At 44.9% G+C, this 102,949-nt stretch carries 89 protein-coding genes, 16 tRNA genes, 2 rRNA genes and 1 pseudogene; 90 read left to right on the top strand and 18 right to left on the bottom strand.

Going from position 1 to position 102,949, the window contains the following annotated elements:
• The 12 genes from NV381_RS31805 to NV381_RS31750 all read left to right on the top strand — a co-directional run.
• Positions 1-173, top strand: a 23S ribosomal RNA gene (locus tag NV381_RS31805); the annotation flags it as partial.
• Between the two features lie 134 nt (positions 174-307).
• Positions 308-424: ribosomal RNA gene (gene rrf / locus NV381_RS31800) — 5S ribosomal RNA — on the top strand.
• Positions 425-470: 46 nt separating this feature from the next.
• Positions 471-562, top strand: a tRNA-Ser gene (locus NV381_RS31795).
• A gap of 15 nt (positions 563-577) precedes the next feature.
• Positions 578-652: transfer RNA gene (locus NV381_RS31790), tRNA-Glu, on the top strand.
• A gap of 15 nt (positions 653-667) precedes the next feature.
• Positions 668-743, top strand: a tRNA-Val gene (locus tag NV381_RS31785).
• A 15-nt stretch (positions 744-758) separates the two neighbouring features.
• Positions 759-835, top strand: a tRNA-Met gene (locus NV381_RS31780).
• Between the two features lie 33 nt (positions 836-868).
• A tRNA-Asp gene (locus NV381_RS31775) sits at positions 869-945 on the top strand.
• 19 nt (positions 946-964) lie between these two features.
• Positions 965-1,040 (top strand) — tRNA-Thr (locus NV381_RS31770).
• Positions 1,041-1,067: 27 nt separating this feature from the next.
• Positions 1,068-1,140, top strand: a tRNA-His gene (locus NV381_RS31765).
• Positions 1,141-1,159: 19 nt separating this feature from the next.
• Positions 1,160-1,231 (top strand) — tRNA-Gln (locus NV381_RS31760).
• A 20-nt stretch (positions 1,232-1,251) separates the two neighbouring features.
• Positions 1,252-1,327 (top strand) — tRNA-Lys (locus tag NV381_RS31755).
• A gap of 10 nt (positions 1,328-1,337) precedes the next feature.
• Positions 1,338-1,417 (top strand) — tRNA-Leu (locus NV381_RS31750).
• Between the two features lie 495 nt (positions 1,418-1,912).
• Here NV381_RS31750 and NV381_RS31745 read toward each other — a convergent pair.
• A complete protein-coding gene (locus tag NV381_RS31745; protein ID WP_258217329.1) occupies positions 1,913-2,599 on the bottom strand; it encodes a response regulator transcription factor in 687 nt (228 codons plus the stop codon).
• Positions 2,600-2,675: 76 nt separating this feature from the next.
• Positions 2,676-4,154: a sensor histidine kinase gene (locus NV381_RS31740; protein WP_258217328.1), complete on the bottom strand. Its 1,479-nt coding sequence runs from the start codon at positions 4,152-4,154 to the stop codon at positions 2,676-2,678.
• Between the two features lie 162 nt (positions 4,155-4,316).
• Here NV381_RS31740 and NV381_RS31735 point away from each other — a divergent pair, with 162 nt between their 5' ends.
• From NV381_RS31735 to NV381_RS31680, 12 genes are all read left to right on the top strand, one after another.
• On the top strand, positions 4,317-5,639 hold the full coding sequence (locus tag NV381_RS31735; protein ID WP_258217327.1) for an ABC transporter substrate-binding protein: 1,323 nt from the start codon (positions 4,317-4,319) through the stop codon (positions 5,637-5,639).
• 72 nt (positions 5,640-5,711) lie between these two features.
• Positions 5,712-6,602, top strand: coding sequence for a carbohydrate ABC transporter permease (locus tag NV381_RS31730; RefSeq protein WP_258217326.1), 891 nt, complete (start codon positions 5,712-5,714; stop codon positions 6,600-6,602).
• A gap of 29 nt (positions 6,603-6,631) precedes the next feature.
• Positions 6,632-7,507 (top strand): carbohydrate ABC transporter permease, encoded by an 876-nt coding sequence (locus tag NV381_RS31725; RefSeq protein ID WP_258217325.1) that lies wholly within the window; start codon positions 6,632-6,634, stop codon positions 7,505-7,507.
• Between the two features lie 34 nt (positions 7,508-7,541).
• The gene (locus tag NV381_RS31720; protein ID WP_258217324.1) at positions 7,542-8,954 is read left to right on the top strand and encodes a sulfatase; all 1,413 of its coding nucleotides are present in this window, start codon (positions 7,542-7,544) and stop codon (positions 8,952-8,954) included.
• A gap of 23 nt (positions 8,955-8,977) precedes the next feature.
• Positions 8,978-10,108 (top strand): glycoside hydrolase family 88 protein, encoded by a 1,131-nt coding sequence (locus NV381_RS31715; RefSeq protein ID WP_258217332.1) that lies wholly within the window; start codon positions 8,978-8,980, stop codon positions 10,106-10,108.
• A gap of 84 nt (positions 10,109-10,192) precedes the next feature.
• A complete protein-coding gene (locus NV381_RS31710; protein WP_258217323.1) occupies positions 10,193-11,587 on the top strand; it encodes a sulfatase-like hydrolase/transferase in 1,395 nt (464 codons plus the stop codon).
• A gap of 358 nt (positions 11,588-11,945) precedes the next feature.
• Positions 11,946-12,020, top strand: a tRNA-Gly gene (locus NV381_RS31705).
• Between the two features lie 78 nt (positions 12,021-12,098).
• Positions 12,099-12,173, top strand: a tRNA-Gly gene (locus tag NV381_RS31700).
• Positions 12,174-12,182: 9 nt separating this feature from the next.
• Positions 12,183-12,265, top strand: a tRNA-Leu gene (locus NV381_RS31695).
• An 8-nt stretch (positions 12,266-12,273) separates the two neighbouring features.
• A tRNA-Pro gene (locus tag NV381_RS31690) sits at positions 12,274-12,350 on the top strand.
• A gap of 21 nt (positions 12,351-12,371) precedes the next feature.
• Positions 12,372-12,445 (top strand) — tRNA-Gly (locus NV381_RS31685).
• A 6-nt stretch (positions 12,446-12,451) separates the two neighbouring features.
• Positions 12,452-12,525, top strand: a tRNA-Arg gene (locus NV381_RS31680).
• 127 nt (positions 12,526-12,652) lie between these two features.
• On the opposite strand, the gene NV381_RS31675 is transcribed toward NV381_RS31680, so the two are convergent.
• The 4 genes from NV381_RS31675 to NV381_RS31660 all read right to left on the bottom strand — a co-directional run bounded on the left by NV381_RS31675 (position 12,653) and on the right by NV381_RS31660 (position 14,929).
• On the bottom strand, positions 12,653-13,756 hold the full coding sequence (locus NV381_RS31675; RefSeq protein WP_258217322.1) for a tyrosine-type recombinase/integrase: 1,104 nt from the start codon (positions 13,754-13,756) through the stop codon (positions 12,653-12,655).
• A 1-nt stretch (position 13,757) separates the two neighbouring features.
• Positions 13,758-13,916, bottom strand: coding sequence for an Arm DNA-binding domain-containing protein (locus NV381_RS31670; protein ID WP_258217321.1), 159 nt, complete (start codon positions 13,914-13,916; stop codon positions 13,758-13,760).
• 96 nt (positions 13,917-14,012) lie between these two features.
• On the bottom strand, positions 14,013-14,483 hold the full coding sequence (locus NV381_RS31665) for an ImmA/IrrE family metallo-endopeptidase (protein ID WP_258217320.1): 471 nt from the start codon (positions 14,481-14,483) through the stop codon (positions 14,013-14,015).
• Positions 14,484-14,500: 17 nt separating this feature from the next.
• The gene (locus tag NV381_RS31660; protein ID WP_258217319.1) at positions 14,501-14,929 is read right to left on the bottom strand and encodes a helix-turn-helix domain-containing protein; all 429 of its coding nucleotides are present in this window, start codon (positions 14,927-14,929) and stop codon (positions 14,501-14,503) included.
• 166 nt (positions 14,930-15,095) lie between these two features.
• Between NV381_RS31660 and NV381_RS31655 the strand changes: the two genes are divergently transcribed.
• From NV381_RS31655 to NV381_RS31620, 9 genes are all read left to right on the top strand, one after another.
• Entirely contained in the window at positions 15,096-15,335 is a 240-nt protein-coding gene (locus NV381_RS31655; protein ID WP_258217318.1) for a helix-turn-helix domain-containing protein, read from the top strand.
• 86 nt (positions 15,336-15,421) lie between these two features.
• Complete coding sequence (locus tag NV381_RS31650) at positions 15,422-15,739, top strand: DUF771 domain-containing protein (RefSeq protein WP_258217331.1); 318 nt, start codon at positions 15,422-15,424, stop codon at positions 15,737-15,739.
• Between the two features lie 163 nt (positions 15,740-15,902).
• Positions 15,903-16,184, top strand: coding sequence for a hypothetical protein (locus NV381_RS31645; protein WP_258217317.1), 282 nt, complete (start codon positions 15,903-15,905; stop codon positions 16,182-16,184).
• On the top strand, positions 16,177-16,539 hold the full coding sequence (locus NV381_RS31640) for a DUF2538 family protein (protein ID WP_258217316.1): 363 nt from the start codon (positions 16,177-16,179) through the stop codon (positions 16,537-16,539). Before NV381_RS31645 ends, NV381_RS31640 begins: the two co-directional genes overlap by 8 nt.
• A 244-nt stretch (positions 16,540-16,783) precedes the next feature.
• Positions 16,784-16,936, top strand: coding sequence for a DUF6906 family protein (locus NV381_RS38555; protein WP_419182320.1), 153 nt, complete (start codon positions 16,784-16,786; stop codon positions 16,934-16,936).
• Positions 16,937-16,965: 29 nt separating this feature from the next.
• Positions 16,966-17,997 (top strand): hypothetical protein, encoded by a 1,032-nt coding sequence (locus NV381_RS31635; RefSeq protein WP_258217315.1) that lies wholly within the window; start codon positions 16,966-16,968, stop codon positions 17,995-17,997.
• The gene (locus NV381_RS31630) at positions 17,975-18,340 is read left to right on the top strand and encodes a hypothetical protein (RefSeq protein ID WP_258217314.1); all 366 of its coding nucleotides are present in this window, start codon (positions 17,975-17,977) and stop codon (positions 18,338-18,340) included. The genes NV381_RS31635 and NV381_RS31630 overlap by 23 nt, the downstream gene beginning before the upstream one ends.
• Positions 18,300-19,703: a replicative DNA helicase gene (gene dnaB / locus NV381_RS31625; RefSeq protein ID WP_258217313.1), complete on the top strand. Its 1,404-nt coding sequence runs from the start codon at positions 18,300-18,302 to the stop codon at positions 19,701-19,703. Before NV381_RS31630 ends, dnaB begins: the two co-directional genes overlap by 41 nt.
• A gap of 100 nt (positions 19,704-19,803) precedes the next feature.
• Complete coding sequence (locus tag NV381_RS31620; protein WP_258217312.1) at positions 19,804-19,989, top strand: hypothetical protein; 186 nt, start codon at positions 19,804-19,806, stop codon at positions 19,987-19,989.
• A gap of 72 nt (positions 19,990-20,061) precedes the next feature.
• Here the strand turns inward: NV381_RS31620 and NV381_RS31615 are convergent, their stop codons facing one another.
• Positions 20,062-20,358, bottom strand: coding sequence for a hypothetical protein (locus NV381_RS31615; RefSeq protein WP_258217311.1), 297 nt, complete (start codon positions 20,356-20,358; stop codon positions 20,062-20,064).
• 93 nt (positions 20,359-20,451) lie between these two features.
• Here NV381_RS31615 and NV381_RS31610 point away from each other — a divergent pair, with 93 nt between their 5' ends.
• The 27 genes from NV381_RS31610 (at position 20,452) to NV381_RS31480 (ending at position 44,931) form a co-directional block, all read left to right on the top strand.
• Positions 20,452-20,646 (top strand): hypothetical protein, encoded by a 195-nt coding sequence (locus NV381_RS31610; RefSeq protein WP_258217310.1) that lies wholly within the window; start codon positions 20,452-20,454, stop codon positions 20,644-20,646.
• Between the two features lie 299 nt (positions 20,647-20,945).
• A complete protein-coding gene (locus NV381_RS31605) occupies positions 20,946-21,314 on the top strand; it encodes a hypothetical protein (protein ID WP_258217309.1) in 369 nt (122 codons plus the stop codon).
• Between the two features lie 84 nt (positions 21,315-21,398).
• Complete coding sequence (locus tag NV381_RS31600; protein ID WP_258217308.1) at positions 21,399-22,322, top strand: hypothetical protein; 924 nt, start codon at positions 21,399-21,401, stop codon at positions 22,320-22,322.
• Between the two features lie 430 nt (positions 22,323-22,752).
• On the top strand, positions 22,753-23,568 hold the full coding sequence (locus NV381_RS31595; RefSeq protein ID WP_258217307.1) for a hypothetical protein: 816 nt from the start codon (positions 22,753-22,755) through the stop codon (positions 23,566-23,568).
• Positions 23,569-23,809: 241 nt separating this feature from the next.
• Positions 23,810-24,367, top strand: coding sequence for a tyrosine-type recombinase/integrase (locus NV381_RS31590; RefSeq protein WP_258217306.1), 558 nt, complete (start codon positions 23,810-23,812; stop codon positions 24,365-24,367).
• A gap of 274 nt (positions 24,368-24,641) precedes the next feature.
• Positions 24,642-25,397 carry a phage terminase small subunit gene (terS, locus tag NV381_RS31585; RefSeq protein WP_258217305.1) on the top strand — a complete coding sequence of 252 codons (756 nt, stop codon included), beginning with the start codon at positions 24,642-24,644 and terminating at the stop codon, positions 25,395-25,397.
• A gap of 1 nt (position 25,398) precedes the next feature.
• Positions 25,399-26,082 (top strand): HNH endonuclease, encoded by a 684-nt coding sequence (locus NV381_RS31580; RefSeq protein WP_258217304.1) that lies wholly within the window; start codon positions 25,399-25,401, stop codon positions 26,080-26,082.
• A gap of 117 nt (positions 26,083-26,199) precedes the next feature.
• On the top strand, positions 26,200-27,630 hold the full coding sequence (locus NV381_RS31575) for a toll/interleukin-1 receptor domain-containing protein (protein WP_258217303.1): 1,431 nt from the start codon (positions 26,200-26,202) through the stop codon (positions 27,628-27,630).
• 175 nt (positions 27,631-27,805) lie between these two features.
• On the top strand, positions 27,806-28,138 hold the full coding sequence (locus tag NV381_RS31570; RefSeq protein ID WP_258217302.1) for a hypothetical protein: 333 nt from the start codon (positions 27,806-27,808) through the stop codon (positions 28,136-28,138).
• On the top strand, positions 28,092-29,819 hold the full coding sequence (locus NV381_RS31565; RefSeq protein WP_258217301.1) for a terminase large subunit: 1,728 nt from the start codon (positions 28,092-28,094) through the stop codon (positions 29,817-29,819). Before NV381_RS31570 ends, NV381_RS31565 begins: the two co-directional genes overlap by 47 nt.
• Positions 29,820-29,886: 67 nt before the next feature.
• Positions 29,887-31,080, top strand: coding sequence for a phage portal protein (locus NV381_RS31560; RefSeq protein ID WP_258217300.1), 1,194 nt, complete (start codon positions 29,887-29,889; stop codon positions 31,078-31,080).
• Entirely contained in the window at positions 31,064-31,720 is a 657-nt protein-coding gene (locus tag NV381_RS31555) for an HK97 family phage prohead protease (protein ID WP_258217299.1), read from the top strand. Before NV381_RS31560 ends, NV381_RS31555 begins: the two co-directional genes overlap by 17 nt.
• A 13-nt stretch (positions 31,721-31,733) precedes the next feature.
• Positions 31,734-33,017 carry a phage major capsid protein gene (locus NV381_RS31550; protein ID WP_258217298.1) on the top strand — a complete coding sequence of 428 codons (1,284 nt, stop codon included), beginning with the start codon at positions 31,734-31,736 and terminating at the stop codon, positions 33,015-33,017.
• 39 nt (positions 33,018-33,056) lie between these two features.
• Complete coding sequence (locus NV381_RS31545; protein ID WP_258217297.1) at positions 33,057-33,317, top strand: hypothetical protein; 261 nt, start codon at positions 33,057-33,059, stop codon at positions 33,315-33,317.
• Complete coding sequence (locus NV381_RS31540) at positions 33,310-33,588, top strand: hypothetical protein (protein WP_258217296.1); 279 nt, start codon at positions 33,310-33,312, stop codon at positions 33,586-33,588. The genes NV381_RS31545 and NV381_RS31540 overlap by 8 nt, the downstream gene beginning before the upstream one ends.
• A gap of 15 nt (positions 33,589-33,603) precedes the next feature.
• A complete protein-coding gene (locus NV381_RS31535; RefSeq protein WP_258217295.1) occupies positions 33,604-33,906 on the top strand; it encodes a phage head closure protein in 303 nt (100 codons plus the stop codon).
• Positions 33,906-34,349: an HK97-gp10 family putative phage morphogenesis protein gene (locus NV381_RS31530; protein ID WP_258217294.1), complete on the top strand. Its 444-nt coding sequence runs from the start codon at positions 33,906-33,908 to the stop codon at positions 34,347-34,349. The genes NV381_RS31535 and NV381_RS31530 overlap by 1 nt, the downstream gene beginning before the upstream one ends.
• On the top strand, positions 34,342-34,716 hold the full coding sequence (locus NV381_RS31525; protein WP_258217293.1) for a DUF3168 domain-containing protein: 375 nt from the start codon (positions 34,342-34,344) through the stop codon (positions 34,714-34,716). The genes NV381_RS31530 and NV381_RS31525 overlap by 8 nt, the downstream gene beginning before the upstream one ends.
• A 3-nt stretch (positions 34,717-34,719) precedes the next feature.
• Positions 34,720-35,607 (top strand): Ig-like domain-containing protein, encoded by an 888-nt coding sequence (locus NV381_RS31520; RefSeq protein WP_258217292.1) that lies wholly within the window; start codon positions 34,720-34,722, stop codon positions 35,605-35,607.
• 51 nt (positions 35,608-35,658) lie between these two features.
• Positions 35,659-35,988: a hypothetical protein gene (locus tag NV381_RS31515; RefSeq protein WP_258217291.1), complete on the top strand. Its 330-nt coding sequence runs from the start codon at positions 35,659-35,661 to the stop codon at positions 35,986-35,988.
• 20 nt (positions 35,989-36,008) lie between these two features.
• Positions 36,009-36,299, top strand: a complete 291-nt coding sequence (locus NV381_RS31510; RefSeq protein ID WP_258217290.1) for a hypothetical protein — start codon at positions 36,009-36,011, stop codon at positions 36,297-36,299.
• A 7-nt stretch (positions 36,300-36,306) separates the two neighbouring features.
• A complete protein-coding gene (locus NV381_RS31505) occupies positions 36,307-38,241 on the top strand; it encodes a phage tail tape measure protein (RefSeq protein ID WP_258217289.1) in 1,935 nt (644 codons plus the stop codon).
• Positions 38,238-38,798 carry a phage tail family protein gene (locus NV381_RS31500; RefSeq protein WP_258217288.1) on the top strand — a complete coding sequence of 187 codons (561 nt, stop codon included), beginning with the start codon at positions 38,238-38,240 and terminating at the stop codon, positions 38,796-38,798. Before NV381_RS31505 ends, NV381_RS31500 begins: the two co-directional genes overlap by 4 nt.
• A 3-nt stretch (positions 38,799-38,801) precedes the next feature.
• On the top strand, positions 38,802-39,197 hold the full coding sequence (locus NV381_RS31495; protein ID WP_258217287.1) for a phage tail fiber protein: 396 nt from the start codon (positions 38,802-38,804) through the stop codon (positions 39,195-39,197).
• A gap of 15 nt (positions 39,198-39,212) precedes the next feature.
• Positions 39,213-42,386 (top strand): hypothetical protein, encoded by a 3,174-nt coding sequence (locus NV381_RS31490; protein WP_258217286.1) that lies wholly within the window; start codon positions 39,213-39,215, stop codon positions 42,384-42,386.
• Positions 42,387-42,401: 15 nt separating this feature from the next.
• Positions 42,402-42,920, top strand: a complete 519-nt coding sequence (locus NV381_RS31485) for a phage tail family protein (RefSeq protein WP_258217285.1) — start codon at positions 42,402-42,404, stop codon at positions 42,918-42,920.
• Positions 42,921-42,930: 10 nt separating this feature from the next.
• Complete coding sequence (locus NV381_RS31480; protein ID WP_258217284.1) at positions 42,931-44,931, top strand: phage tail spike protein; 2,001 nt, start codon at positions 42,931-42,933, stop codon at positions 44,929-44,931.
• Here the strand turns inward: NV381_RS31480 and NV381_RS31475 are convergent.
• A complete protein-coding gene (locus tag NV381_RS31475; RefSeq protein ID WP_258217283.1) occupies positions 44,928-45,488 on the bottom strand; it encodes a copper amine oxidase N-terminal domain-containing protein in 561 nt (186 codons plus the stop codon). The genes NV381_RS31480 and NV381_RS31475 overlap by 4 nt on opposite strands.
• Positions 45,489-45,608: 120 nt before the next feature.
• Between NV381_RS31475 and NV381_RS31470 the strand changes: the two genes are divergently transcribed.
• The 3 genes from NV381_RS31470 to NV381_RS31460 all read left to right on the top strand — a co-directional run bounded on the left by NV381_RS31470 (position 45,609) and on the right by NV381_RS31460 (position 47,922).
• Positions 45,609-46,064, top strand: coding sequence for a phage holin family protein (locus NV381_RS31470; RefSeq protein ID WP_258217282.1), 456 nt, complete (start codon positions 45,609-45,611; stop codon positions 46,062-46,064).
• Positions 46,064-46,681: a glycoside hydrolase family 73 protein gene (locus NV381_RS31465; RefSeq protein ID WP_258217281.1), complete on the top strand. Its 618-nt coding sequence runs from the start codon at positions 46,064-46,066 to the stop codon at positions 46,679-46,681. The genes NV381_RS31470 and NV381_RS31465 overlap by 1 nt, the downstream gene beginning before the upstream one ends.
• Before the next feature lie 218 nt (positions 46,682-46,899).
• Positions 46,900-47,922 carry a fibronectin type III domain-containing protein gene (locus NV381_RS31460; protein ID WP_258217280.1) on the top strand — a complete coding sequence of 341 codons (1,023 nt, stop codon included), beginning with the start codon at positions 46,900-46,902 and terminating at the stop codon, positions 47,920-47,922.
• Positions 47,923-47,968: 46 nt separating this feature from the next.
• Here the strand turns inward: NV381_RS31460 and NV381_RS31455 are convergent, their stop codons facing one another.
• Positions 47,969-48,157, bottom strand: a complete 189-nt coding sequence (locus tag NV381_RS31455; RefSeq protein WP_258217279.1) for a hypothetical protein — start codon at positions 48,155-48,157, stop codon at positions 47,969-47,971.
• Between the two features lie 242 nt (positions 48,158-48,399).
• Between NV381_RS31455 and NV381_RS31450 the strand changes: the two genes are divergently transcribed.
• From NV381_RS31450 to NV381_RS31440, 3 genes are read left to right on the top strand one after another with little or no spacing between them, the layout of a single operon-like run.
• Positions 48,400-48,771 (top strand): hypothetical protein, encoded by a 372-nt coding sequence (locus tag NV381_RS31450; protein WP_258217278.1) that lies wholly within the window; start codon positions 48,400-48,402, stop codon positions 48,769-48,771.
• A gap of 14 nt (positions 48,772-48,785) precedes the next feature.
• Positions 48,786-49,133 (top strand): YolD-like family protein, encoded by a 348-nt coding sequence (locus NV381_RS31445; RefSeq protein WP_258217277.1) that lies wholly within the window; start codon positions 48,786-48,788, stop codon positions 49,131-49,133.
• Positions 49,117-49,374, top strand: a complete 258-nt coding sequence (locus tag NV381_RS31440) for a hypothetical protein (RefSeq protein ID WP_258217276.1) — start codon at positions 49,117-49,119, stop codon at positions 49,372-49,374. Before NV381_RS31445 ends, NV381_RS31440 begins: the two co-directional genes overlap by 17 nt.
• A 988-nt stretch (positions 49,375-50,362) precedes the next feature.
• Here the strand turns inward: NV381_RS31440 and NV381_RS31435 are convergent.
• A complete protein-coding gene (locus tag NV381_RS31435; RefSeq protein ID WP_258217275.1) occupies positions 50,363-50,803 on the bottom strand; it encodes an AraC family ligand binding domain-containing protein in 441 nt (146 codons plus the stop codon).
• Between the two features lie 306 nt (positions 50,804-51,109).
• The gene (locus tag NV381_RS31430) at positions 51,110-52,447 is read right to left on the bottom strand and encodes a UDP-glucose dehydrogenase family protein (RefSeq protein ID WP_258217274.1); all 1,338 of its coding nucleotides are present in this window, start codon (positions 52,445-52,447) and stop codon (positions 51,110-51,112) included.
• A 286-nt stretch (positions 52,448-52,733) separates the two neighbouring features.
• Here NV381_RS31430 and NV381_RS31425 point away from each other — a divergent pair, with 286 nt between their 5' ends.
• The 4 genes from NV381_RS31425 to NV381_RS31410 are packed head-to-tail and all read left to right on the top strand — an operon-like array spanning position 52,734 to position 56,252.
• Positions 52,734-53,900, top strand: coding sequence for a glycosyltransferase family 4 protein (locus NV381_RS31425; RefSeq protein WP_258217273.1), 1,167 nt, complete (start codon positions 52,734-52,736; stop codon positions 53,898-53,900).
• A 31-nt stretch (positions 53,901-53,931) separates the two neighbouring features.
• The gene (locus NV381_RS31420; RefSeq protein WP_258217272.1) at positions 53,932-54,984 is read left to right on the top strand and encodes a CotS family spore coat protein; all 1,053 of its coding nucleotides are present in this window, start codon (positions 53,932-53,934) and stop codon (positions 54,982-54,984) included.
• Positions 54,971-56,032, top strand: coding sequence for a CotS family spore coat protein (locus tag NV381_RS31415; RefSeq protein ID WP_258217271.1), 1,062 nt, complete (start codon positions 54,971-54,973; stop codon positions 56,030-56,032). The genes NV381_RS31420 and NV381_RS31415 overlap by 14 nt, the downstream gene beginning before the upstream one ends.
• A 13-nt stretch (positions 56,033-56,045) precedes the next feature.
• Positions 56,046-56,252, top strand: a complete 207-nt coding sequence (locus NV381_RS31410; RefSeq protein WP_258217270.1) for an amphi-Trp domain-containing protein — start codon at positions 56,046-56,048, stop codon at positions 56,250-56,252.
• Positions 56,253-56,363: 111 nt separating this feature from the next.
• Here NV381_RS31410 and NV381_RS31405 read toward each other — a convergent pair whose 3' ends face one another.
• Both NV381_RS31405 and NV381_RS31400 read right to left on the bottom strand, forming a co-directional pair.
• Complete coding sequence (locus NV381_RS31405) at positions 56,364-58,904, bottom strand: asparaginase domain-containing protein (RefSeq protein WP_258217269.1); 2,541 nt, start codon at positions 58,902-58,904, stop codon at positions 56,364-56,366.
• 22 nt (positions 58,905-58,926) lie between these two features.
• On the bottom strand, positions 58,927-60,117 hold the full coding sequence (locus tag NV381_RS31400) for an asparaginase (RefSeq protein WP_258217268.1): 1,191 nt from the start codon (positions 60,115-60,117) through the stop codon (positions 58,927-58,929).
• A gap of 342 nt (positions 60,118-60,459) precedes the next feature.
• Here NV381_RS31400 and bioB point away from each other — a divergent pair, with 342 nt between their 5' ends.
• From bioB to NV381_RS31380, 4 genes are all read left to right on the top strand, one after another.
• Positions 60,460-61,452, top strand: a complete 993-nt coding sequence (gene bioB, locus NV381_RS31395; protein ID WP_258217267.1) for a biotin synthase BioB — start codon at positions 60,460-60,462, stop codon at positions 61,450-61,452.
• A gap of 225 nt (positions 61,453-61,677) precedes the next feature.
• Positions 61,678-62,433, top strand: a complete 756-nt coding sequence (gene kduD / locus NV381_RS31390; protein ID WP_258217266.1) for a 2-dehydro-3-deoxy-D-gluconate 5-dehydrogenase KduD — start codon at positions 61,678-61,680, stop codon at positions 62,431-62,433.
• Positions 62,433-63,410 carry a sugar kinase gene (locus NV381_RS31385; RefSeq protein WP_258217265.1) on the top strand — a complete coding sequence of 326 codons (978 nt, stop codon included), beginning with the start codon at positions 62,433-62,435 and terminating at the stop codon, positions 63,408-63,410. Before kduD ends, NV381_RS31385 begins: the two co-directional genes overlap by 1 nt.
• 56 nt (positions 63,411-63,466) lie before the next feature.
• Positions 63,467-64,129 carry a bifunctional 2-keto-4-hydroxyglutarate aldolase/2-keto-3-deoxy-6-phosphogluconate aldolase gene (locus NV381_RS31380; protein WP_258217264.1) on the top strand — a complete coding sequence of 221 codons (663 nt, stop codon included), beginning with the start codon at positions 63,467-63,469 and terminating at the stop codon, positions 64,127-64,129.
• A gap of 447 nt (positions 64,130-64,576) precedes the next feature.
• Here NV381_RS31380 and NV381_RS31375 read toward each other — a convergent pair whose 3' ends face one another.
• Positions 64,577-66,886 (bottom strand): AraC family transcriptional regulator, encoded by a 2,310-nt coding sequence (locus NV381_RS31375; protein WP_258217263.1) that lies wholly within the window; start codon positions 66,884-66,886, stop codon positions 64,577-64,579.
• A gap of 181 nt (positions 66,887-67,067) precedes the next feature.
• On the opposite strand from NV381_RS31375, the gene NV381_RS31370 reads away from it, so the two are divergent.
• The 9 genes from NV381_RS31370 to NV381_RS31330 all read left to right on the top strand — a co-directional run bounded on the left by NV381_RS31370 (position 67,068) and on the right by NV381_RS31330 (position 88,285).
• On the top strand, positions 67,068-68,600 hold the full coding sequence (locus NV381_RS31370; protein WP_258217262.1) for an extracellular solute-binding protein: 1,533 nt from the start codon (positions 67,068-67,070) through the stop codon (positions 68,598-68,600).
• A 324-nt stretch (positions 68,601-68,924) separates the two neighbouring features.
• Complete coding sequence (locus NV381_RS31365) at positions 68,925-70,466, top strand: extracellular solute-binding protein (protein ID WP_258217261.1); 1,542 nt, start codon at positions 68,925-68,927, stop codon at positions 70,464-70,466.
• 194 nt (positions 70,467-70,660) lie between these two features.
• Positions 70,661-71,584 carry an ABC transporter permease gene (locus NV381_RS31360; RefSeq protein ID WP_419182321.1) on the top strand — a complete coding sequence of 308 codons (924 nt, stop codon included), beginning with the start codon at positions 70,661-70,663 and terminating at the stop codon, positions 71,582-71,584.
• Between the two features lie 27 nt (positions 71,585-71,611).
• Positions 71,612-72,493, top strand: a complete 882-nt coding sequence (locus NV381_RS31355; RefSeq protein WP_258217259.1) for a carbohydrate ABC transporter permease — start codon at positions 71,612-71,614, stop codon at positions 72,491-72,493.
• A gap of 69 nt (positions 72,494-72,562) precedes the next feature.
• The gene (locus tag NV381_RS31350; protein WP_258217330.1) at positions 72,563-77,779 is read left to right on the top strand and encodes a fibronectin type III domain-containing protein; all 5,217 of its coding nucleotides are present in this window, start codon (positions 72,563-72,565) and stop codon (positions 77,777-77,779) included.
• 24 nt (positions 77,780-77,803) lie between these two features.
• Positions 77,804-82,648 carry a fibronectin type III domain-containing protein gene (locus tag NV381_RS31345; protein ID WP_258217258.1) on the top strand — a complete coding sequence of 1,615 codons (4,845 nt, stop codon included), beginning with the start codon at positions 77,804-77,806 and terminating at the stop codon, positions 82,646-82,648.
• Positions 82,649-82,728: 80 nt separating this feature from the next.
• A complete protein-coding gene (locus NV381_RS31340; RefSeq protein ID WP_258217257.1) occupies positions 82,729-84,531 on the top strand; it encodes an S-layer homology domain-containing protein in 1,803 nt (600 codons plus the stop codon).
• Between the two features lie 89 nt (positions 84,532-84,620).
• On the top strand, positions 84,621-87,062 hold the full coding sequence (locus tag NV381_RS31335; protein ID WP_258217256.1) for a dockerin type I domain-containing protein: 2,442 nt from the start codon (positions 84,621-84,623) through the stop codon (positions 87,060-87,062).
• 251 nt (positions 87,063-87,313) lie between these two features.
• Positions 87,314-88,285, top strand: coding sequence for a DUF4850 domain-containing protein (locus tag NV381_RS31330; protein ID WP_258217255.1), 972 nt, complete (start codon positions 87,314-87,316; stop codon positions 88,283-88,285).
• A gap of 110 nt (positions 88,286-88,395) precedes the next feature.
• Here the strand turns inward: NV381_RS31330 and NV381_RS31325 are convergent, their stop codons facing one another.
• The 4 genes and pseudogenes from NV381_RS31325 to NV381_RS38295 form a co-directional block, all read right to left on the bottom strand.
• On the bottom strand, positions 88,396-92,946 hold the full coding sequence (locus NV381_RS31325) for a glutamate synthase-related protein (RefSeq protein ID WP_258217254.1): 4,551 nt from the start codon (positions 92,944-92,946) through the stop codon (positions 88,396-88,398).
• Between the two features lie 633 nt (positions 92,947-93,579).
• Positions 93,580-94,938, bottom strand: a complete 1,359-nt coding sequence (locus tag NV381_RS31320) for a glutamate-1-semialdehyde 2,1-aminomutase (protein ID WP_258217253.1) — start codon at positions 94,936-94,938, stop codon at positions 93,580-93,582.
• Positions 94,939-95,020: 82 nt separating this feature from the next.
• Positions 95,021-95,818 (bottom strand): PhzF family phenazine biosynthesis protein, encoded by a 798-nt coding sequence (locus tag NV381_RS31315; protein WP_258217252.1) that lies wholly within the window; start codon positions 95,816-95,818, stop codon positions 95,021-95,023.
• Between the two features lie 543 nt (positions 95,819-96,361).
• A pseudogene (locus NV381_RS38295) lies at positions 96,362-97,510 on the bottom strand (LCP family protein); the annotation flags it as partial.
• A gap of 314 nt (positions 97,511-97,824) precedes the next feature.
• Here NV381_RS38295 and NV381_RS31305 point away from each other — a divergent pair.
• From NV381_RS31305 to NV381_RS38550, 7 genes are all read left to right on the top strand, one after another.
• Complete coding sequence (locus NV381_RS31305) at positions 97,825-98,892, top strand: ABC transporter ATP-binding protein (RefSeq protein ID WP_258217251.1); 1,068 nt, start codon at positions 97,825-97,827, stop codon at positions 98,890-98,892.
• Positions 98,885-99,679 (top strand): ABC transporter permease, encoded by a 795-nt coding sequence (locus NV381_RS31300; protein ID WP_258217250.1) that lies wholly within the window; start codon positions 98,885-98,887, stop codon positions 99,677-99,679. Before NV381_RS31305 ends, NV381_RS31300 begins: the two co-directional genes overlap by 8 nt.
• Positions 99,680-99,683: 4 nt before the next feature.
• Complete coding sequence (locus NV381_RS31295) at positions 99,684-100,469, top strand: ABC transporter permease (protein ID WP_258217249.1); 786 nt, start codon at positions 99,684-99,686, stop codon at positions 100,467-100,469.
• A 175-nt stretch (positions 100,470-100,644) separates the two neighbouring features.
• Positions 100,645-101,940: a serine hydrolase domain-containing protein gene (locus NV381_RS31290; protein WP_258217248.1), complete on the top strand. Its 1,296-nt coding sequence runs from the start codon at positions 100,645-100,647 to the stop codon at positions 101,938-101,940.
• A gap of 51 nt (positions 101,941-101,991) precedes the next feature.
• Entirely contained in the window at positions 101,992-102,459 is a 468-nt protein-coding gene (gene bcp / locus NV381_RS31285; protein ID WP_258217247.1) for a thioredoxin-dependent thiol peroxidase, read from the top strand.
• 89 nt (positions 102,460-102,548) lie between these two features.
• Positions 102,549-102,680, top strand: a complete 132-nt coding sequence (locus NV381_RS31280) for a hypothetical protein (RefSeq protein ID WP_258217246.1) — start codon at positions 102,549-102,551, stop codon at positions 102,678-102,680.
• Positions 102,681-102,771: 91 nt separating this feature from the next.
• Positions 102,772-102,949 (top strand): helix-turn-helix domain-containing protein (locus NV381_RS38550; protein WP_419182318.1); only part of this gene is annotated, 178 nt, incomplete at its 3' end.

Raw genomic sequence — 102,949 nt, 5'->3', positions numbered from 1 at the left:
ATAGCTACGTACGGAAGGGATAAGCGCTGAAAGCATCTAAGCGTGAAGCCCCCCTCAAGATGAGATTTCCCAGTATGTAAGACCCCTTGAAGACGACGAGGTTGATAGGTTCGGGGTGGAAGTGCCGCAAGGTATGGAGCTGACGAATACTAATCGGTCGAGGGCTTATCCAAGAATACCTTCACAAGGTGGAGAGAAGCGTTAAAGCTGACTCCGAATACATTGTGAGGAAACCGTGAAAATATATAGCGTTGCTCGACGCTGCTTGTTTCGGATCTAGTTTTCAAGGAATAAACCTTGACATTCGTTTGGTGATGATGGCGGAGGGGAACCACGCGTTCCCATCTCGAACACGACCGTTAAGCCCTCCAGCGCCAATGGTACTTAGACCGCAGGGTCTTGGGAGAGTAGGACGTTGCCAAGCGAAAAAAGAAAAAACAGCTCTGGTTCGATAGAACTGAATGTTAAACGGAGAGGTGTCCGAGCTGGCCGAAGGAGCACGATTGGAAATCGTGTAGGCGTCACAAGCGTCTCGAGGGTTCGAATCCCTCTCTCTCCGCCATTACATACTTAGTAAGGCCCGTTGGTCAAGTGGTTAAGACACCTCCCTTTCACGGAGGTAACAGGGGTTCGAGTCCCCTACGGGTCACCATTGTTATAATGATATGGGCGCTTAGCTCAGCTGGGAGAGCATCTGCCTTACAAGCAGAGGGTCGGCGGTTCGATCCCGTCAGCGCCCACCATATTCATTTTTTTATCGCGGGGTGGAGCAGCCCGGTAGCTCGTCGGGCTCATAACCCGAAGGCCGCAGGTTCAAATCCTGCCCCCGCAACCAATTTTATCGAAGCTTATTACTTCGAAATAACGCGGAGCCGTGGTGTAGTGGCCCAACATGCCTGCCTGTCACGCAGGAGACCGCGGGTTCGAATCCCGTCGGCTCCGCCATTTTATTTAAATGTTTTCTGCCGTTGTAGCTCAACTGGTAGAGCAACTGACTTGTAATCAGTAGGTTGGGGGTTCAAGTCCTCTCGACGGCACCATTTTTGATTTTTCCATAGCTTAATATGGCGGTCGTGGCGAAGGGGTTAACGCACTGGTCTGTGGCTCCAGCATTCGTGGGTTCAAGTCCCATCGATCGCCCTCTTTTTTTGTTTTTTAATGGGGATTAGCCAAGCGGTAAGGCAACGGACTTTGACTCCGTCATGCCTAGGTTCGAATCCTAGATCCCCAGTACTTTACCCCAAAAATTATGAGACATTAGCTCAGCTGGTAGAGCACCTGACTTTTAATCAGGGTGTCGTAGGTTCGAATCCTACATGTCTCACCACTAATAGCGCGCGCGTATGGCGGAATTGGCAGACGCACTAGACTTAGGATCTAGCGGGCGACCGTGGGGGTTCAAGTCCCTCTACGCGCATCACAAAAAAGCTCCAGGTAGGTATTTCTACTTGGAGCTTTTTTTGTTGTTTTTTTATATTGACTTGGATTGACGGAAGACGATGGTTTGCTTCTTCGGAGGGTACCCCAAGGGCCCAGATTGCTGCCATGCTTGTTCGGAATTTGTATTTGAAGGGGAGTGGTCGAGCATACTTTGACGATGTCCTCAGGATACTTGGTACGCTCAAGCAGCCGCAGCAGCGGCAGAAGCTGGATTGATGACAGACCATACAAATCAATTATTTGCTCTCAATGAGCAGCCGTTAACATGAGAGGAGATGGCGGCTGTCCTAGTAAGAGCAGCAGAAGGGCTTGAGTCAATTTCATGCAGAATAGCTTAAATAATAAATAAGATTAACGAGCAAAGTTGCCGCTATGCTTGCACCGCAAATACCCTGTTTGGTTTGAAGTACAGCCGAACAGGGTATTTGTGTGGAATCAGATTTATTATTTTAGGACTTTAATAATAAACAGACTATAGCTCTTTTAATACTTCAAAGATACGTAATTCATTAACGGAGCGAATTACTTCAGCGATGCTGGATAGCTGAAACTTTTTCAGCAGGCTGTTGATCTGCTTTTTGATGGTTTCGTATTCAACGCTGCGTTCTTCTGCGATCTGCTTTCTGGATTTACCCTCACAAAGCAATCGGAGCACTTGCAGCTCGCTTGGTGTCAGCTCGGAGATGATTTGGATGATGAACAGCAGGCTGCTTTCGGTTCGCTTAATTCTGGCAAATTCCCCCCTTATTTTCTCAGCGATCATGGGACGGATAGGCGATCGGTTATGATAGGCGGAAAGAATAGCCTCGAGCACCTCTTCATTTGTAGAGGTTTTGAGAATATAATCGATAATTCCAGTTTGGAAAGCGGAAAAAATAAAGTTTTCGTCTTTATGCACCGTAAGTACAATGATTTTGATGTGAGGCAGCTTCTCGTTGATTTGTCTGGCTGCATCAATTCCGGCATAAGAGCTTTCCATTTCGATGTCCATTAGAATGATATCCGGCTGCTCGATTGCAGCGTGCATGATTGCTTCATATCCGGAAGAAGCTTTGGCTACACATTCCATCTGATTGCATTGAGCGATAACCCGTTCTAATCTTCTCCGATGGGCTTCCATATCATCCGCAATTAGAATGCGAATTTTTTGTTCTGACATGGCTGACCCTCCTTTTTTCTATCAATAAAAAAATACTTGGCAAGCTATAGGGTGAATAATTTATTCCCCCAGGTATCTAAATTAAAGGTAAAAAAATAGTAAACTTGGTGCCTTGGCCGAGCGTGCTTTCCACCTGGATTTTACCATCGTGACCGGATACGATCTTATGACAGTAAGAAAGTCCAATTCCCCAGTTATTTACAGAGGATTTGGTGGTGAAAAAAGGATCGAAAATCATATCCAATTGATCCTCGGGAACACCTGGCCCATTGTCTGTGATCTGAATCAAGCCCCAACCGTTATGATGGAAGGTTTCAATGGTGATGGAGCCATTTTCCACAAGGGGCAGGGAATCGATTGCATTTTCCAGCAAGTTATACAGAGTCTCGCTCATATGATATAGATCCATATAGGCTAGCGATTGTGGTTCTTCCAGCTTCACCTGTATGTCGGCTTTTCTTTCTCTAAAGTTAATGAGTGATAGGGCTTGTTTAACAGGTTGATCAAGCGAAAGTGGTTGTAAATTTAATTCGATGTTCTTCAGCTTGTCGGCTGCTTGGTCAATGCTGGTCATGGCCGAACGGCAGGACTTCAGAATAAGCTCTAAGCTATAGGCTGTTTCTTCATCCCCGCTATGACGTTCCTTCACATATGCGGTCTCGGATTGAATCGCAATCAAGTGATTTTTTAGGGCGTGTGTGAAAGCCCTCGTCCCAAGGGTAGCGGTATCAATGCTTTTATTAATCTGAATATCGCGATTTTTACGGTATGATTCGATAGATTTAAACTTATAAACAATAAAAATAATGAAGGTTAAGGCCAAATAAAAAGCATAAGGAAGCACATACAAGCTAATTGGATGGGAGTCGAAAGGAGGCTGCAGATAGTTGTAGTATCCATCCAAATAGGTAGCTTTGATCAAAATTTTGGGGGCCCACGAGAAAAGCAGCAAATGAATGATAACGACCGGAATCAAAGCAAGAATATGGAATGCCGTTAGGTTCTTGATGAATTTAATCTTGGGGTAGTTGATGTAATAGTGCAACAGCAAGCCGAAGGCTAAGATCACCATGGCGTATTTTAAATTCTTTAATACAAAATCCAAAGATGCAAGGATGGGGCTGTAGCTCATTTGGATTTCCCATAAAAAAATATTAAGTGATGGATCATAAGCAAGCAGTTGAACGACGAACAAAATAGCTACTGCAGCATACATACAGCGTTGGAGCTTAGGCTTCATATTGAGTGTGAAGGAAACGGCAAAAAGAAGCACTGAGCTGTAGAAAATAATGACTCCGCCGTTCAGCATGCGAATCAGGAGGTTGGGATTAAACTGGGTTAGCACTAAATAGTTCCAGGTCCCAGGGCTGAAGTTGAAGAAAGAGTGAATGATATTGTAATAATAATTGAATTTGCTTAAGTAGAGAATGAATGAAATAAATGAAAGCACCCATCCGACGATAATACCATACAAGAAACGGGTGGAAGAGTTACTCAGCTTTTTATAGGTAAACAAGATAGAGGAGATCAGAAACAATAGGGTCACGAAGATCATAGGCTACCTCTTAATGAAATGACGCCCGGTTCCAGAAGTGTCCGCATCGCACCTAGGGGGAATAAAACATTCAACTATCGGGCATTTCTTTTCCCAAATATAATAAAACTGCAGCTGATAAAAGCGTATTCAAAGCATAACAAAACAAAAGGTGGTTGTAAAATGAAAAAAATCTTGAGTCTGGCGCTAACAGGCACATTAGTTGCAGGTATTGCCGCCGGCTGCTCCCCAGCCAAAGAGACGGCTAAGGAAGGCAGCGCAACGCCTCCTGCCGGGAGTGCCAAGCCAGTCGCTTTAAAGATGACTGTTCTGCCGGATGATCTTGACACCTTCAAGCTGGTGTTTGATGAATTTAAAAAGGAGAATCCGAACATCTCAGTTCAATTGGATACGATTCCCCAGCAGCAGTATTATGACAAGCTGCGCCTTCAGCTATCAGGTGGGGAAGAGATCGATTTGATAGGCGGTAATATGGACGTATTCCTGGACACCGGAATATTGGAACCGCTTGATGAGTACATCAAGAAAGGCAATGTCGATGTCTCAGGATTCGGACCGCTGTATGATAACCTCAAGGTTAACGACAAAATGTATGGTTTGCCTTACCGGAAATCGAATTGGATGCTGTACTATAATAAAACGCTTTTCGATAAAATGAATGTGCCCTATCCGAAATCCGATATGACGTGGGATGATTTCCGCGACCTGGCCAAGAAAATGACCCAAGGCGAAGGCGCAAGCAAAATATATGGTGCTTTCCTACACCCATGGGCACAAACCTGGTACATCCAAGCGGTACAAACCGGGGCTTCGATTATTGATAAGGATTTGACACCGTTTAAAAAAGCTTTGCAGTTCCGTATGGATTTGGAAAAGGACGGCTCCATTATGTCCTGGGCAGAGCAAATTACTACTTCTGCCCATTACAATTCAGCATTCCAAAAAGGCAATGTAGCCATGAATCTGATCGGTGACTGGCATATAGCCCAGCTAAGAACAGCGGAGGAAGAGAAGAAAATCAGCTTCGATTGGGACGTCGTTCCTGCGCCACATCCGGCTGGAGTACCTGCGAACACGAGTCTGGCAACGCCGGTTTCCTTAATGCTGAACAAAGCATCGAAGCATAAGGAAGAAGCGTTTAAGCTTCTCCAGTTTATGACAGGAGCAAAAGGCGCGAAGATATTCGCTTCCAAAGGCTTTCTTACAGGCTACACGAATGATGACATTCGCAAAGCTTATATCGGAGACGGCAGTATGAAACCGAAGAACATTCATTTCTTTGTGGAACAAAAGGAGTATCCGGAATATCCGCTGCTGCCGGGTATAAAAAATATTGTGCTCAACAATATCTACAAGCAAGAAGGAGAAATGGCGCTGACCAAAGCGCAAACGGTTGATCAGGCTATTCAAAAAATAGGCGAGCGCATTCAGAAGGAATGGGCTGACAAGTATGGCAAGGAATTTAAGGCAGCATCGAAAAAATAGCGGAATATGCGTTCCCATTCGAACTTCACTTGTGGCAAGTGAAGTTCGAATGCTAAGAAAAGGAGTCGAACCATGATGAAAACCAACAAAACCTTCCTCACACGAGGGCGCAAAGTGGGATATACCTTCTTGCTGCCGAACATAATTGGCTTTCTGGTGTTCATCTGCTTCCCGGTGCTGGCCTCGTTTCTGATGAGCTTTACTGATTGGAACGGGTTTGGACAGATTGAATTTGCCGGACTGTCTAACTATACCCGACTATGGGGAGATGAAACGTTCCGGATATCGCTTCTGAACAGCTTGATTATGACAGTTGTCTCTGTACCGGCCACACTATTTCTTGCGATTCTGGCGGCTGTTGTGCTTAACAAAGGGGTTAAAGCCGTCAAGTTATTCCGTACCGCGATCTTCATGCCCCATATCACTGCCACAATAGCTGTAGCTGTCGTATGGCAGCTGCTCTACAATCCTACGATGGGACCTATTAACGGGCTGCTGCGAAGCTTAGGTGTGGAGCACCCGCCTATGTGGCTGGCATCTACCACCTGGGCACTTCCCTCTGTAATTATTGTAAGCATCTGGCATTCCGTTGGTTATTATATGGTGTTGTATCTGGCTGGACTGCAGGGTATTCCAAAAGATTTGTATGAAGCAGCTTCGCTTGATGGAGCCGGGAAGGCTTCTCAATTCAAGAATATAACGGTACCGATGCTTTCGCCGGTTATATTCTTCACAGTCATTATCGGCATAATTAATTCATTTAAAGTATTTGATATGGTGTACGTTCTGACCAAGGGCGGACCAGGACGCTCGACACATGTGCTTGTTTATGATATTTACTATACGGCTTTCCAACGATACGAGTACGGTTACGCTTCAGCTATGGCATATGTATTGTTTGCTATCATTTTAGTTATTACCTTGATTCAATTCAAAGGACAAAAAAAATGGGTCAATGATTAAGAAATGCAATCAACAAGGAGGAAATCAGCATGAGTACTATCGTGGAACCAACGGCATCCTATTCCGTTTCAAAGCCCTTTCGCTTGTCGGTTTTAATACGCCAAATACTGCTGTACGCTGTTGTTATCCTGGTATCTTTATCCATGGTTGTCCCGTTTATATGGATGCTTTCTGCTTCTGTTAAGTCGGAATCGGAAGTTTTTTCCTTTCCGATCCAGTGGATTCCGAGCACGTTTTATTGGAGCAACTATGAGAAGGTCTGGTTTAAGCTCCCTTTTTTCTCCTATTATCTAAATACGATTAAAATTGCTGTTTCAACAACCATACTTCAGATCATTACCTGCTCTCTGGCGGCTTACGCTTTCTCCAAGGTACGGTTTCCAGAGCGGGATAAATTATTCTTCTTATATGTAGCTACGATGATGATCCCCTTTCAAGTTATGATGATTCCACAGTTTATGCTGATGAAACAGCTTGGTCTGCTGAACTCGCACTGGGCATTGATCCTGCTTGGTGCTTTCAGTCCATTTGGTGTTTTTTTGTTTCGTCAATTTTTTATATCGATCCCGGAGGAGCTTTCAGAAGCTGCCAGAATTGACGGCTTAAGCGAGTTTGGTATTTATTTACGTGTAATTATGCCTTTGATGCGGCCTGCTATCGCCAGCTTGACGATTTTTACATTTATGCACTCCTGGAATGATTTTCTGGGACCGCTGATTTATATTAATTCCGATCATTTGTTTACTTTGCAATTGGGAATGCAGCATTTCCAATCCGAGCATGCCACTGAATATGGACCGTTGATGGCTGCAGCCGTATCTGCGATCGTTCCTACCATTCTTATCTACTTTTTTGCCCAAGACCACTTTGTTGAAGGCATTGCTGCCGGAGCCATAAAGGGATAACAGTATTAACTTATGGAGAAGGAGCTAATCTGGAATGAGCAAGCCGAATATCATCTACATTTTTGCCGATCAGTGGCGCAAGCAAGCTGTTGGTTATCGAAACGAAGACCCGGTAATCACACCGAATATCGATCAATTTGCTGGAGAAAGCTTGGTTTTCGAAAATGCATTAAGCTGCACACCACTTTGCTCACCGCATAGGGCTGCTCTGCTAACAGGCAAATATCCGCAATCCAATGGCGTATACACCAATTGTAAGATTGGCGCTGATGTGATGCTGCGTCCGGAAGAAGTCTGCATTGGCGATGTGCTGAAGCAGGCAGGGTATGATACGGGGTATATCGGCAAATGGCATTTGGATTTGCCGGAAGAGAACGTTTGTCTGGAGCCTGCGTCAGGCGCACGCGGATGGGATGCTTACACACCGCCTGGCTTGAAGCGGCATGGCTTTGAATTCTGGTATTCCTATGGCGCATATGATAATCATTTGGAGCCGCATTATTGGAAGGACAACGCGAATATGATTTCGGTGAAACAATGGTCCCTTGAACACGAGACGGATGTGGCATTGGAATACATTCAGAAGCACTGTGACAATGAGAATCCCTTCGCCTTGTTTGTTTCATGGAATCCACCCCACAGTCCGTTTGAATTAGTTCCGCAAACATATAAAGCTGTATATGCGAATCGTCCTTTGAAGCTGCGGCCTAACGTACAAGCAGAATCCCTTATGGCTCATACCGGAGAACCGTTCGATAGAGGAATGGAAAATCTGGAGCGATATACGCGCGATTATTTTGCTGCGATAACCGGATTGGATCAGCAGTTCGGAAGAATCCTGGATGCGGTCCGTGATCTTGGGATTGAAGGCAATACGCTTATTGTGCTGTCATCTGATCACGGGGAGCTGATGGGTTCTCATGGTTTGATGGCGAAGCATTCCTGGCATGAGGAATCCGTAGGCATTCCATGTTTGATGCGCTGGCCCGGTCAGGTCAAGGAGGGAAGTACATCTCTGCTTTTTAACAGTGTGGACATTATGCCTACCTTGCTGGGACTGGCGGAAATCCCGATCCCTAGCTTCGTAGAGGGAAGAGATTTTTCTAATGTGATTATCGGACAGGATGAACAAACGGATGTGAGTTCGGCTTTTCTCTGTGCCTTTCCCGGTCGTAAGGAGGTTATTGAGCAGTTTGCCAAGCAAGGGCTGGATAACAGGAAATATGGTTGGAGAGCAGTTCGTACACACCAATACACGTATGTCATTCATAGAGGTTATGAGCCTGGCGAGAAGACGCAACGGTTTCTTTATGATCTGAAAAAAGACCCTTACCAGCTTGATCCATTAATCGTTACAGAGGCGTCGAGCCACGAGGTGACAGCTGAGCTGGAGCGGGAGCTTCAAGCTTGGCTGTTAAAAACAGGCGACCGATTCGAACTATACTAACGAAAAGAAGGTGTCAGACGATGATGTGGAAAACAGCTATTGAAGATGCGATAGATAAAATAAGAAATAACATTGCTAAGTTCGGAGATGCTTATCCTCATGTGGGGCAGCAAGGAAGATACAGTGGGCTTTTAAATGCGAATCAGGAATGGACCTCAGGATTTTGGCCGGGGATGCTCTGGCTCGCTTACGAGTATACGAAGGATCCGTTATTCCGCGATGCTGCAGTTAAAAAGGTGGAGAGCTTTAGCAACAGACTCCGAACAAATGATTCTATTGATCATCACGATATTGGTTTTTTATATTCGCTTTCGTCCAAAGCTCAATGGATCATCGAAAAGGATGAGGCGGCCAAGGAGCTTACATTGAAGGCGGCGGATAAGCTGATGACCCGTTGGAGGGTCAAGGGACAGTTTATCCAAGCATGGGGACCTCTAGGCGATAAGGAGCAGGGAGGCAGAATCATCATAGATTGTTTGATGAACCTTCCTCTCCTTTTTTGGGCTTCACAAACGACAGGTGATGATAGTTATGCGAAAGCAGCTGTGATTCATGCGGAGAAGAGTAGGCGATATTTGGTTAGGGGAGATGATTCGAGTTATCATACCTTTCATTTTGACCAAGAAAGCGGGGAACCTCTCGGAGGCTCAACCGCGCAAGGTTATCGCAATGGATCAACGTGGACAAGAGGGCAGGCGTGGGGAGTATATGGGTTTGCACTGTCTTACAGATATACGCGTGACCCATTGTATTTGGAAACGTCTAAAAGGATGGCAAAGTACTTCCTGCGGCATCTGCCAGAGGATCAGGTTGCACTCTGGGATATCGATGTGCCGAGTGATCCCGTGCCCTATCGTGACAGTTCTGCTTCGGCCATCATCTGTGCCGGCTTATTGGAGCTTATAGAGCTGCTGCCTTCCGATGATATAGATCGCGATGAATTGCAGCAAGGATTGGAACGGTCCATAACATCGCTTATGACGAAGTATGCGACTATAGGAAATAGGGATTCCGAAGGATTACTCCAGCATGGTTCCTATAGCGTAAGAGGCGGAAATGCACCGGATGACTTCATGATTTGGGGAGATTATTACTATTTGGAGGCGCTTCTTAGACTGGAACGGGGAATGAAAGGGTATTGGTATGAATCCTGACAAGGTAATGATAGCCCAGTGGGTAGAAGGATGGCTTTATCAACATCGCCATAGGCGCAGTGAAATGCCATTGAGGACCGTCTAATGAAAGGAATGACACAGAAACGGCCCAATATTGTTTTTATTCTATCCGACGATCAGGGAGCTTGGGCGATGGGATGTGCCGGTAATTCAGAGATTCAAACTCCGAATTTGGATCGGATTGCTTCGGAGGGAATGAGGTTTTCAAGCTTCTTTTGCACCTCTCCGGTTTGCTCACCGGCACGAGCTTCTTTGTTGACAGGACGAATACCTTCCCAGCATGGAGTTCATGATTGGATTTGCGAAGATCCGGCAGGAGCTGAATCTCCGGAGTATTTACAGGGACAAATTGGTTACACCGATATTCTGAAGGCTAATGGTTATCATTGCGGGATAAGTGGCAAATGGCATCTTGGCAATAGCTTTCAGGCTCAGAAAGGGTTCTCGTATTGGTATGTTCATCAAAGCGGCGGAGGGCCCTACTATAACGCTCCAATGATTAGCAATGGACAACTGCATCATGAGGAAGGGTATGTTACGGATGCAATCACGGATGGTGCGCTTCGTTTTCTTGATAAGGTGGACGACTCCCAGCCGTTTTATCTGAGTGTTCACTACACAGCGCCCCACAGTCCATGGGTGAATAATCACCCGAAGGATATAGTCGATTCATATGAGGATTGCCCTTTTACAAGCTGTCCCCAAGAACAGCCGCATCCGTGGGCGATTAAAACAACACCGTGGGGGGATGATACAAAGCAAAACCTGCAAGGCTATTTTGCCGCAGTGACGGCTATGGATCAAAATATCGGACGGATCCTCGACAAGCTGGATAATATGGAAGTGCGTGAAAAGACTTTGATATGCTTTATGAGCGATAACGGGTTTAGCTGCGGTCATCATGGGTTCTGGGGGAAGGGGAACGGCACGTTCCCGCAAAATATGTACGATAGCTCGGTGAAAGTACCGGCTTTATTCAGTCAGCCCGGACGCATACCACAGGGGATCGTCTGTGATGAGTTGATTAGTGGTTACGACTTCATGCCGACATTGTTAGAGTATGTTGGTTTGGAAAAGCCGGAGCATGCCGATATATTACCAGGCAGAAGCTTTGTGCCGCTGCTCTTGGGTGAACAGAGTGCCAATGAAAATCCAATTGTTGTTTTTGATGAGTATGGTCCTGTCAGAATGATTCGCACTAAAGAGTGGAAGTACGTGCATCGATATCTGGACGGCCCGCATGAACTGTATGATTTACTTCACGATCCGGAGGAAATTAATAATCTAATTGATTGTAAGACGCAAGCAGAGAAAATTAGCGAAATGAAAGCCTGTCTTGAAAGCTGGTTTGTACGCTATGTTGATCCTGTGTTGGACGGGACGAAAGAGCCGGTGAGCGGAAATGGGCAACTGAATTTGATCGGCCCAGCTGGGAAGGGGGAGAAAGCTTTTCAATAGCTTGAAGAGAAGGCAGATAGGGTAAATTGAAAGAGTGGTTTGAGCGAAACAATTAAAAGGGTAGAAAAATAATTTCATTTGATCTGCTCTTTTAATTTATTATTGACTAATGGAGGCTTGTTTTATTCCACATCATAATTAAAAGGCTGAGCGTTCTCGACCCGCCATGGAGCTGAATAACGACCTGTGGATACAAGCTTGGAAAATTTCTTTGAAAAACATTTGCATTTCGTTAAGAATCCTGATATATTACTACTTGTCGCTAATTTAGCAGAACGGAAATTACTAGCTCCATATTAGTCATTGGATCTAGCGATTGACCGTGAGGGTGGAAATCCCTCTACGCGAGTTCTTGTTTGCGGAAGTGGCTCAGCGGTAGAGCATCGCCTTGCCAAGGCGAGGGTCGCGGGTTCGATTCCCGTCTTCCGCTCCAATTATTAAATTTATATGTTGCTTTGTTGATGGAATTGTGTTAAAGTATTACATGTGTCTTTGAGAGACTTATTGTTATGCGGAAGTGGCTCAGCGGTAGAGCATCGCCTTGCCAAGGCGAGGGTCGCGGGTTCGATTCCCGTCTTCCGCTCCAATAGCATAAGCCGGTATGGCGGAATTGGCAGACGCGCGCGACTCAAAATCGTGAGGGAAACCGTGGGGGTTCAAGTCCCTCTATCGGCACCATATTACTTCGGGATGTAGCTCAGCTTGGTAGAGCACCTGGTTTGGGACCAGGGGGTCGCATGTTCAAATCGTGTCATCCCGACCATTTTTAAGTTTTAATATGCAAGCGGGTGTAGTTCAATGGTAGAACTCCAGCCTTCCAAGCTGGTAGCAGGGGTTCGATTCCCCTTACCCGCTCCATTTTATGTTTCAGTAGCTCAGCTGGATAGAGCAACGCCCTTCTAAGGCGTCGGTCGGGGGTTCGAATCCCTCCTGGGACGTATTCAAGATATCATACGATGAATTATAAACCGCTGAAAGCCTTGATATATAAGGGTTTTGGCGGTTTTTTCGTTGTTTGAGAATAGTATAGAATAGCATATAAAATAAATATTTTTTACACATATTTTACACCGCCATCTCCCCGAAAATCGCTACCGTACTGTTCTCATCTTGCTCCCTGAGCTCTTTAACAATGTGAGCGTAATGGCTCATGGTTGTTTCGATATCGCCGTGTCCTAGGCGCTCCGATACATAGTAAATGGATACCTTCTTATACAACAAAATGCTCGCATGTGTATGCCGTAAGCCGTGTATGGAGATCGGGCTGATATTAAGTTTTTTCAGCAGGTTTTCCAGCGTCTTATTCGCGCCGCCGTTGCTGAGTACTTTGTATTTTGATGCGGAGCTGTAAAAGACGAGCTTATGAATATTATCGAGGGCGGTATTAAACCAAGCCTTGAATACGTTCATGGTCTTAGTGTCCATTTTTATTTTCCGGACAGATTTATCATTTTTTGTCGGACCATGTCCTTCATGCATTTTATTGGTGTAACCCCACGTTTTATTTACACTGATTTCATTATTTTCAAAATTGAAATCTGCGCGGGTCAGACCGACCATCTCGCCGAAGCGCATGCCTGATGTAAGGCCTAGCAGGATGAGGTAATGCGATAGCTCTGTCGGCTGGTCCAGAGCTCGTATCATACGCTTGCTCTCAAAGTAGTTCAAGTGTTTTTCTTCCGGTCTCTTAGGGGGCACGGAGCCCGATAATATGGCGCTGCGGGTAAAGTCCATATGAATGACGCCTTCGTCAATAGCGTCTCTTACGCAAGCCCTAATGTGAGTGTTGAGCTTGCGGGTCGTGTCCTTGGCGTGACTGTTTGCATACTTATTCAAGAATTCTTGATAAGATCGTTTGGTAATGCTTTGAATGGCTACGCCAGCAAAATGCTCATCAATTGTTTGTTGTGTGGTCAAATATCGTGCAAGCGTATTTTTGCCAACTCCCTTTTTATAAACCGATACCCAATTTGCAAAGTATTTGTCGAACGGTTCCGGTTTAAGATGCGGAACGATACCTTTGTTCAGATTACTCTCAACATCGGCCGCGGCTGCCTTTGCTTCTGTCTTGGTGGTAAATCCGCCTTTTCTGATAGGTTCAGGCTTTCCATTGATAATACGACTTATTGTATACTGCCAGGTCTTGCCTCGTTTCTGATATGATGCCATTTCAACTCTCCTTATCTATTTTATTTTCCGCTTCGACTGCAGCATTAGCTGCTTTCAATTTTGTTGAGAACCCCCCTTTCCTGCTACTGACATGCTTGCCATTGACCATGCGGCTGACCGTAAAGTACCAGGTGTTACCTTCTTTTTGAATTGACGCCATTGCCATTCTCCTTTCGAACATTTGTTTGGTTAGAAGTCTATGGTAAACAGCCTTGCGGCTGGGAAGCGCAAAGTTAGAAGCTTGAATATATTAGAATTATAAATTTAAATAAGAATGCTCATCGGACAAGGAGTTGTGTTTTAAGGCGGATCTACTTTTTAGGTCCGCAATTTCTTCAGGCACTCCGCAGATAGAAGCGGCCTCATAGATGCTTATTCCTTCAAGGAGCAAATTATCTGGGATCAAAAGCTCAACTGCAAATTGGTTAGCTTCTCGCTCTATGCGATCGATGGATTGTAAGGTATTCGATTTTAAAAAAGGGACATTCACTTTCGGATGAAGGACGCGATGCCCGAGTTCGTGGGCAATGACAAAGCGTTGAAGCGTTTCATCTAAGTTTCGGTTAACGTGGATCATCATAATGCGCCTGCTGGTGTTAAAATAACCCCATACGTTTTTGAATTCTTCATAAAAGACTATAATCTGCATTAGGGAAGCGATTCTTTGAGGTTCATTAGTTCCGTGGAGACTGACTAGCTGCTTCACCATGTTTTTGATCATGGCCATCCACATCTCTCCATTTGTTATTTTTGATATTTCTTGGGTGTAAATTTCTTTTTTGCCATTTGCCTTGCAATAATCAGTGAGTTTTCTAGTGATCGGCGAAGCAACTCCCGATCTTCTTCATCCATCACTTCACCGTGAAATGCAAGTGCGCTTTCGCTTTCCAAATCAGACATGATCTGTTCTAGATCCTTGGCTATGTCGCGTTCTTCTTTTGGGGTGAGAGTAGAGGTGTTTTTAACTTCATCTTCCCATCCCATAAGATAAGCAGGAGAACATTTAAAAAGCTCAGCCAAACTTACGATAGTTTCATGCTTAATGTTTTTTATGTCTCCACTTTCATATCGTTGTGCGGTTGCTTCTTTAACCCCGAGAAAGTCTGCAACATCTAATAGAGTTAAATTCATTGCTAACCGGCGACTCTTGATTCGATCATTTACTTTAGCCATTGCCCTGCCTCCGCTTCTAATTTCTGAAACTATAATAACATTGACTTACGCAATGTGCAATAAATAATGTGCATTATTCAAAAAAACTTACGCAGAAGGTATTGACTGGCAGGCGGAGGGGGTGTTAATATTTACTTACGCAATACGTAAGAAAGGAGGGACTAGCATGATGCGTATCCATAAAACTGACACGATAGCGTTAAAAAAAACGATGGTTGAAAACGAAATAGACACAATCATTCAACTATCAGGCAAGACAGGTATTAACCGTAATACACTGTCACAGATCCTCAACGGAGATGTTCAACCGTCCGCAGATGCAATGGATAAATTAGTATCGGCACTAATGATATCGCCAGAGAAAGCAGGACGCATTTTTTTTGGGAAACACTTACGTAAAACGTAAGTATTCCGGGCAGCATGAATCTACTAACTGACCTAAAGTTGAGTGGATAAGATCTTAGAAAACTGAGGTGATCGAAAATGACTAACATGCAACAACTGACCGTAAAACTATCCATTCCGATCCCGGCTGACTCAGTGCTGATCGGCCGGGTTGAGCTTGAGGATTTGAAAAGGCAGGAATTATCCGGAGTTTACTGGTCTATGCAAGATCTGGAACGCCGAGTGAGTAAAGGTCAGGTTTGGATTAAAGAGAACATCCTGTATCAGCCAAGGTTTAAAAAAGTTCTGGATGTCGCACACGGCGGATTCGTTTTTTACCCAAAGGCTAAAGGGCAAAATTGGTCTTTCCAAGCTTCCAAGATGGCTGAATTTTTAGATAAACGATTCACAGATATTTTCTCATAGGATGTGTGGATGCTGGAGAAAGTTGACGTTCCGCACAATAAAGGAAGAAACGCGCTGCTGCTAGGCTGGACAAGCTTCCGGACGGCGGCGAAATTTTATTGGATATTGCATTCTCAGAGACTCATGAAATACCAATACGACTATTCTGAAAGGGGGATGTGGTATGGCGTATGATTATAAATCTGCGCGAGAAAGAAGGAAGGAGTTGGTCACTATCTATCGGATTCTAAAGCGTCATCTGATTGATGATGGTACGTGGTCATGGTGGTTATTTGGTCAGATTGAAGAAATCGACAATGAAATAGCGGGAGCGCATTGTTTAGACAAACAAAAGATGACCACTGCTCGTAACAGCGGTCATCCAATCCTACACATGGAAAATATTATTACCCCGATTATACCCGCTTGGGAACCAGTAAACAAGGGGGAGTCAATAAATGCCTAATATCTTTTACACAAATGAAAAACACCTAACTAACTTTCGTTGGTTGCTTGCGAAATTCGGCTCCATAGATAGCAGTGAGTACACAGCAGCCTGCTATATTTTAGCCTGCCCTGAAATTTACTCAAAAGTGGATTGGAACAAATGCGAGTACCCTTTCGATTTTATTTCTTTAAGGGGGAACAAGAGAGTTGAACTTTCTTCCGGTTACTTGCTGCTTGTTCGTATGGCCCAAAATTTGTATAACTCCAGCAATAATAGATTCAATCTCATGAAAGGTTTGGCTGTATGGGATGCTAATTTGATAGCCATGTTTCATACAGCCATGGATCTTCGAATGAGACGAGTGCTGTTGTGAATCCACTTGGAGCAAATTCCGAAATTCCCAATCGCTTAGGAATTTTAAACGGAAAGCCATTGTTGAAATCAACAATAAGTGCTGAAGTGTGGGAACTATCCGGATCAGATCTGGAAGAGTTTGATAGACGTGTAAAGGCTTATTTTGCCTTGGGATATCCCGAATGGGCCGTGGTCAAGATCGATTATGTTACAAGGACAATCTATTTGCGTGATGATCGTATAGGAAGGGGAAGGTACAAAAAATGAAAAATGGGAAACGTCCGACACGCAAGCAGAAAATAACCATGCAAGGTGCAAAATTGAACACCGATAATTGGCTTGTTACCAAATCCACATCTAGACAAATACATGTGGTACATCGTGTTTCAGGAAAGCAGCGAATCATTTCAACTTAAGGGAGAACCTTTAGGAGAGGGAGGCGTGAATGTCCGATCAACCAAGAGAACCTACACTTCACGGCCTCTTGAACCAGTTTGAGAACATTGGTGGTCCTGAAGTGTACGGTCCTGAAGGCATTGCTCTTTTGATAGCCTTGTGGAGAAAGTCTGCAAAACTTGGCTGGAAAGAAAGTTATACGATGACAAATACTGAGATCACAGTTCAAACCGGAATTAAGAGTCGGGAAACCATAAATTCGTATCGGAACAAGCTTGTAAGGGATGGCTTAATTCAGTACAAGCCACCACCTCGGGGACAGTCGAGGGGTGACTACAAGATGAATTTTCACTTTAACGACATCCAACCTGTCCAAGAAATGGACCAGCTCACCAAAGCTGTCGGTGAACCTGTCCAAGAAATGGACCACTTCGCAAAAGCTGCTGGTGAACCTGTCCAAAATATGGACTACTTAGACGGTGTAGACACTAAACCTGTCCATAAAATGGACCACTTGGCCGACACTGTATTAAAAGATTTTAAGATCTTGATAGATAGATTAATAGACGAGTTTGAAGATGATGAGCGTCTGAAATTCAGTGCCGGGGTTCTTACAACCGTTGGGGCTTCCATGCCTGTAAAAGAAATAGCACTTTATGATGAGGATGCAATTGGAAAGCGCGCTGTTCGGATTGAAAATCATTTTAACAACAGAAAGGGTAGGTTGCACGGGAGTCCAAATGATTGGGAACATGTCCATTCGTTGGCGAAAGAGCCAATACCGGAAGAATTCATTTACTTCGCCATAGATCTCGCATTTGCAAGACACCGTAAAACAAAAAAGGACCCACGTGCAGAGATTAATTTATTCTCTTACTGTCGAAAGGTAATTGATTCTGTATGGTTTCAACTACAGATTGATTTGAAAGCCATGTCCCAAACTACCCCCGTTCCATCGGGAACAGTCTCCCTGGGGCAGAATCGCGTAACATATCGAAAAAGTAAGCATGAACTTGAAATGGAAGAGCTACGACAAGCAAAAGAGGAGGCGAAGCGCCTTGAAGGTATCGGAAGTGATTGAACTGTTCGAGCAAATCAAGGTTCGCTATGATAATTTCTCCAGCAGCAAGGAGAAACGGCAAGCTTGGTATGAGGATGGATTAAAGGATGTTCCTTTTGATACGGCTTTAGCAAATCTTCAGGCCCACCATGCAACCGTAGAAAAATGGGCCCCGACTCTCGCGGAGTTATCGAGACCCCTTGTAGAGGACCAGCGGCATACAGAACTTAGAGCGACTACCGAGGAATATTTTCGGGAACTGAATGAATGGCCCATAACTGCTGTAACACCACCGGATCACATCAAGGAAAGGATGAGACAGCTTGCAGCCAGAAGAACTCTTAAATCTATCATGGAATCATGAAGCCGAACAGGCAGTTCTCGGAGCAGTTTTTTTGCAGCAAGAGGTTTTTGACAACATCGAGAGCATATTGCAGGGTGAAGAGTTTAGCAAAAAAAATGCAAGAATATATCGAGCTATGAAGATCCTACGGAATGCGGGAAATCCGATTGATTTCGTCACAGTTACAGCAAAGCTTCGAGAAGGTGGGGAATTGGATAAAGCGGGTGGGATCGGATATATATCTAACCTCTCCAACAGTTCTCCAACAGTGGCGAACGTAGAATACTGGGCTGGATTGGTTTTAGGTGAATTCCTGAAGCGTAGTGCAATTTTAGAAACCCAGGAGATATTTGAACAAGCCAAGCAGCATTCCAATACCACAGAAATGATTGAAAGCCTTCAAGCTGTTCAAAACAAACTGGCTGACCGATCAGCTAAGGGTACTGATTTTAAGATGATCATGGATGTGTGTTTGGACTTCTATGAACATCTGGAGATAGTTGTAGAAGCGAAGCGTCCTGATGGTGTAACAGGGATTGCTTCTGGATTTCAGGATTTAGATAAGCTAACCACTGGATTCCAAAATTCAGATTTGCTTATTGTAGCAGCTCGACCCTCTGTAGGTAAGACTGCATTTGCATTGAATGTATCGCAACACGCTGCCATTCGTTCAAAGTTGAATGTGGCTATATTCAGTCTTGAAATGGGAGCACGTTCACTTGTTCAGCGAATGATTTGTGCAGAAGCGAATGTGGACGCAAATAGAATGCGAACCGGAATGCTTGAAGGGGATGATTGGGAAAGGATTGCTATGGCAATTAGCCTAATATCAGAGTCTAATATTTTCATCGATGATACGCCTTCCTTAAACGTTTCAGAAATTCGGGCGAAATGCCGCAGATTAAAAAAAGATCACGGCGTAGACATGATTCTCATTGATTATATTCAACTGATATCTGGAGGCAACATTCGCCGTGAGAACCGACAGCAAGAAGTATCTGAAATTTCCCGTATCCTTAAGCAAATAGCCCGAGAATTGAATGTGCCCGTCATTGCTTTATCCCAGCTCAGCCGAGGCGTGGAGCAACGGCAAGACAAACGTCCGATGATGTCAGATTTACGGGAGTCGGGAGCTATCGAACAAGATGCCGATCTTGTGGCCTTCTTGTATCGGGATGATTATTACGATAAGGAATCCGAGAAAAAGAACATCATTGAAATTATCATTGCCAAACAGCGGAATGGCCCGATTGGAACCGTGGAGCTGGCATTCCTAAAAAATTATAACAAATTCGTTAGTCTGGATCGAAGCCATCACTCACATTTGCCACCTAAACTGAAAAATAATAGTCCTAAAAGATATTCAAAAGAAGTGCAAGACTAATAACCTATGGAAGATTACAAAGAAGAGAACCACCAAGTCAAGTCACTATAGATGACCTAATTGGAGACAAGCAATCTAAGTTTAGGCGGTGTACAGGGGAATGAAAACATATGAGGTTATTATTCCGTCTCACTTTTTCGGTATTGAGCTTTCCCGGTTATACCAAGCAAAATCTGCCGGGGAAGCAAAGTATAAATACTGGCTCTCTCACGCCGATGCTTACGGTATGACGTTCGGTAAGTTTGTGAAAATGGTTAAGTGCCACAGGGCTTATGTATCAGAATGAATATTGAAGTACTTGCCACAAAAAAGGAATAATGCCCTACTTGGGCGTCATCCATCATTTGCTTCTGTACAATCACGTTTCTTTTAAAGTGAGATCAACCTTATGACGGCAATGGGGACATACAGTTGTTACCTTAAATTCCTTCTTGCTGTTTAGATCAATGAGTGAAATTAATTGGATCAGTGCAGCGGGAAGAGAAACTATTCCAAAAACAATACTTAATGTATTTACAGCTCGGCTATTTTCTATAGCGTTTTTATCTGTAATCGTAGCCCATGAAATATATCCAATCCAGGCAATAAAAAATGTTACTCCAAGAATATAAAATAATAGCCAAGAAATTTTTAGCCATTTCCACGTTTTTTTCAAGAATATCACCTCAATTCAATAAACCTAAGGAATTATAACATAAATAGAATTATATGGAACTAAAATTTAAGTTAAATTGGGAGGATGGCGAGGATGAACAAACACGACCAGATCCATAAGGAAGGTCTTATTCAGACTCTATGTAAAGCCAAAGAACAGGCTGGAGCAGTGAAGGTGTACTTAATCGAAAATAATCGGGACTCAGAGGATATCTTCGCCGCCAGCCTCGCACTTGAACATGTTGAAATTGCACTTGAACATTTAGGTGCTCAGGTACCAGAAAAATGAGTCTTCTTCAATATAGTTCTTATGGCCTTATTTATTACGATATACATGGTTCAGGTAATTTTGTTGTTAGATATAAGGGACAAAAGATAATCGTTTTGCCTAGAGCATTTATACGGATAGCTAGGCCAGATATCAGGAATGAGTCAGGTAGGATGAAATTAAAGACGGTTACCATAAAGGAATTTGGATTTATCATTTAATTAAAGAAATTCCCCAGCGGCAACTTGGCGAGAGGTGCTGGGGAATGTGTGTTCTCATCTGAATTATACCATAAGAAACGGGTGAGGGGAATGTTTGCTATGATGGATATGGATTTTTTGTTTCCAGAAGCATCGACAGAAGATGTAAAACGAGCAAAAACTTATCTGAATCAATATATGAAGAAAAAGAAAACGGTACAACTCTTTGAAAAAACACCTCCCGAAACAGAGGGAAATAAAGAATTGCAAGTAGCTGCAATTAAATTTACAAACCTTATAGAACGTGCTGTGGATCAAATCATACAGAATGATGTTAAGTTGGTCATCGAATATCGTTTTATAAAAGGCAACTCTCGGGCTGCAACAATTCTTAAATTCAGCGGATGGAACTGCTGTGATAAGACAATAGATAGGAAGATCGATGAAGGAGCCGAATCAGTGGCTAACACATTATTATATTTAGAGTAATAATGTGAATAAAAGAATGAAGGTATTAATAGATTAATACTAGAAAATATTAAAATACAAACAATTCAGAAATGAGGTTATTAAATGGAACCAAATAAGGGCTTTCTATTTATAGGAGATACAATTAGACTTGAAGATGACATACAAGAGTTTCAAATAATCGAAGGATATGTATTAAAGAAAGCATCTGAAACACAGGTTGAAGGAATTAAAAGTTTCTTCTCAAATAACGCTGATAGTGACTTTTTCAGAATGAATTATGAAACTATTCCTGAACAATATGAAGATCATACATATTACCGTCAAGTTGAAAAATTCAATGACTGGAACTATTGGATAGTTGAATATGACGAGGAACAGTCGAATTTTAACCTCTCTCTCTCTTTACTTTTGTCAAAGATTAACTTATTCCCATTATTTGAGAAACATAAAGATTCTGGTAAATCATACCAAAATTATGCATATCAAATTTTTGTTGCAGAGCGAAAAGGTGGATACAAACTCAAGCAAATCACTGAATCTGATATACAAGAAATTCGTGAAATATATCATCTATTAGAGGGGTTTGGTAAAGAAAAACATTTGTTCAAATACATCAATAAAGCAATAAACGATTACTGGTTATTAAGACTAATACCTAAATCAACACTCTTTTATACTGTAGGTATGTTTGCAATATTGGAGGCGTTGTTGGTCCACCATAGCCAAACTATATCAATTTTACATCAATTAAAAACAAAGCTTAATTTATTGAATAATCGTCTTGAACCATCAAGAAAAATAAAATTTCAAGAATTTTTTGGGGAGGTTAAATATGAAACGATTATCTCTAAGTTATATTCATATCGAAGCGATATAGCTCACGGGGATTTTTCTGATTTTAAAGGTGAATTAAATATTCTTGTGGATCACAAATTAGTAATTGAATTTATTCATCATATTTTAAAAAGTGTTATAGTTCAATCATTAAGAGAACCACAACTTATTATGGATCTAAAAAATTGTTAAATATTTCGAAGGGACCATTACTATTTTAAATGGATGCTCTCCTTTTGATTTAGAGAAAAATGTCCAATTCATGTCCAAGGTGTGTCCACAAAATGTCTAATCCTACAAGGTACAGTAGAATCATAAGGGCCGAGCGGCTCGGGTGATACCTACTGTACCTTTATCATATGTAGGACTCGGCTGTGCTGTGGGAGATATCTCCTTAGACGTGGATCGTCAATGGTGCGGAGAAGAGGTGGGGTTGGAAACCTCGAAAGTTTTATTTTCATACTTTGTACCGTGGCATAATGGGAATCGAGTTGCTGCAGAACGTATGAAATAAAATAAAAATTCCTTTTCACTGCTATTATTTTCGATGATATTGCATTTGTGTTACGACAATAATATAGTTAAAGCAGTTAGAAATTTTTGTCATAACGGAGGATGCAGGTTGGATAGTGTATTAGAAAAAAAGGAAAAAATCACTAGGAAAGACTTAGTTTATTGGTTTATCATCCTAGATCTAATATTAGCGGTGTCGGGATTGCTGACATGGAAATTTAAAGATTCGCAGGATGTAATTAATCAAATATCTCTGGTATCCAGCATATCATCAATATTACTGGCATTAGTTGCAATAATCTATGCTTTTTTTCAAACTCTTGCATCAACTAAACAAGGCGATAATCAGCAAAGAACTCTTGAAAAAATTGAGGAAAAAATAGTAGAGTTAGGACTGATAAAAGATGAATTAGCTTTTATTAAAAATGAGTTCGTATCTTTCAGAGAAAGCTCAAAATCTGACAAAATAGAAATAATCGCTACTCTAGATAGTTATTTAAAAGCAAACAATATTTCCCTTCTGGATAGTCTTAAGGAAAAACATATAGATATTCCAATTGATATACAGAATTCAGTTCTAGAGAAATCTAATAAGTATCTTGAAAAATATATTGACCAAGTTAAACACAGTCTTTCAATAAATGATAATAAGGATATAAAAAGAAAAAATGAACATGAAAATCTGATGAGAGTCTTCCATTATATTAACAATAACTATAATGTTGGTGATTTCATTTATCGACAAGACCTTGAAAAATTTATTGCAAATTGGCATACCCTGAGTGGTGCAAAGACGCTTGCTTCAAAGGCATTAAGTGAATTGTCACATCCTCAGAGCATCCTTGAACCTGCGGGTATTCAAGAAGATGGAGAAATATATTATAAAGTAAAGAAAGAATTTCCGGGTGGTCCGACTGGACCTTGAAAGTGAAATCATATTCTGTTGTGAAGTTTTGAGCACCCTAACGTGGTGCTTTTTGTTTTGCAAGATGGAACGTGCAGAGGGCATCCAATGATGGTGTCCTTTTTTGTGCTGGATCATTCATCCATAACATTGGAAGGTGAGGGGGCGGGTTAAATTAAAGAGAAAGGTTGTATCTGGGGAACTTGGGAAGGGAATAAGCAGGTTTGTCCTAAGCAGACGTGCATCAAGGCGGTGAAGCCGAATGAAGTTTGTCCAGCCAATCCGTGATCAGCGCAAAATAGAAGCCATTAAACAATATCTAAAAGAACGAAACGAGCGCGATTACGTCTTGTTCATGGTTGGAATTAATACCGGCTTTCGTATAGCAGATATTCTTTCCTTAACTGTCGGGGGTGTAAAAGGAACACACATAGAGGTTGTAGAGGGAAAGACAGGCAAGGTGAATACAATTAAAATTCGAAAAAAGTTAAGACTTGCTCTTGACCATTATATCGATGGCAAGCCTGACCATGAATATCTATTCACAGGAAGAAGCAAAAAGCTATCAGGCGCTGTGGGTGAGCCTATTTGCACGAGCACTGCTTATAAACTTTTAAGTGAAGTAGCTCGTAAATTTGGCCTCAAATCGATAGGAGCACACAGCATGAGAAAATCTTTTGGTTTCCATTACTACGAAAAAACTAAGGATATAGCGTTACTAATGGATATCTTTAATCACAGCAAGGAATCAATTACTTTGCTCTATATTGGTAAAGATCAGGATAAAAAAGACGAGTCCTTAGATGAGTTTGAATTGTGAGTTCCCTTCAAAATTGGCTATATGGAACTGGGAAAACCACTTGAAAATTCCTTCTATAATAAGCATAAAAAAACAACCTGATTTTGAGTTACCTTCCGTATGTACTGAAAGGAACTCAAAGACCATTATTTACGAGAGACTGGGGTCAAAAATAGATTTGGCTTCGCACTTCCATTGGTCACACTTGGAAAATACTAGTAGAAACCGTTCTTTCAAACTCAATTGAGCTCATGCATAGACTATGTATACTAAAATTTGGGGGTGAGGTGATGTAATGTCGCGGGAACGTAGCCCAAATCGCGAGAAGGCTTTTAAGCTTTGGTGTGAAGGTGGACGGTCGAGAAAATTGGCGTCAATAGCCAGGGAATTGAATGTATCTCCAGAGCTAATTCGAAAATGGAAACATGCAGACAATTGGGATGAACGACCCGATCCAGGACCGAAACGGTGCGGAGCTCCATCGGGAAACAAAAATGCTGTCGGGAACAAGGGTGGCGGCGCTCCTAAGAGAAATGAGAATGCATTTAAGCATGGGGAGTATGCAACGATATGGGAGGATGTATTAGATCCTGAAGAACAAGTAAAGTTGATGTTCGTGGAAACCGATCCTCTGAAGCAAGTTGACAATCATATCCGCTTTTTTGAGTTAAGGGAACGGAGAATGCTTCAACTTCGGGCCGAAATTATGAATGGGTGGGATAGTACCAGCATATCAAGCAAAAGTGAATCTTTTCAGAGGATCATAGAAGGAATTGGTGATGTTCCGGAGTTTAGTGAAACTGGCGAATTGATAACTGAAAGACGGATTGAACGCTTTATGCAAGAAACTGAGCGAACAAAAAAGACCAATCAGAAGCTTGAGCGTATCCTAGCTATTGAACAGGCATTGACTAGCGTCCAGGACAAAAAAATGAAGGCTATCGAACTCAAATGTAAGATTGAGGCGCGCCAATTAACTGAAGAAGAATTGCGGGTACGTATTGAGAAATTGAAGCGCGAAAATAAAATTATGGCCGCACAGGAATGGTGATATGGCAAAATACGCAATCCTTCAATCCTTTTATGCCAGCCAAGAATGGCAAACATTCCGAATGGTTGTTATCAACCAACGCGGGCTAAGATGTGAACACTGTCAAAATCGGGTTACGAGGTCAAGCGAGCTTACACTACATCATATCATTGAACTTACTCCAGAGAATGTCCATGACGTAAACATATCTCTGAACCCAGACAATATCATGGTTGTCCATCATGAGTGCCACAATCAAATTCATGGACGTTTCGGTTACCAGCAAAGCGGCGGTGTCTATATTGTTTATGGTCCTCCTTTAGCTGGCATGGAGGAATATGTACGGCATCATATGTCACGCGGTGACTTGGTTGTAGATATGGATAGACTCTATACTGCTGTGTCTATGCTTCCACACTATGACAAGCCGGATAACTTATTCAGCAACGTCATCGGTCTGCACAACCAATTGATTGATAACATCAAGGTAAGGTTAGGCAAGTGGGGCAGCGCTTGGATTATTGGAGGTTATGCTGACCGACACAAGCGTAATCGGCTTGCCGATGAGCTAGGAGCTGAGATTGTCTTTTTTAACTTAAGCAAGGAAGAATGTCTAAGAAGGTTGGATGCTGATGAGGAATTGAAGTTCCGTAAGGATGAATGGAGAAAGTATATAGAAAAGTGGTTCGAAACATACAGGGAATGAAGTATTAAATGCCCAGAATATAAAAAATGATAGGACTATGTGCAGGATTGTTGAATGGCAATGTCGAAAATATATTCTGTTAATTCGCTTGAGTACTGTAAAGGAGGTCCTTACCTTATGGTATTACCTGGGTCAATTCCGCCAAAAGTGTTCATATCCTATGCGTGGTCATCTATTGAACAGGATGATTGGGTTGTCCGGCTGGCAACTCGTCTTATGGAAAATGGTGTAGAAATAGTGTTCGATAAGTGGGATTTGAAGCCGGGACAAGATAAGTTTGTTTTCATGGAGCAGATGGTTACATCATCTGAGATTGATAAAGTTTTAGTAATCTGTGACCATGCTTACAAAGCTAAAGCTGATGGCCGAAAGGGTGGAGTAGGAACTGAAACCCAAATTTTATCACAGGAAGTTTATGAGAAGGTAGGACAAGAACGAGTCATCCCTATCATAGCTGAATTAGACGAGCAAGGTAACTCATTAGTTCCGGCCTACATGAAAAATCGCATTTTCATCGATTTGTCTTCTGAGGATAAGTATGAATCTGGTTATGAACAGCTGCTAAGGCACTTGTACAATCAGCCATTATATCGTAGGCCAGAACGAGGTGTAGCGCCTTCTTACTTATTTGATGATGCTCCATCTCATCTTAAAACGACTAATATAAATTCACAAATAAAAGATGCCATTCTTAGAAATCCTGCTCGTGTTAAGAACCTATTCCAAGAATTTATTCAAGCATTCATAGAAACTCTATCGAAATTTCAGTACGAGCGCATTGATGGAAAAGAATTAGACGATATAATTGTAGACAACATTCATAACATGATTCCACTTCGAGATGATTTTATTCGATTTGTGGAGCTTCATTGTGAATATCAGGAATCGGCTGATATAGCTATCTTTGTTGATTTTTTTGAGAGGATGATTACGTTTACAAGGGCCTCTGAGGGGTTGGGTTCACATGATATTAGGCAATTTGACCACTTTAAGTTCCTGTTGCGGGAACTATTCTTGTTCACCGTTTTAGTATTTATAGAAAAATCGCGAGTTAGAAGCCTCTTGTTATTACTAGAATCTACATATTTCTTTAATAAAAGCGGATCGTTAGTGCCTGTATCTTACGATTCACTTCACATGAACTGCACTTCTTTGGATGAAACTCGAAATCGTCGGTTAGGTCTTCGTAAACTCTGTCTTTCGGCCGATATTCTAATTAATGAACATACAACCAAGAATTACAGCAAGAATCAAATGATTCAAGCAGACTTGCTTCTCTATTATTTTAGTGTACTTAGAAATAGGAATACTAGAAACTGGTACCCAATTACTTATATTTATGGGGAGTACATTCAACTACCTCTATTGCAAAGACTCCAGTCCCGTGATTTTGCTACAAAAGTAATGGAATTATTTGAAGCAAGTAGTGTGGAAGAGTTAAAGCACAAATTTTCTAATTTTCAAAACAAGCTCTCTGGTTTCAATTATGATTCTATTCCGTCATTACAGGATCATTTAGAGCCTAGTAAGATTGGTATAGTTCCATAATTATAATTAAAAATACAAGGAATTTAGACTGCGAATAATCGCAGTCTTTTTTTGTGGCCCCCCGGTAAAATATTATTTTCAAACCAGCTGGGTACCGTAGGGGGGAGGCATTTTTCACACAGACCGAAAATTTTGAAAATCCTTCGAGGTGATATTTATTCCAGCGAAATCCGAAGTGTACCGAAAAGAACACAAGAAATTGCAGGAGATTTTTAAAGAAGTCGAGCCCAATAAAGCGCAATTGGCTGAAGAACTAATCAACATTGCTGCCTTCCTTAAAGCTGAAAACTTCGTTTTAATGCAGTCCATCGAAACTACGGGTATGGTGCGGATTAACCCAAAGAACCATAACCAGCAGGAAAAGCTGCCAAGCGGCGATCAGCTGCTTAAGAATATCAATTCTTATTCTGTTGTCATAAAAACGCTTAACGGAATCCTGAGTAAAAACCTCTTAGATGAGGATGATGAATTTGACAAGTTCATGCGCGAAAGACGTGCCGGAAAATAGTTACCTAGTACAATACCGCAATGCAATAAAGAATGGTGAAATCATTGCGGGGCAAGAGCTGATTCAACAACTTGAAAACCTGATTGAGGACTTGGATAATCCTGCTTTTGTTTATGATACAACCGATGCCAATGATCGTATTGAATTCATTGAACAGTTTTGTAAACATACGAAATCTCCATTTTACGGTCAACCCTTTATCTTGGAGCTTTGGGAAAAGGCATTCATTGAGGCGTTTTATTCGTTTAAATGGTCAGATGAAGGTTATGAGGCTTATTACGGTGAAAAGCCACCGAAGGAGCTATTGCGCCGGTTCAAAAAGGCAATTTTACTCATTGCCCGAAAGAACGGGAAATCTACTCTCTGCGCTGCGCTCGGGTTAACTGAAATGATGTGTGGTACAGGTGGTAATGATATCGTCTGCTCTTCAAACGATGATGCCCAGGCTAATATCATCTTCGAGGAAATCAATAACATGCGTGAACAATTTGATCCAAAGGATCGGCGCACACATAAAAACATGAAAGGCATTTTTAATCTTAAAAATAAGAGCAAGATATTCAAGATTTCGGATCGGACACGAAATAAGGAAGGTCGCAACATCGATGGGGCAATCCTTGATGAGTCCAATGAAATGACGGATAACGTTATTGCAAAATCTATCGATCAATCACAATCCACGAAAGATGAGCCATGGTTTATCAACATCACAACTGAGGGGTTTGTGAACGATGGATACTTGGATAAAGAATTGAAATATGGCCGTGCTGTCCTCGCGAAGGAAATTGAGGATCATACGCTCCTGGTATGGCTGTATACGCAGGATTCCGAAGCGGAGGTTTGGCAGAATCCAAGATCACATCAAAAATCGAATCCGAGCTTGGGCACGATCAAGAAAGTTAAATATATCAAAGACCAAATCCGCAAGGCCCAGCACGATAAGGCCGAACGGATTTTTATGTTGGCAAAGGATTTTAATATCAAGCAGAACAATGCAGCTGCATGGCTACTCGCTGAAGAAATTGTGAACGAGGCTAAATTCGATATCGCAGATTTTCGCGGTTCGTTTGCAATTGGAGGCGTGGATCTTTCCAAATCAGGCGACCTTGCTTGTGCCCGTTTGTTGTTCATTCGATCTGGTAAGAAATACACCTTATCGCAGTATTTCATTCCCGAATCCAAACTGGCCATGCTTTCGAAAGAGGATTTACCGAAATTCAAAGAATGGATTCGACTTGATCGGATAACGGTATGTGATGGAAATGAAAATGATTTCAGTAAAGTCACAGCTTGGTTTGTCAAAATGGTAAAGGAATTTGGAATTAAAATCTATAAGGTAGGTTATGACAAGTGGTCCGCAGTTTACTGGGTGAAGGAAATGGAGGATCTTGGTTTTGACATGCAGCGCGTTGTCCAAGACTGGGCACCAATAAGTGAACCAATGAAACTTGTCGAAGCAGATCTTCGCGGCAAGTTGATTAACTACAACGATGATTCGTTAGATCGGTGGTGCTTGGAAAATACAGCCCTTGCCATAAATAATAAAATGGAAATAATGCCGGTTAAAGTTCAGGGCAAAGAGGATAAAAAAATCGATGGAGCTGTGACATTAATTATTTGCACTCGCGTTTATATCGACAGTCGTACCGAATACTTAGAGTTGACGCAGAGAGCGGGGTGAACAAGTGCTATTAATAGATAGCTTTAAAAATTTGCTCTCTAAGGGCAAGGAGTATGTTAGGGCTAAAATGCTGAATGGATATACGCCCATATTCAGCCAATTCGGGGACAATATCTATGCTTCAGATGTCGTGCAAAACTGCATAGATGTCATTGCTACGGAGATCAGCAAGCTACAGCCGAGGCACATAAGGGTGGACAGTAGCGGAATGCAGACTTCCCCAAAGGGGAGTTTGAACAGGCTTTTTGAATTCGCACCGAATGAACTCATGACGACACGGGAATTTCTTGAAAAAGTGGTATGGCTGTTATTTTTAAATTACAACGTTTTTATTTATCCCACCTATGAGTTTGTGAAGCAGAACAATGGGAGTGAAACAAGAAACTATACTGGATTTTACCCACTAAATCCATATCAAGTAGATTTCGTTCAGGATTCATCAAACAAGCTTTTTGTGAAAATGTATTTTCGTTCGGGTGAAAGTTTCACTCTCCCTTATTCGGATGTCATTCATATCCGCAAGAAGTTTTCTGTAAATGAAGTAATGGGCGGTGGAATGAACGGCCAGCCAGATAATGTAGCGCTACTGAAAGTATTGCAGATAAACGATTCTGTTCTTCAAGGTCTTGAGAAGGGGATCAAAACAAGCCTTTCCATTAGAGGTATCTTGAAAATTTCAACATTGCTGGATGATGGAGCGCAACGACTGGAGCGTGAGCGATTTGAAAAGCTGATGAAGTCCGGTGAATCTGGCATATTGCCAATGGATTTGAAGGGCGAGTACACGCCGCTTAATCTTGATCCTAAGTTTGTAGACAAAGACACACTTGCATTCCTGAAAAGCAGTGTTCAGGAGTGGTACGGCGTTTCACTTGCTATCCTTTCCCGCGATTATACAGATGAGCAGTATCAAGCTTTCTATGAAAGTACACTGGAGCCACTGGTCATAGGGTTGGGGCAAGTCTTTTCAAAAACCTTGTTTACGCCGAGGGAACTAGACGTAGGGAACAAGATCGTCTTTTATCACAAAGATATGATGTATTTGTCAACGAGCGCCAAGCTTAATTTGCTCAAGACAGCAGGGGAGCAAGGCTTATTAACGGACAATCAAAAGCTGGCGCTGCTTGGGTATCCACCAATTGAAGGCGGGGACAAAAGAACCATGTCTTTGAATTATATCGATGTCAATTTGGCGAATGCATATCAGATGGGGCGAACTAATACGACGAATGGAGGGAAAGGCGATGAGCCAGCAAAGTAAACTGCCAGTTAAGGACGAGGCAGTCAAACGAAGCTTTGGGATCGTTGATCTTAGAGCTGTGGATGATGGTAATTACATCGAAGGTCATCCTGCTGTGTACGATCAGAAGACAAACATCGGTAATTGGTTCTATGAAGTTATTGAACGTGGTGCATTCGATGGCTGTAATTTCGATGATGTGTTATTTAGCGTTAATCACGATTTAAGGAAAATACCGTTAGCTCGCAGCCGTCGAAATAACGGCAATTCTACAATGTTACTCCGTACTGATGATATCGGCCTTTATGTAAAGGCCAGCCTGGATATAGATAATAACACGGAAGCCAAGTCGTTATATAGCGCAGTGAAGCGGGAGGACATCGATGGGATGTCTTTTATTTTTTATGTGGAGAAGGAAACATGGGATGATCTTTCTGCTGACATGCCGACCCGCCGCATTCAAAGTGTTAAGAAGGTTATAGAAGTCAGCGCAGTCAACTTTCCGGCTTATTCGGGAACTGACATAAATGCTCGTGATCAATCGGCGTTGGATAGCGCTGCAAGGGCATTGGAGAATGCCCGGTCTCAGTTGGATAACTCGAACAACGAGCTGGAAGTATTGAAGCTTAAAAATCAAATCCTGATAAATATGAAAGGGTAAGGTGAACAAATCGATGAAAAAAACAATACAAGCAAGACTAGCAAAAAAAGAAGCTCGTAAGGCAGAACTTGGAACGAGGTCGGCAGCTGCTACAGATGTTGCTGAACTGAGAAGCATAAATACAGAGCTAGAGGAGCTAAATTCTGAAATTGTCGAGCTTCGCAGCCTAATTGAGAATGCTCCAGAAGTTGAAGGCGAGCAACGCAGCCAGATTCCTGGCGCCGGACAGCATGAACAGCGTGGGACATCTCCTATAGGAGTAACACAAATTATGGGCAGCTATGGACTTGGCGGCACTCAGCAACAGCAACAACGGTCTCAAGATCCAGTTGATCCATACGGAACGCTTGAATATCGTAATGCATTCATGGCTTATGCCAAAACTGGAGAAATGAAGCCGGAGCTTCGCGCAAATGCCATGACAACAACGTCTGATGTGTCTGCGGTCATCCCCACCACTATATTAAACGAAATTATCAAAAAAATTACAGTATACGGTCAGGTATTCAGCCGTGTACGTAAGCTCAATATTAAAGGTGGGGTCGATGTCCCGATTCTTTCTTTGAAGCCTACTGCGACATGGATCGGGGAGGCTCCAGCATCTGACAAGCAAAAGTCACAGGCGAACACAAAGATATCCTTCCTCTACTACGGCCTCGAATGCAAAGTATCCATTTCATTATTGGCTGATACAGTTACGCTGGATGGATTCGAAGCAGTCATCACCGATTTGATTGTAGAGGCTATGGTTAAAGCGATTGACCTAGCAGTGATAAAGGGGAGCGGGACGGGTCAACCAAAAGGAATAACCGTTGACACTCGAGTCCCGGCTGCACAAATCGTCACGATGACCCCTTTGCAATTTGCATCTTGGGAACAATGGGCCAAACTGGTCCTTGCAAAAATGCCGCTGGCATACAAAGCAGGCGCAACCTTCTTGATGGCTTCGGGGACCTTCGAAGGTTATATCAATGGCATGGTTGATGATCAAGGGCAACCTATCGGGCGAGTCAATTATGGAATAACCGAAGGTCCACAGGAGCGCTTTGGTGGCAAGGAGGTCATTCAAGTGGAAGATGATGTCATTGGTCCATTTGCAGATGCTGCAACAGGTGATGTTGTGGCAGTGTATTGCAACCTGAAAAACTATGGCTTCAATTCCAACATGCAGATGACCATGTTCCGTTATTTCGATCATGATACAAATGAATGGGTAGATAAGGCCATCCTGATTGCGGATGGCAAGCTTATTGATCCGAACGGAATAGTCATTATCAAGAAAGGCGCAGCGTCTTAATTAGGGCGCTGTATTTATTTAGAGAGGTGGTGAAACAGAATGGCAAAAGTTCCAGCTAAACAAGCAGGGATCGTCCAAGTAGAGAACGAAACGGCGCTCCTTTGGAAAGCAACGCTTCCGTTGTCGGAAGAAGAGCATGAACATCTGTCTAACAAGTTACGTTTCGAACAAGTTCAAAGCGGTCTGAAAATAATTTTAGTTCCTTATTCCGTGGAGGCTACAGCGGACCCGCAAGCCCTCAGCGAAAAAACAGAACAAGTAGATCCTGTTAAGGATAATCAAGGTGTCGCTAATGACTGATACCGAACTGCTTACTGCTTGTAAGATAGGCTTAAACATACCGCTAACAAGTACTGCATTCGATGCCGTTCTTAGTCAAAAGCTATTTGCTGTTAAGGGCTACATGATAGGGGCGGGCGTTTCTAGTAGCAAGTTTGAAACCGATCTTTCCGTAGGTGTAATTGTGATGGGTGTAAGTGATTTGTGGAACACGCAAAATGGGGAGATCAAATTCTCCCCCGTTTTTCACACGTTACTCACACAATTAGCCGTTTCAAGCAAGCAGGAATAAGCGAGGCGATGTGATATGCGATTTGATAAACAAATTTATCTAATAAGCGTTACAACTGGCGTAAATGATGTAGGCGATCCCATAACCATACGAACACCACGGGAAACCTTTGCAGAAAAGAAATCGGTTCGACAGTCCGAATTTTATCAGGCCGCCGCCGCTGGATTGAAACCAGTACTGACATTTACCGTTTGGACGCTGGAATATGCGGGGGAGACTGAATTGGAATTTGAAGGAACTACTTACACGATTGCTCGAACCTTTGAAAAGAACGATAAAGAAATGGAGCTTGTATGCTCGGGACTGGTGGTTAGATAATGGCCGTACCCTCTGTAGTCAAAATAAAGAAAGACGGGGTTGAATTTACCTCTTCCGTGGACAGAGCCAAGTATTTGTTGGTTGAATTAGAACGGGCAGCGCTCAGAGACATTGGGAAACTAATCCGAAAGCGAGTCATGCAAGAGGCGAGAAAACAAAAGGGCCTTAAGCGAGCCAAGCGGATATCACGCTCCTATCAGTATTGGGTACGGAAGCGGGAGAATAATTTACAGGTCGGCATCAAGCATAATACGTGGTACGGTGTGGAGCAGGAGCTAGGGACGAGCAAGCAGCCGAAGCGAGCGCTACTAACCAATGCCGCACGTAATCATATCCAAGACATTCGGGCGATTGCTGGTGCCTATATCAAGCAGATTGAGGATGAGAACAGGGCCTTAAAATCCATTGACGAGAACAACGAGGGGGAAAACAAAGATGAGTAAGGTTACGGAGCTGCGTAAGGTTATACAGAGCCAGCTTAAAGTAATTCATCCACGTGTTTTCTATGAGATAACTCCAGATAACACCAAGTTTCCTTATATCGTGTTTGAGCTTCCCAACAGCGTTGATGACGGAACCATGGAAAATTTCGTGTTAGAGGTTGACGGTTGGGACGCTCCAACTGATGCGGACACAATGCCTCTTGAGCAGTTGATGAGCAATATCGATGAGGCATTGCATAAAAAGGTAGTCACAGGAGAAGGGCTAGCCTTCATCTTCTATCGCGAGAACCGCATGTCGCTACCGGATGACGATAAACGAATACGGCGTAGAAAGTATGTCTATCAAGTTAGAACGTTTGGAGGTTAAACGATGACAGTCTATTCGGGCTTTACGCAAGATACACCGGATCATTTACTGCTGGATGCGGGGGCATTTTATAAAAACTACGATATCGGCAGTGCTACAGGAACATTGCTAGGAGCTACACGCGGCGGCGGGCAGTTTACAGCCAAACCGACTATTCGACAAATCGAGGTAGACGGCGTAAAAGGGCGGGCAAAGGGACTTAATAACATTGACGCGTGGGAAGTATCCATCCTTGCGAACATGCTTGAAATAACCCCTTCTGTCTTGTCTGCTGCGCTGGCAACTGGATCGGTTGATACCGTGACCAATGCCAACTATGACATTGTAACCGCGTCAAACACGATTCAACTAAGCCATTATATTGACAACGTGACATGGATAGGAAGACTATCCGGCAGTAACAAGCCAGTTGTCATTCGAATCTTTAATGCCCTCAGTACAGAAGGGATTACGCTGAAAACGGAAGACAAAAATGAGGGGGTATTGCCGATTACCTTCATGGCTCATTATGATGCGGACAATTTGGATACGGTCCCCTTTGAAATATATTATCCGAAGCTCCCAGGCGACAACACACCACCAACGGTTACAACTAACCCGATTGACGCAGCAACCGGCTTTTCTGTATCCGGAAATTTCGTTTGGACGTTCAATGAACCGATTCGCTCGTCATCGTTGGACACTGCGAATTTTATGGTCATGAAGGCATCGGACGGAACGATAGTTCCGGGCACGTTAACGATCAATGCAGGGAAAACCGTAGTGACATTTGATCCAACAGCAAACTTAACGGCAGCAACCGCCTATATCGCGGTATGCACGACTGGAGTAAAGGACATGGCCGGAAATGCACTGGCCGCGAACAATATCACGAATTTCACAACAGCATAACGGGGCGGCGAAAGCCGTCTCTTATTTATTTTGAGCATAGGAGTGGAGAAAGTGGAGATACAAGTCAGGCCATTGAAAACGATGGATCTATTCCCAATGTCCCGGATACTGAAAAAAATGGACCTAAAAGATTCATTGAAACATATAGCGACTCTGAAAAGGGATGAGGCATCACAAAAGAAGCTAGGGTTTGAAATCTTGATGACTGCTTTAGAAAATATACACCTTGCAGAAGCTGAAGTTATTGCATTTCTTGCTGATCTAACGGGTATGAAGCCTGATAAATTGAAAGAGTTGGAGCTTTCGGAGTTCATGAAAGTTATCGATCAGTTTAAGGGACAAAAGAGCTTTGCAAGTTTTTTGCAGCAAGCAGCCAAATAGATGAGATCGAAGTCTATGACATGCTGCTTACTCGCTATTACAGTCCTCAATTTGTGCTTGATCTATCCTTGGATACAGGGATTGAAATGATTTCCAAGGCTGCTGTGGAGCACCGAAAGGAACGACTGTGGGATATGTGGATTGCAAGGTATGCCAAAATGAATCGAGATAATTTTATTTCATTTGATGATTTTATGAAACAAGCTACCGCTACGCCTGCTACAGCATCCACAAAGACAGCACAGGAAATATTGGACGATGCGGAATGGATTCAACATGCCCTTAGAGAGGCCCACTTGAAAGGCGGGTGATTGTAAAATGGAAATCTTCCGTCTATTCGGCTCTATCTTCATCAATGATGATGACGCTAATAAAAAGATGGACGGTATGGATCAGAAGGGGAAGGCAGCGTCCTCCCAACTTGGAAACGTAGGGAAAGCGGCTGGAGCGGCGGCACTATCACTGGCAGCTGTAGGTGCTGCCGCTCTTGCTGCGTTTGGTGTAGCTTCTGTTACGGCAGCTGACGATTTTAATAAGTCGATGAACAAGCTTCAAGCGCAAACTGGGGCCAGTAATGAAGAAATGGCAGCCTTTAAAGAGACGGCAAAGGAATTGTACAATGCTAACCTGGGCGAAAGCTTGGATGATGTTGCAAAGGCCATGGCCGAAGTGAAAAAGACCACCGGGACCACTGGAGAAGGCCTGAATGGATTAACGAAAAACGCCCTCATCCTCAGGGATACATTTGACTACGATGTTAAAGACTCTGTGAAAGCTGCTGATTCTTTGATGAAACAATTCGGAATCAGCGGCGATCAGGCGTTTACATTGATTGCACAAGGGGCGCAGAACGGAGCAGACCGAAGCGGGGAACTGCTGGACTCCCTGAATGAATACGCGCCACAGTTTAATGCGCTTGGCTTCAGTGCAGACCAGTTTACCAATGTCCTGATTGATGGAGCTAAAAACGGTGCTTTCCAAATCGACAAGGTTGGGGATGCTGTCAAGGAATTCAATATTCGGGCTAAGGATGGATCGAAAGGGACAACTGAAGCGTTTCAGGCGCTTGGATTGAATGCGGATAAAACCGGAAAACAATTCGCGGCAGGTGGCGAAACTGCACAAAAAGCATTTCAAACGGTCCTAACGGCCATGAAAAACTTGGACGACCCCATGGAACTGAACCGGATCGGCGTTCAACTCTTTGGAACGCAATTCGAAGATTTGGAAGCGAAGTCGGTTCTTGCTCTTGGCAATATCGGAACAACAGCCAATTCCACCGGGGATACATTGAAGAAAATTAATGATATCAAGTACAGTAGCTTTGGGGAAGCAATAACGGGAATTGGTCGGCAATTGGAAACGGGTATTTTGATTCCTGTCGGTGAAAAGGTGCTACCGATCCTCAATGAGTTTGCAAACTGGCTGTCTGGCAACATGCCGTTATTTCTGAAATGGTTTAAGGATACATTCGGTGGAGCCAGTGATGAGCTTTCAGGATTCGGGAAGATGTGGAAAGCACTAAAAGATGAGTATATCAAGTATGTGCTTGATTTTATCGTGCCCTTTATCCAAGAGAAGTTAGCGGCCATTTCTGCATACTGGGATGAGAATGGTGCAGACATACAGAATACGGTTGAAACCTTATTTAATCTCATCATGGACATTGTCAAATTAACGATGCCGTATGTCCAGGACATTATAACCGTTGCTTGGGATATTATTGGGACGACTATTTCTTCTATTGTGGATATTGTATCCGGTGTGATTAAAATCTTGGACGGCCTATTCCGTGGTGACTTTACGAAGGTATGGGAAGGCATGCAGCAGACGGTAAAAGGCATATGGGAGGGCATAGGCGGCATCGTGAAAGGCGGTGTGAATCTGATTATTGCCCAAATGAACAATTTAATTCGCGGGCTTAACCGGATAAAATTTGATTTTCCGGATTGGATTCCGGCGATTGGCGGGAAAGCTTTCAGTCTGGATATTCCGGCTATCCCTATGTTAGCCAAAGGGACGGACTACTTTGCCGGGGGCATGGCACTTGTCGGAGAAGAAGGACCGGAGTTGTTGAACCTTCCAAGAGGGGCGAAAGTTACTCCGAACGATCAAACCATGAATCTTTTACAGCAACAGCCATCTTATATACAAACGAGTGTTTATCTGGATGGATATAAAATAGCCGAAGCGATTTCCGAGCCATTACATGACATGACTAGGCAAAGGGGTCGAGGGGAGGGGCTTGTATGAGCTTAATTACTTTGGATGGCAGGACGTTGGACAGTTTCGGATTGATTGTCCAGCCCGGACACGAACACTCGATTCTTCCTTCGACTGTTGATCGAACCTTACCATTAGCAGGCCGTAACGGTGCATGGGATTTTGGCGCAGACATGGGAGCGCGTGTTTTCATGTTCCCTTTGGCTTGGGCAACCGAAACCAACCGGGAGAACCTTCAACAGAAAATAAGGTCCTTTGCTTCGTTCTTAACGGATGACAAGGGCAGGCCGAGGGAGATTGTACTCGTCTTTAGCTACGAGCCTTCGGTATTTTACAAGGTCCGTTATTCAGGCTCCTTGATGCCGAAGCGGGATTTTGCGATGGCGTTTTTCAACCTCCCACTGGTTGCATTTGATCCGCTTGCATCCGGTACAGAGCGTATCTTTGAAACAACGATAACTGATTCGCCATATTTCTTTGAAATTCAGTCTAATGGGAATGTATCAACCGAACCTGTTATCGTACTGACAAATACCGGATCAACCCTAAACGGCTTTAAAATAGTAAACGAATACGAGGTGATCTAAAGAATGGTCATATCCAACTTTCTCGCCACTGCACTGCTAAATCAGGTGTTTCGCAATACCGCATACACGAGGCCGACAACGGTTTACATAGCCTTGTACACGACTAATCCAACTGGGGCCGATACTGGAGCGGAAGTAAGCGGGGGCGCTTATGTTCGGCAAGTCGCAACATTTTCAGCACCGGCACTAGAGAGCAGCAAGGAAACGATCAAAATCAATGCCGAAATCGTGTTTCCAATTGCAACCGCCGATTGGGGTACGGTGACGCATATCGGAATTAGGGACGCTCTGACAGCAGGCAATTTGCTTTATTATGGCCCGATTACCAATCAGCGTACAATCTTGAGTGGCGACAGGCTGCGCATACAGGCTGATGCTATTGTGCTGACATTGAGTTAAAGGAGGTAAGTATACGTGACACAACAAACCATGTATCCGGCTGTACCTAACAGCCCACAGACGGAGCTCTCCGCAGCCATTACAAATGTCGTTACAACAGTACCCGTGGTAAACGCCGCGCTCCTGCCTGCTGCGCCAAATCTGGCAACCATTGGGACGGATGATACAGCCGAGACCATCCTTTATACGGGCAAGAGTGGTAACAGCCTTACAGGGGTTACAAGGGGGTTTCAGGGCTCTGCTAAAAGCTGGAGTACTGGAGCTAAAGTCGCAAGGTATTTTACAGCATATGACCATGATACATTCAAAGGCAATATCGAGGATGTTGCAAATCAGATTAAAAGCTCCCAACTACTGACGACTAACCTGATTTACGGCTTGCAAGCTGTAAATGCAGACCAGGCGGGGCCAGTTGATTTGGGAGCGCGTGGGCAGACTCGTGTTAACTTCTTTGAACGTTGGGGTAGAGGTGAATCTCTTAATAGTTGGCTGTTTGCTGGTGGTGTCCTTTCAGTTGACCCTACTGTTTTTTCCAATGGGACAACAAGTTTAAAAGCGCTTATACCAACGGGAACATCCAGTTCTACAGTATCTGTTAGGAGGTTAACCCCAACTGTAGACCCAACAAAACACTATTTGTTTTTAGCTGATATAAAAAATACAAGCTGGAGTTCGTATTACTTGTATGCTTATGGTAGTGCTATTTCGGGGTCATCGTATGGTAGTGCCAAAAATGGTTTTAGACGACATTATCTAAAACTTACTCCAGCCCAAATTGCTGTGACTACGCACCTATCGGTATACGGAAGTGCCTCAGGAGATAATTACCTTAATACGTCCAGTTGGTCACTCTACGAAATTTCTGCTTCTGATTATGCCAAAATTGACGTTGATCCTGAATTTACAGGGGATAAACTCGCAGCCAAGTACCCATACACTGAAGGCATAACTAATGTGAATGGATTGTATGTAACTAAATCAGGTAAGAACCTATTGCCGCCGTTTAACGAGTGGACGGTAAATGGCCCTTTTTCAATTTCTTCTCCGTATTCAACAACATTAATTGCTACAGCATCGAATCAACAAATAGATGTAAAAATTCCTGCGTTGGGTAGCACGTTGTATAACGCTTCTTGTGCAGTACCGAATGGCGCTGTGTTAGAGTTGTATGAAGCATCTTCACTCGGAGGAACATTCACATTTATAGGGAATATAGCGGGTGATGGGACGTTTAAATCTAGAATATTCACAACAGCAGCATCTACAACATTTATCCAATATAAGCTCATTGTATATACTTCTAGTGGCACATTTATATTCACCAATCCAACACTCAATCTAGGCTCCACAGCAGCACCGTTTGAACCCAAATCAGACCAATACATCTATGTGCCAAATCAGCAGCTTTCATCCAGTGTAGACGGATCAGTTTACGATACGATATATAAGATGGGGAACAAGTATTACAAAGAATCACGGTTTAAGCGAATGGACTTGGATGGTAGTTTGGCGTGGACGTTTGATTCAGATCCAATCGGATTTAAGCGAGTCAAGCTTGATTTGATTGGAGTATCCAGTAATAGTGACGATAGTCTACGCACCGTGAAATACGATGGGGCAATGATTAAGTTTGATAGCGGCTCGTTATTATCAGCGGACTTCAGATTTTATAACGCCGGTATATCGAAATATTTTATTACCATTGCCGACACAGAAAGCGGCTGGGGAGAAACGTACGCGCCATCTGCCGCAGAGATAAAAGCTTATTTTTATGGGTGGCGTATGTATCAGTGGGGCAATCCAACCAATGTTCCCTATAGTTCAGGTACCAAGGCGTGGGTAGATGATTTGGGAGGCGCTCCTGTTAATGGAGGTACGCAGACGTTGCCTACTTCGAAAGCTTTAAATTATAAGACGCCGTACAAACTACAATATCAGCTTACCTCATCGACTATCGAGGAGATAGCAGTAGAAGGGGACTTAGCGCTCCATGAAGGTGGGAATCAAATCGAGGTTGGCAGTGGTTTGATTGTAAGAGAGAAAGCGAATCCACTGCTTTATGCGAGTGGACTTAATCGTTATTACCTGAACGATACAGCACAAGCTTCTCTTGAAGCAACGAAATTCAAAAATAAGACAGAGCGAATCATAGCTATTTACAAGGACAATAACAACGATACGTCTAACTGGATCATAACTACAACTTCCGTTTACGGAAAACAAGGTGCGTATTGTCCGCAAGCTAACTTCGACACAAACGCCGACTACTACGTTACCTACATCGCCCTAGACCAGTACGGTATCACATGTAACCCAACAGACGTAAGCATCCAATACGGAGCAAATATGGCTACAGTGGTTAGCAATTTGGCACAGGATTTAGCGGACAACACAACAAGGGATAGTGTACAGGATTGGCTATTGTTGCAAGATGGGGCATATCTGGATAATCTGCGACTGGACATAGATGCACATAGAAACGCCAGCACTGCTCACGGATCTACTTCGGCAGCTACAGCGAGTACCATTATGCAAAGGGACGCAGCGGGACAGGCGAATGTAGGTACACCTACAGTTGCAACACACATTGCGCGTAAGCAAGAAACGGACGTTGCACTGAGTGCCGCGCAAGCTGCACAGACGACTGCCAACGCCGCTTTACCCGCGACTTCTTACACAGCAGCAGACATTCTCACTAAAATAAAAACAGTTGACGGCGAAGGCAGCGGCTTAGACGCTGATACATTAGGTGGGTTAAATAAAACTAGTTTCGTTCGTAGTGGCATTCGATCTTATGTTAAAGCACGGACAAGTGCTTCGCAAAGCTTACCTAACATCACAGCTACCCAACCAGCATTGAATACAGAGGACGCGGACACGCGGTCAGAGTTTGATACTTCGACCTACACCTTTACGGCGCAAGAAACAGGGATATATATCTTTAAATCGGTAGCTATCGTTAATCTACCCTCAGCAGGAACACTGAGAACAGATTTGTATGTAAACAACGTTAATACGGATACAGTCGCTGAGATAGATAGGGCAACTAGCGGAAACATAAATCAGCACGGATCAACATTCTTGTATCTTACTTCAGGAGACACGGTTAAAATGTATGTCACCATTCTAGGGGTAACTGGAACAGGGACTTTATTAGGTGCTAATCTTCGTATTGCTAGAGCGGAATAGGGAAGGAGGATTTGAGTGTTCAATCGTTCGGCCTTTAATCTTTCTCCATATAACAGACCAACGTCTTTTGATATCTTTATCAATGCAAAATTGGATGGAATAGGAGAACTGACAGCAAAAGCAAATGTTGAAGTTCTTGCACGATCTACGATGGACGGAGAAGGAACTTTCTCAGCTATCTACACTAGAGAGATGTTCTTTTCTGCTAACATGGATGGCTTCGGAGAGATAGCGGCCACGATCTTAAAGGAGACATTTACCGGAGCTATGTTGGATGGTCTAGGTACGTTTGAGGCAAACCCGCGGAAATACCATGTTGACGAGATTGAGTTCACGGGGCAGCTCGTTCCAGGGGATCAAATCATCATTGATTCTAAAAACCTCACCTTTACTAAGAATGGTTTAAACGCCCTTCATTTAATGGAAGGTGACTTTTTCAGCCTAAACCTGGGCGACAACCTGTTTAAGTATACCGACACGGAAAGCGGGCGATCCGTATTGATCCGCATTACACACCGCGATAAATTTGTATAGGAGGACAAACATGCCCAATGCACCGATAACTGTTTATGACAATCAAATGCGCCGTGTGGCGTACCTTGAAAATGCTTTTGCAATTGGATACGAGATGCCGCTCAATGGACTTTGGACGGCATCTTTTTCTTTACCCGGCAATGATCCTAAAAACAAAGAGTGTCAGCCGCTTTACTTCGTAGAGTTGTACGATGACAAGGAGCGCGTGGAACTATTCCGCATTATTCCGAATACGGCCAGACGCAGCAATGACGGACAAACGGTATCGTACAGCTGCGAACATGTACTGGCCACTTTATTAGATGATGTTATGTTCCAATATCACACGATTGGCAATTTAGGAGTTTACACAGCTTCTGTGTTGCAGTACATCCTATCGAAGCAGCTTGTTCAACGCTGGCAGCTAGGAACGGTTAGTTTCAATCACCAATTTGAGTACAATTGGGAAAACGAGAACTTGCTTGCTGCTGTTATAAGCGTCCCTAAGCCTTTCGCTGAGGAATTTCAATGGACGTATGATACAACAGTCTATCCATGGCGTTTAAACCTCGTACAACCCTCTGAGGACGTTGAAACATATATACGTTATGGCGTTAACATGCGGGGCATTGAAAAGACGGTAGATCCTACAAACATTTGCACAAGGATGTATGGATTGGGATATGGAGAGGGTGTAAACCAGCTCACATTCCAGGATATCAATGGCGGTCTGTCATACGTGGAAGATACCGCGGCACAGGCACAATACGGCATCGTTTCGCGTATTTTTGTTGATCGAAGATATCAATTTTCGGAGACGCTAAAATCGCGCTGTGAGGCTCTTTTGAATGAGTACAAGCGCCCACGCGTTTCTTACAAAGTTTCAGCCTCGGACATTCACAGGTTGACCGGACAGCGCATTTATAAGTTCAAAACGGGATCTATTGTTAGGGTGAAGGACGAAGAAATGGGAGAGGACTTTAAGGCCCGAGTGGTTAAAGTGAGTAAGAACGATTTACGCGGAGCTCCAGGGGACATTCAGCTGGAGATTGCCAATAAAACACTGGATATAGCAGGGACAATGTCCGACCTTGCCAACCGGCAGCGGATCGGGGAGGTTTATGCTCAGGGGGCCACTAACGTAGATTCGCACGATTTTGCTGATAACTGCGATCAGGCACATCCGGCTGTATTGAGGTTTTATATTCCGGAAGAAACGGCCCGAATTAATAAGGTGCGTCTGTCGTACAAATCGGAGGCATTTAGGGCCTATTCGAGAGCGATTGAGGGCGGCGGGGCTATTGCAACCAGTACGGCAGGCGGTGGGGGAATAGCGACCTCAACGGCAGCGGGTGGGGGGATAGCAACTTCTACGGCAGCGGGAGGCAGCTCCACACAAACCTCATCATCGGGTGGAGGGGTTAACACAAGTACAGATTCCGGAGGAGGTACGGTTAGTACTTCAACTGATGGGAATTGGGTACGAAATGCGAGTAGATCATTACCGGTTATTGCAGCTTCGGGAAATCACTCACATGATGTCCCGACGGCTGACGGAACGTATTTCACTACATTTGATGGTAACCATGAACATAACCTAATAGCAGTGCATTCCCATGATGTTAGTGTACCAAATCATCGGCACGATTTTAGTGTGCCGAATCATACGCATAATATTAATTTACCTGATCATCAACATAACGTATCATTACCGGACCATTCACATAATGTGTCATTGCCAAATCATGCACACGATTTTGAATTACCTAATCATTCTCATGGTATTGACTACGGCATTTTTGAAGGCCCAAGTCCAACTTTAGTGACGGTTGCAGTTGATGGTGTAACAATTCCGAATTTAGGAACGAGTGAGGATGAAATTGACCTTATTCCTTTTCTTGCAAAGGATGGGGCTGGTAAAATCCAACGTGGTTGGCGTGAAATAAAAATAACGCCCAATTCGCTCGGGCGCATCGTTGCCACTGTAAATACTCAATTGTTCGTACAGAGCAGAGGTGGAGGGGACTTCTAAGGAAGTATGCCATGAGATTTTAAATCTGTGTTTCTAATATAAATGCCGCCATCATCTAATAGATTGAGCGTAACTTTAGTATTCTCTGGGAATAAAAGATCGAGTTGAACTTCACCTCTGACATCTGACTTGGGCAAAATTAATTTTAGGTATACTTTATCTGCCTTTTTAAGAATAGTAACGTTTGAAGCATTAAATTCTAACTGATACCCATAATCATCACTCAATGAGGTTAGTGAGGTCCATTCAGCAGTATTTATTTTAGAAGCGGTAGTCATTTTATTCACAACCCTTTCTGGAGTGTTTTTTAAGTCTATCGTTCTTGTTGTGTCATCGTATTTCAAATCATATCCCAACAGTCCGGCCACTTCCCTAACAGGTAAATAAGATGTTCCATCAACAACGAGTGGAGCCGTTTTTAGTTCTTTTTCTTGGCCGTTTACCTTAAAAGCGAACTTTGCAAAAGTAGCTTGTACTGTCTCACTGGTAGCTGCAATTGCTGTAGCAGTTGATCCAAGCATCATCCCGATGGACAAGCCGATAATTAGCTTTTTCATTATCAAACCTCCTATGGGTTTTACTGGAATTATATCATATTACGACAAACATATGTACGGGTTTCGCTCCGAATCTATCGGTGCTATTTTTATGTCCAAAAGGGCAGAGAGGGGTGTCAAATGACAACAAAAGAAATTGGTACATTACTTGCAACATCGGCAATAGGGCAAAGCAAAGGGGAGGCAGTAATCGGTAGCGCTGCTGCCTTCATTGGATTCATTGCAACGGATTACCTGGGCGGATGGGATACAGCACTTAAGGTAATGGTTTACCTTATGATAGCTGATTACATAAGCGGCCTACTGGGAGCGATCAGGACAAGGACGGTAAACAGTGAGGTGATGTTTTGGGGCGGAATCCGTAAGGCGGTTGTCCTTGGCGTTATCGCTCTGGCTGTCCTATTGGATCAATTTATGGGGGCAGAGGCACCGATATTCCGAACACTGGCGCTTTACTTCTACGCTGGCCGCGAAGGGTTGTCAGTGGTGGAGAATCTTGGGCCTTTGGGCGTTCCGCTTCCGCCAGCTTTAACTAATTTCTTGAAGCAGCTGCAACAAAAGGGAGAGAGTAAATAATGACACGACAAGAGTTTATAGCCGTTATAGCGCCTATTGCCGTTCAGTTGCGCAGGGAGGGTTCTCCAATTCTCCCCTCAGTCCGGATTTCACAGGCGATGCTGGAAACAGGCTGCGTCTTGCACACTTGGAATAATCTTGTCGGTTACAAGGTAGGCAGCGGGCAACCAAATGGTTTCTGGAAGGGTGCAAGTGTAAGTACAAAGACGTGGGAAGTGTATGACGGGGTTCGCGTTGATGGCGTACAAGCTAACTGGAGGGCTTACGATTGTATAGAGGATTGTTTCAGGGACCAGGATATCTTATTCCAGTGGAGTCGTTATGAACGTGTACGAGACGCGCTAACGGCGCAGGAGCAAACGAATGCATTATACTTGTGCGGATATGCTACCGATCCGGTGTATGCACAAAAGCTGAACAGTTTCATTTCGAGTTTTGAGCTGAATCAATACGATAAGGAGGTGGATGAACCAATGCTTGACAAAGGGGTAGCAGAAACCATAATAAATACGTGGATTAGCCCAGCATGGATAGAGACGAAGGATCAGGAACATAAGGATTATTTGCACTGGTTGGCAAATGAGTTACGCAAGGCATCCAGACAGCAGGTAGAATAGGTAAGGAAAGTTATCCTTAGCAAATTCCCAAGCGCTTGGGAATATCAGCCCCTCATAGTTTCGGGATTGAGGGCTTTTCCTTTTGTTTACGAAAAAAGACTCAATTCATTACTTTAATTACATTATTTGGGTTAAAATGTTTAGACATTCCATGAAATATATTATAATCTGTTATTTGCAAAATAGATTATAATTTGGAAAATAAGGGAGAGATTTGTTTGAGAAGAATTTTTGTTTTATTACTAGTCTGTTTATTCATTATGGCGAATGGAGTAATATCTGTATCAGCGCAAAGCTACTCATTATCTCAAGGAGGTTGCTATTCTAATCTCGTAACTGCCACTAATAAATCATTGTCAATTGATAATGATTTAAATACATTCTCTACCCATGGAAGCTTATCATCTCAAGAAGCATGCTACAGTTTAATTCCTGCAAAAGCGACATTTACAGTAATAATTACAGCAGAATCAACCTCGATTGAAGGAAGTGTCCTGAATGTCTATAGTGTCATTAACCAAAGCACTGATGGATCAGACAAAGAAAGAATTGAATTTAACGTCTCTAATTCGAAGCAAACAATATATGCTACATTTTCTGAAAGTGGGATTAGTGGGGGAACAAAGGGAGTGAATTTTAGGGGTTCTACAGGAGTTATGCTTCTAGGAACTAATTTAAAAGTTTACGAAATTCAGGTTATAGATGGGGTGCCAGCTACACCAATTCCAACAAATTTAATAGCCACTGCTGGTAACTCCCAAGTCACCCTCACCTGGACTGCAATTACTGGATCAACGGGCTACAATATTAAACGTTCAACAACTCCAGGGGGACCGTATTCAACTATCGCATCTAACGTCACTGGAACAACATATACTGACGCAAATGTTACAAACGGAACTAAATACTACTACGTTGTCACAGCAGTTGGTACTGGAGGCGAAAGTGGAAATTCAAACGAAGCATCCGCTACACCGCAGGGAACAGTAACGCCTCCTACAGGCAATAAAGCCCTACTTGTTATCACCCTAGTAAGCGGGCTTGAGAAAGAGTACGACCTTCCTATGAGCGAAGTAAATAACTTCATTACCTGGTACAATGGTAGGGCTGCTGGTACTGGATCGGAAGTCTACACAATCAATAAATCATTCAACAAAGCTAATTTCCTAACTCGTAAGGATTACATTGCTTTTGATAAAATTGAGACGTTTGAAGTAAGTGAATATACGCCAGCTCCATAATAGTCAAAGCCCTCTTTCCGTAAGGATTGAGGGCTTTTTTGAAGTCTTATACTACTTCCCAGAACAAATTGATCTTATAAATATCCAACTGCACAAATCCAGTCTCACATGGCAGCGTGATTATGATAGATCCAAATTCTTTGACCCAGCATGAAAACTCACCTGTAATCATTTCTCCGCTAGACATTAGTAGTCCCACATGCGTTCCTTTAGCAATTATTTCAAAAATATTCACACCAACACGCTCCTTCTTAGAAAATACAAAGAGGCCGGAAGCACGATAAACAGAACCGTTATACGGTCTGCTTAGGTCGGTGCTTCCGGCCTCTACTGTTTTAATATATGCCCATTATAACACTGCGCGATTAATACTGCTATTCCAAATAACTAGGAAACATTTAATTATGATCACTTGCATGTTCGTGTTATGTTCGTATAAAATGAGAACATTAGTTCCTATTTTAGAGGTGTCCATTTATGAACAGAGCGACATTGCTTACTCCTGGAGAGCTCCTTTCTGTCAAAATGGGGGTTATATTGCCTGTCATGCTTGATGTGCTTCAAAGGGATATTGATAGGATGAATCAAGTTAATTTAAAGCTGAATAGCTTATATGCCCTTAGTCTCAGCAAGGCGCAAGGCACCGCCCACACAGAACTAATAGAGCTGAAGGCGGAACTGCAAAAACGCGGTATCAAAATTATAGAAGAAGTACGTACAGCAGAAGGCATACAGGCAAAATTCAAGTGCCGCGGATACGATCACAGTTTGCTATTACAGTGGGAGAAGGTAAGAACGGAGCTACTAGAAAAAGGAAGTCAGTACTGGGGAATTACATTATCAGAATGAGGGTGAAATTTGAAATGAGAAAAAAGCTTGAAGGAAATGGCCTATGGGAGAGCAACCGCATGATGCTGCCGGAGCATAAGGACCGAATCAACATCATTAACCGGCATAATGACAAAATGAAGAAACCCGAATTAACTGAGAAGGAGCAGCAAGAGCTATACGGGAGGCTAAGAGCTTCTATGTCTAATGTGATCCAGACTAGGATTAAACTTTTTAGGGAAAACGGTAATCTAGAGATAGCTGGAATTGTAACAAGCATAGATCCACGATACCAACTAATAAAGGTAGAACAAGGGCCTTCATGGGAAGTGTTTCAATTTGCTGATGTATTGCAGGTGGACTTAGATGCTACAGGATATTGAACGCAAAGTGCTTCGTATTATCCATAATTACCTTCGTGGCCGCTGGCGGCTACCTACCATCCATGAGCTAACCATTAAGACAGGACGTAACCGAGGTAAGATACTTGAGGTCCTAGAGGAACTGAATAGAGAACGATATATAATTTGGTCTCCGATCGACCCTGAAAAGATGGAACTGCTCGAAGCAGAGGAGAGAAAGCCAATAGTGAATAATGGATGGAAAGCATATGGATCAAACTAACGTTTATGGTCATTATAAAAGTTGAAAACCCCGATGGTTTATAAAATGTAGCCCTCTGTCTCTATGGATAGAGGGCCCTTTATATTTTGTTAATTAACACAATTTATCTTATAAAAATCGTTTTACACATATTTTACACAAGGTGTAGGTAAAATATTGATACATCAACGTTTTTTAGGAGATATATACGTCCTCCTGGGACGTAAGTCAAAAGCCACTAGTGGCTTTTTTGCGTTTCAGGAGGTTGATGAGAACGCCCGACGAGGGGGGGGCGTCGAAGCCCGTAGCCATCTTAGTTCGATGGATACGCGAAGTCTCGCCCGTAGGGCGAGTATCCCTCCTGGGACGTAAGTCAAAAGCCACTAGTGGCTTTTTTGCGTTTTAGGAGGCTGATGAGAACCCCTGACGAGGGGGGACGTCGAAACCCGTAGCCATCTTAGTTCCGATGGCTGCGCGAAGTCTCGCCCTACGGGAGAGCATCCCTCCTGGGACGTAAGTCAAAAACCACTAGTGGCTTTTTTTCGTTTCAGGAGGCTGATGAGAACCCCCGACGAGGGGGGACGTCGAAGCCTGTAGCCATCTTAGTTCCGATGGCTGCGCGAAGTCTCGCCCTACGGGAGAGCATCCCCCCCTGGGACGTTTTTTGACACCAGAGTTTTAGAAGGTAGAGGTACGGACTCGAACGTATCGAGGCAATGGATTTCGATGAGCACACGGGTCATCGATCCGGTACGGATAGCCAACCCTTTGAATCACGCTGACTGACGGAACATCAAGCCTCTATTGATTGAAAATCTATCCGATTTCATGAAGTCGCGGAACTACGATGCGTTATTCCGACTTTAATAGACAGAAATGCCATATTTTAAGCAAATAAGAGATCCTAGTTCCGTTTTAGTTGAATATTAACGTTAAAACGATGAAATAGCGTACCTCACTTCCTTAAGAGAGTGATTTGCAGCTAGGGGGATGAAGACACGCCACCGCATTAGCTTTGAAGGTACAAACGGCGGTTGCTATGCTCATACACTTGTTGGAGATAATGTAGAATTTGAATCAGAACCAGAGTGTTTTCTTCCATGTTGTAAGACGCGTTGGATCGTTGTCCGAACCTCGTGGCTACACCTGAGAAATAGTAATCCCACAGCAGGGCAGGCTCGAATAAAAACATGGAACGGATGTAAGGGTTCTCGGCATCAATGTTCATTTGTACCTGGTGCTGCTGATAGGGCTTGTAATACAAAAGAGTTCCCGGTTGGATAATGTACCTTTGTTGATTTAGTACAACATGGCCACATCCTTCATGAACATAAATAATTTCAAGTCCCGGATGGGAATGCCTCACTTCCCGGAAGCTTGCGGTACGGTCGAGTGTCAAGGAGATTTGTGCTGGAAAACGGGTTAAATTCAAATAATTATCGATTCGCATGACAATACCCCCAAAAATCAAGTCATTACGAAAATAAATCCTAATGCCGCTATAAGAGAATTGTAAGAAGGCCAAATATATGCAAACGGTTACAATCCAATAATAACCATTTAAAATTTCCAGACAAGGATTTTTTTATGTATTTTTGTTATTTTATTAGGTTTACACAAGAAAAAGAAATATAACTCCCTGCTTGTATTCCCTCCATGGCTCTAGGCCCCAGTCGGGGCCGCAGCCTAAGGCATAGGTGTTCATGTAACAGCGGTTTTCAAATGATACCGACAAGTGACTTTGTTAAGTTTCAGGCTAAGATAATCTCCCAAGACCGATTCCATCGTACTGAAAGCCAAGCTCCTGCAATGTTTTCTTATCCAGGAAATTTCGGGTATCCAAAATATAAGGATGCCTCATGGATAGGAAAATTTTCTGCCAATCGAGCTTTATGTAACACTCCCAGTGTGTTAACAAAACCAATCCGTCTACTCCTTGTGCAGCTTCTTCGCCACTATTGCAGTATGTTATCGGCAAATCTCCATTTAAAGCGCTAAACATAGGCATTCCCATGGGGTCATGAACGTGGATGGCCGCGCCTAATTCAATCAGTTTCCTAATAATAACCGTTGCTTGAGTGGCTCGGGCATCATCTGTATCCGGTTTAAAGGTTAAGCCCAGGATAGCGATGGTTTTTCCGCGAAGGTCTCCTAGTTGACGCACGATTTTGTCCACACAATACAAATGCATGTTCAGGTTGGCGGTGATCGCGGCGCTTACTATGGAAAGCTCGGAGCCATATTTAAAGCTCGTTGCGAGCAGCTCGGCGGTATCTTTGGGGAAGCAGCTTCCGCTCCATCCGCTGGATACTTGCAGAAATTTACTTCCGATACGGGAATCCAAGCCCATTCCTTTAGCGACATCGGGTACATGCGCATTCAAGGCCTCGCACAGCTTCGCAACCTCGTTGATATAACTGATTTTTACTGCTAAAAAAGCATTGGACGCGTACTTTATCAGCTCTGCGCTTTTTGCATCTGTCTCGAAATAAACGACCTGGTCAGCTGAATTTAGCTGGATGAGAGGCTCATACAATAATCGCATCTGCTTTCGCGCTCTTTCGTTACTGGTTCCAATGACAATCCGATCGGGTGCCATTACATCCTCCAGCGCAAATCCTTCCCTCAAAAATTCCGGGTTACTGACTACGGCAAAATCCTGTTCAGCTTGCAAACCGGATTCTTCCTCCAATATCGAGGTCACCAAATCTGCAGTACCAACAGGAACGGTGGATTTATTAACTATTACCGTAAATTTGCCCGGGTTTAAGGCCATGCCAATTTGTTTAGCTGCCATCTTAACATAGGTTAAATCTGCTGTTCCATCCACTAGGGAAGGAGTGCCTACACATATGAATACGATGTCAGCTTCTTTGATGGGTTCATAGGTTGAGACGGCAAATAAAGTACGACCTGAAACTTGCTGTATCAATGGCTCCAATCCAGGCTCGTAAAGGGAGCTTTTCCCCGCATTGATCATCTCCACCTTATTTGAATCAACGTCAATAACTACCGTATGGTAGCCCAACGCAGCGAAAGCAACCGAAGTGACACTACCTACATATCCACAGCCAATGCATACCACATTCTTCATCCTCATGTTCCTTTCCAGATGTCTTTATTAGGAAGGTAAAACTATCAAATTTTACCTTGTGATAATAAGTTATGAAGATAGATTCAAATGGTATAGACAAGTAGATTAGTAGATTCGCCGTTCCTTAACAAATAATTAATCATATTTTATTAGCAAGGGTAAGCGTTGTCGGCTTTCCTTATAACTCTATTATATTAAGGGGGGATTATCTGAAGCGTTAAGATTTTTTTAAATAATAGGAAGGAGTACTTTTTAACATCTCTGCAACAAGATCGGAGTGGGGGTAATGAAAATAGCGTTCATATGTACGGAAATGATGCCCGTTCCTCCTATTCGGGGAGGGGCCATTCAAATTTTAATTGATGGGGTTGCACCCCATATAAGCAATAAGCATAATTTGACCATCTACTGTATAGCGGACCTTGAGCTTCCTGATCAAGAGGTGGTAAAGGGTGTAGAGTACATTCGGGTGCCAAGCGAGGATTATGTGTTTAATGTTGCGAAGGAATTAGCCAAGAAACATGCCGAGAAGAATATGTATGATGTCATTCACGTATTCAACCGTCCGCGTGATCTTCTTGTATATAAGGCAGCTATGCCGAACAGTCGATTTGTGGTCAGTCTTCATAATGAAATGTTCAGGGAAGGTAAAATCTCGAGTGAAATGGGACTTCTAGCCATCAAAGCGGTCGATAAAATCATGACAATCAGCAATTATATCGGACAAACTGTCATAGCCAGATTTCCTTCAGCCAAATCAAAGGTCAAGACTGTGTATTCGGGGATCAATTTGAAAAAGTACAAGCCGGTCTGGGATGAAGATGGCCAAATAGTGAGAAAGGAACTCAGGAAGAAGTATGGAGTTGAGAATAAAGAAGTGGTCTTGTTCGTTGGGCGCTTAAGCGCAGTAAAAGGACCGGACATTTTGATCAAAGCTATGATGAAGGTGATTCAAGAGCATAAGGATGCGGTGTTGGTCATTGTAGGCAGTAAATGGTTTCACGACGAACGAATAGATGATTACGGGCGAAGCATTCGTCAGCTCGCGGAATCGCTTGGAAAGGAACGTGTAATCTTTACAGGGTTCATACCTCCGAGTGAGATTCCATCCCACTTTTTGATCGGGGATATTTTCGTATGCAGCTCGCAGTGGCAGGAGCCTCTGGCTAGAGTGCACTACGAAGCTATGGGTGCAGGAATTCCTGTCATAACTACCAATCGTGGTGGGAATGCCGAAATAATAGAGCATTGCAAGAATGGAATTTTAATCGAGGATTATACGAACCCGCTTGCTTTTGCAAATGCGATATCATGGCTGCTATCCAATCCGGCGGAGGCTTTATCCATAGCTCTGCAGGGTAGATTATTCGTCGAAAGCAACTTTGGATTCGAGCATGCAGCCAGAAGACTGGAGAATCTGTATCTCAGGGCGATGCTTAGAAATAAAGCTTAACTTAGTTGAACAAAGGAGGCGGGGTTTAAGGATGGATACTACTTTTTCGGAGGTTGTAACTAAAGTGATCGCCTACTACCCATTGAAGGCAGGGGAAATTTACCTGTTGTCTTATAAAGGGAAAAAGGCGGTATGGTCTATTCAAACGGACCTGGGTGAAGTGATTATGAAGAAGGTGCCCTTTGATGAGGGTCATATTAAGTTCATGATTCATGCCATTGATTATTTAAGGGATAAAGGAATTCATACGCCCAAGGTATACAAGACAAGCTCAGGAGAAGGCTTTGTGAAGGTGGATGAAGAGTATTTCGTTATTTTTGAAGCTGTCTATGGAAGATCTCCAGAATATGAGCATGAAGAGGAGTTGAAGATGATTTTGCAAGGAATGGCATCCTTCCATAAGGCATCTCAGGGGATTGAATCGCCAATCGGCACATTCCCTTCATTTCTTTTGACAGAGTGGAAATCGGACTTGCAGAGAAGATGTGAACGTTTAATAGAGTGGAAGAATCGGAGACTCGCTGCAACGGATAAAAATAAATTTGATGGGTTATTTTTGCAATATGTCGATTTCTTCTTGAAGCAAGGGGAAGCTTCGCTAGCCATGCTTGATCATTCCTGTTTTGATAAGTGGGTGGAGGAAACCAAGGTGAACAAAAGCTTGTGCCACCAAGACTATGCGGCAGGCAACTTGGCGATTGGTGATGACGGTCATTTGTATGTTTTTGACATGGATTCTTTGACGGTTGACCTTCCTGTGCGGGATTTGCGAAAAATAATAAACAAAGTGATGAAGAAGCTTGATGAGTGGGATCAGGAGCTGTTGCTGACTATGCTGCAGGCTTATCAGACGGTTAATCCTTTGACGAAGGAACAACTTCATATTCTTGTGGCGGACATTCAGTTTCCTCATTTATTTTACGGTCAGGTGTCCAAGTATTATGACAAAAGGGAAGAGAAATGGACGGTTGCCAAGCATATTGAACGTTTGGAGGATATGATAGCTACGGATATAAGCAAGGGTGAGGTTCTGGAGGATTTGCTTGTTCGTCTGGATGAGGTGGTTAACTATGGACATGAATAATGAAGAGCTTTTATTAGGCCGGCAGCTAATGGCAGAACATTATCCACATGTGGATATCGCTGAAATCGAGGTTATCCAAGGTGGTGGAATAAAAACCGTTTGGAAGCTTCGGACCTCCTTGGGCACAGTATGCTTGAAGCGGATCCGCAAATCAATTCCGATTGTTAATTTCACTACGGCAGCGCAAGCTTATCTTTATGAGAAAGGAGCTCTTGTGTGCGGCATTATTCCGACGGAAGCTGGGGGATTGTATTTTGTCCATGAGGGATATGCTCTTGTTCTTTATAGTTGGATTGAAGGCAGCGATCTTGAGATGGATAAAAATCCGGAGCATCTGTATGCGGGTCTTAAGGGCTTGGCGCAATTTCATCAAGATTCGGTGGGTTTTGTTCCTCCTGATGATTGTGAGACTTATAACCGCATGGGGGTTTGGCTGGAGCATTATGAGAAAATGCTGGGGGAATTGAAGCAATGGAAGAGTAAGGCTGAAGTGGAAGTTAAGTTGGAAACGGAAGTGGAGACAGGAGTAGCAATGGATAATTCGCAGTTTTATAAGCTGTATTTGAGCACGGTGGATGAAATGATCTATCGGGCTGAGGAAGCCATTCGTTTGCTCGATTGCTCCTGCTATACGGAATGGGTAAGCTCTATCGGGGAATACGGATATTTGTGCCATCAGGATTATGGGAAAGGCAACGCTCTACAAACGGACACAGGAGTGTATGTGCTCGATCTGGATAACTTGACCTATGATATTCCGATACGGGATGTGCGCAAGCTGGTGACCAAACGTATTGAACAGCTGGGCAATTGGGATCTGGAGGAAATAGAGCGTATGATCCGCTGTTATGAATCTATCCTGCCTCTTACTCAGGGGCAAAAGGAAATTCTTTATATCGATTTATTATTCCCGCATAAGTATTATGGTTATGTTAAAAATCCTTTCAAGAAAGGCGAACCTGGCGAATTGAAAAAGCTGATGAAAAACTATCAGTTTGACCTGGAAGCTTTGCCTGCCCTTCGGTTAGTGCTGAACATTAATGGATGAAGAGGTGATTGGAATGAAGCTGGAGGAAGAATTCGTAGGCGGGACTGCCCAATTCGCGGCGTTGCTAAGGAAAATAGCTGATCAGCTGGAAGCGGATAACTTAAGTGTTCGGGGAAAAAAGGTGACGCTGCCTGATATAGACATGGAGCATAAGATCAGTCATAAAAATGATCTCGGAGCAAACAGATTCACTATAACGATTGAATGGCTGGATGGTTAATTAAAATGCTGCTTGCTTATAAGCGGTAAAATACTAAAACAACGTGTTCCCGGCCTGTAGGAGGGGGACACGTTGTTTAGGTTTCGGTGGAGCTGAACTATTCGGATGATTTTATTTTTTTGTTTGTGTCATCTTAAGTAGAATAGTTACAGCTTCCGCTCGGGTAGCTGTTTCGGTAGGTTCGAACCTGTTGCCGTCTCGACCTTCGATTACGCCTAGCTTGCGAATGGCCTCTATGGAGCCTTTAGCCCATTTCGGAATCATGCTGTCATCCGTGAATCCGGTTGTAGCATCGGCCTGTGGTGCCAATTTTAGAGCTGCTGCGATCATGGATACTAGCTCAGCGCGATTTATCTGCGTATTAGGCCGGAATGTGCCGTCCTCGTAGCCCTTGATAATTCCTGCTTCAACTGATTGAGCTACCGCTTTCTGAGCCCATGCTCCGATCGTATCCTTATCCGTTAATTCAAGTGCGCGTCCTTCACCCTGAGGCTTGAGAACATTCATCAGCATCAGCGTGAACTCTGCACGGGTAACTGAATGATCGGGTTTGAAGGATCCGTCCGGATACCCGCTGACTATGTTTTGAGAGGAGGCCCATTTAATAGCTGCTTCCGCCCAATGTCCGGTTGTATCCGAGAAGGATGGCTTCCCTTCGGTTGTTTCCGCTGCTTTGTTCTCTACAGCAAATACGGCAAACTTGGTGAAATGATCGACATCAACCTTTATTTGATTGTCCTGGACAGTGCCTCCGATTTCAATCCAAGTTTTCTTCTCCTCATCGTAGTAGAATACGGAAGGATGTTGATTGGCTTCGACTTTTGCCGGATCGAAAAGGAATGAGATGGTAACCGGCTTATCAAAGTTTTCACTAAAGTTTTTCAAAATCTCAAATATCGGACTGATCAGCTTGCTTCCCTCTGAGATCAGGTTGCTTTGATTGGTCAGTTCTTCCACCGTTACCCGCAGCTCTTGCCCTGATGCACCTGCCGGTATCGTAATCCAGATAGCGTTGTTCAAGCTTACGGTGCCTGTTCCGCTTGGTGCGATAGTCAGTTCGCTTTTGGAGGAAGTGGAAGCTGCGCCGCCGCCTGATGATCCAGGTCGGGAAGGCCGGCTGGCTGGTAATGTCTGAACGGTCTTGCTCAGTCCAACGCTCTGATTGCCTGCAGCATCCTCGGCTTTGACAGTGAATGTGTAGGTTGTGCCTGCAGTAAGACCGCTTAGGTTGTAATAATATACACTTCCTGTAACGGAGGAATACGTGCTTCCGCTAACTGTCGAGTAAACTCCATTAGTAACCGTGGGATAGACGCTTCCGACAACTGTGTTGCTTCCGGTGTCATAAATACGGTACTGTGTCACGCCGATATTGTCTACTGCAGAAGGCCAAGTCAGGGTGAGAGCTGTCTGCCCTACGTTCAAGGCTTCCAAACTCCCGCCTGCAGGCCATTCCGGTGCTTTGTTATCCGGCACCTGAGAGGCGAGCTTTATTTCCTGGGTACCCACGGTTTCAAACCATTGCTTGATAGTGTTGTAGTCATTGGAGAATGCCAGGGATAGAAGGAGCATAATTCTTGCATGCTGTGCGTTCAGGCTGTCGCCGGCGATGATGCCATTGCTGCTGCCGTACATGGTGCCTGAGCCTGTTCTTGTTGTTGTTACGAAAATAACGCCCTGCTTGATTGCGTTGCTGCGAGCTGTGCTCATCTTCGAGGATATGCCGCCGGCGCCTGTTCCGGCCGTTACGATCCCCTTGACGCCCTCGTTGGCAAATCCGGTGATGGCGCCTCCGGCAGCGTCTTGATAAGCGTAGACGATTTCTACTGCAGGAAGCTTATCCTTGGTGATGGTCTTCAGGTTAAAAGGTGTTGCCCAATCCGGCTTGCCCGCTTTGAGGCGTTTGGCTGGGACACGATAGATGCGAATATTCGTTTCGTCTATGTAACCAAGAGCGCCAACCATAGGCGTTTGAAAAGTATCCATACGGTGAGAGTTGGATTTGGTTACTTCTCTGGCTGCGTGAATGACGTCGTTCAGCATAAGAACGGTGCCGAAGGATTTCGTTTTACCGCTTCCTGCCAGCTTGATGGCGTTATACAGATTGGCTGGGGCATCGGTACCGATAACATCCCAAGGTCTCATCGCGCCTGTAACAACGACAGGCTTTTCGCTTCTCACGGTAAGGTTCAGAAAATAAGCGATTTCCTCCATTGTATCCGTACCGGATGTCACAACGGCTCCGTCGTATTGCTCGAGAGCAGCGTCAACCGCCAGGGAAAGGTCGTACAGATCGCTCATGGAATAGCTTCCGGATCCTTTATTGCCGAATTGATAGGTAGCTACATCCGCAATTTTATCCTTGTTAGGCAATTGGCTGACAAGATCGGCAATGGGATAAGTGCCTGCGCGATAATTTTGAAAGCTGGTCTGATCGGCTGCTTTACCGGCCAAAGTGCCCCCGGTTCCAATGACGATAACATTCGGCAGTGGCGACTGCTTGAAGCTGTCCGTCAGTGGCGGGATTGGAATGGCTTCAGCTGCACGAGCGCTGGTTGGATGGGCGAGCATGGTGGATAAAGCGATCAGGAGAGACAAGAAAAGGAGCGAGATGAAGCTCCTTTTTGAAGTTGCGTAATCAAGATGATTCATTGAACCTTACCTCCCGCTCCTGTTATGGCTGTTCCGGTTGTACATCTTGCGTGCCATACGTGGCGAACCAGTCCTTGACCGTATTGAAATCGCTAGAGAATGCCAGGGATAGAAGAAGCATGATTCTTGCGTGCTGCGCATTCAGGCTGTCGCCTGCGATGATGCCGCTACTGCCGCCGTACATAGTGCCTGAGCCTGTTCTTGTTGTTGTTACAAAGATAACGCCCTGCTTGATTGCATTGCTGCGAGCTGTGCTCATCTTCGAGGATATGCCGCCGGCGCCTGTTCCGGCCGTTACGATTCCCTTGACCCCTTCACTCACGAGGCCGTTGATAGCGCCGCCGCCAGCATCTTGATAAGCGTAGACGATTTCTACGGCAGGGAGCTTATCTTTGGTGATGGTTTTAAAGTCAAAAGGAGTTGCCCAATCCGGCTTGCCCGCTTTTAATACTCTAGCAGGAGCACGGTAGACACGGATGTTCGTTTCGTCTATGTAGCCTAATGCGCCAACCATAGGTGTTTCGAACGTATCCATACGGTGGGAGTTGGATTTGGTTACTTCTCTGGCTGCGTGAAAGACATCATTCAGCATAAGAACGGTGCCGAAGGATTTGGTTTTACCGCTTCCTGCCAGCTTGATGGCGTTATACAGATTGGCTGGGGCATCGGTACCGATAACATCCCAAGGCCTCATGGCGCCTGTAACAATGACTGGCTTTTCACTTCTCACGGTAAGGTCGAGGAAATAAGCGATTTCCTCCATTGTATCCGTACCGGATGTAACAACGGCTCCGTCGTATTGCTCTAGAGCAGCGTCTACCGCCAGGGAAAGATCGTACAAGTCGCTCATGGAATAGCTGCCCGATCCTTTATTGCCGAATTGATAGGTAGCTACATCCGCGATTTTATCCTTATTAGGCAATTGGCTGACAAGATCGGCAATGGGATAAGTGCCTGCGCGATAATTTTGAAAGCTGGTCTGATCGGCTGCTTTACCGGCCAAAGTGCCCCCGGTTCCAATGACGATAACATTCGGCAATGGCGACTGCTTGAAGCTGTCCGTTACAGGTGGAATGGGGATGGCTGATGCCGTAACCTCCGCAGCACTTGCGGACGACGGAATCGTGAACACCGATACGGTGCTCAAGAGAGCGGGTACAAGAAGAGGGATAAGGATCTTTTTCATAAGCTTGCTGCCTTTAAATAATGTCATATAAAGATACCTCCAATGTTATGTATTTATAATAATGTATTGAATACTAATACATGTTATGTTATTTGACAAATATTTAACACTAATGAAAAAACGGTTACATTGCGTGTTTAAACGGTTTTATGTCGATTTTTGACGTTTATCTGCTGTTTTCATATTTATGCATTTTAATATAATGTTAGTTATATGTTATATATTTGTGCCGCTTTTAAAAGTGGGATAGTGCCTGATTAGGGACGGGTTGTACAGTGACTCCAATTATAGTAAAATACGTCTGTTAATTGTTAACCATAAATTAATAATTTTAGTTGACAATTAAAATGGGGTGGAGGTGCTATTTTCGTGATAAAGATAAGTGCGAATTGGAGTGCATTGGCTAACAAGGCTATTAAAGGTGAAAGGCTCGCGATGGAGGAAGGATTGGCGGTGCTGCGTGCGGATGACTATGAGCTGCTTGCTGTGATGGATGCGGCTTTTCAGGTGAGAAGGCATTTTTATGGAACGAAGGTAAAGTTGAATCTTATTATTAATGCAAAGAGTGGATTATGTCCGGAAGACTGCGGTTACTGCTCGCAATCCATAGTGTCTGTTGCGCCGGTTTCCAAGTATCCGCTGCTTGATAAAGAGACTTTGATTGCGGGAGCACATAAAGCTATGGAGCTGAAGGTTGGAACATACTGCATTGTAGCCAGCGGTAAAGGCCCGACTAATAAAGAGCTGGAACAGGTGATAGAGGCGGTCCGGGAGATCAAGGAAGCAATGCCAATGAAAATATGCGCCTGTTTGGGTATATTATCTGAAGAGCAGGCAGAGCGGCTGAAAGAGGCTGGCGTAGACCGCTATAATCATAATCTGAATACGAGTGGACGAAACTTCGACAGGATTACAACAACCCATACCTATGAGGATCGTGTCAGCACGGTTCAGAAAGCGAAGGCTTCTGGAATGTCCCCATGCTCCGGCTTTATAGCAGGTATGGGTGAAACGGATGAGGAAATCGTGGAAATCGCTTATGCGCTTCGCGAGTTAGATGCGGATTCGATTCCGGTTAACTTTTTGAACCCGATTGCCGGAACGCCTTTGCAGCATATGAACGCACTGCATCCGCGCAAATGTCTGAAAATATTAGCTTTGCTGCGTTTAGTGAATCCATCTAAAGAAATACGTATTGCCGGAGGCAGGGAGATGAATTTACGCTCGCTGCAGGCTTTAGGATTGTATGCGGCAAATTCGATTTTTGTAGGTGATTATTTAACAACGGAAGGGCAGGACGCTCAAGAGGATCACAGAATGATCGAAGATCTCGGATTTGAGGTAGAGGTATGTGCGCTATAAAGGAGGAAGTTGTGATCTGAGGATGAAAGATGCAGTCTGCTGCGGGAATAAAGGAATAAATTGGAAAATTCGCTTTTGAGCAAAAGGTGTTCTTTAGGTGTTGTTGTAATTTTTCGAGGTCGGTCTGGCACATTGAAGTCACTTCACTTATAATAAAAGGGATGTATACTTGCTGACGGTATCGGAAGTACAAGCCGTATATAATTCGTTTAATGGGGTGTAGAAATGAGTTTTTTTGATTTGTCGGGTAAAGTAGCAATCGTAACGGGCGGTGCTGTAGGTTTAGGTGGAGGTATCTCTCTTGGCTTGGCAAAAGCAGGTGCGGATATTGTAATTGTGACCAGTAATGACCGCAATCGTGATACTCAAAATGAGATTGAAGCAATGGGTCGTAATGTTCATACGGTTGTTGCCAACCTGTCTGATGAGAATGAACTGCCGCGTGTTGTGAGCGAAGCTCTGTCCGCTTTTGGCAAAATCGATATTTTAGTTAACAATGCTGGTATTATTCGCCGTACACCGGCTGCGGATCATCCCGCTCAAGACTGGCATGATGTTATTAATTTAAATATGAATTCAGTGTTTTTCCTCTGCCAGCTGGTAGGTCGCGAAATGATCAAGCAGGGATCGGGTAAAATCATTAACATCGCTTCGATGCTTAGCTTCCAAGGCGGTATTAATGTACCGGGGTATACGGCTGCCAAGCATGCGGTTGCAGGTATTACGAAAGCATTAGCCAACGAGTGGGCAAGCAAAGGCGTTCAAGTGAATGCAATTGCACCGGGCTATATGGCAACGGATAACACAACTGCACTTCGTGCGGATCAAGAGCGTAATGCACAAATACTGGGACGTATACCGGCAGGACGCTGGGGTACAACGGAAGACCTGCAAGGTCCCGCTGTGTTCTTGGCATCTGCAGCGTCTGATTATATGAATGGGCATGTATTGTGTGTAGACGGCGGGTGGATGAATCGATAATGGCCACTCAACAAGCTAGCACTCAAATGTTTCAGCCGGAGATTATTACATTTGGCGAAACGATGGCGCTTATGATGCCGACAAGCACCAAAGGAATTGAATATTCCTCGCAATTTAATGGTTTGTTCGGTGGCGCTGAAAGCAATGTTGCTATTGGTGTTGCTCGTCTTGGTCACCGTGTCGGCTGGTTCAGCCGCATGGGCAAGGATCCTTTTGGCCGTATGATTCTGAAAAAAATCCGCGGCGAAGGTGTAGACGTATCCCGTGTTGAGCTAACGGCGGAAGCGCCGACCGGCTTGATGATGCGCGAGGTCGTATCCGGTAAAACATCGGTATATTACTACCGTAAAGGCTCCGCGGCGAGCACGTTAAAGCCGGAGCATCTGGATGAGGAGTATATTAAGCAGGCTAAATACCTTCATGTTACAGGTATTACACCCGCTTTAAGCGGATCATGCCGCGAGGCAGCAATCGAAGCTATTCGTATCGCCCGCAAGCATGGGGTAAAGGTATGCTTTGATCCGAATCTGCGCCTTAAGCTGTGGTTGATGGATGAAGCGCGTGAGGTGCTGTTGGAAATGGCCAAGGAAGCGGATTATTTCCTTCCAGGCTTGGACGAGCTTAAGCTGCTGTACCAAACGGAGAGCTTCGATGAAATTGTTGGGCACCTGAATGAGCTTCAGGCTGTTTCGATTGTTAAGGGCGGCGACGATGAAACCTATGTCGTGGAGCAGGGCAAGGTTAGCTCCGTTCCTTATTTCAAAGCCGAGCAGGTTGTAGATACAGTAGGTGCCGGTGACGGCTTCTGCGCTGGCTTTATCGTAGGCTTGTTGAAAAACTACAGTCATACCGAAGCTGTCAGGTTGGGTAACCTGATTGGCTCGATGGTTGTGCAAACCGAAGGTGATTGGGAAGGTATTCCGACTTGGGAGCAGGTTGAAGCGGTACTTAATAACGTGAAGCATGTAGAGCGTTAATAGATCAGCAGCAACCAGGTTAAACAAACTAGATGCAAAGGAACGGTTGAATCGATATGAAGAAAATTAAGCTGCTCCAGCAAATGAGCAACGCAGGCGTTGTGGCCGTATTACGCGGAGAGACGGCCGATGAAGTAGTTGAGATGGCGGAGCAAGCCATCGAGGGCGGTATTAAAGTCATCGAGGTAACGATGACAGTGCCTTTCGCACTGCAAGCAATCGAGAAGCTTGCGAAGAAGTACTCCAGCGAGACGCAGGATGCGTCCAAGTACGCCATCATTGGCGTAGGTACGGCGCTGGATCCGGAGACGGCGCGAGCTGCGATTCTTAGCGGGGCCGAGTTTGTCGTAGGCCCGGCGTTGAACCCGGCAACGGTAACGCTGTGCAACCGGTACCGTGTGCCAGTTATGCCCGGAGTTATGACGATTCAAGAGATCCAGCAGGCGCTGGAGCTGGGCGTTGACATCGTCAAGCTGTTCCCGGGCAACCTGTACTCGCCGGCAACAATCAAGGCGATCAAAGGGCCTTTGCCGCAGGCGAACATTATGCCAACCGGCGGCGTGTCGCTGAGCAATCTGGCTGATTGGATCAAGGCTGGAGCTGTAGCTGTTGGTATCGGTTCTGATTTGACCACCGATGCGGTAAAAACAGGTGATTACAGCCTGGTAGCCAAGAAGGCTGCTCAATACATTGAAGCTTACCAAGCTGCCAAGCAATAACGACTGGTAAGGTGGGTAGCTTCGATGTAAGTAATAGTAGATAGGGATGCATAAAGGGTTCTTTTAAATATAGAATGTTACCTCTGATCCCGCCGCTGGCGGGATTTTTTGTACGCATCCTGCAATTGGATTGCTAAATGGGTTAATCGAAAACGATCCACCAGGTTACCTTTGCCTCTAGATCAACAAGTGGTTGAAAGGAACTGGGATGCGTTATTTTAATTTGCAAACGTTATCAACCAAGTGAAGCGGAACTAGGATCACTTATTTGCTCGAAATAGTGGAATTTTAGCCAATTGAAGACTAAATAACGCATCGTACTTCCGTAACTTCATGAATTTGAGGAAGTGCAAGGTAAATAAAGGAATGACGTTCCGCTAGCTAGTTGTGGCGTTGCATGGCGGTCGGTCGAATATTAATAAGGACGCCTTTCGGCGTCCTTATTAATTATTTGCGATGCGATTCCCGAAACTGCCCGGGAGTAACACCTTCTTGCTTGCGGAAAGAACGTATGAAGTTCTGAGAGTTGATATATTGAAGCTTCTCTGAAATTTCTTTAATTGTGATATCGGTTTCCATTAGCCATTTCTTAGCCATATTGAGACGATAAGAGGATAAATATTCGCTGAAGGTTACGCTGGTTTCTTTGCGAAAAACACCGCTCAAATAGTTAGCGTTATAATGCATCTCGGTAGCGCATTTTTCAATGGTGAGATCGGTGTCGTAATATTTATGAATCATATCCATGATTTTCTCGGATATATTGTGATATTGAGAATTTTGCCTGTCCCGGAAAATACGAATCAGAGGTGTAATGACGCGAGACCAGAACCATTCTTCAATTTCATGAGTGATCTGAAGCGCGTTTAATTCCTCATACAATGAGCCTCCGCCGGAATGCAGCTGGTTCAACGAAATCCCGGACTGCTGCATGGAAACCATCAGGCTGTTAAGGAACCTGAAAATAGATACCTGATATTCCTGAGGATTCATTTCCTGCTTGAAAATAAGCTGCATGAACGCTTTTAATAACTCCCGCGACTTCTCCTCGTCGGCAATTAATATAGCGTCAAATAACTCTGTTTCTGCCAAGCTTGGGTACTCAGCCAGCAGCTTTTGCTTGCCTGCATTAATATTCGCATAAGGAATAATTACATGCTCACCCAAATAAATGCGGTGCTTCAACGCCTCAAGCCCCTCGTGGTAGGCTGCAGAGGCTTTTTTAATATCATGAAAGGGAAGGCTGATTCCAATGCTGACTTGCAGATCCAGTACCCGCTTTATAGCACTCTGAATAGATTCGGTTGTTGAATAAATAAAGCCGTTATACTCGGGCTGAGCTTCAGAATTGACGCCTCCGATAAGGGTGATCTGGGTATGTTCGATAGATACGGGCGGCAATCTGACTTCCGAAGGTATGATTTCCTCTACGATGTTATTAATAGCAAATAACAGCAGCTCTAGGTCATCCTTAGAGTAACGTGTACCCTCCAAAGTATCAATTTGCAACGCGATAACCGACATTACCTGCCACTGGGCAAGCTTTTCACTGAATCCGAACAGCTCCATTTTCTCCGTCAGTTCATTTCTTCGAATGTCCTTTTGAAACATATTCATCAGAAAAAAGGTGCTGGATTGCTGCAAATGCCGGCTGGCTTCCTGCTCCAGCTGTGATTTGGATTGAAACAGGTTTTGAACCTGGTTGCTGATGATTTCGAATTCGTTCATTCCAGGTTTGACGCTTGATGGGGGGCTTCCTCCAATTTGCTTCAATAAGCTTTGGATCGGATTGTACATTTGACGAGAGCCCAGCCATGCAATAACTAAGAATACGGCAATTATGATCAAGCAGAAGAAGAAAAGATAGCGGCCAATTTTTTTGGAATCCTGAGTTAAGCTGTCTATTGAGATAATAGAGAGATAAATCCAGTTATTAAGAGATGAGCGCAGGTAGGTAGCTGTATACTTCTTCCCGCCCAATTCCGTTTCGAACTGGCCGACAGGCTGTGAGAAGACATGGGAATCACTAATAAAGCCTGTGCTGATTGCATACTTACCGATCATGGAAGGGTCTGTGTGAAATAATATCCGTTCTTGATCATCCATAATTATAACGGTCTCAGATTCCGCGGGGGTATAATTTAGAATGCTTCCTATACTGCAGGTGGGTAAATTTGCGAATGCCAGTCCAAACTTGTCGAGCTTCTGATCCGGTAATTTCTTCACCAGGCTTATCACATATGGACATTCGTAAGCATTCGCCTTCTCTTCACTGTAAAACCATATGCTGGGGTTCAGGGACCAAGAGATTGTATTGGGAAGAAGCATCTGATTGGCTATTTGAGTGTGATGCAGATAAGTGTTGAATTTATAATAGCCAGAATTTTTAATCATCCAATTTTGCTCTATGTTAACGATTACAATATCTTCAACTTTTGTGAAATAGGATTGCGTGTTGCTTATTTCCTTTCGTAAATTTCTGTACAGCAGAAAGTCGTCAGGAGAAAAAGTCTCATTTAATGCTCTTGCCACAACGGTAGAATTTACCAATTGGTCAAAGGCGTGATTTACCGTTCGCAGCACTTGCTCGACATTGGAGTTCATCAAAGTTAATACTTGTATTTGTCTGGAATTAACTTGTTTTTGAATTTCATTAGATGATTGAATGTAGGAGAATATACCAAAACAAATAGCGGGAAGTGTGCATAGAAGGCATCCAAATATGATTAGCCTTGTAAGATAACTGAAGTGTTGCATCTATGTACCTCATTCCTGACTTAAGAAAAAATAGTAATTCTGTTGTTCTATTTTAGCAACCAGTGGGAGCAATGAGCAATAACTAATTTTAATAAAAGTTTTCGTATGCCAGATGCATTACAATAGAGTTATCTTTCATGTATAATAAATGCAATCGTTTGCATCGGGGGAGAGGGTTTCCATGAGTAGAAGGAGTCTGTTTGTTAAAATGTTCATATACAGACCCGTCTCTATTATAGTTTCTGTCGCCTTGCTATTGAGCGCTTGTGAGGGAATAGATACGAAGAAAAGTAGTATTCCGGCGGCAGAGCTTCTTGATATTAGTATGATGGTACCGCTTCACCAGGTCAAAGCTCCGCCCGATGAACTAATCAGCAGCATTGAACAAGCCACTCAAACGAATCTTGACATCGAATGGGTCCCTTATGATATTTATAAAGATAAAATGATGAATGCGCTGGAGACGAATTCACCTAAAAAAGTAATTTTCGTAAGCCAGCCTGATTATGTGTATGTGAGAAATGAAATCCGTTCCGGTATGTTTTGGGAAATTGGCCCGTATTTGGACTTTTATCCAAATTTGAAAAAGTTGAATAAAACTACGTTAAATGAAACATCGGTTGATGATAGGCTATATGGTTTGTATACGGAACGTCCCGCATCAAGACAAGGCGTCATCCTCCGGAAGGATTGGTTAGACCGTCTGGGCCTGAAGGAGCCATCCTCGATTGATGAATTATACGAAGTTATGAAGAAGTTTACCTACAACGATCCGGACGGTAACGGGAAGCAGGACACTATTGGGCTGGCCGACCGCAGCGATCTTGTATTCGGGGCATTCAAAACATTGGGATCGTATTTCGGAACGCCTAACAATTGGGGTGTAGTAAAGGATAAACTGGTTCCGGAGTTTATGACGCCGGAATATATTCATACGATGGACTTTATGAAAAAGCTGTATGACGAAAATATACTGAACCGTGACTTTTCAATTACGAGTAAGCAGGTAGAACGGTATATGATTATCAGCGGTAAAGCAGGTGCATATATCGGCAGCCTGGAAGATACGCCCAGATTATTGGACGAGCTGCAAAAATTGAATCCTACAGCTGAATTGACCATACTTAACCGTATTCGCGGTCCTCAGGGATATGGAGTCTGGTCGATCCCGAGCTTCAACGGATTGTTCCTCTTTTCCAAGAAAGAGATCAAGACAGAGGCGGAGCTGAGAAAGATTCTTGCCTTTTTCGATAGAACGATGGATGCCGATGTTAGCAACATAATGCAATATGGCTTAGAGGGCAAGCATTACACAGTAGAAGAGGGACGAGTCGTGAAGACTCCGACGATGAGTCAGCTGCATAACATAGAGGTGCTGCCGCTGTATTCTTTAATGATAGCCAGCCTGAACAATTCGATTATGAAGCTTAAGGAAGAAATGCAAGATCCACTTCAAGTTAAAATTAGTAAGCTGACCTCGGATAATGAAAGCTTCTTGATTCGAGATCCGGCTCAATCCTTGTTCTCTCCGACTTACGATATGGTTGGAGGAGAGCTCTGGCCAATTGTGATTAATGCTACGTACAGCTATATTCTTGGTCAAATAGACTTGAATGGCTTCGAGAAAGAAATCGACAAATGGGAGAGAAAAGGGGGAGGCCAGATTATTAAAGAATATTCAGAGGCTTACCAAAAAAAGATTTCAAATAAATAATTGCAGGGGATGGGCTATTCCAGAAGGGTAAACCCAGGTGGGCGAATCCTATAAAATGTGAAAAAGAACCTTCAGTTACACTTTAAAAGTGGAACTGAAGGTTCTTTTGCATTACTAACAAAGCGGAGGATGAAATTTCCAGACCCCAATAACATCCATGATCATTATCTCAGATACCTATCTCATATAGGCTGAAAAGCCCAGTGGCACAAGTGTTTGTGAGGCAATGATTGTATATGGAATGGAAAAGCACCTCTATGATAAAAAGGAGAGCAGGACGAGAGCATTTTTGATTCTGCAATGAAAAATGGAGGTTGGAATAATTTGAAAAGAACAAAGGGTTATGCCAAAAAAGCTGCTGTTTTTTGCGCTGCGGTGTTAGCGGTCACATCGATCCTTGCAGGCTGCGGCGATAACGTGAAGCCGGAGGCAACAGGGAAGGATACGTCAACGAATACGGAAAATACGAAAGTGGAGCCTATTTCCAAAATAACTATTATGGCGAACCTGCAGACACCTGAGGTTCCATCGGAGACGATCAAGAAAATACTTGAAGAAAAAACAAAAACCCAAATTGAGTTCCAATGGGTACCGGACGGTTCTTATGATGAGAAATTTCAGGCCGCCTTTGCAACGGGATCTTTGCCGCAAGCTGCTTATATTAAAAACCAGTCGTCTTTCGTCCTGCTTCGCGATGCTATCAAAAACGGACAATTCTGGGAGCTAGGCCCTTATTTAAAGGAGTACTCCTTCTTAAGTAAGATGAACCCCGATATTCTAAAGAATACGAGTGTGGACGGCAAAATTTATTCGCTTTATCAGGAAAGACCGCTGACGCGCCAAGGTATTATCTACCGTAAAGATTGGGCTGATAAGCTTGGTCTCGCAGAGCCTAAAACAACCGATGATATTTACAATATGCTGAAAAAATTCAAGGAAGCGGATCTGGCTGGTGGAGGTAAAACACTGGGGCTAGCGGATCGCAACGATCTGGTCTACGGCTCTTTTAAAACATTAAGCTCATTCTTCGGAACTCCTAATGGCTGGGGGGTTGTCGATGGGAAGCTTACTCCTGAATTTGCTACTAAAGGGTACATGGAAACGATGAAATTTATTAAGAAGCTTCGTGACGAAGGTTTGATTAATCAAGACTTCCCGGTTACGAGCAAAACGGATCAGCAGAACATGATGTACACCGGTAGAGCGGGGATGTATATAGGCTCGATGCCGGATGTTGAAACGATGCAGGATAAAACGTCCAAAAACGTTAAGGAAGCTCAATATGACCTGGTTAACCAAATTACAAGCAGCTCGAACAGTAAGCCGGCGACATGGGCGCTACCAGGGTATGGCACTATGGTTATGTTCCCTAAAGCTGTAGTTAAAACGGAAAAAGAATTAAAGCAAATTCTGGCCTTCTACAATTATTTCCTAAGTCCGGAAATTGCTAACCTGCTTAAGTATGGGGTTGAGAACACCCATTACACCGTTAAGGATGGCAAGGTAGTTCCTGGAACCGACCAGAAGCTGCTGGAGAAGGATGTTAAGCCATATCAAAGCATCGCACTTGCTGACACCACTAATGTAACCCCATCTTTTTACAGCCTTCCGGTTCGTGAAAAGGCCGAAAAGCTTGCCAAGGATGCTATCAGCTTTGGAGTTCCAGATCCGACGGTATCTCTGGATTCCAAAACGTTTAACGAGAAGGGTGCAAGACTTCAGGACATTATCAAGGATGCTACTTATAAATTTATGTTAGGTACCATCGACGAAAATGGCTTCCAAGCAGCTGTGAAAAAGTGGCAGGACGAAGGCGGAGCCAAAATTATCGAAGAATACAATACAGCCTACAAAAACGTTAAATAATTAAAATACGCTTTGTTGGGGGCTGTTGAAACCATTCAACAGCCTTCACCAGTTGAACCTCGACGTGTTCATCATCCCTCAAGGACTGGTACAGCCGAGTATCCTTGATTCAATCATATACAACAAGGCTTTATTGGCCTCCGTAAGAAAGGAAGTCGTGTGTAATGAATAGTAGTGTCGTTCAGTCCAAGCCGATGCCGGTACCCAAATCAAGCAGTTCATTAGCCAAAAGATTAGTCAGGAACCGGTATATGTATTTGATGATCCTTCCTGGGCTTATCTATTTTATTATTTTCAAATATTTCCCTATGTATGGGCTGCTTATTGCCTTTCAGGATTATTTGCCATACAAGGGAATGTCGGGCAGTGAGTGGGTAGGGCTGAAGCATTTTAATAAATTGTTTAGTGAACCGGAATTTTGGAACATTTTTAAAAACACGTTTGTCTTGTTCCTCTATAATATTGTTTTTTATTTTCCGGTCCCCATTGTGCTTGCTGTGATGTTGAATGAAGTGGCAAATGTATTTTTTAAACGGTTGGTGCAGTCGATCGTATACATCCCGCATTTCTTGTCATGGGTCATTATCGTATCCATTGCCTATGTAATGCTAACGATGGATGGCGGAATTATTAATCAATTAATGCTGTACTTTGGATTTCCCAAGGTAAACTTTTTGCTGAGCGAAGGCTGGTTTCACCCCATGTACATTGTTCAGGTTATTTGGAGGGAAGCGGGCTGGGGAACGATTGTGTATCTGGCTGCAATCGCAGCCATCGACCCGCAGCTGTATGAGGCTGCAAGAATGGATGGAGCCGGACGGTTCCGACAAATTTGGCATATCACCTTACCTTCAATAAGAAGTGTAATTGTTGTGCTGTTAATTCTTCGAATAGGCAATGTTCTCGATCTCAGCTTCGAGCATGTGTATCTGCTGCTCAATTCGATGAATCGTTCCGTCGCCGAAATTCTGGATACCTATGTATACACAGTCGGTCTGAAACAAGGTCAATTCAGCTTCAGCACGGCAGTAGGTTTCTTTAAATCATTTGTTGGCCTATTTCTGGTTGTACTTTCTAACAAATTAGCCAAAAAAATCGGCGAGGAAGGCATTTACTAATCGACTGGGTCATAAGGAGGTACCGCAATGGTTCAAGACAAGACATTACTTAACAGAATGTTTGATTTCTTCAATATCTTTTTTCTCATCCTTATAGCGTTGGTTACGTTCCTTCCTCTCATGCATGTTATTATGGCTTCTTTTGCAACTGTAGAGGAAATAGCTCGCAAACCGTTTATTTTGATTCCGACCGAGTATACCTTGGATGCTTACCGCTATATTTTATCGACGAGTGCGATCTTTCGTTCATTAAGTGTATCTGTGGGGGTCACCCTCTTCGGAACCTTAATCAGCATGTTTGTAACTTGCTTGATGGCATACGGCCTAACGAGAAGAGATTTGGATGGACGCCGCTTTTTCATGTTCCTGGTTGTGTTCACGCTGCTCTTTAATGGAGGTTTGATACCGACCTTTTTGGTAGTTAAGGCAATGGGACTTGTGGATTCATACTTTTCTCTGATCGTCCCGACCATGATTAATGCATTCAACCTGATTATTATGCGGAGCTTTTTTATGAACCTGCCTGAGGGTCTTGAGGAGTCTGCCAAAATCGATGGCTGCAATGATCTCGGAATCTTGTTCAGAATTGTTATTCCGCTGTCTATGCCGGCGATCGCCACGATATCTCTATTTTATGCCGTTAACTACTGGAACACTTACTTCAATGCCATTATCTTTTTGAATGATGCGAATAAATGGCCTATCCAGGTGCTGTTAAGACAAATCGTTCTTGTAGCAAGTGCGTTTAGCGCGGATACATCGGACTTTGGCAGTGATTTTGTTAAACCACCGGATCAAACGATTAAAATGGCTGTCATTGTTGTTTCCACTCTACCCATTCTGGTTGTTTATCCGTTTCTGCAGAAATATTTTGCAAAAGGGGCATTAGTGGGCTCCGTCAAAGGGTAGATGCTATAGGATGCTCTATCAACGCCTTAACGACTGCACACATATATTTTGGAGGTGTTATTTTTGGCAATGCGACGCAAAGGTATTTCCTTGCTTATGAGTTTGGCAACATTCGTCTATGGATTTTCAGGTTTGACGCTTGTATCGGTGCCGGCAGCTTCAGCTGCATCCGTCTATCTCGTTAATGAAGATTTCGAAGCGGGCACGGTTCCATCCGACTATATTATTACTCCCAATCCGGCAACAGCTAACAATTTTGCAGATGTTAGGGTTGACCCGAAAAATGCGGCTAATAAGGCGCTTTTTCTGAATGATGCGAATAGCACGGCTTCAACCGATATTACATCGATAGAGAAGTCATTTACAGCCCAGACAAGCGGACAAGTTACGATTGAATTTGATTTTTTATCCAGTCTGGGAGTTAACTCAGGGGCTAAAATTATCCGGTTATTGTCTTCAGAAGGTGTGGTTGCCGCTAATATTGAAACGAAATCCGGCAGCATCTTCACTTACAGAAGGCAACCGGCTGTTTATTATGATCTTCCTGCTTATGTAAAGGATACATGGTACAAATTTAAAGTTGTTGCTGATATCGATTCCCAGAAAGCGGATGTCTACATTGACGGAGACAAGAAGCTTAGTCAAGTTCCTTTCGATAATTCGGTTACGAATATTGCCAAGTTTGACTCTGTGAGTCCAGGCTCCTCCAGCCGAAGCCACTACCTGGACAACATCAAGGTTTATAAGAACGAAGCAGCAGCTTCGGTTCCGGATAAACCGGCTTCTTTATTGGCGGCTCCCAAAAGCCAAAGTGTCGACCTGAGCTGGGGGGCAGTGTCCGGCGCGACCTTTTACACAGTGAAGGTTGGAACAGCCAGCGGCAATTACACGAGCTCTTACAAAACGCCTGACGCTACCATGACTTCCTATACATACGAAGGCTTGACCAACGGGACTCCCTATTATTTTACTGTAAGTGCTTCAAACGCTGTTGGAGAAGGAGCTAATGCGGTCGAAGCTATTGCAACTCCATTGGCGGCTCCTGGAAAGCCGACTATTACGAGTCTGGAGGCTGGCCCCGCTCAAGCCAAAGTGAAATGGTCTTCGGTTACTGGAGCTAGCTCCTACACTGTAAAGAGCAGCACAACTGCCGGCGGACCTTATGCTGTGGTTGCCTCCAATCTTACAGGAAACGAGTATCTCTACACGGGTCTGACTAATGGCAACATCTACTATATCGTCGTAAGTGCCAACATCAACGGTGTAGAAGGAAACAATTCCAATGAGATGTCGGTTACTCCGATGTCCAACACACCGCTGCAAGCTCCCAAGAACTTAAGAGTTCCCGCTATGGCCTATGATGAGAAGAGCATCATTCTAGCGTGGGAGAAGCCTGATGAGTATTCCAACATTGTCGATTACAAGGTTTACATGAATGGCCAACCGATGGCTATTGGAACGGCTAATAGTAACGCAGCGGTCTATTCTCCGGCCAAACCGTTTATTGACAAGTTTTACGAAGAGGATACGGACAACCGTCATGTAAAAATAAGCATGCATAATTACACGGTTACAGGTCTTACGCCGAACACCCCGTATACATTTACTGTAAAAGCAGTGGACAGCAACGGGATTGAATCGCCGGCAAGCAATCAAGTAACCCAATCTACAACTGCCGTTCCGCAAGTATTTAATATCGTTGATTACGGTGCGGTTGGCGATGGAGTCACTTTAAATACGAAGGCTATCCAAGATGCCATTGATGCAGTAACACCAGGTGGTAAAGTGCTAGTACCTGCAGGTAAATTCAAGACAGGCTCCATTTGGCTGAAAAGTGATATGACCTTGGAGGTAGCTAAGAACGCGACTCTGCTTGGTTCTGAAAAGCCTGAAGATTATGCATTTGATTACATGCTGTACGATTATACAACAGTTCCGAGATTTTACTCGCTGATCAACGCACACACCTATGACTATGGAAGCTTACGGAACATCCGGATTGTAGGGGAAGGTACTATTGACGGGAATGGTTGGGTAGCACCGACTCGAACGGACGATAATTTCTTTCCGGTGCAAGCGGGAAGCAGTAACACTAATTACAACACCTACGGAATTCTTGCTAAGAACCAAACCAACTACGCTAGAGATACGCTCGGTATGGATCAAACAAGTGCATACTCTACACGTTCCAATCTGATTACGCTGCGTGGTGTTGAGAACGCGTTTTATGGCGGGTTTACCGCACTGAATCCATCCAACCATACCTTGGTTAATTTGAATTCCAATCATGTCACTGTAACTGGCGTCAAGCTTCTGACCTTTGATGACAATAATGCAGACGGAATTGAATTCGGTGGTGGCGATGGGCTTACGGTGTTTAACAATATTTTTGACACCGGTGATGACGCTATGAACTTTGCAGCGGGCCAAGGTGCTCAAGGGCAGAAGGATGAGCCTACCCGCAATGCTTGGATATTCAACAACTACATGAGAGAAGGACATGGCGGCGTAGTAATGGGAAGCCATACAGCTGCTTGGATTGAGAACATCCTGGCTGAAGACAATGTTATGAAACAGACTGAAATCGGTCTCCGTGCCAAAACGAATACGCCAACCGGTGGTGGAGGCAGGAACGTGGTTTTCAGAGATACAGCGATGAAAAATGGCAAAAACCAAGCTTTTATTTTCACATCGGCCTACTCCGACGTCAACTCAGCAATTGAATACGAGCCGGCTGCAGTTCCATCACAGTTCAAAGATATTACGGTTAAAAACGTTTCCGTAGACGGCTATAAGAAAGAGGCTATCAATGTTGCGGGAGTTGACGGAGGCTTCCATGAAGGCATTCATTTTGAAAATGTAAAATTTTATAATGCTGTGCAAACGAACATCGGTTATATGCGAAACAGCTCGTTCAAGGATGTTGTATTCGTAGGGCTTGCAGCACCATGGAAAATCGCCAATTCATCCGGTCTTACCTTCACTGGTACTACAACGATGGACAGTTCTTCCAATAATGCTGCATTAGCACCGGTTTGGACGAATAACAGTGCACTTACAGCATCTAATATTACCGATACATCTGTTAAATTGGATTGGTCGGCAGCGGTGGCAACGGATAACGTGAAAGTAGAAGGCTACCGAATCTATGAGGGCTCCACCCTAATAGGCAGCAATTCGGCCTCCGGCTCCGGACAGGCTGCAGCCACCTTCACGGTAAACGGACTTTCTCCAGCATTGTCCTATAGCTTTAAAGTGGAGGCTATCGATGCGTCAGGGAACTGGAGCAGCGGTCCATCCGTTACGGTGACGACAACGGGAGTCAAGGATTCTATTGCTCCAACGGCCCCTACGGGCAGCAATGTCATTCAACTTGTAGACAAGGCCAATACGACTTGGCTGAATATTAAATGGACTGCCGCAACGGATAACGTAGGCGTGAAGCAGTACAATCTATATGCCAATGGAGTAAAGAAGGGTACAGTGCCAGGAACAAGCACTTCCTTCAATGCAACAGGCTTAAACTTCGATACGGCGTACACCTTTGAAGTGGAAGCGGTTGATGCCGCTGGTAACAGCACTAAATATCCGGCTCAATTAAAAGTAACTACAGCAGCAGCCTATGATACCGGAGCTCCCAAGTGGCCTGCCGGAAGTCAGGTCACAGCCAGTGAGGTTACAGCGACGAGCGTGAAATTAAGCTGGCCAGAAGCAACCGATGATCTCGGGGTCAAAGGGTATAGAGTTTATCAGAATGGAAAAGCGATTGCTGGAGCAGCTGTGTTTACCCCTGTGAATTTAGCGAATACGGTTCCAAATTCGATGACCTCGTATACAGTGACGGGTCTTACACCTAATACGCAATATACGTTCAAAGTAGAAGCGGGAGATGGGAATGCGAAATGGACGGGAACCGGACCGGTATTAAGCCTTACAACTCTGGTTTCTAATGAAGTTAACACATCTCTTACAAGTGTCCCAAGTGTGGTCTCTGGGCAGCCATTCAGTATGACTTATGGATTAAGTAATGTAGCAGCTCTCACAACCGGGGCAATCTATGCACAAGAAATCAAATTGGAATATGACTCCAATCTGTTGGAGCTTGTATCAGCGGAATCGGTGAAATCAGTGGAAACCGTATTCCAAGTCATTGACATAAGGAGAGATGTTCCTGGACAGGTTCGTATATTTGCAATAAGCAAAGGCGCTGCTGGGGCTATTGCAACCGATGGACCGTTAATTGCAATGAATTGGAAAGCCAAAGCGCTTAGCCAACCTAGGACAGCTATAATTTCAGCAGACGTACAGCTTGCAAACAGTCGGGGTGTCATTACTCATCTTCAACCGGCCACGATCAATATTATGCTAGAGTTGGCAGGTTCCAATGCTAAACTGCTCGAGGCAGCCATTGATAATGCCCAAAATGCGTATAACTCGGCTGTGGAAGGAACGGCAGAGGGTCAATATCCGCAAGGGGCAAAAGCAGCGTTGAAAACAGCCATTGATGCAGCTAATGCAGTATTGGCGGACCATACATCTACCGAGCAAAAGCTGGATCAAGCTATCGTGAACTTGAATCAAGCGCTTCAATTGTTTAGGTCTAAGGTGATTGTCGGAGCAGGACCGAACGTTAAACCGCTCGAAGCAGCCATTGATAATGCCCAAAATGCGTATAACTCGGCTGTGGAAGGAACGGCAGACGGTCAATATCCGCAAGGGGCAAAAGCAGCGCTGAAAACAGCCATTGATGCGGCTAATGCAGTATTGGCGGATCAAACATCCACGGAGCAAAAGCTGGATCAAGCTATCGTGAACTTGAATCAGGCGCTTCAATTGTTTAGGTCTAAGGTGATTGTCGGAGCAGGACCGAACGTTAAACCGCTCGAGGCAGCCATTGATAATGCCCTAAGTGCTTATAACTCGGCTGTGGAAGGAACGGCAGACGGTCAATATCCGCAAGGGGCAAAAGCAGCGCTGAAAACAGCTATTGATGAGGCTAATTCAGTATTGGCGGATCAAACATCCACCGAGCAAAAGCTGGATCAAGCTATCGTGAACTTGAATCAAGCGCTTCAATTGTTTAGGTCTAAGGTGATTGGTCCGATTCACGGTGATGTGAACGGTGACCATCAGCTAGATCGGAAAGATCTAGAAGATATGGCTAAGGTGTACGGATTGACGTCAGGAAGCGTTAATTGGGATGCATTCAAGCATATGGATTTTAATCATGATGGAGTTATTAACATTATTGACCTTGTTTATGTAGCCAAATTAATTTCCTTGTAGTCATTATCTTAAGAGGTGAAACTATTGAACAGAAGAATTACGAACTTTATATTAAGCTCTCTGTTAATTCTGAATTTACTGCCGCTGGTACCTACTCCTGCGGCAGCAGCTACAACGGCTCCAATGCCTTTCGTTGAAGATTTCGAGAGCATCACTGACGCAACGATTGCAGCAGACTATACCTTAAAGGAAACGACGGGAAGTACGGTGCGTGTAGTGGATGATCCCGTCACTCCAGGAAATAAAGTCGTTTATCTGTATGATCCGGGAGCCGGTCAAGCGGGCATTGGAAGAGATTTCACTTCCACATCGGGAATTGCTACCTTTGAATTTGATTATATGCAGCCTGATGTAGGCGGCGGAGCCAAAGTGTTCGATTTATACAGCGGCTCGACGGTGGCACTTGAAATCCAGGCTCAAACGGCGGGGAACTTCACCTATACAGGTCCGGGAACTGTATTCGGACAGGGATTATTAGCAGCTAATACATGGGTTCGTTTCAGGATTGTTGTGGACATGAACGCAGGCGCTGCCAGACAAGTAACCATCTATGTAGGAAAAAGAGGAGAGACGCTGCAAGAGGTTACGGGTATTACTACATTTAAATCCGCAGTAACGAACGTCAATAAATTTGATTCTACAACACCTGGGGGCTCTGCCAAGAGCCAATATCTCGATAACATTAATTTTTATGCAGGAACTACACCGCCAGGACCCGCCCTTCCTACAGCTGCACCTGCGGGACTCGCGGCTGTAGCAGGAGATAATCAAGTAAGCTTAACCTGGAACGCGGTTGCCGGATCTACCGGAACAGTGTATACGGTTAAACGCGGAACGCAAGCCGGAGGACCGTACACACAGGTAGGTACCGGCTCCACAACCAGCTTTATCGATAGTACGGCAGTAAACGGAACCGCTTATTACTATGTAGTAACGGCCAAAGGCTTAGGTCAATCGGAGAGTGCAGCTTCTAATGAAGTTGCTGCTTCTCCTGTTGCACCGGCCATCCCGCCGAATGCTCCTTCAGGAGTAACGGCTACAGCAGGCAATGGGCAAGTCCTATTGTCCTGGACGGCAGTAAGCAATGCTGCCAGCTATAAAATTATGCGAGGCACGGATGGGCAAAGCTTTGCCCAGTTTGGCGGTAGTCTAACAGCGGCGAATTATACCGATTCCGCTGTTACGAATGGGACGAAATACTACTACAAGGTAGTAGCTGTCAATCCTTATGGTGAAACCAGCTCGACGATAGTAAATGCTACGCCTGTATCAAATCCACTGCCACCAGCCGCACCTGCTGGACTTACTGCAACTGCTGGCAATGGTCAGGTGGTGCTCTCGTGGACTCCCGTTAGTGAAGCAACGAGCTATACGGTAAAACGGAGCACGAACGGTCAAACTTATGCTAACGTGGCAACCGGCCTTACGGCTACGAGTTATACGAATTCAGGCTTAACCAACGATACCAAGTATTATTATGTGGTTTCAGCGGTCAATCTTAATGGGGAAAGCGGGAATTCTGCGGCTGCGAATGCAACTCCACTAGCCCCTCCTGCGCTGGATTCGTATAATCTGGCCGGCTTTTCTTATGGAAACACCGGCGGAGGCAATATTCCGGAGACGGACGCTAAGTATATCAAAGTTTACAATGCAACCGACTTCGCCAAGGCGGTTAACCGTAAAAACGGTTATAAAGTAGTGGAAATTATGAATGATCTGAACTTGGGCTGGAATGAGCTGTCAGCTGAGGCTAAGACGACGGCAGGGGCTTTGTTTGTAGCGAACGCAACGCCTCAAACACATCCGGTACTAATGCAAACGGGAGTAAGTAAAATTTATCTCGATACGCTCAGTAACATAACGATTTTCTCAGCCAACGGCTCCAAGATCAAACATGCCGGCTTTACAATTAAACATGGCTCCAATATTATCATCAGAAATTTGGAGTTTGACGAGCTGTGGGAATGGGATGAGTTGACCAAAGGAGATTACGACAAGAATGATTGGGACTACATGACCCTGGAGGATGAATCCAAAGTATGGATCGATCATTGTACCTTTAATAAATCATACGATGGTGGAATCGATGTCAAACAAGGATCATCAGGAGTAACCATTTCCTGGTCGCTGTTTAAAGGGGATGACCGCGGCCCTAACAGCTGGGTAACTCAACAGATCCATGCACTGGAAGCCAATAAAGCCTCTTACGCGATGTACAAATTTTTACGCGATCAAGGTTTAAGTGTGGAAGATATCATTGCGGTCGCGGCAGGACAAAAGAAACAGCATTTAGTCGGCGCTACCGAATTCGATTCCAAGAATCCAAACTTACAGGTTACTCTGCACCATAACTATTATAAGGATATGCAGGATCGTATGCCTCGCTTAAGAGGCGGCAATGTTCATGCCTATAATATCGTGATGGACAGTGCAAATAACTGGGCTGCCAAGAAGCGGATTAATTCAACACAAGAAGCGGCTATTTCAGCAAAAGGGTACCACTTCGGTGTAACCAGCAATGGTGCAATATCCACCGAAGGGGGTGCGGTACTGGTTGAGAATTCAGAGATCGTGGATGTCTTCTACCCAATGCGTAATAACCAGGTGGATGCTGCCAAATCGCAGTATACCGGGAAAATACTTGCCAAAGATACCATTTATTCTTTAGACGGGGTTACATTCAGGGGGAACAGCGACACACTGAACAGCCCAATGACACCGGTACCTGCGACGCCTTTGGAGTTTTCCTGGAGCGGAATGACAGATCTGCCTTATACGTATACGTTGGATGATCCATCTACAGTGAAGTCCAGATTGACTGCGGAGGATGGAGCCGGAGCAGGAAAGCTTGCTTGGCCGAAAGCAAACTGGCTGCTTGCGTCTGGATATAGCTCGGATGGCAGTGCGCCTACAGCTCCGACAACCGTTGGAGGAGTTAGTGCTACAGGGACGAACAATGGTCAGGTTGCTCTGAAATGGAATGCGGTTAGCGGAGCGACAAGCTACAACATCAAACGCAGCACAGTAAACGGGGGAAGTTATCAAACGCTAACTACTGTGCCTGGGTTAAGCTATACAGATACTTCCGTATCAGTCGGAACCGCTTATTACTATGTAATTAGCGCGGTCAACTCGGTGGGAGAGGGGTCAGACTCCGTACAGGTAAGCTGCACGCCAGCAATCGTAACTGTAGTTGCTCCATCCGCCCCAACGTCGGTCAATGCTGCTGCAGGTGATGCGCAAGTGACTATAACTTGGGGAAGTACATCAGGAGCGACATCCTACAAAGTGAAGCGCAGCACTACCGATGGTCAGAATTATTCAGAGATTGCTAATAATATCACAACAACGAACTACAAGGATACTAATGTGACCAATGGTACGGTCTACTATTACGTTGTTAATGCTGTCAATGAAGCGGGAGACAGTGTGAATTCGAGTCAAGCTAGTGCCAAACCAGTCGCGGGTCAAGACGTTACGACCGGTATGAGCTTGCTTGTAAACGATAATTTTGATGCTCAAACAACAGGAGCGAAGCCTGATGGGTATGAGGTTTCGGAGTTAGGTGGAGCCGTACAAATCGCAAATGTGCCAAGCAGCAGCAATAAAAGTATTTTTATCAACGATACTAACGCAAGCAGTTTTTCGCAGATTTCAAAGAGCTTCCCTGAGCAAACGAAGAAGGTCATTGTTCAAGCTGACTTCATGCAGCAGACAAAAGCGAATTCCGCAAAGGTTATTCGTGTTCAGCCAGCCCAAGGGGGAACTCTGCCAGCTGTATCCATTGAAACCGTCAGTGGTAACCTTACTTACCGCGTGGCCGGAGCTACGGATACTTACACTGTATTATCAGGCTACAATGCCAACACTTGGTATACGATTCAAATTGTTGCCGATATAGAAACTCAGAAAGCGGATGTTTATATTAACGGTGTAGCGAAGATTCAACAGGCGCCTTTCTATGCAGCCAATAATTCCTTGTCCTTGCTTGAATCCTATACATCCAATGGGGGCACGGTAGGACATTATATCGACAATGTTAAAATCTATGGTGCTCTTGATCATCTTGGGCTAGCAGCATCCTTGAGTGAAGTTCAACCGGTGGGGTTGGGCCAATCCTTCAGCACCAATTATGGGTTGAGCGGCGTCTCTTCAAACGCTAGTGCAGCTATCTATGCTCAGGATGTGACCATCCAATTCGATGCAGCCGCAGTGGAGTACGTCTCTGCCCAATCATTGAAAACAGGATTATCAATCGTTCAAGTAAAAACAGATATACCAGGTCAAATACGGATGATAGTTGCCAGCCAAGGGCCGTCCGGAGCCGTAACAACGGACGGACCCCTGATCAAGCTTAATTGGAAGGCTAAATCTACAGGGCAATCAGCAACCACTACTATCTCTGTATCGCAAGCAAAGCTCTCGAATAGCCAGGGTGATATTACACAGGCAAACGCAGCATCGGTCAAGATCCAGTTCGTTGGTCTGAACAAGTCAGCACTTCAGTCAGCTGTTACCGGGGCACAGGCAGCCTATGATACAACAGTTGAAGGTAACCGTATGGGTCAATACCCTACAGGCTCCAAAGCTACGCTGAAAGCGGCTATCGACGCTGCAAATGCGCTCTTGGCAAATTCCGAGGCTAATCAGCAGCAGCTCGACAGTGGCGCATCCGTCCTGAGCCAGGTGCTGCAGCAATTCAAAGCATTAGCTCAAAAGCCTAATATTGGAGATCTGGGCATAGTGGCAGCTGCCTATGGTTTGAAATCCAACAGCCCGAATTGGAATGAAATCAAAATTTATGATGTCAATAATGATGGTGAGATTTCCATTACTGATCTTGTGGATGTAGCTCGACAAATGCCTTAAAGCAAGTGTGAGGTGAGAGATCGGGAGGACAGCCGTTAGGCTGCCTCCAGGTTTTTTTTCAAAAGAAAGGACGGACAAATATGACGAGACTCAAATTGTGGATAACAAGCTTGGCTTTATTAATAATGACGATGCCTGTCCTGCCCGCATACATTTTTGCAAGTGGCGATCCCACGTATTCATTAACTCTAAGCACTCCAAGCGTGGAAATGAACAGAGAATTGACTGTCACGGTTCAAGGGCAAAACGCAGTGGATTTGTACGGCTATGAGGTTGTACTTCAATTTGATAATCAGAAGCTAAGCTATAAAGAGGCGAGCACGGGCACAAGCGGGTTTTCGGTTAAGCCTGAACTATCGGGTAATTCCATAAGGCTTGCCCAGTCCAAAGTAGGCCAAATAGCTGGGGATAATGGCAATGTCAATTTAGCTAGCGTTACGTTTAATACAGTTGCAGTGGGAGCTGCAGAAATTAAATTAAGTAAAGTAATCGCGGTTTCTTCCCAAACTAAAGAAACCTTTTGGAGTGAATCCGCTGCTGCATCTGTTAACATTACTTCTCCTCAGCACAGTAGCAGCAAATCAAGTGGCGGTGGAGGATCAGGTGGTACCGCATCGCCGTCACAGCCGACAGTTGGAGCGAGCCAAAGCGGGGCGCTTATTACAGTAAAGGAGACTACCAAGTCAAAAACGGACACGGGAAAAGAACTTACCGTAGCGTCCATAAGCAAGGATAGCCTCTCAGAGGCAATAAAGCAGCTTCAAACGAACACCAGCAGCACTAATAATATTACGGTTGAAATGAGTAACCAAGGAAGTGCGGTCAAGGTTGAACTGCCTGCTTCTTCATTAGCAGAGATCGCCACGCTGCCGAAGGATACCGTAATTGTTGTGAAGAGCGACGCGGTTACCTACTATTTGCCAGTGAAAGTGGTGGACATTTCGAAAGCAGCTCAAGCATTAGGAGCAGATGCAAAAGATGTGACTATCAGTATTGTCATTGAAAAAGTGAGCGGGACGGATGCGCAGAAGGTGGCGGACACCGCGGGTCAGTCTGGCTTGAGGCTGTTGACAGGTGCCGTTGATTTCAGCATCACTGCCCAGGGCAATGGGAAGACGGTCAGCATCAACGAATTTAAAGGTGCCTACTTGCCGAGAAATATTGAAGTTCCAGCTGGAACAGACCCGACTAAGGCAACAGGAGTACTCTATAATCCTGAAACTGGAGAGATGACCTTTGTGCCGACCTTATTCCAAACCGTGGATGGTAAAACAATTGCAACTATACAGCGTCAAGGAAACAGTATTTATGCGATTGTAGAATCCAATAAATCATTTAATGATTTAAACGGGCATTGGGCTAAGGAAGATGTACAGATCCTTGTATCCAAGCTGCTGGTCAACGGTAGAACTGAAACGACTTTTGTGCCGCAAGGTGACATTACGCGTGCAGAGTTTGCCACACTGCTTGTGAAAGGGCTTGGCTTGACTGAAGATAAAAGCAGCAAGTTCAAGGATGTTTCGGCCTCGGATTGGTATGCGGGATTCGTTGGCGCTGCTTCCAAAGCTGGCTTGGTTGACGGGCTTTCTGCTGATACCTTCGCACCAAATGCCAACATTACCCGAGAACAAATGGCTGCTCTAATTAGTCGTGCTATAAATTTAGTGGGTAAGCAAAAAGCGGTTGACGCGAAAAAGGTGGATGTATTCAAAGATCAGGCTGCAATTAGTGCATGGGCTAAAGAATCAATAGCGCAAACGATCGATGCCAAAATCATGAACGGTAAAAGCGCTGATATGTTTGACCCTTCCGCCAATTCTACACGTGCCGAATCGGCAGTAGTTTTAAAACGCTTGCTCCAATATATTAGCTTCATTAATTAATCATCGAACTGCAGTTGAGCATGGCCTCGGATGGAAAGATGCAGTTATCTGAGGCCAATCTACGGGAAATATAGGAGGGAAGCATCCAAATGAAAGCCTCAAGATTGAATAAAGCGCTTGGTATTATAATGGCTTTGGCTATGGCGTTACCAATGTGTCCGCTTGCTGCATGGGCCGACAGCTCTTTGCCTCAAGGGTGGTCGGAAACCGTCATGAACGGTTCGACTACAAGCGGGCAAACTGCATATGTAAGCCAACAAAGCTCAAGCTTTGCCAACGGCAAATTTACCGTTGCAGCCAATCGCGGTAAAATTCAAAGCACAACCCCAACAGGCGGAGACACTGCCTATTTCCTGAATGTTCCAGTGAGCGGGGACTTCACTATGACCGCAAGGGTTGCTACAGTAGGCATTGAACCGGGGAACACAGCTATAAATACGGAGAACCGGGCTATCCTGATGGTAAAAGATGGAGTGACTAATGAATCCAATTCTCTCTCCATTTTTCTAAAGCCAACGTCCGTTGCCGGACCTGTTACAGGGGCAATAGCAGGGTATAGAAGGTTCGGAACGGATGTCGGAGCGGCGACAACGACGCCTTCAAGTATAACGGCAAATGCGCCGGTTTATTTAAAGATGGAGAAGACTGGGAATACGTACAAAGCATTCTATGCAATGGACGGCATCTCCTTTTCACAGTTTTACTCAAGGACGGATACACTCAACACGCTCGCATCGCCAACATTAAATGTAGGCTTAGCCGTAACGGCAGCCACAGTTGAGTTTGATAATGTAAGCATTGTTAGATCGGATGGCACAGCCGTTTTCGGCACAGCAGCTCCACAGAACGTATTGGCCGCCAGTGGCAACGGCAGCGTAACCGTGAGCTGGAATGCAGTCTCCGGTGCGAATTCCTACACACTCAGCCAGAGCACAAACGCGACCGGACCTTTTACACCGGTATCCTCAGCAACGAATATTCAAGCACTAAGCGCATCGATTACAGGCTTAGTTAACGGTACGAAATATTATTATGCTGTAACCGCAAATGGGACGAATGGCTCTACAAGCTCGGCAATAGTTAACGCCACACCTGCCCTGCCTGCACCTGCTGTACCTGCTGTGCCTACTGGGCTCGCGGCGGCGTCAGGTAACGCACATGTAGGCTTAACATGGAATACGGTAACAGATGCAACTTATTATATGGTGAAGCGTGGCACAGCAACAAACGGTCCTTTTTCACTTATCGCCACAAGCGTGACGGCCGCTGCTTACGATGATTTCAGTGTAACTAATGGCAATACCTACTATTATGTGGTAAATGCCGTTAATGCCACCGGTTCTAGTGCCAATTCCGCCTCTGTCAGCGCTACACCGTCAGCGGCACCTGCAACGGTTCCCGTGGATAGCATTCAAGTTACCTCCTCAGGAGGAAGCTCCATCTCTACAAAGAACGGTACGCTGCAGATGTCGGCGGCGGTGCTTCCGAATAATGCCGCGAATGCAGCCGTTGATTGGTCTGTTTATGAAGCAGATGGAGTTACAGCTACCGACAAAGCAACAATAAGCAGTAGCGGTTTGCTTCAGGCTGTCAAGGATGGAACCGTAAAAGTGACAGCTAAAGCAAAGGACGCCTCGGGCGTGTCCGGCAGCAGTACGATTACGATTTCCGGACAAACGCCAGCTCCTGTAATTGTTCCAAATGTTACCTTGACCGGTCTTCAGCAGGCTTCATCCGGACAGCTTTTCAGCTCTAGCTATGGGCTGAGCAACGTTGCAGCCAGTGTGTACAAAGCTATTTATACACAGGATGTTACGTTCCAATATGATGCGAATGTTCTGACCTTTGTGTCGGCGGAATCATTAAAGTCAGGTTTCTCGTTATCGCAAATTATTACAGACACTCCTGGGCAAGTTAGAATTGTTGCGGGGGTTCAGGGACCGGCAGACGCTGTTACAGCGGATGGCGAGCTCATCAAACTGAACTGGCAAGCCAAAAACCTTAGCCAGCCAGGAACAGGTCTGATCACCGTAACTTCAGCGAAGCTTTCTAATAATCAAAGCGGTCAAATAGAGGCAACAACAGCATCGTTATCCATACAAGTGACAGCCGTGAACAAAAGCTCGCTTCAAACGCTAATTGCATCGGTTCAAGCTGCCTATAATACGGCTGTGGAGGGTACTCATAATGGGCAATACCCGGCTGGCAGTAAAGCGATTCTAAATGCTGCTATAGCGGTGGCAGCTACAGTAGCGTCCGATGCATCCGCATCCCAGCAGCAGATGGACGCTGCGGTGCTTCAGCTCAATCAAGCGTTCACAGCATTCCAAGAGTCTAGACTCCAAGTTGCTGCGGGTGATGTGAGTGGGAACGGCATAATAAATGTCGGTGATGTTGGTATAGTTTCGTCAGTCTATGGCCTTACTTCCAGCAGTCCGGACTGGAGCTCGTTCAGTCAAGCCGATGTTAATAATGACGGAGTTATTAATGATCTTGATCTAGCCTTTATTGCAGATATAATACTCAAATAACCGTATGAAGTGAAGTTGTCAGCGGCAGGCGTTGTATTTTAAATTTATGAATTTATAAATAACTCGTTTCGGATTCGTTCCGAAGCGAGTTATTTGTTGAAGGCAGACTATGGGGTTGCCTGAGTAATCAGTGCTCAATAGGGAGAGCGGGAAGATTGGACCTGGAGAATTCGTGCCCTAAAGGGCGGATGCAACTAAAGGTATTGTGGAAGCGTCTAATATTTACTCAAATGAAAAAAGGACGGGTAAACATGGGAGCAACTATTTGGAGGCATAGTCTAATAATCATCGCTGTTTCTATTATTGCAATAGGAAGTTTAGGTTGTGAAGGGAAACGTGCTGCCGATCCTTCACAAACTTCTGCTCCGAATGCAGCTCAGCCAACCGCAGTCTCGTCTTCAGAAAAGGCAATGCCTTCGGCTGCGACAACATCACCACCAGCATCACCACAACTGTCGCCTTCTAACAGCACAGAATTAAAAGCTATCCAGGAGCTTGAAGTGCAATCGGATTTGCAGCTTTCTGAAGATACAAGGAACAAGGTTGATAAGCAGCAGTTGGCCGTTGATTGTGGAAAGCTTGCTTTTAGAAAAGGGGAAAAGGCCGCAGAAGTACAACTGCCATTGATCTGTATCCGTGCAAGCTACGGTGCAGACGATCCGAGCCATCCTACTACGGTTACCCCGAAAATGCCCTTAAAAACTGTGTCTTACTCGACACCTTCTGCGCTGCAGGAGCAGCTGGCTGCTTATTGGATGAACCTTGGAGACAATGTGAATGGTGTGCTTTTGCTTGCTCCCAAAGACTGGAAGGTTGCATCAGGGGAAGTTGGTGCTAACGGCTCTTCCGCAATTCGATTAGAAAGTCCCGATGATCCTGAACAGTTTATTGCCTATATGGATAGCGGCGGCTGCCAAGGCTGTATCACTCCTAATATTGGAGCTTATTTTCCGAAGCTGCGAGATTGGTCGGAGGAACAAGGGTTCACACCCGATTCTATTGCCGACATGAAGCAGCAGTCATTACTTAATCCTAATCTGATGGCATACAGTAAAAAACCAAAGGTCGACGGGTACGAGTTAAATGGAGTTGCTTATCAAGAGCATGGTGGGGGCGGAGGTATATTCCGTAAGCAGGAGGTTCAGCTTCCAGCGGCCAAGCATGGCTCAGCACAGGTTATGCTCAATTTATTTATTGCGTTAAATCGGGGAAGCGAGCATTGAGGCTGCTTCATACGGTGACGATGTCGTACTGAGCCATACAAAGGCAAATTGAAAAATCCCCTTGGAGCGTTTCTCCAAGGGGATTTCTATATATTCACTGGAACTTGGTATTATTCCGTTGCAACCGATTGGTCAGCTTGCAAGTTAACAGGTGCAACACGTACGAAGTTGGCTTCAAGATTGGCCAACAAATATTCAACTGTTGCTGCTGCGTCAGTTTGACCGGAACCTAGAAGCTCTTGGTGATAAGCGCCCAGCAGTTCGTTCAGATCTTTGACGCTCTGTGGTCCGATCTTTTCGATCTTCACCTTGGCGCCTTTCGCAATACGACGTGTGATTGCTGCTTCGTCCAAGCCCATATCAGGCACTAGACGCTGGTAGATAACACCGCCGGTCATACCCGCACAAATCCATGGACCCGGGTCGCCAAGCACTACGGCGCGCCCGTTAGTCATGTATTCGAAGGCAAAGCCTTTCATGTTGGCACGGCTCGCAAGACCGCCGAGCTCATCTTGAATCGGGGAAGTAATTTCACCGCCGAATACGACATCGGCTCCTGAGAAACGAATGCAGGCACGAGTATCCGCATTGCCTTGAACCAGGAACAAGCCTTTTTGCGCACCGTAGCCGAATGATTTACCTACGGAGCCGTTGATGAATTGCTTGTTTTTGCTCAGTGATTTCAAGATGGCCACTTTACCGCCGAATGACATTTTGGCAACGCCGTCTTCAGCACCGCCATGTACCGTAATATTCAGGCCGCGTGAATTGAAAGCACCCAAGCCGTTACCAGGAACGGAACCATCTATTAAGTTCAAGGATACTTCAGGCAAGCTATCGTAGCTTCCGTCGAATCGGTCTCTTACACGATGGCTGGCATAACGTGTTCCCAAGATGCGGGATTCCGCGTCCACTTTGGACCAGTTGCGTACGATTGGAGCATCGAAGGAAAGCGAATCCGGGAAAAATTCCTGGCCTTCAGCACCTGCTGCTATGCGGATATCGGATGATACGGCAGCCGCAGCTTCCAATTCAGCCTCTTGAGCTGCTGCAAATGAAATCGGAGCCGGACGTAGAATATCGGATAGATCGATTTTGTCCAGGCAGCTGATTTGCTGCAGAAGATCGGAACGTCCAACAAGCTCTTGTGCACTAGTAAAGCCCAATTGAGCCACAATTTCACGAATTTCCTGACCCATACCGCCATACAGACGAACGAGTGAATCCACAGCGGTCTCAAATACACGTGGCACGAAACGGCGAAGACCTTTTTCTTCCGCTTCTTCCATGGAATCAATTTGGGTGGCAATCCCTACGTGGCAAGTATCCAAATGACAGCCGCGGCAAGTGGTACAGCCAATAGCTTGCATGGAGATACTGCCGAAACCACAGCGATTAGCGCCTAGTAACATCATTTTGACAACATCCGCACCGGATTTCAATCCGCCGTCAGACCACAACTCAACTCTGTGACGAAGACCAGCTTCGATCAAAGCCACGTGAGCCAGCTTGGTACCGATCTCGGTTGGCAAGCCTACATGCGTCAAGGAGTGAATACGCGCAGCGCCTGTGCCGCCATCGAAGCCGGATAATGTGATAACATCGGCTCCCGCTTTGGCAACACCGACTGCAATCGTACCGATGCCAGGAACGACAGGTATTTTAACATTGATTTTGGCTTTCCGGCCGCTTGCTTCCTTCAGCTCGGAAATGATTTGCGCCAAATCTTCGATAGAGTAGATATCATGATTGTTAGAAGGCGAGATCAAGTCGGAACCGATAGTTGCATTCCGTGCTTCCGCGATTTTAGCTGTAACCTTGGAGCCAGGCAAATGGCCGCCTTCACCAGGTTTTGCTCCTTGACCAATCTTGATTTCCAGAAAGGCAACGGCATTGGCCAATTCAACGTTAATCCCAAAACGTCCGGACGCTACCTGCGCGCCACGTGTTCTTTTGTAACGGCCCAGCATATCCTTGATTTCTCCGCCCTCGCCGTTCATGGTTACCATGTTCAGACGCTCGCCGGCTTCCGCATAGGCACGGAACGCGGTTTCGTTCTGGGAACCGAATGACATGGAGGAGATCAGGATTGGTAAATCATGGCCACCGATTCCGATATCGACTTTCGAAGGGTCCAGAGGCTTACGGCCTTCCTGATGAGCGAGATCATAGTTGAAATCGGCCACGTGGCGAATGGAAATCGGATTGCGCTTCTCTTCTTCGCGCAGCTTGTCGCTATAATCGCTATAGGGTGCCGTGCCTGAAGCGGTTTCTCCAAGCGATTTCCACATACGTTGGAAGAAGTGGAAGTTACGCGCAGCTTTGGCTTTTGGATTAGAGAAGTCCTGATAACGAGCTTCGGCATCCTTCTCCAATTCGGCGAAGCCGGTACCTGCGTTCACGCTTCCCAAGTAGTTCACGATATCTAACACATCGGATACTTCCGGCTTTAAGCCGATGGATGAGAAGAAGCGGGTATAGCCGCGCAGCTCATGTGTACCAATAGTGGATATAACTTTCTCCAAGCCTTTGCTAAGGGCACTGTATACTTTGCGTGCCGCTGAAGCTCCGTTCTTATCTGCTGCAGTTCCAAACAAAAGATAAGGCGAGATCAGGTCAGCGCCCAAGCCACAGGCTACTGCAATATCATGCAGGTTGCGGATTGCCGCTGTACGCAGCACTATTGTAGCTTGACGGCGGAGGTTATCGCCAAAAGCTAATTTCTCTGCTCTGAGCGCAATATCGATTTGCGAAACAGCAAGGTGAGGCTCGAGGAACAAGCGCTCGTTCTGATGTGCATCGGCGTCATCAAGGATCAGCAGCATGGCGCCATTCTTCACAGCTGCAATCGCATCGGCAGCAAGCTGAGCCAATGCATCTTTAATGGATGAGCCGCGGGCGAATGTTGTAGACAATACAGCAACAGCGTTGTCACCTTGAGCGGCAAACAAATCTCGCAGCTGCTCGAAGCTCAGCTGTCCAAGCTCTGACACGGAATCAACAGCATTGCTGCCTTCCAATAATAGAGGCGTTAGCAATTCGATGCGTAGACGCTGATCTAGCTGGCCATAAACGGATGGGCGAGGTCCGACAATGATACGTGTGGAGAAATGCTCCATCTCACGGTCACGGTCAATCGCCGGGTTCGTTACGACAGCTACGCTTTCTTTTATAAAGTCAGGGATGTTTTGACGCTCCCAGTTGATTGCTGCATGTGGTCCGTCATGTCCAAGCGAACGAATCGGCTCGGCGCCGGTTTCGGACATCGTTTCGATCATCTGAATACCTTCACGGTCCCAGCCAAAAGCACTATAAAGCGCGTCGGTAATAGCCACATCCTCTTGTGCAACAGCCTCAATAGATGGTCTCTCATCCTTCAAATGCTTACGCATACCTTCAAATTTAACCTTGCTGCTGGCACGTGTATAAACCAACGATTGAACTCCTGAATAAGGAATCACCTGAACATGCTCGCCTGGTGTCAAGATAACGCCAACTTTCTCACCAGGTGCGATTGGCTTCGGATCGGCTACCATTTCATCGACTGTAATTACACCTTGCTCCGAGGAGAAGTAAAGAGAAGTGTCGCTTTCTACCATCCAAACCGGACGTAAGCCCAAAGCATCCACGCTAAAAATACATTCATTTCCATAACGGGAAACAATACCAGCCGGACCTTGGGCGTAGTGCCCCCAGACTTGACGGTAGTAAACATATAAATCTTGCAGTTCAGGACGGAATTGTTTCATTTCATTAATGATAGGAGGGAATACGATTTCCATTGCTTCGAACAAGCTAATGCCAAATCGGTGGATGAATGTTTCAATCGTACGGTTCATGTCTTGAGAATCACTGCCGCCGTCAACGAGTTGAACGCCAACCATATCTGCTTCCAGACGCAGTTTCTTAACGGTATTAATTTCTCCATTATGTCCAAGTAGGGAAAAGGGCTGTACGCGGAAAAAGCTTGATTGTGTATTAGTCGAATAACGGTTATGACCGATTGTGACTTGGGCTGCAAAAAGTGGATCGCGGGTGTCGTTGAAGTATTTTGGAAGGATGCTTGCAGCACCCATAACTTTGTAGGCTGCTGTTACATTGCTTAATGTAGCTACGTGCACGTTGTAGCGGCGCTCAATTGCAGTGTGCAGTTCGAATAAGTGATCTGCTACAACAACCTCTTGTTTGTCGCAAATAGCTGCAATTTGCCAGAAGGTTGGTTCATCATTCAAACCGTTGGCACCCAGTACGCTGCTGTCAACTTGATTTTCTTGCTCCAGAATAATGGTGATATGATGTTGAGCGAACAGTTCGCGAATGCCACTCTGCATATCTGCTGCCGAAATATCCAGCTTGCGAGGTACGAAAATATGGGCAACCGAGAAGCGTTCATTGTACGCAAGTTTACCATCCAGCCCTGCGTCAATCAGTTTCTTCTCCCAAAGAGCTCTTGGAATATCGGTCAAAATACCGCATCCGTCTCCTTCGCCGTTAATAAAACCCGAACGATGTTCCATTTTTACAAGGGCATCAATCGTTTTGCGGATATTATCACGGGATGGCGATCCGTCCTTCTCAACGATACAGATAATACCGCAGCTGTCGTGCTCGGTACCTAATAAATTTTGAAAACGGCCTTCATTACGCATTACTTCGTTCATTGTTGTGGTCAGCAGGCTGACCGTCACCTCCCAAAAAAGTGTATGGGACTATTAAATCGTCCTCAAGCAAAGTTGTTGATGCAGATTCGTATAAGCGGACGAACCTAGTAACACAGAAAGGATGAATAAAAATTCACTTATACTGTATAAATGAATTTTGCGGCAGTCTGTCAACGGTTGTGAATGAAGATTGTGTATGCTGCAACAAAAAAAAATAATGTGCTCACCTCGACAAAATGAGCTCATATCGTAAAGGCTTTTAGGTCAAAAACCTTACGTTTTAGCCGATTTTATAAAAAAAAGAGTATGTATAGAATATCACGAAATGACTTGCTGCACAATAGAGCATTCTGGAGAAAGAATGAATGTAAGCGTTATCTAATTTGCATAAATGGTGAATAAAGGTAAAAAGATGAGTGAGAGTGCTTATTTATAAAGACGAACGAATTAATGGAACCTTTAGGAAATGGTTCGTCTTTGGGCAGAAACGTTGATTGAGGTAACTAACAATGTAGGGGAAATGATTTCGTTTAAATCGTATAAAACAAAGAGGAGGCTTTGCAAATTAAGCCTCCTCATTTTATCTAAGCTGTAATAAAGAAAGATGAATGCACGAAGCTCATTTCATGCAAATTAGTGGGAGCTGATAGGGTCCTTAGCCATTAGAGCAAAAGCACGTTCTGCCGCATCTATTGTAGCGGCAATGTCGTCATCGGTATGGGCGGAGGTCATAAACCATGCCTCATACTTCGATGGAGCGAGACAGATGCCTTGATCGAGCATCAGACGGAAGAAGCGGGCGAACTGCTCGCCGTCCGTATCCTGAGCTTCCTCGTAGTCGCTTACGGGATGGCTGCAGAAGTGGGTCGACAGCGACCCGCGGATGCGATTGATCGTCAGCGCGATGCCGTGCTCGCGCGCGGCTGATGCCAGGCCGGCTTCAAGGCCGGCCGCGAGCTTGTTGAGCCGGTCGTACAGACCCGGCTCTTGAAGTGCCTGCAGGCATGCAATGCCTGCAGAAATGGAGGCAGGGTTGCCCGCCATGGTCCCCGCTTGATAAGCGGGGCCGAGGGGCGCTACCTGCTCCATGATGTCCTTGCGGCCCCCATAGGCCCCGATCGGCAGCCCGCCGCCGATGATTTTGCCCAGGGCCGTGAGGTCTGGCTCGATGGCCGCGAAGCTGGGCGCTTCCAGGCCATCAAAGGTTTGCGCTGCGCCGTAATGAAAGCGGAACGCGGTGATCACCTCGTCATAGATGACGAGGGAGCCGTTCCGCCGCGCTGCGGCGCACAGCCCTTCAAGGAAGCCGGGCTTCGGCATAACCATGCCGAAGTTGCCCACGATGGGCTCAACCATGACGGCGGCAACTTCATCACCCCACCGCTCAAGAGCGGCCTCGAGTGCCTCGATGCTGTTATACGGCACAGTAATGACCTCGCTCGCGATGCTTGACGGCACCCCCGCGCTGTCGGGAATCCCAAGCGTTGAGGGGCCTGAGCCTGCTGCAACCAGTACGAGGTCGGAGTGGCCGTGATAGCAGCCGGCGAATTTAATGATCTTACTGCGTCCTGTATAAGCGCGGGCGACCCTGATGGTCGTCATCACAGCTTCCGTACCGGAGTTGACGAAACGAACTTTATCAAGCGATGGAATGGCGGCCTTGATCATTTTGGCGAATTCGATTTCCAGCTCAGTGGGGGTGCCGAACAGGGTGCCGTTCTCAGCAGCGCGGCATATAGCAGCCGTTACATGCGGGTGAGCGTGACCAAGAATAATAGGTCCATAGGCGGCTAAGTAGTCGATGTAGCGGTTGCCATCCTCGTCCCAGAAGTGGGCACCTTGACCGCGCTTCATAAAGACGGGTGAACCGCCGCCCACTGCTTTGAAGGAACGGGAGGGGCTGTTGACGCCCCCTACAATATGCTGCAGCGCTTCCTTATATAGCTCCTCGGAGCGTGGTTTAGGTAGGGCAGGAATTGCTGAATTAGTCATTGCAAAAACTCCTTTAATGGTTGTATAACGAAAAATAGCCGGGAGCTAAAAGCTGCTCCTAGCACAATCAGTCCATGAGAGCTTACCGCATTATGAGTCCTTTGACCACAACAACGGCTTGTCCCTGGATAAGAACACGGTCACCCGCCATTTGCAGCCTTAGAAGGCCGCCTCTTTTTGACAGCTGAGCAGCTGTAAAGCTGCTTTTTCCAAGCTTGTCCTTCCAATATGGCGCTAATCCGCAATAAGCTGAGCCGGTAACTGGATCCTCATCAATGCCGATTGGAGAGTAGAAACAGCGGGCAACAAAATCAAAATCGGCATGATCCGAAAGGCTTGTTACTATAAGCCCGCGTGCCGGGAGCTCTTTCAGCTTTTTAAAATCAGGCTCCAACGCTCTCAAAGAAGCTTCTGATTCAAGTTCAATAATATAGTCCAGTCTGTTACGGTAAACCGCAGTAGGAATAATTCCATTCAATGCTTCGACTAACACTTGCGGCGTTTCTGCAGGGGATGGAGGCTCTGCTGGAAAGTTCAGCTCAATTCCATCATCTAGTCTCTTGGCAGTCAGCACCCCGCTCTTCGTATGGAAGCGCAGATGATTAAAGCTGTAGGCTGCACCGGTTTCCCAGAGCACTTGAGCACTTGCTAATGTGGCGTGACCGCATAAATCCACCTCATACTTCGGTGTGAACCACCGGAGCTTGTAGCTTCCGTTACCTAAATCGACTAGAAAGGCAGTTTCGGACAGATTAGTTTCCTCAGCAACTTGCTGCAGCCAACGATCATCTTCAGGAAATTCATCGAGAATACATATAGCAGCGGGATTTCCTGTAAAAGGAGTAGCAGTGAATGCATCAACCGTATAGATAGGGATCATTTTCGATCAGCCCCTTCTTATTAAAAAGAATTAGCATAAGTGCGCGCTTTAGTTTACCAACTAGTTACTAACGTTAATGATATTGTCACTCATAAAAGTTTTCTAAAGCTTAGGTTAAGGGGTAGGTGTGCTGCTCGTTGCATTAGGTTTTGCCCCATTAGCAGGAGTGGTAATGGCTTTGTCTTGTTTCCCGTCTGTGGAGGGAATTGTTGTTACCTCGCCTGGCTTGGCTCCAGTATTGGGAGCATTGCTTGGCCCGTTGTTTTTGCTATCATTAGCTGAGGCGGCTCCAGTGCCGATGGTTTTCTCGGCTGGAGCAGGCGAACTGGTTGGTCCATTGCTTTTGCTATCATTAGCCGAAGCGGCTCCAGTACCGATGGTTTTCTCGCCTGCAGTCGGTGTGCTGCTTGCTCCGCTACTCGATTTGTCATTAGCGGCCGGCTTGGAATCCGGGACAGCGGAAGAACTGCTGATTGGTTTAGATGCAGGGACGGGAACGTCCAGTTTAGCCCCGGTCAGGGGAGTTGTTCCTGCTGTACCGGTTTTTAGGCCGGTATTAGGAACGGTGCCCGCCCCGGTGCTTTTTGTATTGGCAGCGGGAGGGGCGTTTGGAGCATTGCTTTTTATACCTGTGCTTGAGCTTGGGGTGACCGTTGCTGGTCCGCTGCTCTTCATGCTTTCTTTTGCTCCTGCAGCTGCTGCGGAAGGAGCACTACCATTGAATAGCGCTTGAATGTAGGTTTGAAGCTTATCGCGATTAACGGAGATGACCTCCGCACTTCCTACCCGCTTCTCAATCAGGAGCTCGGAAGGAGGGATTTGTTGACTTACCATTCCTTCGGTCTTGGCCTCATAGCCCAGGCTTCCAAGCTTCAGCATATCGGTTGTAGTAAGATTAGTTTCAATATAGGGATCTATGCTGCTTAAAATTTTTGGAAGCTTGATGATGGAGGAAGTGCTCTGCATCTTTTGTGCAACGGCCTGCATAAAATTCCTTTGCCGCTCTGTTCGAGCAAAGTCGCTTAATGCATCATGCCGGAACCGGACGTACTGAAGTGCCATTTTGCCGTCCAAATGCTGCATACCTTTTTTAAGATTAATATCATATTCATGACCATCCTCGGAGTCCGAGTATTTCATGTTCTTTTCAACATCGATATCTATGCCGTCTATGGCATCAACGAGAGCCATAAAGCCCTTGAAGTCGGTATATACATAGTATTGCACCGGAATGCCGAGAAAGTCGCCCACGGTTTTCATAGCCAAATTAGGTCCACCCAGTGCCAAGGCCGCATTGATACGATCTTCGCCGGAGCCTGGAATCTTTACATACGTGTCACGCAGGATAGAAAACAGGTATGCTTTCTTCGTGGTCGGATCAATAGACGCTACTATTAATGTGTCCGAGCGCGGCACTTCATTCTTCTTCATCCCTCGGGAATCTCCACCAAGCAGCAGCACATTAACCCGCTGTTTGCCTTCCCATTTGGGAGGTGTAAAGGTTTCACTGGTTTTCGAAAGGCTGTGGGTTGAGAGTGTATTGAAAAATTTGCTGCCCTCCGGCTTGCTTTGTATTTTATTGCTGAAATTTACAAATGCATATGTATAATATCCGAGCACCCCTAAGAGAAGTATAACTACCGACAGCAGAGACCATTTTAATTTTCTAGCCAACTGATCCGCCCCTTTCATCAAGTGTTCGTTCCTTTTCCTTTGCGATGGGTTCGTGTATCATTATGCATATAGCGTTTGACAATGCTGCGGGATCATACGTGAATGGCCAGTGGAAATTTTTTCAGGTAGCAAAAGCCGCCAGAAATTCATTTGCGGATATTATGTTGGCTGCTGCATCCAATGAATGATCTCCTATAATTATTATAGTTTGTTTGCTTTATTTATATCAAGTTTCAACATAATCAGACAAAATGAGCTGAAGAGGCGCAGTGTAATACCCCTTTTTGCTGTGGAGGTCTGTCGTATTTTGAATAAACCATCAGGAGGAAGATATGCTAGCCATTGAAGTGAACAACCTGCGAAAGGAGTTCAAAGTTCAAAAGAGCCGTGAAGGGCTGAAAGGAGCTTTGCGCGACCTGTTTAATCGAGAGTATAACCAAGTCACAGCTGTAAAAGACATAAGCTTTCAAATTCCAAAAGGAGAAATTTGCGGTTATATCGGCGAGAATGGAGCTGGCAAATCCACCACGATCAAAATGTTGACCGGCATTCTTGTTCCGACCTCCGGAGATATCCGTGTAAACGGCTATGTTCCCTACAAAGATAGGGAGGCTTTCGTACAGCACATTGGCGTCGTGTTCGGTCAACGAAGCCAGCTTTGGTGGGATATCGGTGTTATTGAATCTTTTCAGCTGCTTAAGAAGGTGTACCGTGTCTCGGAAGCTGACTTTAAGCAGCGCCTGGATGAGCTGGTGCAGCGCTTGGAGCTTGCTGAGCTGTTATCCCGCCCTGTTCGGAAGTTGAGCTTGGGACAACGTATGCGATGTGAGCTGGCGGCGTCTCTGCTGCATAACCCGCAAATTGTGTTTCTGGACGAGCCGACCATCGGGCTGGATATTGTAGTTAAGACCGAGATTCGTGAGTTTTTAAAATCGATGAATCAACGTTATGAAACAACGATATTGCTGACCACGCATGATCTTCAGGATATTGAAGCACTTTGCTCCCGGGTCATTATGCTTGACGATGGACGCATTATTTATGACGGCGGATTGGAAGAGCTGAAGGCCAAGTGGGGCAAAGGCAAAGAGGTTATCCTTCAATTTACCGAACCGGTAACGCTTGAGCGGCTGCAAGGGCTGACCCAAGGTCTTGAGGTAGCTTGGTCAATCGAGAACAACCTCATTGCCCGTGTATGGATCCCTCAACAGCAAGCCAATGTGTCCGAGGTGCTTAGCCGTGTTGTCGGCGTGATGAATATCGAAGATATCAAAATCGTCGAGACAAATACGGACGACATCGTTCGTGAAATTTATAAATCAGGCTCGGCTGATGCCGAGAATCGCCGGACCCTTGGACAAGCGTCTAAGGAGGAACAGGAAGTGGCCGTACATGTATAGCGCTTATATCGATATGATCCGCATCCGCTTCTTGATGATGCTGGCTTACCGCGTCAATTACTACAGCGGCATCATCATTTATGCGCTTAACATTGGAGCGTATTACTTTTTATGGAAAGCTATTTATGGCACTAACGAATTGCTGGGCGGAATGACTGTAGCACAGATCACTACATACGTCGCCGTATCCTGGATGGCGCGAGCCTTTTACTTCAATAACCTGGACCGGGAAATCGCTAATGAAATCAAGGACGGCAGTGTGGCCATTCAGTTTATTCGTCCATACAATTATATCATTGTAAAAATGATGCAGGGTCTCGGAGAAGGTATATTCCGTTTCTTCCTGTTCTCTGTACCTGGAATGGTTGTCATTTCATTCTTGATTCCGGTCAAGCTGCCAACGGATCTTGAGGTGTGGGGAATTTTTCTGTTGATGCTGTTTCTAAGCTTTCTTATTAACTCGCAGATCAATATTATTACGGGCTTGTTCGCTTTTTTTCTTGAAAATAACGAAGGCATGATGCGCATGAAGAGAGTTGTAGTCGATCTGTTCTCAGGGCTAGTGGTACCCATGTCATTTTTTCCAGGCTGGGCGGAAGGTATCTTGAAGCTCCTTCCTTTTCAGGCGATAACGTATTTGCCGGGCGCTGTGTTTACGGGAAAAGTGAGCGGTAGCGCAGTTTACCAGGTGTTCGGAGTGCAGCTTCTATGGTTTGTTCTCTTGATCGTTCCGCTCTATCTGCTATGGCGCGGCGCACGGACACGTCTGTTCGTGCAGGGGGGGTAATCGCATGTTCTATGCAGGCTTACTAATTGATTACTTGAAAAATTACATGAAAACGCGCTTGTCCTACCGTTCCGATTTCTGGATCGAAGTGTTATCGGATTTGCTGTTTAATGGTTTGAATTTGTTTTTCATTCTGGTGGTGTTTCAGCATACCCAGCAGATTGGCGAATGGAACGAGCATCAGATTTTATTTGTCTATGGCTATTTTATGGTGCCCTACGGTATTTTTATTACCTTTTTCAATCTGTGGGGATTTACGGAACGGTATATTGTCAAAGGTGAACTGGACCGTATTTTAACAAGACCAGCCTATAATCTGGTGCAGCTGATGCTGGAAAATATGGACCCGTCCTCGCTGTTCAGCGCTTTGACCGGATTTGCTATCATGATTTACTCCTGGACTCATTTGGGTCTTAGCCTGACCTGGTATGATCCATTCGTGCTCGTGCTGCTTGTACTGGGTTCGATCATGATCTACGGAGGGGTGTACATTTTCTTCACTTCGCTGTCATTTTTTTCAGATTCGCCGACGGGGATTTTACCCCTACTGTGGAATTTACAAAACTACGGCCGGTACCCGATGACGATTTATAATAAGCTGCTTGGCTTTCTGCTGACTTGGGTGCTGCCGTTCGGCTTCGTTGGCTTCTATCCTGCCGCTTATTTTCTGGATCGTGAGCACTGGGGGACCTTCGCGCTTTTGACGCCGCTTGTCGGCTTGGTGTTCCTGGTGTTTGCGCTTGCTGTGTGGAACTTTGGAATCAAGCGATACCGCGGCGCCGGCTCTTAGGTAGCAGGGGGGCCGTAGCTGAGCATATTAGGAAGTATGGCTTGTTAAGGGTCAGTCCGAACCCCCATTTTCAGCAAAAATTAAGCTTCTTTTAAGCAAACTTTTAGGTAAATATCATTCTTTCTCCATGTGTGTGTTCTATAATCCTTCTTATAAGATAGGAGGGAGCCTGGAGATGGAATATAGAGAGAACAGAGAAGCCAACCTAAAGGATAAAGGCCCTACACGAAGTTTCAGGAGCAGTCTACCGCAAAAAGGCGGAATGCTCCTGCTGTGCTGTATGATGGCGTCAACGGCAGGATGCGGCGAAGCCAAAAAGCCCGCATCATCGAAACCGCAAAGCGCCTATTCGAGTGAGCAAGCGATTGAATCGATTAAGAAAGTGAAGTCGCCGGATTACTGGCCGACCAAGGGGTGGAAAACCGCCAAGCCTGAGGAGCACGGAGTGGATTCCGCCGCGCTTGCTGAGATGGTGGATCAATTCAAAGGGCATAATCTCCATAGCTTCGCCCTTATCCGCAACGGTTATTTACTGGCTGAAGGCTATAACCAGGATACCGATGCAGATAAACGGCAGCCGATGTATTCAGTAACGAAAAGCTTCACCTCCGCGATTACAGGGATGGCTATTGAGGAGGGCATACTGACTGGGGTAGATCAGAAGCTTAAGGATTTTTTCCCGGAGGTTCAGGAAGACCAGAAGAAGGCTAATATTACGTTGGATAATCTGCTTACGATGACTTCGGGATTGGAATGGGATAATAAGGGCGACCGCTCATCCAATGAAATGGCCGATTCACCAAACTGGATCAAGTATGTGCTTAATAAGCCAGTCGTTGCTCAGTCAGGAACTGTGTTTAACTACAGCAACGGCAGCTCTCACTTAATGTCAGGCATCCTGCAGGAAGCGATTGGGATTCCTATAAGCTACTATGCTAAATCCAAGCTTTTCGACCCACTAGGGATATCCAACGCAGCTTGGGGGACAGATCCGCAGGGAGTGTCCGTTGGCGGGTGGTCCTTACAGCTTACGACGAGGGATATGGCCAAGTTTGGGCTCATGTATTTGCATGAAGGCCAGTGGGACGGCCAAAATATTGTGCCGCGCAAATGGGTCGAAGCTTCTATAAAGCAGCGAGTGAAACAACCTATAATAGACGGTACTCAGGGCGGTTATGGTTATTTCTGGTGGCTTAAGCCAATCGCCAGTGAGCAAAATGAAATGTTGGACCACGATGTATTCTACGCTTCAGGGTCGGGTGGCCAACGAATTTTCGTCATCCCGGACTATAATCTGATTTTGGCGGTTACGGCTGATAACCAGAAGGAAGGCTATATGCCGGAGCAAATGCTGGTCAAGGCGGCGCTGGCCGTTAGATCGGATAAACCGCTGAAGGCTAGCTCTGAGGCAGAAGCTAAGCTTGCAGCTTCGCTGAAAAGCTTTAAAGCGACTGCGGATAAGCCGGAGTAGGGACTCATTTTTTAGTTACATGGTTTATTTAGAGGAAGGAACTGAGGAATTTTGGCTAAGGTAGAGATAGATAAAGTTGTACCTGATTTTACACTTTTGGCGAGCAGCGGCCAGGAGGTATCGTTGCAGCAGTACCGGGGAAAGAGGCTTGTGATCTATTTTTATCCAGCCGATATGACTCCGAGCTGCACGCAGGAAGCTTGCGATTTCCGCGATTATAACGGTCAGTTTGCACAATTAAATGCTGAAGTGATCGGAATCAGTCCGGATGATCTGAAAAAGCATGACAAATTTATAACGAAATGCGAGCTGCCCTTTTTGCTATTATCCGATCCCGATCACCAGGTTTGCGAGCTATTCGGTATATGGCAGCTGAAAAAGCTATACGGTAAAGAGTATATGGGAGTTGTACGCTCAACCTTCTTAATTGATGAAAACGGCAAGCTCGTTAAGGAATGGCGCAAGGTAAGGGTGAAGAACCACGTAGCGGAAGTGCTGCAGGCATTGAAGGAAATGTAGTAAAGATCAGGTTTTCCTAAGCAGAATTGCTTATGGGAAGCCTGTTTTTTTAGGTTGCTTTCATTGTAAAGGAGACACAAGATACTCTTATGGCTGCCAAAAGAAAGACGATAGATGGAAATCCTCCCGTTAATCCAACCTGGATATCGTTTGAAACCAATCTAACTGGAAAAGCTCCTGCTAATCTAGGTGATATGGCTGAGATCAGCCCAAATCCTTAGAATTAGCAGGAGAAATCTCCTAGGCCCCCTAATTAAACTGGAGTCTTTCTTCCCAATAAATTAGACTAAAATTAAAGGGGAGGAAGACAAAATGCGTGCGAGAAAAGTTTTTGAAGAGGCGAGACTCAAGATTGTCCAAGAAGCCCTTTCGGGGATCAAGGTTGCGGTACTAGCTAGGAAATATGAGATCCATCCTGAGACCATTCGTACTTGGGTAAAAGAATATCGTGATAGAATTGGAGACGACCAGATCCCTTCAACCGATGAGC

Source organism: Paenibacillus radicis (ex Xue et al. 2023) (genome assembly GCF_024722015.1).
GTDB lineage: Bacteria > Bacillota > Bacilli > Paenibacillales > NBRC-103111 > Paenibacillus_S.
Note: the sequence above shows the minus strand (reverse complement) of the source record. Positions and strands in the feature narration are given on the sequence as shown.

Excerpts from the sequence above, each read along its gene's own strand:
- NV381_RS31360 (WP_419182321.1), top strand. The coding sequence starts at position 70,661 with ATGCCGGTACCCAAATCAAGCAGTTCATTAGCCAAAAGATTAGTCAGG.
- NV381_RS31660 (WP_258217319.1), bottom strand. The coding sequence starts at position 14,929 with ATGGCTAAAGTAAATGATCGAATCAAGAGTCGCCGGTTAGCAATGAAT.
- NV381_RS31560 (WP_258217300.1), top strand. The coding sequence starts at position 29,887 with ATGCTGAATGGATATACGCCCATATTCAGCCAATTCGGGGACAATATC.
- NV381_RS31525 (WP_258217293.1), top strand. The coding sequence starts at position 34,342 with ATGAGTAAGGTTACGGAGCTGCGTAAGGTTATACAGAGCCAGCTTAAA.
- kduD (WP_258217266.1), top strand. The coding sequence starts at position 61,678 with ATGAGTTTTTTTGATTTGTCGGGTAAAGTAGCAATCGTAACGGGCGGT.
- NV381_RS31590 (WP_258217306.1), top strand. The coding sequence starts at position 23,810 with ATGAAGTTTGTCCAGCCAATCCGTGATCAGCGCAAAATAGAAGCCATT.
- NV381_RS31465 (WP_258217281.1), top strand. The coding sequence starts at position 46,064 with ATGACACGACAAGAGTTTATAGCCGTTATAGCGCCTATTGCCGTTCAG.
- NV381_RS31340 (WP_258217257.1), top strand. The coding sequence starts at position 82,729 with ATGACGAGACTCAAATTGTGGATAACAAGCTTGGCTTTATTAATAATG.
- NV381_RS31280 (WP_258217246.1), top strand. The coding sequence starts at position 102,549 with ATGGCTGCCAAAAGAAAGACGATAGATGGAAATCCTCCCGTTAATCCA.
- NV381_RS31480 (WP_258217284.1), top strand. The coding sequence starts at position 42,931 with ATGCCCAATGCACCGATAACTGTTTATGACAATCAAATGCGCCGTGTG.
- NV381_RS31430 (WP_258217274.1), bottom strand. The coding sequence starts at position 52,447 with ATGAAGAATGTGGTATGCATTGGCTGTGGATATGTAGGTAGTGTCACT.
- NV381_RS31550 (WP_258217298.1), top strand. The coding sequence starts at position 31,734 with ATGAAAAAAACAATACAAGCAAGACTAGCAAAAAAAGAAGCTCGTAAG.
- NV381_RS31720 (WP_258217324.1), top strand. The coding sequence starts at position 7,542 with ATGAGCAAGCCGAATATCATCTACATTTTTGCCGATCAGTGGCGCAAG.
- NV381_RS31300 (WP_258217250.1), top strand. The coding sequence starts at position 98,885 with ATGTATAGCGCTTATATCGATATGATCCGCATCCGCTTCTTGATGATG.
- NV381_RS31575 (WP_258217303.1), top strand. The coding sequence starts at position 26,200 with ATGGTATTACCTGGGTCAATTCCGCCAAAAGTGTTCATATCCTATGCG.
- NV381_RS31305 (WP_258217251.1), top strand. The coding sequence starts at position 97,825 with ATGCTAGCCATTGAAGTGAACAACCTGCGAAAGGAGTTCAAAGTTCAA.
- NV381_RS31420 (WP_258217272.1), top strand. The coding sequence starts at position 53,932 with ATGGATACTACTTTTTCGGAGGTTGTAACTAAAGTGATCGCCTACTAC.
- NV381_RS31500 (WP_258217288.1), top strand. The coding sequence starts at position 38,238 with ATGAGCTTAATTACTTTGGATGGCAGGACGTTGGACAGTTTCGGATTG.
- NV381_RS31320 (WP_258217253.1), bottom strand. The coding sequence starts at position 94,938 with ATGACTAATTCAGCAATTCCTGCCCTACCTAAACCACGCTCCGAGGAG.
- NV381_RS31385 (WP_258217265.1), top strand. The coding sequence starts at position 62,433 with ATGGCCACTCAACAAGCTAGCACTCAAATGTTTCAGCCGGAGATTATT.
- NV381_RS31640 (WP_258217316.1), top strand. The coding sequence starts at position 16,177 with ATGCCTAATATCTTTTACACAAATGAAAAACACCTAACTAACTTTCGT.
- NV381_RS31635 (WP_258217315.1), top strand. The coding sequence starts at position 16,966 with ATGTCCGATCAACCAAGAGAACCTACACTTCACGGCCTCTTGAACCAG.
- NV381_RS31410 (WP_258217270.1), top strand. The coding sequence starts at position 56,046 with ATGAAGCTGGAGGAAGAATTCGTAGGCGGGACTGCCCAATTCGCGGCG.
- NV381_RS31380 (WP_258217264.1), top strand. The coding sequence starts at position 63,467 with ATGAAGAAAATTAAGCTGCTCCAGCAAATGAGCAACGCAGGCGTTGTG.
- NV381_RS31610 (WP_258217310.1), top strand. The coding sequence starts at position 20,452 with ATGAACAAACACGACCAGATCCATAAGGAAGGTCTTATTCAGACTCTA.
- NV381_RS31670 (WP_258217321.1), bottom strand. The coding sequence starts at position 13,916 with ATGGCGTCAATTCAAAAAGAAGGTAACACCTGGTACTTTACGGTCAGC.
- NV381_RS31440 (WP_258217276.1), top strand. The coding sequence starts at position 49,117 with ATGCTACAGGATATTGAACGCAAAGTGCTTCGTATTATCCATAATTAC.
- NV381_RS31450 (WP_258217278.1), top strand. The coding sequence starts at position 48,400 with ATGAACAGAGCGACATTGCTTACTCCTGGAGAGCTCCTTTCTGTCAAA.
- NV381_RS31290 (WP_258217248.1), top strand. The coding sequence starts at position 100,645 with ATGGAATATAGAGAGAACAGAGAAGCCAACCTAAAGGATAAAGGCCCT.
- NV381_RS31555 (WP_258217299.1), top strand. The coding sequence starts at position 31,064 with ATGAGCCAGCAAAGTAAACTGCCAGTTAAGGACGAGGCAGTCAAACGA.
- NV381_RS31710 (WP_258217323.1), top strand. The coding sequence starts at position 10,193 with ATGAAAGGAATGACACAGAAACGGCCCAATATTGTTTTTATTCTATCC.
- NV381_RS31315 (WP_258217252.1), bottom strand. The coding sequence starts at position 95,818 with ATGATCCCTATCTATACGGTTGATGCATTCACTGCTACTCCTTTTACA.
- NV381_RS31400 (WP_258217268.1), bottom strand. The coding sequence starts at position 60,117 with ATGACATTATTTAAAGGCAGCAAGCTTATGAAAAAGATCCTTATCCCT.
- NV381_RS31645 (WP_258217317.1), top strand. The coding sequence starts at position 15,903 with ATGGCGTATGATTATAAATCTGCGCGAGAAAGAAGGAAGGAGTTGGTC.
- NV381_RS31335 (WP_258217256.1), top strand. The coding sequence starts at position 84,621 with ATGAAAGCCTCAAGATTGAATAAAGCGCTTGGTATTATAATGGCTTTG.
- NV381_RS31675 (WP_258217322.1), bottom strand. The coding sequence starts at position 13,756 with ATGGCATCATATCAGAAACGAGGCAAGACCTGGCAGTATACAATAAGT.
- NV381_RS31520 (WP_258217292.1), top strand. The coding sequence starts at position 34,720 with ATGACAGTCTATTCGGGCTTTACGCAAGATACACCGGATCATTTACTG.
- NV381_RS31745 (WP_258217329.1), bottom strand. The coding sequence starts at position 2,599 with ATGTCAGAACAAAAAATTCGCATTCTAATTGCGGATGATATGGAAGCC.
- NV381_RS31375 (WP_258217263.1), bottom strand. The coding sequence starts at position 66,886 with ATGCAACACTTCAGTTATCTTACAAGGCTAATCATATTTGGATGCCTT.
- NV381_RS31655 (WP_258217318.1), top strand. The coding sequence starts at position 15,096 with ATGATGCGTATCCATAAAACTGACACGATAGCGTTAAAAAAAACGATG.
- NV381_RS31405 (WP_258217269.1), bottom strand. The coding sequence starts at position 58,904 with ATGAATCATCTTGATTACGCAACTTCAAAAAGGAGCTTCATCTCGCTC.
- NV381_RS31530 (WP_258217294.1), top strand. The coding sequence starts at position 33,906 with ATGGCCGTACCCTCTGTAGTCAAAATAAAGAAAGACGGGGTTGAATTT.
- NV381_RS31730 (WP_258217326.1), top strand. The coding sequence starts at position 5,712 with ATGATGAAAACCAACAAAACCTTCCTCACACGAGGGCGCAAAGTGGGA.
- NV381_RS38555 (WP_419182320.1), top strand. The coding sequence starts at position 16,784 with ATGAAAAATGGGAAACGTCCGACACGCAAGCAGAAAATAACCATGCAA.
- NV381_RS31425 (WP_258217273.1), top strand. The coding sequence starts at position 52,734 with ATGAAAATAGCGTTCATATGTACGGAAATGATGCCCGTTCCTCCTATT.
- NV381_RS31740 (WP_258217328.1), bottom strand. The coding sequence starts at position 4,154 with ATGATCTTCGTGACCCTATTGTTTCTGATCTCCTCTATCTTGTTTACC.
- NV381_RS31415 (WP_258217271.1), top strand. The coding sequence starts at position 54,971 with ATGGACATGAATAATGAAGAGCTTTTATTAGGCCGGCAGCTAATGGCA.
- NV381_RS31330 (WP_258217255.1), top strand. The coding sequence starts at position 87,314 with ATGGGAGCAACTATTTGGAGGCATAGTCTAATAATCATCGCTGTTTCT.
- NV381_RS31715 (WP_258217332.1), top strand. The coding sequence starts at position 8,978 with ATGTGGAAAACAGCTATTGAAGATGCGATAGATAAAATAAGAAATAAC.
- NV381_RS31475 (WP_258217283.1), bottom strand. The coding sequence starts at position 45,488 with ATGAAAAAGCTAATTATCGGCTTGTCCATCGGGATGATGCTTGGATCA.
- NV381_RS31605 (WP_258217309.1), top strand. The coding sequence starts at position 20,946 with ATGATGGATATGGATTTTTTGTTTCCAGAAGCATCGACAGAAGATGTA.
- NV381_RS31600 (WP_258217308.1), top strand. The coding sequence starts at position 21,399 with ATGGAACCAAATAAGGGCTTTCTATTTATAGGAGATACAATTAGACTT.
- NV381_RS31650 (WP_258217331.1), top strand. The coding sequence starts at position 15,422 with ATGCAACAACTGACCGTAAAACTATCCATTCCGATCCCGGCTGACTCA.
- NV381_RS31545 (WP_258217297.1), top strand. The coding sequence starts at position 33,057 with ATGGCAAAAGTTCCAGCTAAACAAGCAGGGATCGTCCAAGTAGAGAAC.
- NV381_RS31725 (WP_258217325.1), top strand. The coding sequence starts at position 6,632 with ATGAGTACTATCGTGGAACCAACGGCATCCTATTCCGTTTCAAAGCCC.
- NV381_RS31435 (WP_258217275.1), bottom strand. The coding sequence starts at position 50,803 with ATGCGAATCGATAATTATTTGAATTTAACCCGTTTTCCAGCACAAATC.
- NV381_RS31495 (WP_258217287.1), top strand. The coding sequence starts at position 38,802 with ATGGTCATATCCAACTTTCTCGCCACTGCACTGCTAAATCAGGTGTTT.
- NV381_RS31620 (WP_258217312.1), top strand. The coding sequence starts at position 19,804 with ATGAAAACATATGAGGTTATTATTCCGTCTCACTTTTTCGGTATTGAG.
- NV381_RS31350 (WP_258217330.1), top strand. The coding sequence starts at position 72,563 with ATGCGACGCAAAGGTATTTCCTTGCTTATGAGTTTGGCAACATTCGTC.
- NV381_RS31665 (WP_258217320.1), bottom strand. The coding sequence starts at position 14,483 with ATGGCCATGATCAAAAACATGGTGAAGCAGCTAGTCAGTCTCCACGGA.
- terS (WP_258217305.1), top strand. The coding sequence starts at position 24,642 with ATGTCGCGGGAACGTAGCCCAAATCGCGAGAAGGCTTTTAAGCTTTGG.
- NV381_RS31540 (WP_258217296.1), top strand. The coding sequence starts at position 33,310 with ATGACTGATACCGAACTGCTTACTGCTTGTAAGATAGGCTTAAACATA.
- NV381_RS31470 (WP_258217282.1), top strand. The coding sequence starts at position 45,609 with ATGACAACAAAAGAAATTGGTACATTACTTGCAACATCGGCAATAGGG.
- NV381_RS31580 (WP_258217304.1), top strand. The coding sequence starts at position 25,399 with ATGGCAAAATACGCAATCCTTCAATCCTTTTATGCCAGCCAAGAATGG.
- NV381_RS31370 (WP_258217262.1), top strand. The coding sequence starts at position 67,068 with ATGAGTAGAAGGAGTCTGTTTGTTAAAATGTTCATATACAGACCCGTC.
- NV381_RS31565 (WP_258217301.1), top strand. The coding sequence starts at position 28,092 with ATGATGAATTTGACAAGTTCATGCGCGAAAGACGTGCCGGAAAATAGT.
- NV381_RS31735 (WP_258217327.1), top strand. The coding sequence starts at position 4,317 with ATGAAAAAAATCTTGAGTCTGGCGCTAACAGGCACATTAGTTGCAGGT.
- NV381_RS31325 (WP_258217254.1), bottom strand. The coding sequence starts at position 92,946 with ATGAACGAAGTAATGCGTAATGAAGGCCGTTTTCAAAATTTATTAGGT.
- NV381_RS31535 (WP_258217295.1), top strand. The coding sequence starts at position 33,604 with ATGCGATTTGATAAACAAATTTATCTAATAAGCGTTACAACTGGCGTA.
- NV381_RS31445 (WP_258217277.1), top strand. The coding sequence starts at position 48,786 with ATGAGAAAAAAGCTTGAAGGAAATGGCCTATGGGAGAGCAACCGCATG.
- NV381_RS31355 (WP_258217259.1), top strand. The coding sequence starts at position 71,612 with ATGGTTCAAGACAAGACATTACTTAACAGAATGTTTGATTTCTTCAAT.
- NV381_RS31295 (WP_258217249.1), top strand. The coding sequence starts at position 99,684 with ATGTTCTATGCAGGCTTACTAATTGATTACTTGAAAAATTACATGAAA.
- NV381_RS31505 (WP_258217289.1), top strand. The coding sequence starts at position 36,307 with ATGGAAATCTTCCGTCTATTCGGCTCTATCTTCATCAATGATGATGAC.
- NV381_RS31510 (WP_258217290.1), top strand. The coding sequence starts at position 36,009 with ATGCTGCTTACTCGCTATTACAGTCCTCAATTTGTGCTTGATCTATCC.